102 protein-coding genes, 1 tRNA gene, 2 pseudogenes and 1 riboswitch (2 of these 106 running past the window's edge) are annotated in these 111,313 nt (G+C 60.0%); of the genes and pseudogenes, 58 read left to right on the plus strand and 47 right to left on the minus strand.

Going from position 1 to position 111,313, the window contains the following annotated elements; genetic code table 11:
* The 7 genes from atzF to IHQ43_RS07070 form a co-directional block, all read right to left on the minus strand.
* Nucleotides 1–830, minus strand: the start of a protein-coding gene (gene atzF, locus IHQ43_RS07040; protein WP_192563851.1) for an allophanate hydrolase. The gene continues 943 nt to the left of window position 1, outside the view; the window shows 830 of its 1,773 coding nt (coding positions 1–830); its start codon is at nt 828–830; its stop codon lies beyond the left edge, outside the window.
* 24 nt (nt 831–854) lie between these two features.
* Nucleotides 855–4,487: an urea carboxylase gene (uca, locus tag IHQ43_RS07045; RefSeq protein ID WP_192563852.1), complete on the minus strand. Its 3,633-nt coding sequence runs from the start codon at nt 4,485–4,487 to the stop codon at nt 855–857.
* Nucleotides 4,488–4,767: 280 nt separating this feature from the next.
* Entirely contained in the window at nt 4,768–5,409 is a 642-nt protein-coding gene (locus IHQ43_RS07050) for an urea amidolyase associated protein UAAP2 (RefSeq protein WP_085729988.1), read from the minus strand.
* 11 nt (nt 5,410–5,420) lie between these two features.
* On the minus strand, nt 5,421–6,146 hold the full coding sequence (locus IHQ43_RS07055; protein WP_192563853.1) for an urea amidolyase associated protein UAAP1: 726 nt from the start codon (nt 6,144–6,146) through the stop codon (nt 5,421–5,423).
* Nucleotides 6,147–6,159: 13 nt separating this feature from the next.
* On the minus strand, nt 6,160–6,948 hold the full coding sequence (locus tag IHQ43_RS07060; RefSeq protein ID WP_192563854.1) for an ABC transporter ATP-binding protein: 789 nt from the start codon (nt 6,946–6,948) through the stop codon (nt 6,160–6,162).
* Nucleotides 6,945–7,760, minus strand: coding sequence for an ABC transporter permease (locus IHQ43_RS07065; RefSeq protein ID WP_192563855.1), 816 nt, complete (start codon nt 7,758–7,760; stop codon nt 6,945–6,947). Before IHQ43_RS07065 ends, IHQ43_RS07060 begins: the two co-directional genes overlap by 4 nt.
* Before the next feature lie 18 nt (nt 7,761–7,778).
* Nucleotides 7,779–8,846 (minus strand): putative urea ABC transporter substrate-binding protein, encoded by a 1,068-nt coding sequence (locus IHQ43_RS07070; protein WP_192563856.1) that lies wholly within the window; start codon nt 8,844–8,846, stop codon nt 7,779–7,781.
* Nucleotides 8,847–8,909: 63 nt separating this feature from the next.
* Nucleotides 8,910–9,010, minus strand: a riboswitch (guanidine-I (ykkC/yxkD leader).
* A gap of 283 nt (nt 9,011–9,293) precedes the next feature.
* On the opposite strand from IHQ43_RS07070, the gene IHQ43_RS07075 reads away from it, so the two are divergent.
* The 5 genes from IHQ43_RS07075 to IHQ43_RS29675 all read left to right on the plus strand — a co-directional run bounded on the left by IHQ43_RS07075 (nt 9,294) and on the right by IHQ43_RS29675 (nt 18,006).
* Entirely contained in the window at nt 9,294–9,557 is a 264-nt protein-coding gene (locus tag IHQ43_RS07075) for a hypothetical protein (protein WP_192563857.1), read from the plus strand.
* A 178-nt stretch (nt 9,558–9,735) separates the two neighbouring features.
* Nucleotides 9,736–10,137, plus strand: coding sequence for a hypothetical protein (locus tag IHQ43_RS07080; protein WP_192563858.1), 402 nt, complete (start codon nt 9,736–9,738; stop codon nt 10,135–10,137).
* 201 nt (nt 10,138–10,338) lie between these two features.
* Nucleotides 10,339–11,553: a glycosyltransferase family 4 protein gene (locus tag IHQ43_RS07085; RefSeq protein WP_192563859.1), complete on the plus strand. Its 1,215-nt coding sequence runs from the start codon at nt 10,339–10,341 to the stop codon at nt 11,551–11,553.
* Between the two features lie 31 nt (nt 11,554–11,584).
* Entirely contained in the window at nt 11,585–12,445 is an 861-nt protein-coding gene (locus tag IHQ43_RS07090) for a hypothetical protein (RefSeq protein ID WP_192563860.1), read from the plus strand.
* Between the two features lie 2 nt (nt 12,446–12,447).
* Nucleotides 12,448–18,006, plus strand: coding sequence for a calcium-binding protein (locus IHQ43_RS29675; protein WP_192563861.1), 5,559 nt, complete (start codon nt 12,448–12,450; stop codon nt 18,004–18,006).
* 77 nt (nt 18,007–18,083) lie between these two features.
* Here IHQ43_RS29675 and IHQ43_RS07100 read toward each other — a convergent pair whose 3' ends face one another.
* The gene (locus IHQ43_RS07100) at nt 18,084–19,196 is read right to left on the minus strand and encodes an enoyl-CoA hydratase/isomerase family protein (RefSeq protein ID WP_192563862.1); all 1,113 of its coding nucleotides are present in this window, start codon (nt 19,194–19,196) and stop codon (nt 18,084–18,086) included.
* Between the two features lie 132 nt (nt 19,197–19,328).
* Between IHQ43_RS07100 and ung the strand changes: the two genes are divergently transcribed.
* A complete protein-coding gene (gene ung / locus IHQ43_RS07105; protein WP_192563863.1) occupies nt 19,329–20,021 on the plus strand; it encodes a uracil-DNA glycosylase in 693 nt (230 codons plus the stop codon).
* 137 nt (nt 20,022–20,158) lie between these two features.
* On the opposite strand, the gene IHQ43_RS07110 is transcribed toward ung, so the two are convergent.
* Genes IHQ43_RS07110 through IHQ43_RS07125 form a run of 4 tightly spaced genes read right to left on the minus strand, consistent with a single transcriptional unit; the run spans nt 20,159 to nt 24,194 of the window.
* Nucleotides 20,159–21,193, minus strand: coding sequence for an AbrB family transcriptional regulator (locus IHQ43_RS07110; protein ID WP_192563864.1), 1,035 nt, complete (start codon nt 21,191–21,193; stop codon nt 20,159–20,161).
* A complete protein-coding gene (locus IHQ43_RS07115; protein WP_192563865.1) occupies nt 21,186–22,700 on the minus strand; it encodes a tripartite tricarboxylate transporter permease in 1,515 nt (504 codons plus the stop codon). The genes IHQ43_RS07110 and IHQ43_RS07115 overlap by 8 nt, the downstream gene beginning before the upstream one ends.
* Before the next feature lies 1 nt (nt 22,701).
* Nucleotides 22,702–23,160 carry a tripartite tricarboxylate transporter TctB family protein gene (locus tag IHQ43_RS07120; RefSeq protein WP_192563866.1) on the minus strand — a complete coding sequence of 153 codons (459 nt, stop codon included), beginning with the start codon at nt 23,158–23,160 and terminating at the stop codon, nt 22,702–22,704.
* Between the two features lie 56 nt (nt 23,161–23,216).
* Nucleotides 23,217–24,194: a Bug family tripartite tricarboxylate transporter substrate binding protein gene (locus tag IHQ43_RS07125; protein WP_192563867.1), complete on the minus strand. Its 978-nt coding sequence runs from the start codon at nt 24,192–24,194 to the stop codon at nt 23,217–23,219.
* A gap of 450 nt (nt 24,195–24,644) precedes the next feature.
* Between IHQ43_RS07125 and IHQ43_RS07130 the strand changes: the two genes are divergently transcribed.
* Nucleotides 24,645–25,316 carry a response regulator gene (locus IHQ43_RS07130; RefSeq protein ID WP_007957980.1) on the plus strand — a complete coding sequence of 224 codons (672 nt, stop codon included), beginning with the start codon at nt 24,645–24,647 and terminating at the stop codon, nt 25,314–25,316.
* On the plus strand, nt 25,309–26,694 hold the full coding sequence (locus IHQ43_RS07135; RefSeq protein WP_192563868.1) for a sensor histidine kinase: 1,386 nt from the start codon (nt 25,309–25,311) through the stop codon (nt 26,692–26,694). The genes IHQ43_RS07130 and IHQ43_RS07135 overlap by 8 nt, the downstream gene beginning before the upstream one ends.
* On the opposite strand, the gene IHQ43_RS07140 is transcribed toward IHQ43_RS07135, so the two are convergent.
* The gene (locus IHQ43_RS07140; RefSeq protein WP_103386827.1) at nt 26,695–27,516 is read right to left on the minus strand and encodes an HDOD domain-containing protein; all 822 of its coding nucleotides are present in this window, start codon (nt 27,514–27,516) and stop codon (nt 26,695–26,697) included. It abuts the gene before it with no gap.
* A 35-nt stretch (nt 27,517–27,551) separates the two neighbouring features.
* Complete coding sequence (ygfZ, locus tag IHQ43_RS07145; protein ID WP_192563869.1) at nt 27,552–28,493, minus strand: CAF17-like 4Fe-4S cluster assembly/insertion protein YgfZ; 942 nt, start codon at nt 28,491–28,493, stop codon at nt 27,552–27,554.
* Between the two features lie 149 nt (nt 28,494–28,642).
* On the opposite strand from ygfZ, the gene IHQ43_RS07150 reads away from it, so the two are divergent.
* Both IHQ43_RS07150 and IHQ43_RS07155 read left to right on the plus strand, forming a co-directional pair.
* Nucleotides 28,643–28,897 carry an FAD assembly factor SdhE gene (locus IHQ43_RS07150; RefSeq protein WP_007957989.1) on the plus strand — a complete coding sequence of 85 codons (255 nt, stop codon included), beginning with the start codon at nt 28,643–28,645 and terminating at the stop codon, nt 28,895–28,897.
* Nucleotides 28,881–29,333, plus strand: a complete 453-nt coding sequence (locus IHQ43_RS07155; RefSeq protein WP_192563870.1) for a protein YgfX — start codon at nt 28,881–28,883, stop codon at nt 29,331–29,333. The genes IHQ43_RS07150 and IHQ43_RS07155 overlap by 17 nt, the downstream gene beginning before the upstream one ends.
* Here the strand turns inward: IHQ43_RS07155 and nadB are convergent.
* Complete coding sequence (gene nadB / locus IHQ43_RS07160) at nt 29,302–30,918, minus strand: L-aspartate oxidase (protein WP_192563871.1); 1,617 nt, start codon at nt 30,916–30,918, stop codon at nt 29,302–29,304. The genes IHQ43_RS07155 and nadB overlap by 32 nt on opposite strands.
* A gap of 558 nt (nt 30,919–31,476) precedes the next feature.
* Here nadB and rpoE point away from each other — a divergent pair.
* From rpoE to IHQ43_RS07180, 4 genes are all read left to right on the plus strand, one after another.
* Nucleotides 31,477–32,058 (plus strand): RNA polymerase sigma factor RpoE/AlgU, encoded by a 582-nt coding sequence (gene rpoE, locus IHQ43_RS07165; protein ID WP_003172477.1) that lies wholly within the window; start codon nt 31,477–31,479, stop codon nt 32,056–32,058.
* Nucleotides 32,059–32,089: 31 nt separating this feature from the next.
* Nucleotides 32,090–32,677: a sigma-E factor negative regulatory protein gene (locus IHQ43_RS07170; RefSeq protein ID WP_192563872.1), complete on the plus strand. Its 588-nt coding sequence runs from the start codon at nt 32,090–32,092 to the stop codon at nt 32,675–32,677.
* A gap of 8 nt (nt 32,678–32,685) precedes the next feature.
* Nucleotides 32,686–33,648, plus strand: coding sequence for a MucB/RseB C-terminal domain-containing protein (locus tag IHQ43_RS07175; RefSeq protein WP_192563873.1), 963 nt, complete (start codon nt 32,686–32,688; stop codon nt 33,646–33,648).
* Between the two features lie 206 nt (nt 33,649–33,854).
* On the plus strand, nt 33,855–35,303 hold the full coding sequence (locus IHQ43_RS07180) for a DegQ family serine endoprotease (protein WP_192563874.1): 1,449 nt from the start codon (nt 33,855–33,857) through the stop codon (nt 35,301–35,303).
* 78 nt (nt 35,304–35,381) lie between these two features.
* Here the strand turns inward: IHQ43_RS07180 and IHQ43_RS07185 are convergent, their stop codons facing one another.
* A complete protein-coding gene (locus IHQ43_RS07185) occupies nt 35,382–36,815 on the minus strand; it encodes a M48 family metalloprotease (RefSeq protein WP_011332906.1) in 1,434 nt (477 codons plus the stop codon).
* Nucleotides 36,816–36,912: 97 nt separating this feature from the next.
* On the opposite strand from IHQ43_RS07185, the gene IHQ43_RS07190 reads away from it, so the two are divergent.
* Nucleotides 36,913–37,152, plus strand: a complete 240-nt coding sequence (locus IHQ43_RS07190) for a sulfurtransferase TusA family protein (RefSeq protein ID WP_192563875.1) — start codon at nt 36,913–36,915, stop codon at nt 37,150–37,152.
* Between the two features lie 32 nt (nt 37,153–37,184).
* A complete protein-coding gene (locus tag IHQ43_RS07195) occupies nt 37,185–38,255 on the plus strand; it encodes an AI-2E family transporter (protein WP_192563876.1) in 1,071 nt (356 codons plus the stop codon).
* Between the two features lie 34 nt (nt 38,256–38,289).
* On the opposite strand, the gene IHQ43_RS07200 is transcribed toward IHQ43_RS07195, so the two are convergent.
* Nucleotides 38,290–38,763, minus strand: coding sequence for a peroxiredoxin (locus tag IHQ43_RS07200; RefSeq protein ID WP_064594118.1), 474 nt, complete (start codon nt 38,761–38,763; stop codon nt 38,290–38,292).
* 10 nt (nt 38,764–38,773) lie between these two features.
* Nucleotides 38,774–39,334, minus strand: coding sequence for a glycine cleavage system transcriptional repressor (locus IHQ43_RS07205; protein ID WP_123465477.1), 561 nt, complete (start codon nt 39,332–39,334; stop codon nt 38,774–38,776).
* A gap of 313 nt (nt 39,335–39,647) precedes the next feature.
* Here IHQ43_RS07205 and dapA point away from each other — a divergent pair, with 313 nt between their 5' ends.
* From dapA to IHQ43_RS07235, 6 genes are all read left to right on the plus strand, one after another.
* On the plus strand, nt 39,648–40,526 hold the full coding sequence (gene dapA / locus IHQ43_RS07210; protein WP_007958015.1) for a 4-hydroxy-tetrahydrodipicolinate synthase: 879 nt from the start codon (nt 39,648–39,650) through the stop codon (nt 40,524–40,526).
* A gap of 17 nt (nt 40,527–40,543) precedes the next feature.
* Complete coding sequence (gene bamC, locus IHQ43_RS07215) at nt 40,544–41,659, plus strand: outer membrane protein assembly factor BamC (protein WP_192563877.1); 1,116 nt, start codon at nt 40,544–40,546, stop codon at nt 41,657–41,659.
* A 4-nt stretch (nt 41,660–41,663) separates the two neighbouring features.
* Nucleotides 41,664–42,422, plus strand: a complete 759-nt coding sequence (locus tag IHQ43_RS07220; protein WP_007958017.1) for an MBL fold metallo-hydrolase — start codon at nt 41,664–41,666, stop codon at nt 42,420–42,422.
* Between the two features lie 28 nt (nt 42,423–42,450).
* Nucleotides 42,451–43,164: a phosphoribosylaminoimidazolesuccinocarboxamide synthase gene (gene purC, locus IHQ43_RS07225; RefSeq protein WP_007958019.1), complete on the plus strand. Its 714-nt coding sequence runs from the start codon at nt 42,451–42,453 to the stop codon at nt 43,162–43,164.
* 83 nt (nt 43,165–43,247) lie between these two features.
* Nucleotides 43,248–43,337 (plus strand) — tRNA-Ser (locus tag IHQ43_RS07230).
* Nucleotides 43,338–43,588: 251 nt separating this feature from the next.
* Nucleotides 43,589–44,338 (plus strand): restriction endonuclease, encoded by a 750-nt coding sequence (locus IHQ43_RS07235; RefSeq protein ID WP_192563878.1) that lies wholly within the window; start codon nt 43,589–43,591, stop codon nt 44,336–44,338.
* A 169-nt stretch (nt 44,339–44,507) separates the two neighbouring features.
* Here IHQ43_RS07235 and IHQ43_RS29450 read toward each other — a convergent pair whose 3' ends face one another.
* Nucleotides 44,508–44,798 (minus strand): DUF3077 domain-containing protein, encoded by a 291-nt coding sequence (locus IHQ43_RS29450; protein ID WP_244142248.1) that lies wholly within the window; start codon nt 44,796–44,798, stop codon nt 44,508–44,510.
* Between the two features lie 401 nt (nt 44,799–45,199).
* Here IHQ43_RS29450 and IHQ43_RS07245 point away from each other — a divergent pair.
* Nucleotides 45,200–45,388: pseudogene (locus IHQ43_RS07245) on the plus strand (type II toxin-antitoxin system HicB family antitoxin); the annotation flags it as partial.
* A 73-nt stretch (nt 45,389–45,461) separates the two neighbouring features.
* Here IHQ43_RS07245 and IHQ43_RS07250 read toward each other — a convergent pair.
* Both IHQ43_RS07250 and IHQ43_RS07255 read right to left on the minus strand, forming a co-directional pair.
* Entirely contained in the window at nt 45,462–46,358 is an 897-nt protein-coding gene (locus IHQ43_RS07250) for a DUF2950 domain-containing protein (protein ID WP_192563881.1), read from the minus strand.
* Nucleotides 46,355–47,755, minus strand: coding sequence for a DUF3300 domain-containing protein (locus IHQ43_RS07255; RefSeq protein ID WP_192563882.1), 1,401 nt, complete (start codon nt 47,753–47,755; stop codon nt 46,355–46,357). The genes IHQ43_RS07250 and IHQ43_RS07255 overlap by 4 nt, the downstream gene beginning before the upstream one ends.
* A gap of 257 nt (nt 47,756–48,012) precedes the next feature.
* On the opposite strand from IHQ43_RS07255, the gene ppk2 reads away from it, so the two are divergent.
* Nucleotides 48,013–48,837: a polyphosphate kinase 2 gene (gene ppk2 / locus IHQ43_RS07260; RefSeq protein ID WP_192563883.1), complete on the plus strand. Its 825-nt coding sequence runs from the start codon at nt 48,013–48,015 to the stop codon at nt 48,835–48,837.
* A gap of 170 nt (nt 48,838–49,007) precedes the next feature.
* Here ppk2 and IHQ43_RS07265 read toward each other — a convergent pair whose 3' ends face one another.
* Nucleotides 49,008–49,769 (minus strand): hypothetical protein, encoded by a 762-nt coding sequence (locus IHQ43_RS07265; RefSeq protein ID WP_192563884.1) that lies wholly within the window; start codon nt 49,767–49,769, stop codon nt 49,008–49,010.
* A gap of 243 nt (nt 49,770–50,012) precedes the next feature.
* Nucleotides 50,013–50,204, minus strand: coding sequence for a YegP family protein (locus tag IHQ43_RS07270; protein ID WP_064383113.1), 192 nt, complete (start codon nt 50,202–50,204; stop codon nt 50,013–50,015).
* Nucleotides 50,205–50,480: 276 nt separating this feature from the next.
* Between IHQ43_RS07270 and IHQ43_RS07275 the strand changes: the two genes are divergently transcribed.
* The 6 genes from IHQ43_RS07275 to IHQ43_RS07300 all read left to right on the plus strand — a co-directional run bounded on the left by IHQ43_RS07275 (nt 50,481) and on the right by IHQ43_RS07300 (nt 56,061).
* A complete protein-coding gene (locus tag IHQ43_RS07275) occupies nt 50,481–51,449 on the plus strand; it encodes a glycosyltransferase family 2 protein (RefSeq protein WP_192563885.1) in 969 nt (322 codons plus the stop codon).
* 3 nt (nt 51,450–51,452) lie between these two features.
* A complete protein-coding gene (locus IHQ43_RS07280; protein WP_192563886.1) occupies nt 51,453–52,163 on the plus strand; it encodes a class I SAM-dependent methyltransferase in 711 nt (236 codons plus the stop codon).
* On the plus strand, nt 52,160–52,546 hold the full coding sequence (locus IHQ43_RS07285; protein WP_192563887.1) for a GtrA family protein: 387 nt from the start codon (nt 52,160–52,162) through the stop codon (nt 52,544–52,546). Before IHQ43_RS07280 ends, IHQ43_RS07285 begins: the two co-directional genes overlap by 4 nt.
* A complete protein-coding gene (locus IHQ43_RS07290) occupies nt 52,543–54,639 on the plus strand; it encodes a DUF6311 domain-containing protein (RefSeq protein WP_192563888.1) in 2,097 nt (698 codons plus the stop codon). Before IHQ43_RS07285 ends, IHQ43_RS07290 begins: the two co-directional genes overlap by 4 nt.
* A 72-nt stretch (nt 54,640–54,711) precedes the next feature.
* Entirely contained in the window at nt 54,712–55,638 is a 927-nt protein-coding gene (locus IHQ43_RS07295; RefSeq protein ID WP_192563889.1) for a LysR substrate-binding domain-containing protein, read from the plus strand.
* Between the two features lie 57 nt (nt 55,639–55,695).
* Nucleotides 55,696–56,061: a 5-carboxymethyl-2-hydroxymuconate Delta-isomerase gene (locus IHQ43_RS07300; RefSeq protein WP_192563890.1), complete on the plus strand. Its 366-nt coding sequence runs from the start codon at nt 55,696–55,698 to the stop codon at nt 56,059–56,061.
* A gap of 3 nt (nt 56,062–56,064) precedes the next feature.
* On the opposite strand, the gene IHQ43_RS07305 is transcribed toward IHQ43_RS07300, so the two are convergent.
* Both IHQ43_RS07305 and IHQ43_RS07310 read right to left on the minus strand, forming a co-directional pair.
* The gene (locus IHQ43_RS07305; protein WP_085605584.1) at nt 56,065–57,000 is read right to left on the minus strand and encodes a LysR family transcriptional regulator; all 936 of its coding nucleotides are present in this window, start codon (nt 56,998–57,000) and stop codon (nt 56,065–56,067) included.
* Nucleotides 57,001–57,176: 176 nt separating this feature from the next.
* Nucleotides 57,177–58,394 (minus strand): cyanate transporter, encoded by a 1,218-nt coding sequence (locus IHQ43_RS07310; protein ID WP_192563891.1) that lies wholly within the window; start codon nt 58,392–58,394, stop codon nt 57,177–57,179.
* Nucleotides 58,395–58,691: 297 nt separating this feature from the next.
* Here IHQ43_RS07310 and IHQ43_RS07315 point away from each other — a divergent pair, with 297 nt between their 5' ends.
* The 4 genes from IHQ43_RS07315 (at nt 58,692) to IHQ43_RS07330 (ending at nt 62,934) form a co-directional block, all read left to right on the plus strand.
* Nucleotides 58,692–60,341, plus strand: coding sequence for a phosphoethanolamine transferase (locus IHQ43_RS07315; RefSeq protein WP_192563892.1), 1,650 nt, complete (start codon nt 58,692–58,694; stop codon nt 60,339–60,341).
* A 130-nt stretch (nt 60,342–60,471) separates the two neighbouring features.
* Nucleotides 60,472–61,605 (plus strand): ribonuclease D, encoded by a 1,134-nt coding sequence (rnd, locus tag IHQ43_RS07320; RefSeq protein WP_007958043.1) that lies wholly within the window; start codon nt 60,472–60,474, stop codon nt 61,603–61,605.
* On the plus strand, nt 61,602–61,895 hold the full coding sequence (locus IHQ43_RS07325) for a YcgL domain-containing protein (protein ID WP_039772642.1): 294 nt from the start codon (nt 61,602–61,604) through the stop codon (nt 61,893–61,895). Before rnd ends, IHQ43_RS07325 begins: the two co-directional genes overlap by 4 nt.
* 106 nt (nt 61,896–62,001) lie before the next feature.
* Entirely contained in the window at nt 62,002–62,934 is a 933-nt protein-coding gene (locus IHQ43_RS07330; RefSeq protein ID WP_192563893.1) for a D-2-hydroxyacid dehydrogenase, read from the plus strand.
* Nucleotides 62,935–63,071: 137 nt separating this feature from the next.
* On the opposite strand, the gene IHQ43_RS07335 is transcribed toward IHQ43_RS07330, so the two are convergent.
* The gene (locus tag IHQ43_RS07335) at nt 63,072–63,665 is read right to left on the minus strand and encodes a nitroreductase family protein (RefSeq protein WP_192563894.1); all 594 of its coding nucleotides are present in this window, start codon (nt 63,663–63,665) and stop codon (nt 63,072–63,074) included.
* A 281-nt stretch (nt 63,666–63,946) separates the two neighbouring features.
* On the opposite strand from IHQ43_RS07335, the gene IHQ43_RS07340 reads away from it, so the two are divergent.
* Together IHQ43_RS07340 and IHQ43_RS07345 are read left to right on the plus strand one after the other, a co-directional pair.
* Nucleotides 63,947–64,396, plus strand: coding sequence for a YcgN family cysteine cluster protein (locus IHQ43_RS07340; protein ID WP_025110643.1), 450 nt, complete (start codon nt 63,947–63,949; stop codon nt 64,394–64,396).
* A gap of 20 nt (nt 64,397–64,416) precedes the next feature.
* Nucleotides 64,417–65,646: a hypothetical protein gene (locus IHQ43_RS07345; protein WP_192563895.1), complete on the plus strand. Its 1,230-nt coding sequence runs from the start codon at nt 64,417–64,419 to the stop codon at nt 65,644–65,646.
* A 127-nt stretch (nt 65,647–65,773) separates the two neighbouring features.
* Here IHQ43_RS07345 and IHQ43_RS07350 read toward each other — a convergent pair whose 3' ends face one another.
* The 4 genes from IHQ43_RS07350 to IHQ43_RS07365 all read right to left on the minus strand — a co-directional run bounded on the left by IHQ43_RS07350 (nt 65,774) and on the right by IHQ43_RS07365 (nt 67,999).
* On the minus strand, nt 65,774–66,151 hold the full coding sequence (locus IHQ43_RS07350) for a YgaP family membrane protein (protein WP_007958064.1): 378 nt from the start codon (nt 66,149–66,151) through the stop codon (nt 65,774–65,776).
* A gap of 81 nt (nt 66,152–66,232) precedes the next feature.
* Nucleotides 66,233–66,703 carry an RNA methyltransferase gene (locus IHQ43_RS07355; RefSeq protein WP_007958066.1) on the minus strand — a complete coding sequence of 157 codons (471 nt, stop codon included), beginning with the start codon at nt 66,701–66,703 and terminating at the stop codon, nt 66,233–66,235.
* A gap of 188 nt (nt 66,704–66,891) precedes the next feature.
* Nucleotides 66,892–67,263 (minus strand): YajD family HNH nuclease, encoded by a 372-nt coding sequence (locus IHQ43_RS07360; protein ID WP_007944009.1) that lies wholly within the window; start codon nt 67,261–67,263, stop codon nt 66,892–66,894.
* 49 nt (nt 67,264–67,312) lie between these two features.
* Nucleotides 67,313–67,999, minus strand: a complete 687-nt coding sequence (locus IHQ43_RS07365) for a spermine/spermidine synthase domain-containing protein (RefSeq protein WP_085648590.1) — start codon at nt 67,997–67,999, stop codon at nt 67,313–67,315.
* Between the two features lie 79 nt (nt 68,000–68,078).
* Here IHQ43_RS07365 and IHQ43_RS29455 point away from each other — a divergent pair.
* Nucleotides 68,079–68,357 (plus strand): annotated as a pseudogene (locus IHQ43_RS29455) (hypothetical protein); the annotation flags it as partial.
* Between the two features lies 1 nt (nt 68,358).
* Here IHQ43_RS29455 and IHQ43_RS07370 read toward each other — a convergent pair.
* Together IHQ43_RS07370 and IHQ43_RS07375 are read right to left on the minus strand one after the other, a co-directional pair.
* Nucleotides 68,359–68,832 carry a cyclic nucleotide-binding domain-containing protein gene (locus IHQ43_RS07370; protein ID WP_007956482.1) on the minus strand — a complete coding sequence of 158 codons (474 nt, stop codon included), beginning with the start codon at nt 68,830–68,832 and terminating at the stop codon, nt 68,359–68,361.
* Between the two features lie 216 nt (nt 68,833–69,048).
* Complete coding sequence (locus tag IHQ43_RS07375) at nt 69,049–71,103, minus strand: S9 family peptidase (RefSeq protein ID WP_192563896.1); 2,055 nt, start codon at nt 71,101–71,103, stop codon at nt 69,049–69,051.
* A gap of 229 nt (nt 71,104–71,332) precedes the next feature.
* Between IHQ43_RS07375 and IHQ43_RS07380 the strand changes: the two genes are divergently transcribed.
* The 3 genes from IHQ43_RS07380 to IHQ43_RS07390 are packed head-to-tail and all read left to right on the plus strand — an operon-like array spanning nt 71,333 to nt 73,181.
* Nucleotides 71,333–71,833: an MFS transporter gene (locus tag IHQ43_RS07380; protein WP_192563897.1), complete on the plus strand. Its 501-nt coding sequence runs from the start codon at nt 71,333–71,335 to the stop codon at nt 71,831–71,833.
* Between the two features lie 16 nt (nt 71,834–71,849).
* Complete coding sequence (locus IHQ43_RS07385; protein WP_025110635.1) at nt 71,850–72,626, plus strand: class II glutamine amidotransferase; 777 nt, start codon at nt 71,850–71,852, stop codon at nt 72,624–72,626.
* 12 nt (nt 72,627–72,638) lie between these two features.
* The gene (locus tag IHQ43_RS07390) at nt 72,639–73,181 is read left to right on the plus strand and encodes a DUF2937 family protein (RefSeq protein ID WP_007956487.1); all 543 of its coding nucleotides are present in this window, start codon (nt 72,639–72,641) and stop codon (nt 73,179–73,181) included.
* Between the two features lie 111 nt (nt 73,182–73,292).
* Here IHQ43_RS07390 and IHQ43_RS07395 read toward each other — a convergent pair whose 3' ends face one another.
* Nucleotides 73,293–74,204 (minus strand): LysR family transcriptional regulator, encoded by a 912-nt coding sequence (locus tag IHQ43_RS07395; protein ID WP_192563898.1) that lies wholly within the window; start codon nt 74,202–74,204, stop codon nt 73,293–73,295.
* Nucleotides 74,205–74,350: 146 nt separating this feature from the next.
* Between IHQ43_RS07395 and IHQ43_RS07400 the strand changes: the two genes are divergently transcribed.
* The 4 genes from IHQ43_RS07400 (at nt 74,351) to IHQ43_RS07415 (ending at nt 78,071) form a co-directional block, all read left to right on the plus strand.
* A complete protein-coding gene (locus tag IHQ43_RS07400; RefSeq protein ID WP_039772622.1) occupies nt 74,351–75,637 on the plus strand; it encodes an MFS transporter in 1,287 nt (428 codons plus the stop codon).
* A gap of 66 nt (nt 75,638–75,703) precedes the next feature.
* Entirely contained in the window at nt 75,704–76,456 is a 753-nt protein-coding gene (locus IHQ43_RS07405; protein ID WP_192563899.1) for a 5-oxoprolinase subunit PxpA, read from the plus strand.
* A complete protein-coding gene (locus tag IHQ43_RS07410) occupies nt 76,453–77,157 on the plus strand; it encodes a 5-oxoprolinase subunit B family protein (RefSeq protein ID WP_192563900.1) in 705 nt (234 codons plus the stop codon). Before IHQ43_RS07405 ends, IHQ43_RS07410 begins: the two co-directional genes overlap by 4 nt.
* Complete coding sequence (locus tag IHQ43_RS07415) at nt 77,154–78,071, plus strand: 5-oxoprolinase subunit C family protein (protein ID WP_192563901.1); 918 nt, start codon at nt 77,154–77,156, stop codon at nt 78,069–78,071. The genes IHQ43_RS07410 and IHQ43_RS07415 overlap by 4 nt, the downstream gene beginning before the upstream one ends.
* A gap of 135 nt (nt 78,072–78,206) precedes the next feature.
* On the opposite strand, the gene IHQ43_RS07420 is transcribed toward IHQ43_RS07415, so the two are convergent.
* From IHQ43_RS07420 to IHQ43_RS07430, 3 genes are all read right to left on the minus strand, one after another.
* A complete protein-coding gene (locus tag IHQ43_RS07420; RefSeq protein WP_007956512.1) occupies nt 78,207–79,385 on the minus strand; it encodes a vWA domain-containing protein in 1,179 nt (392 codons plus the stop codon).
* Between the two features lie 12 nt (nt 79,386–79,397).
* Nucleotides 79,398–80,243, minus strand: a complete 846-nt coding sequence (locus IHQ43_RS07425) for an AAA family ATPase (protein WP_007911294.1) — start codon at nt 80,241–80,243, stop codon at nt 79,398–79,400.
* Between the two features lie 176 nt (nt 80,244–80,419).
* Nucleotides 80,420–81,496 (minus strand): DUF748 domain-containing protein, encoded by a 1,077-nt coding sequence (locus tag IHQ43_RS07430; RefSeq protein WP_192563902.1) that lies wholly within the window; start codon nt 81,494–81,496, stop codon nt 80,420–80,422.
* A 128-nt stretch (nt 81,497–81,624) separates the two neighbouring features.
* On the opposite strand from IHQ43_RS07430, the gene cysK reads away from it, so the two are divergent.
* Nucleotides 81,625–82,599: a cysteine synthase A gene (cysK, locus tag IHQ43_RS07435; RefSeq protein WP_192563903.1), complete on the plus strand. Its 975-nt coding sequence runs from the start codon at nt 81,625–81,627 to the stop codon at nt 82,597–82,599.
* 187 nt (nt 82,600–82,786) lie between these two features.
* Nucleotides 82,787–83,725: an aspartyl/asparaginyl beta-hydroxylase domain-containing protein gene (locus tag IHQ43_RS07440; RefSeq protein ID WP_192563904.1), complete on the plus strand. Its 939-nt coding sequence runs from the start codon at nt 82,787–82,789 to the stop codon at nt 83,723–83,725.
* A gap of 272 nt (nt 83,726–83,997) precedes the next feature.
* On the opposite strand, the gene IHQ43_RS07445 is transcribed toward IHQ43_RS07440, so the two are convergent.
* The gene (locus IHQ43_RS07445; RefSeq protein ID WP_192563905.1) at nt 83,998–84,531 is read right to left on the minus strand and encodes a hypothetical protein; all 534 of its coding nucleotides are present in this window, start codon (nt 84,529–84,531) and stop codon (nt 83,998–84,000) included.
* A 450-nt stretch (nt 84,532–84,981) separates the two neighbouring features.
* Between IHQ43_RS07445 and IHQ43_RS07450 the strand changes: the two genes are divergently transcribed.
* Nucleotides 84,982–85,845: a DMT family transporter gene (locus IHQ43_RS07450; protein WP_192563906.1), complete on the plus strand. Its 864-nt coding sequence runs from the start codon at nt 84,982–84,984 to the stop codon at nt 85,843–85,845.
* 56 nt (nt 85,846–85,901) lie between these two features.
* On the opposite strand, the gene IHQ43_RS07455 is transcribed toward IHQ43_RS07450, so the two are convergent.
* Together IHQ43_RS07455 and IHQ43_RS07460 are read right to left on the minus strand one after the other, a co-directional pair.
* Complete coding sequence (locus IHQ43_RS07455) at nt 85,902–86,810, minus strand: DMT family transporter (protein ID WP_192563907.1); 909 nt, start codon at nt 86,808–86,810, stop codon at nt 85,902–85,904.
* Nucleotides 86,811–86,894: 84 nt separating this feature from the next.
* Nucleotides 86,895–88,520 carry a methyl-accepting chemotaxis protein gene (locus tag IHQ43_RS07460; protein WP_192563908.1) on the minus strand — a complete coding sequence of 542 codons (1,626 nt, stop codon included), beginning with the start codon at nt 88,518–88,520 and terminating at the stop codon, nt 86,895–86,897.
* 407 nt (nt 88,521–88,927) lie between these two features.
* Here IHQ43_RS07460 and aceK point away from each other — a divergent pair, with 407 nt between their 5' ends.
* The 5 genes from aceK (at nt 88,928) to IHQ43_RS07485 (ending at nt 97,116) form a co-directional block, all read left to right on the plus strand.
* A complete protein-coding gene (aceK, locus tag IHQ43_RS07465) occupies nt 88,928–90,649 on the plus strand; it encodes a bifunctional isocitrate dehydrogenase kinase/phosphatase (protein ID WP_192563909.1) in 1,722 nt (573 codons plus the stop codon).
* 135 nt (nt 90,650–90,784) lie between these two features.
* Nucleotides 90,785–94,696 carry an ATP-dependent RNA helicase HrpA gene (gene hrpA / locus IHQ43_RS07470; protein WP_192563910.1) on the plus strand — a complete coding sequence of 1,304 codons (3,912 nt, stop codon included), beginning with the start codon at nt 90,785–90,787 and terminating at the stop codon, nt 94,694–94,696.
* A 321-nt stretch (nt 94,697–95,017) separates the two neighbouring features.
* A complete protein-coding gene (locus tag IHQ43_RS07475; RefSeq protein ID WP_115076920.1) occupies nt 95,018–96,139 on the plus strand; it encodes a beta-ketoacyl-ACP synthase III in 1,122 nt (373 codons plus the stop codon).
* Between the two features lie 135 nt (nt 96,140–96,274).
* Complete coding sequence (locus IHQ43_RS07480) at nt 96,275–96,886, plus strand: RNA polymerase sigma factor (RefSeq protein ID WP_192563911.1); 612 nt, start codon at nt 96,275–96,277, stop codon at nt 96,884–96,886.
* On the plus strand, nt 96,880–97,116 hold the full coding sequence (locus IHQ43_RS07485) for an anti-sigma factor family protein (RefSeq protein WP_064383173.1): 237 nt from the start codon (nt 96,880–96,882) through the stop codon (nt 97,114–97,116). The genes IHQ43_RS07480 and IHQ43_RS07485 overlap by 7 nt, the downstream gene beginning before the upstream one ends.
* A 153-nt stretch (nt 97,117–97,269) precedes the next feature.
* Here IHQ43_RS07485 and IHQ43_RS07490 read toward each other — a convergent pair whose 3' ends face one another.
* On the minus strand, nt 97,270–98,592 hold the full coding sequence (locus tag IHQ43_RS07490) for a putative porin (RefSeq protein ID WP_039772596.1): 1,323 nt from the start codon (nt 98,590–98,592) through the stop codon (nt 97,270–97,272).
* A 281-nt stretch (nt 98,593–98,873) separates the two neighbouring features.
* Between IHQ43_RS07490 and IHQ43_RS07495 the strand changes: the two genes are divergently transcribed.
* Nucleotides 98,874–99,998 (plus strand): GNAT family N-acetyltransferase, encoded by a 1,125-nt coding sequence (locus IHQ43_RS07495; protein ID WP_192563912.1) that lies wholly within the window; start codon nt 98,874–98,876, stop codon nt 99,996–99,998.
* Between the two features lie 102 nt (nt 99,999–100,100).
* Here the strand turns inward: IHQ43_RS07495 and aqpZ are convergent, their stop codons facing one another.
* From aqpZ to IHQ43_RS07520, 5 genes are all read right to left on the minus strand, one after another.
* Nucleotides 100,101–100,796: an aquaporin Z gene (aqpZ, locus tag IHQ43_RS07500; RefSeq protein WP_192563913.1), complete on the minus strand. Its 696-nt coding sequence runs from the start codon at nt 100,794–100,796 to the stop codon at nt 100,101–100,103.
* Nucleotides 100,797–101,021: 225 nt separating this feature from the next.
* A complete protein-coding gene (locus IHQ43_RS07505) occupies nt 101,022–102,854 on the minus strand; it encodes an ABC transporter ATP-binding protein (protein WP_192563914.1) in 1,833 nt (610 codons plus the stop codon).
* An 88-nt stretch (nt 102,855–102,942) separates the two neighbouring features.
* On the minus strand, nt 102,943–103,506 hold the full coding sequence (locus IHQ43_RS07510) for a peptidylprolyl isomerase (protein WP_192563915.1): 564 nt from the start codon (nt 103,504–103,506) through the stop codon (nt 102,943–102,945).
* A 3-nt stretch (nt 103,507–103,509) separates the two neighbouring features.
* On the minus strand, nt 103,510–104,313 hold the full coding sequence (locus IHQ43_RS07515; RefSeq protein WP_192563916.1) for an alpha/beta fold hydrolase: 804 nt from the start codon (nt 104,311–104,313) through the stop codon (nt 103,510–103,512).
* 14 nt (nt 104,314–104,327) lie between these two features.
* Nucleotides 104,328–105,251, minus strand: a complete 924-nt coding sequence (locus IHQ43_RS07520) for a PA3225 family LysR-type transcriptional regulator (RefSeq protein WP_007956543.1) — start codon at nt 105,249–105,251, stop codon at nt 104,328–104,330.
* A 49-nt stretch (nt 105,252–105,300) separates the two neighbouring features.
* Between IHQ43_RS07520 and IHQ43_RS07525 the strand changes: the two genes are divergently transcribed.
* The 3 genes from IHQ43_RS07525 to IHQ43_RS07535 all read left to right on the plus strand — a co-directional run bounded on the left by IHQ43_RS07525 (nt 105,301) and on the right by IHQ43_RS07535 (nt 107,468).
* Nucleotides 105,301–105,615, plus strand: a complete 315-nt coding sequence (locus IHQ43_RS07525) for a hypothetical protein (protein ID WP_011332961.1) — start codon at nt 105,301–105,303, stop codon at nt 105,613–105,615.
* A gap of 159 nt (nt 105,616–105,774) precedes the next feature.
* Nucleotides 105,775–106,374, plus strand: coding sequence for an FMN-dependent NADH-azoreductase (locus tag IHQ43_RS07530; RefSeq protein ID WP_007956545.1), 600 nt, complete (start codon nt 105,775–105,777; stop codon nt 106,372–106,374).
* Nucleotides 106,375–106,586: 212 nt separating this feature from the next.
* Entirely contained in the window at nt 106,587–107,468 is an 882-nt protein-coding gene (locus tag IHQ43_RS07535; protein WP_192563917.1) for a carboxylate/amino acid/amine transporter, read from the plus strand.
* Here the strand turns inward: IHQ43_RS07535 and IHQ43_RS07540 are convergent.
* Nucleotides 107,413–108,318 carry a LysR family transcriptional regulator gene (locus tag IHQ43_RS07540; protein WP_192563918.1) on the minus strand — a complete coding sequence of 302 codons (906 nt, stop codon included), beginning with the start codon at nt 108,316–108,318 and terminating at the stop codon, nt 107,413–107,415. The genes IHQ43_RS07535 and IHQ43_RS07540 overlap by 56 nt on opposite strands.
* Nucleotides 108,319–108,487: 169 nt before the next feature.
* On the opposite strand from IHQ43_RS07540, the gene IHQ43_RS07545 reads away from it, so the two are divergent.
* Nucleotides 108,488–109,129 carry a hydrolase gene (locus IHQ43_RS07545; RefSeq protein ID WP_007956548.1) on the plus strand — a complete coding sequence of 214 codons (642 nt, stop codon included), beginning with the start codon at nt 108,488–108,490 and terminating at the stop codon, nt 109,127–109,129.
* Nucleotides 109,130–109,264: 135 nt separating this feature from the next.
* Here IHQ43_RS07545 and IHQ43_RS07550 read toward each other — a convergent pair whose 3' ends face one another.
* Nucleotides 109,265–110,563: a mechanosensitive ion channel family protein gene (locus IHQ43_RS07550; protein ID WP_192563919.1), complete on the minus strand. Its 1,299-nt coding sequence runs from the start codon at nt 110,561–110,563 to the stop codon at nt 109,265–109,267.
* Between the two features lie 191 nt (nt 110,564–110,754).
* On the opposite strand from IHQ43_RS07550, the gene IHQ43_RS07555 reads away from it, so the two are divergent.
* Nucleotides 110,755–111,313: the beginning of a DEAD/DEAH box helicase gene (locus tag IHQ43_RS07555; protein ID WP_192563920.1), read on the plus strand. Its footprint extends 782 nt past the window's final position; only the first 559 of its 1,341 coding nucleotides appear in the window; its start codon is at nt 110,755–110,757; its stop codon lies beyond the right edge, outside the window.

Consider the following 111,313-nt stretch of genomic DNA (forward strand, 5'->3'; position numbering starts at 1 on the left):
GCATCGCCGAACAGGAGCGGGCCTTCCACACAGCCGAAAAATTCCAGGTCCTGGGCGCGCGGCACACCGAAGCGGAACGGCCGTGGTACTCCGAACGCAGAACCGTCATTCCAGGACGGATTGCTGCGGCTGTATTCGTCCCGTGGATCGAGGCGCGCGGTCAGGGCCAGCAGTTGGCTGGCTTCCCGGGCCGTTGCGGTGAACGTGGTGACGCAATCGAGCGTGCGACAGGCCGGCAGCACGCCGGCGGTGGAGATCAGGCCTTTGCTGGCCTTCAGGCCCACCAGATTGTTCAACGCCGCCGGCACCCGGCCGGAGCCGGCGGTGTCGGTGCCCAGCGCGAAACTGGCCACACCGAGTGCCACGGCCAGCGACGAACCGGCGCTGGAACCGCCCGACGGATATTCCGGCAACACGCTGTTCGGGCACACCCCATAGGGCGAACGGCTGCCGTTGAGGCCGGTGGCGAACTGGTCGAGATTGGTCTTGCCCAGCGGGATCGCTCCCAGTGCCAGCAGTTGCTCGACGATGGTCGCCGAACGTTCTGGTACGTAGGCGAACGTCGGGCACGCGGCTGTGGTCGGGACACCGGCCAGGTCAATGTTGTCCTTGATCGCGAACGGCACGCCGTACAGCGGCAGGCTGTCGAGGTCGCGATCGTCGAGGGCGGCCAGGTAAGGCTCAAGTTCCTCGGCGCTGAGCAAGTGGATAAACAGGTGATAGTCCGGGTTCAGCGCTGCGGCTTTTTCCCGCAACGCCAACAGTAATTTCCGGGGTGTGGTGTCGCCATTGCGGTAGGCCTGGCGCAAGGCATCGAGTTGCAGATTCATGGGTTGATCCTTTGGCAAATGGTTTCAGTCGAGTTCCAGCACCACGACCCGTTGTCCGGCACGTACCGCCGATCCCGGCTGCACGCGAATGTCCTGCACCACCCCGGCCATGGGCGCGAGCACGGGGATTTCCATCTTCATCGACTCCAGAATCACCAGCACATCACCGGCCGCCACGCGGCTGCCGACCTCGACCTGCACCTGCCAGAGGTTGCCGGCGATGTGGCTGTCGATGCTCTGCTGACCGTTGGCCAGCGGTGTTTCTTCGCCGTTGTCCGGCACGGCTTCTTCGCTGTCGAAATGCGCCTGTCCGCTGGCGATCCAGCGTTCGCGCTCGGCCTGGAAGGCGCCCTGTTGCTGCGTCCGGAACGCGTCAATGGTCTCGGCTTCGCGCTGCAAAAAGGCCTGGTAGTCGGCGAGGTTGAGCTGGCTGTGTTCGATGTTCAGGTCGTAACGTCCGAGGGGAAAGTCGCGGCGGATGCGCAGCAGTTCTTCAGCGCTGACCGGATAGAAACGGATCTGATCGAAGAACCGCAGCAACCACGGTTTGCCGTCGAACGCGGCGACTTCGCGATAGCGGTTCCACATCTGCAAGGTACGGCCGACGAACTGATATCCGCCCGGGCCTTCCATGCCGTAGACGCACATGTAGGCGCCGCCGATGCCCACCGAGTTCTCGGCGGTCCAGGTGCGCGCCGGGTTGTACTTGGTGGTCACTAGCCGATGGCGCGGGTCGAGCGGTGTGGCAACCGGCGCACCCAGGTAGACGTCGCCGAGGCCCATCACCAGATAACTCGCATCGAACACCGTGCGCTGCACTTCGTCGAGGTTGGGCAGGTCGTTGATGCGGCGGATGAACTCCAGATTGCTCGGGCACCACGGCGCGTCCTTGCGCACGGTGGTCATGTATTTCTCGATGGCCAACTGGCAGGCCGGGTCGTCCCAAGACAGTGGCAGATGGACGATGCGCGACGGTACTTGCAAGTCCTGGGCGGCGCACACCGCATCCCATTCACCGGCGACGATCCCGAGCAGATCGGCCAGCGGCAGTTGTTCGGGCTGATAGTGGATCTGCAGCGAGCGAATGCCCGGTGTCAGATCGATCACGCCGTGCAGGTTTTTGCTTTCCAGTGCCTGCATCAGGGCATGGGCGCGAAAGCGCAGGACGAGGTCCAGTTCCGGCGCGCCGATTTCCAGCAGCAGATGGGTATCGCCGGACACACGCCCGACCAGCCGCTTGTCGTCCTGGCCCAACTCCAGAACCACAGGCGAAACCAGACCCTGTGGGAGCTGGCTTGCCAGCGATGAAGTTGATGCGGTGTCTGGTCGGGCCCCATCGCTGGCAAGCCAGCTCCCACAGGTATCCCATTTCAGGGCGAGATCGCGGGCAGTCTTGAGATCGATCGGCTCAAACTGCACTTTGTCTCCGGCCTTCAGTTGCCCGAGTTGCCAGAGGTCCGCCTCGATCACCGTCACCGGGCACACAAAACCGCCAAGGCTCGGGCCGTCCGGGCCGAGGATCACTGGCATGTCGCCGGTGAAGTCCACCGCACCGATGGCGTAAGGGTTGTCGTGGATGTTCGACGGATGCAGGCCGGCCTCACCGCCGTCGGCGCGCACCCATTCGGGCTTCGGCCCGATCAGGCGCACACCGGTGCGGCTGGAGTTGAAATGCACTTCCCATTGCGTGGCGAAAAAGGTGCCGATGTAGTTTTCGGTGAAGTATTCCGGCGCGCCGTGAGGGCCGTAGATCACGCGGATCCGGCGTACGTCGGGCAGTTCACTGACGTGGTGCGGGGCAAGGGTCTGCCCGGCGCTTCGGTCGCTCAGTGGGGCCAGGTGCAACACGTCCCCGGCGCGCAAGGCCCGCCCGCCATGACCGCCGAACTGACCGAGAGTGAAGGTGCTTTTACTGCCCAGATAGTCCGGCACCTGCAAGCCGCCGCGCAGGCACAGGTAGCTGCGGGCGCCAGCGGCCAGCAAACCGCCGAGATGTAACTGGCTGCCTGCCGCAATCAACAGCGCGGTGTTCATCGGCACCGCTTCGCCGTCGAGTGTCAGCGTCAACGGTGCCCCCGTCACCGCCACGACCGCGTCGCAATTGAAGCGCAGCAGCGGCCCGTTCATGGTGATTTCCAGTGCCGCCGCGCCGTCGATGTTGCCCAGCAGGCGATTGCCCAGACGCAACGCGCGGCTGTCCATCGGCCCCGAGGGTGGCACGCCGACCGCCCAGTAGCCGAGGCGACCGGGATAATCCTGGACGCTGGTCTGGGTGCCGGCGCTTAGCACCTCGAAGGTGTTGGCCCGGTACACCAGATCTTCCAGGCAGCGGGTCCACGGCTGGCCGCTGGCGAAAGGCGTATCGAGCAGAATCTGCCGCAGGTAATCGCGGTTGGTTTCCACGCCGTACAGCTGGCTGTCGCCGAGGGCCTGATGCAGTTCGGCGCTGGCCTGCTCGCGGGTCGGCGCCCACGTGATGACTTTGGCGATCATCGGATCGAAGTACGGCGGGATCTCGCAGCCAGCCTCGACCCAGGTGTCGATGCGCAGTTGAACGCCGTTTGCCGCAGGAAACTCCACAGCGCTCAGCAGCCCCGGGCTTGGCTGGAAGTCCCGACCCGGATCCTCCGCATACAGCCGTGCCTGAATCGCGTGGCCCTCCGGTTTCAGGCCCTCAAATAATGTGCTCAGTGGCGGCAAATCCCCCGCCGCCAATTCAATCATCCAGCGCACCAGATCGACGCCCCATACTTGTTCGGTAACGCCGTGTTCGACCTGCAACCGGGTGTTCACTTCCAGAAAGTAGAAGCGCTGCGCATCGCTGTCGAAGACGAACTCGACGGTGCCGGCGCTGCGGTAATTCACCGCTTTGGCCAGTTTGATCGCCGCCGCGCACAGCTCATCCGCCATGCCTTCTGGCAGGTTCGGCGCCGGGGTTTCCTCGAGGACTTTCTGGTTGCGCCGCTGCACCGAGCAGTCGCGCACGCCGAGGGCGATCACCTCGCCGTGGCCGTCGCCGAACACCTGGACTTCCAGATGCCGCGCACGCTGGATGTACTTCTCGATGAATACTCCGGCGTCGCTGAAATTGTTCTGCCCGAGGCGCTTCACCGCGTCGAACGACTCGCTCAGTTCGCTGGCGTTGCGGCACACGCGCATGCCGATGCCGCCACCGCCCGCAGTGCTTTTGAGCATCACCGGATAACCGACCTGTGCGCCGGCGGTCAGCGCTGCGTCGAGGCTGTCGAGCAGTTCTGTGCCTTCGAGCATCGGCACGCCGTGCTGTTTGGCCAGGGCCCGTGCGGTGTGCTTGAGGCCGAACACCCGCAGTTGTTCCGGTGTCGGGCCGATGAAGGCTATGCCATGGTTTGCGCAGGCTTCGGCGAACGCGGCGTTTTCCGAAAGGAAGCCGTAGCCGGGATGGATCGCGGTTGCACCAGTGGCTTTGGCGATGGCGAGAATCTTGTCCACGGCCAGATAGGTGCCGGCCGCGGCGCCTTCGCCGAGGCTGTGGGCTTGTGCAGCTTGCAGGATGTGCAGGCTGGCGGCATCGGCTTCGGAGTACACCGCGACGCCTTCGACGTGCAGTTCACGCAAGGTGCGCAGAATGCGGCAGGCAATCGCGCCACGGTTGGCAATCAGGATTTTTTTGAACATGGCAAAACCCCTGAAGGGGATGCGGGCCGTCCCGCAGTTTTTCGATGAGCGCCGGGGTCGTCCCCGACGGCAGAATCACAATTTCGAAAGTCACCGTTGACCTTGTGGGAGCGGGCTTGCCCGCGATGGCGGTGTGTCAGTCATCATCAATGTTGGCTGTGCCTACGCCATCGCTGGCAAGCCAGCTCCCACAGGGTTCAGGGGTGTTGGGAGGACTTCAGGCACTGGCCGGAACGGGCCTGGCACAGGGCGAAAAGCCAACGGCGCAGACCGCTGAGTTTCAGTTCCATACCAGTAGCTCCGCAGGTGTCGGGTTATAGGCGTTGCACGGGTTGTTCAGTTGCGGGCAGTTGGAGATCAGCACGATCACGTCCATCTCCGCGCGCAGGTCGACGTACTTGCCCGGTGCGGAAATGCCGTCTTCAAAGGTCAGGCCGCCCTCGGCAGTCACTGGCACGTTCATGAAAAAATTGATGTTTGGCCCGATGTCACCTTTGCCCAGCCGACCGTCGTGGGCGCAGGCGCGCAGGTAGTTGTCGCGGCAGCTGTGCATGTAGCGTTTTTCCAGGGCGTAACGCACGGTGTTGCTCTCTTGCGCGCAGGCGCCGCCGAGGGTGTCGTGGCGGCCGCAGGTGTCGGCGATGATCGTCAGCATCGGTTTGCCGAGGTTGGAATACAAAACGCTGCCGGTGCTCAGGTAGACGTTGTTTTGTCGGCGCAATGTGCGCTGCACGTCGTAGCGCTCACGGGGATTGGCGGCGCTGTAAAACAAAGTGTCGACCGCCTGATTGCCTTCCAGATCGAGGATGCGCAGGGTCTGGCCGGCCTTGACCTCCATCAGCCAGGGTTCGCCGGCGGGAATGGTGGCGCGGTACACCGCAGCGTCGGGTTGTTTTTGCGAAGTGGCGATAGCAACTGACATGGCGATGATCCTCAGGCGAACAAACGGTCGGTGTTGATAAAGCCGCGCTCGTTCTCCGGGCGCGAGGTTCGGCAGTGTTCGGCGACGCTCGGATCGGCGTTCATCCAGCTCAGCTTCAGCGGTTTTGGCGCGTAGTCGGGCGATGGGTCCATCGGGTGTTGCAGGGCGGTGAGAACGACGAGGGTGTCCATCGGTGCGTACAGCTCGATGTAATCGCCGGCCTTCGAATGGCCCTCGACGAAATGGAAGCGCCCGGCGTCATCGACGTTGACCCGGCTGAACAGGTTGAGGGTCATCAAGAGGTCGGACAGGCCCAGGCCCCACTTGCCGAGCTCCACCAGCAGGTTGTCGGTGCCGTTGCGAAAGAAGCCGTTGCGCAGTTCCTGATAGCGGCCCTGGCCGTATTTTTCCGCGACCTCCTCGGCGCACAACACGCCGCCAAGGCTGTCGCTCCAGCCGCTGGTGTCGGCAGTGATCGCCGCCAGTACGCGGCCCATGTCCGAGTACAGGCAATGGCCGGCGGTGAGCTTGGCGGTGTGCTGGCATTTGAGGCTGTCAGGCAGGTTCAGGCGCTCGGTTTTCTCGTTGGCGTTGAGCAGGGTCAGGCTGACGTTGGCGCCGCCGCGCAGGTCGGTCAGGCGCAGCAACTGGCCGCGTTTCAGGACGAAGGAGCGGTGGCCGCCACCGGGCAGGGTTTCTTCGGCGAAGAGTGGAAACAGTTGGGTCGAATCGGTCATGGGAGCAGTCCTCTCAGGCAATACGAAGCGTGCCGGCCAGCCCGGCGGGCAGGGCGTCGACGGCGGCGCGCCGGGCGCGGCGGTCGCTGTTCAAAGGGATGTCGTAGGTGATGCGGGCGCCATAGGCGCCGGGGGCGTGCGGGTCGAGGCGCACCTTGTCGAACACCAGCAGGCGGGTGCCGAGGCTGAAACCTTCCGACAAGTCGTGGGTGACCATGAACACCGTCAGTTGCGTCTCGCGCCACAGCTCCAGCAGCAGGGCGTGCATGTCCTTGCGAATGCCCGGATCAAGCGCGCCGAACGGTTCATCGAGCAGCAACACGCGCGGCTTCATGATCAACGCCTGGGCAATCGCCAGCCGTTGTTGCATGCCACCGGAAAGCTGCGCCGGATACTTGTCCAGCGCATGGCCGAGGCCGACTTTGTGCAGCAGCGCCGAGGCCTGCTCGCGGGCCTCTTTTTTCGCGCTGCCGAACAAGCGCCCGAGAAGCGGCGCGCGCGGCAATTCCAGGCCGATGGCGACGTTGTCCAGCACGCTCAGATGCGGGAACACCGAGTAACGCTGGAACACTACGCCACGGCTGGCGTCCGGCTCGCTGGCGAGCGGTTGGCCATCGAGCAGGATGGTGCCGCGACTGGCGGATTCCTGGCCGAGCAGCAGGCGCAGAAAGGTCGACTTCCCGCAACCCGAGGCACCGACCAGCGTGCAGAACTCGCCCTCGTTGACGCTGAGGTTCAAGCCTTCGAGCACCACCTGGTCGGCGTATTGCTGCCAGACGTTTTTCACTGTGATGAAGCTCATTTGGCCGCCCCTTCATACCAGGGGAATGCACGCCGGGTGAGGTGCTTGAGGCCCCAATCCATCAGCCAGGCGAGGAGGGTGATCCACACCACGTACGGCAGGATCACATCCATCGCCAGATAACGGCGCACAAGGAAAATCCGGTAGCCGAGCCCATCGGTGGAGGCAATGGCTTCCGCCGCGATCAGGAACAGCCATGCCGAACCGAGCATCAGCCGCAGCGAGATCAGCAGGCGCGGCAACAGTTGCGGCAGCACGACCCTCAGCATCAGGGTCCAGGTCGAGGCGCCAAGCGTCTGCGCCTTGATCAGCAGTTCGACCGGAATGTCCCGCGCGCGCTGTTCCAGATCACGGGCCAGGGCCGGGGTGATGCCGATCACGATCAGCATCACCTTCGACAGCTCGCCGAGGCCGAAGACGATGAACAGAATCGGCAGGATCGCCAGCGGCGGCACCATCGACAGCACCGTCAGCAATGGCGAGAGCGGTGCGCCGAACAGTGGCAATGTCCCGGCGGCAATGCCCAGGCACAACCCGGCCAGCGCGGCGATACCGAGGCCGATGGCCAGGCGTTGCAGACTCGCGGCGGTGTCCTGCCACAGCAAGTACTCACCCGTGCGGCTGTCGGCATTGAATGCCAGGCGTTTCACCGCATCGCTCATCTGCACCGCGCTGGGCAGCAGTTTGTCGTTGGGGTTCTCCGCCAGACGCTCGGCTGAACCCATGAAATAGGCAAACAACACCAGGGCGAACGGAAGGATCACCAGCAACAGGCGACTCGGGCGATCCGGGTGGCGATTGATCAGGCGCATGGCCAAATCCTCCGTGGCTTACAGCTTGGCGTCGGCGGCCATCTGCACGTAAGTCGGATCGAAACGCAGCTTGAGGTTGCCGGTGTCGCCGCTGGTCACGCCGTTGGCGAAGGTCATGCCGACGGCGCTGGTGTCTTTCGCGCCTTCGCCTAGCAAACCGTGCTGGAACGAGAACTCGGCAACTTTGCGCATGGTTTCCGGCAGTTGCTTGCTGGTGGCGAACGCCAGGGCCTCTTTCGGCGTGGCGAACAGTTTGGTGGTGTCCAGTTGCGCCTGGAATCCGGCCAGGTCGGTGCCCGAGGCCTTGGCCATGTGTTCCAGCGCAGCTTTGCTCGCAGCGTTTTTCGCGTTCATCAGCTCGACCACTTCGAACCACGCGCCGGTCAGCGCCTTGCCCAGGGCCGGGTTGTCTTTGAGGGTGGCGCTGTTGACCACCATCATGTCCATGATTTCCCCGGGGATCTGGCTGGAGTTGAAGACTTCGGTCACGCCCGGTTTAGCCTTGATGTCCGAGAGCATCGGGTTCCAGGTGGTGACGGCGTTGACCTGTTCGGTGCTGAAGGCGGCGGAGATGTCGGCGTCGGAGGTGTTGACCACTTTCAGGTCTTTTTCGGTCAGGTCGACCGAGTCCAGCGCGCGGGCCAGCAGGTAATGCGAGACCGACAGTTCGACCAGGTTGACGTCCATGCCCTTCAGGTCGGCGACTTTCTTGCCGTCGCCCTTGAGGACGATGCCGTCGTTGCCGTTGGAAAAGTCGCTGACGATCAGCGCGGTGCTGTCGACGCCACCGGCGGCCGGAATGGTGAGGGCATCCATGTTGGTCATGGTGCAGCCGTCGAACTGGCCGGCGGTGTACTGGTTGATCGATTCGACGTAATCGTTGAGCTGCACGACATCAATCTTGATCCCGTACTTCTTCGCCCATTTGTCGACGATGCCCTGGCTGCCGGCGTATTCCCATGGCATCCAGCCGGCGTAGATCGTCCAGCAGACACTGAAGTGGTCTTTCTGCGCGGCGGAGGATTGGGTGCTGACGAGCGCGGCGAAGGCGGCGGCGAGCAGGGCGGGGAAACGTAGTCGTGACATGGCGGATTCTCCAGTTGATCAAGGGCGGACAGGAAGGCAACGCGGCACCGCGAACGGTGGCTTGTCTCCCGGGCTTTTGTCCCGCCGTGTAACCTCAACTGGAGGTCGCCAACTCTCGGACCAGCCACTCGCAGATGCGAGCCGGAACCCTAGTCAGCCATTGCAAATTGTGGTGCCGCGAACCTGTGATGACTCCTGCACGGGTTTGCTAAAGCGAGAGGCGTGCCAAGTCGGATCGAGCCCTCTGTTACGGGCTTTCGTGACGTCGCAGCTGACGGCGAACGCTTGTCGACGCTTTTTGTTGGTGCGTGCTTGCACCGTCATGCAGCGTCCGGTGCCGCTGATCCGATGCCCGTGAGGGTTGGGCACTCACTGCCGGTCCGCCAGTCAAATCTGTTGTCAGCCGGTCTGTGCCGACTGCTGTCACAGGTCTTTCAGGAGGCCGCCATGTGTATTTCAAAATTGCTGCGTCGGGTGCTGCTGGGAGCAGTGCTCGGTCTAGGGCTGTCCGGTTGTTACTACTACGCCGGTGGCTACGATGCCTATCCCGGCACCTATTACTATCCTGGCTATTACTCGCCCTATTACTACGGTGGTTATTACGGTCCGCGCTACTACGGCGGTGCCCGCTATTACTATGGCGGCTATGGCTATCGCGGCGGTTACGGACGGGGTTATCACGGCGGCGGATACCACGGTGGTCACCACTAATCAGCGGCTGAATGACGGCGTTTCTGCATGAACAAGGTTTCATGAATCACTTGTTTCAAGTTGTTGCAGAAACGCACCGGATGCCGAAAACGCTGTCAGATCTTTCGTCAGTCGCCGAATGAAAGACTGACGCCTGCCAGCGTCGCTGGTGTGGCTACCCGCGGTCCAGGAGGCCGCCATGTATCGCCGAATTCTTCTGTTTACCGTGATGCTTTTTTCCCTTGGCGGATGCGTCCCTTATTCCTACGGAGATGGCTACTACAGCTCAGAGGTCTACACATCGCAGGCACCTTCGTATTACAGCGGTGGCACCTACTACAGCGGCGGCAGCACGTATTATTCGGCGCCGCGCTACTACCAGCCAGCACCGCGTTATTACCAACCGGCTCCACGCTATTACTCGGCGCCTCGTTACTACCAACCGGCTCCGCGTTACTACGAAAGCCGTCGCTGGCACGGTCATGATCGCGGACGCTGGGATGACCATCGTCGCGGTGGCTGGGATGATCGCCGGGGTCGTGGCAATTACGACCGTCACAGTGGACGTGGCGATTACGGGCGGCACGGCAACCGCTGGTAACCTCCGCAAAAAAGCGGCGCAGTGAGCGCCGCTTTTTTTGTGCCTGTTTTATTGCAATGCGTGTATCGCACCATCTCCTAGGAGGTTCTCGGAACCCTCCTACAGTTTTATTTCTGAGCATTTGTTAGCGTTTGTATGCACATGTTGATGTTGAAAAACTTCAATTCATGGAGGTGTATTAGCGCGGGATCTTGCTCAAATATGAATCTTCTTATCATTCATCAGAATTTTCCTGGTCAGTTTCGTCATGTGGCGTTGGAAGCATTGCGCAGGCGTCTGGGCGTCATTGCAATTGGACGCGATACAGCGCCAGGTATTGCAGGGGTAAAGTTATTTCGTTATCGACCATCAAGGAAGATGATTAATGGCGTTCATAACTATTTGTACAGATATGAAGAGGCTGTTTCGGACGGGCAACAAGTTCAACGAATATTGAAGAGACTCAGCCAGGCAGGCTTTCGGCCTGATGTAGTTCTCGCTCATCCTGGGTGGGGTGAATCGCTATTCGTCAAAGACGTGTATCCAGATGTACCTCTAATTCATTTCTGTGAGTACTATTACCGAGCGCACGGGGCCGACTCTGGTTTTGATCCTGAATTTCCCAGCGCGATGGACGCGACTTCAAGGCTTAGAGTCTTGAATTCGATGCATCTCCTGAATGTTGAGCAGTGTGATGCCGGGATTGCACCTACACAATGGCAGCGCAGTCTTTTTCCGAAAATATATCAGTCTAAAATTCGCGTCATTCACGAAGGCATTGTTCAATTTTCCGAATCACAAAAGGTCGAGTCTGTAACGCTGCCAAGTGGGCGCGTGTTAAGAGCAGGTCAGCCTGTCGTGACTTATGTCGCCAGAAACCTCGAGCCGTACCGAGGCTTTCATAGTTTTATGAGATCCATTCCCTATATTCAGGAAAAGTGCCCGAGTGCGCAGATTGTTGTTATAGGTGGGGATGGCGTCAGTTATGGACGGCTGCCTTTTGGGTTTTTGAACTGGCGAAGAAAGATGATTGCGGAGGTGGATTTTGATGCTTCCAATGTTCACTTTGTTGGGAAGTTGCCTTATCTAACATACAGGTCGGTTCTGAGTCTTTCAAAGGCTCACGTGTATTTGACATATCCGTTTGTATTGTCGTGGTCTTTATTGGAAGCAATGGCGTCCGGCTGTGTTGTCGTCGGCTCAGATACCGCACCCGTACGTGAAGTTATCGAGAATGGGATTAACGGGGTGCTTGTGGGATTTTTTGACGCTAAAGAAATCGCCGCGGCAGTGGGCAGGGTTTTAACGTCTTCCGGTGAGTTTGACTCTATGAAGGAAGCAGCGAGGTTGACGGCAAACAAATTCGATGTGGTTAAGGGTGTAAGCGGATACTTTGATGTGTTTAAAAGCTTAACGGATGGTGGTCGCGTCGAGTGATGAGTTAGTCATTTTAAAATGGAGATTTGAAATGCTTAAAATGTCTCGCAAGGAAGTTTTTCGCCAGTGCAGAAGGGGAATTAAATATGGAGTGTTACTAGCGATCTGTTATTGGGTCGTTGATTTCTGTATCCGATGGGAGGAGGCCGCAGAAGCGCGGGCGATTTATCAGAAGAAACAAGGGGCGTGCAGCAGGAAGCTGGCGGGTATGGAGCAGGTCCCGATACTTGGCGGCAGCCTGCTGGACCGGACAAAGATTCCTGGGTTCTATTTTGGATCGACATTAAGGAGCGACGGTTCCTGTATTGCCGATCTTCTTTCAGGGTCATTCTGGTGGACGGGAAAAGAACTGTTTCCGGAATATGAAGCTCACGGGGTAGAACCACCCATTAGTTGGACGTATTACAATGTTTCCGCCAGACTTTACACCAGAAGGGATACCACGGAGCCGCATAATATGGGCGGACGGCATGTGGATTGGCCGGATGATCTGGTTGTAAAACTGAAGAACTATCCAGGCCTTGAACTTTGGCTTACCGCGCCTCCACCCAGTATCAAAAATGAATTCTCTGTTCGAATTTTTGTTATGCAGGACTGGCGCCGGCGTGATGGAACACCACGGAAGATAAATTGTATTGGTTTAAATTCGCCCGAATCTAAAGCTTCTGCCAGTGGTTTGAGTAAAGCATATCTTTTGAAAATGAATAAGGAGCAGTTGGAGAATTTGGAGTTTGGGAGTTTACGTACGTATTGTACGGTCGAGTTGCACCATTTCGACTTTGCAGGTGGGGATGCTCGTATACATTTGGGTACCGAGGGCTTGCGGGGTGCCCCAGAAGCGCTTAAGGCTGTCAGCGACTATCTTTCACATTCAATTATTACAGGGAAGTAAATATGAGCTATATATTCAGTGATTTGGAAAAGTCGGAAATTTTGCAGGCTGCAAATATTTGTGAGGGAATGAAATTCAATGTCGAGGAGGAAGAGTATTTTGCGATGGCAGTGGAGGGGCGAAACTGCGCTGTACTTTATCGTACATTGTCGAATATTTTGGGTGGGAAATTTTTAGGCGGTTCTGCGTTCGATGAGAGCGTAATGGGCATTTTTAAAGATGCCAAACTCTGGCTCGATGTAGCAATTGATGCAAATGGCGGAGTGGGCGCTTATTCTGCATTGATCCGAGCTTATACCCTGCGGCAGGGGGAGTTAAGGTTAAATAAAAAAATCAGCGATTCGAAAATGCAGCAGTCATCTAATCAGGTAGCTGTCAATCTCATGAATACGTTGATAAAAGGCTCCGTTGAGCATGGTTTGGCTCCATGGACTGTGCCCTCCATAAGCCAAATTGCAGAAATCGATGCGAGCGCGATTGGTGAAGTACTATTTCGTGATGATATTGGCAACGTTGATACAGCGACCCGTCATAACGCCGGATGGTCTGGAACAATCGGCTTCAGCCTGTTGGGTGGAGAAAGACCCTATGAAACCTGGCGATTGATCTCCGCTGGTGATCCGGACTCCCACATCAAAGGTAATCATGATCTCGCTAAGTTCAATAGGCTAGACGATCTAAAGAATATTCTGTTTGCCGTGGATTCATACGGTATAGCCTTGCAGGCAGTGATCAAAAACTTCGGGTTAAATATGGTCGAAAGCCTGTTTTCAGTCCTGCCCGAACAGATAAACATCGCTCTTGCCAGTGGCAGCATCAATCCGCTGATTCAGCATGTGGTGAAAGGTACGCCCATCTCACCCATTGTCAGCCTGATATTGCGATATAACCTGAATGATTTCTTTGACATGCTCAGGCGAACCTACGACGGGAACTCGGCCGCCACACCTACCACCGAGGAAACCTTCGCCTCCAACGCCTACACCTTTTTCTCCGCACTTTCTCCGTCTCAATCGCAAAGTATCGTTACCAGAACCATTGGCGAGTATGGCAGTGCCGGCGACTGGGCAAAGTTGGCCTCCCAGGCAACGCCAATCGGCGTCGCGTTACGCAATTCTCTAAAGCAGCTAAGTGAAATCGTGATTGAGCGGGCCGACGGTTTTTCCGGACGCGAACTGGAGCTTTACGACCCCGAAACGGGCGAGGGCTTCATCACTGAGCAGTGGCTTGCCGATCGCTCTGAAATGCTGGCCAGGCTGATTTCCCGAACCAATGGATCGTTCGGTCGAAACACTGTCCAGACCTTTTCCTATTCGGATCTGGCTTCGGGCAAACAGGCCCCGATGACCACCGGCGTCTCAAACCCTCTGGTCATGTTTGGTGATGACGGCGGTCGATCATTTGGTGGGGGAACGAATACCGATCATCTTTACGGCGGGGGCGGCAACGATTCCATCAGCGGACTGTCCGGAAATGACTTTATCCAGGGGGCTCGCGGCAATGATTCTTTAACAGGAGGCGATGGCAATGATGCGTTGTACGGTATGGCCGGTGACGATGTGTTGGTGGGTGGCAAGGGTAACGACTCTCTGATTGGCGGGCCGGGTAACGATCGGTATGAGTTCTTCAGTGGAGATGGAATAGACGAGATTATTGAGGCGGACGCTGATGGCGCGTTGCTGATAAATGGACTTCCGATCCCAGCTCTCAAGCGCAGTGCTCCGCTTAGCAATATCTGGCTTACGGAAGATCGGGCCATCAGCTTGACGCTCATTGAAGATCTGGCTGAAAACACGCTGAACATTAAATACGGACTAAGTGATCTCATCGTCGTAAAAAACTTTAAGCCAGGGATGCTCGGAATTGATCTTCCTGATTACCAAAGCCAGACGTTCTCCGTCCCCGACCTGGTCCTTCAAGGTGACTGGAAAGTCAAAGATAACGACCCCAATGTTCGCGGAGATCAGCCTTCCTTTGATGAGTTGGGCAACGCCGTGCTTTTGCCCAATGTTAAACAGAGGAACAAAGCCGACTTGCTTTATGGATCACCGAAAGACGACCTGATCGTTGGTCTTGGCGGGTCTGATCGACTGTTCGGTAAAAATGGTAACGACCGCTTATTCGGCGACAAGTCGTCGACGCTCGAAAAAGCCTTGGCTGATGCCGCGAAGGGAAAGGCCAGCCGCGGCGATTGGCTGGATGGTGGGCAGGGTGATGATTTGCTCGTCGGTACTGCCTCGCGAGACGTGCTGCTCGGTGGGAGCGGTCGAGACACGCTGATGGGGGGAGCAGGTGACGACAATTTATCCGGTGATGAAGCAACGGGAGCACATGAGCAAAGTTGGGAATACAAGCAAATCAACGTTCAAATCCCCGGTGGAGTCACTAGCTTTCGTACCGTCTTCGAGAACTCCTCTTTGAACCAACCTTTGGAGGGAGGCAATGACGTTCTCTATGGCCAAGGGGGCCGGGACTTTATCAATGGAGGCTGGGGAGATGATCTGCTTGACGGCGGAAGTGAAGACGACACATTGGCCGGGGGGGGAGGTAATGACACGCTGGCTGGCGGGAGTGGCAATGACACATTGTTTGGAGACAACCTCGATTGGGGTGGCGGTCTCCACGGCAGCCACCATGGCAACGATTTTTTGCAGGGCGGCGATGGCGATGACGCTCTAGCCGGCAACGGTGGTAACGACGTGCTGTACGGTGGCGCTGGCAATGATGTTCTGAACGGAGATGACAGCGTACTGCAAGGAATTTCGGGTGATGCGGCGCTTTTTTTCGGGAGTGATTTTCTGGATGGCGGCGCGGGGGACGATACCCTCTGGGGTGGAGCTGCGGATGACTTACTTTTCGGTGGCCGCGGTAACGACGAACTGGTTGGTGATTACCATGAGCACCCGATTCGTTACCACGGTGATGATTATCTCGATGGCGGTGCGGGTGACGACACACTCCGTGGCTTGGGTGGTTCGGACACTCTGATAGGCGGCGCAGGTGCCGACGCTCTGGATGGCGATGAGCCCAACCTGAAAACGGGCGGAATCGACGATGACCACATCCACGGTGATGCAGGAAACGATACGCTCTGGGGAGGTTTGGGCGCCGATACGCTTTTGGGCGGTGCCGATGATGACTTTTTGGTGGGGGACTACGAGCAAACATCCGAAGCGGAACATGGTGCCGATTATCTTGACGGCGGTTCAGGCAACGACACTTTGCTGGGCAGTGGTGGAAACGACACGCTGGTTGGCGGTGAGGGAGTCGATTATTTACGCGGCGGCCCTGGCGATAACGTGTTTGAGGGTGGCGCCGGCAACGATTATCTGGAAGGGATGCAGGGTAACGATATTTTCTACTTCGGAGTGGGCGATGGCCTGGATGTAGTTACCGATACCGGTGGCAACAATGTCGTAAATTTTGGCGATGGGTTTTCTGCGGAGAACTTGCAGGCCGAGATCGTCAATCTTGATGTGGGCACGGCGTTGCGGCTGTCGAATGGTATCGGTGACGCGCTCCTGATTCGTCACCCTGAAAATTGGGCAGGTTCGACCTTCAGGTTCAACGATGGTGTGATCCTGAATTTCCAGGATGTAATCAAGTTAACGGTGCAACCGGTAGATGTAACGGATCCGTCCGCGACAATTGCTGCGGTACCCGATGCCGGAAAAATGCAGGACATTGAGAGTGAGAGCGAAGCAGTCGTCCAGACACCGCCCGATGACTTAGCCGCTTCTACTGAGAGGGAAGGCAGTGAAACGGGTCGTCACACCCGGTGGGATAGCCTTTTTCTTTCGGAACTGAACACAAAGCGCTCAGCGACCCGGCAGGCATCAGGATTTGCACTGAACGATCAGGGTGTTTGGGTTAGAAGTCATATTGCTACCGACGAAAGTGGCTATGCCATCAGCGCCGAACTGATCCATGAGGACGTTGAAGCCGGAGTCTTTTCCAATACACCTGAGTGGATGGGGGCGATTGCCGCTGACGCTGTGGTGACTGAAAGGCAGTCAATCTCTGCAACGAAAACCACGTTCAAGTTTGTAAAAACTGAAGCAGCGCAATTACCGAAACAAAAGCCGAAGTACTATCCGTCTGGCTCCAGTTATTCGGGGTTTTCGTTCAATTTGGGCGATGCTGTAGTTGAAGATATAGACCAAGCGGGCGCCATTCAGGGGTGGTACGTGTACCCCGCTGGCAGTTTTGAAAATCATGAAATTGTTCGTAAAGCGTTTCGCTGGAGCTCTACTACCCAAACGATCAAGCATAAAGTTGTTCAGGGTAATGACGCTGGCGGCAGGGTAAATCTCGAAGTGGGAAATCTCTTTCATGGCGGTGCGGGAGATGACTTGGTGGCTACCTATGCTGGTTCGGTGCTTGATTACGGCGGGGTGAACGACAGGATCCCGGGTGCATTTTTATCGGCTGGCGCAGGCAACGACACGCTGCTGGGCTCTGCGGGAGCCGATTATTTGATCAGTGGGCCGGGAGAAGATTGGCTTTACGGCGAAAACGGTCCCGACACTTACATCGTTGAAGCGCATGATGGCGCAACCACCATTATTGCCGACGTTCTTGACCCTGTTTTTTTGCGTCCCGAGGTTGGAGCCTCTGGGTGGCATGAAGAGTTTGGGGGGCTTGATATTGATACAGTCGTTCTTCCGGAAGAGGCGAAACCAGATAAGTTGAAACTAACCTGGGGCGCTGTGTTGGTTGAGGTGGTAAATATTGAACTGTCACCCACCCCAACGCGTGGGGCTCATCGTCGACCGCCTCGTGCCCAGATGCTGTACACGACAATCGATATCGAATGGGGCGGAACCCAAAAAGTACGAATCGTTTTGCCCAATCCGAATGACATCGGCGGTTCCGGAATTGAACGAGTGAGGTTTTCTGACGGATCGAGCATAAGTTTTAAAGACCTTGTTAGCCGATTAGGCAATACCCCCGATACTTATCATCACGGCGTCACTGTTCAGGACGCTGCTCGGGTTAAGTCTTTTCGAGACAACCGTTTTCTACCGCTCGTGGGTGGTCGCGGTAATGACACCCTCAGTGGCACTGGTGAAATAAGAGGGATGCAAGGAGATGATCTGCTGTGCGGTGGCTCAGGCGATGATGTGCTTTACGGTGGGCCGGGCAATGACACCTTGTCGGGTGGCGGGGGCAATGATGTTTATAAATATGATGGGCTTGGGCGAGACCTGGTAGTCAATGCCGGTGGCGGAATTGACGGTATAGACTTTTCGGAGGTCGGGCTGTCGATTGATCAACTCAAGTTCCACCGTGAACGGGATGATCTCGTCATCGTAGTCAGCTATGGCATGTCTCCAAAGATTCGTGTCTCCAAACACTTTTCAGGAGGCGATGCCGCTATCAGTTTCATCAGCGTTCAAGGAGAAGAGGGCGCTGTTAAAAATTACACGGCGAACCAGCTGGCTGAGCTTTTGCACCCTCTACCTCCCTTACGGGACGTAGAGGATATCTTGCCGAGAAATGATGAAGAGGCGTTGCGGGCAATGAAGGAAATAATCGCGTTTTACGAGTTGAATGTTTGATCGCAGATAGTTTCGCAACGGGCTCAAACTTCCCGCGACAGAGCCCAAGAGACTGCCATCGCGGGCAATGATCGGTTTTAGTATGGCGACAGATCCGCCAACGGATGCCGCCCCTCCCAGATCTTGTGAAAGTGCGCATCGACTACTGCGTCCGGCACCCGGGCGATGTCCGGCCAGTGCCAGTGCGGCTTGTGATCCTTGTCGATCAGCCGTGCCCGAACCCCTTCGCTGAATTCCGGATGCCGGCAGCAATTGAGGCTCAGGGTATATTCCATCTGAAAGACTTCGGCCAGCGACAAGTGGCGGGCACGGATGATCTGTTCCCAGACCAGATGCGCGGTCAGTGGCGAGCCTTCGCTCATGGTTTTCGCCGCGCGAGCAATCAATAGATCGCTGCTGTCCCGTTGCAGGCTGATGGCTTTCCAGGCGCAGGTCACGTCGCTGACATCCAGCCATTCATCGATCTGCTGTCGACGCGGCAGCCATTGGGCCTCGGGCATCTGCGCCACCGCTTCTTGCTGCAACGCCTTGAGCAGGCTGTTGAGTTGCATGGCGGTCTGTTCCTGCCAGTTCAACTGCAACAAGCCGTCGATCAGTTCCTGCTGCTGTTCGTCGAGCAGGAAACGGTCGGCCAGGTCCAGATCGATCGCATCGCGGCCATTCATGTGCGCGCCGGTCAAACCAAGGAACAGACCGAGCTTGCCCGGCAGTCGTGACAGGAACCAACTGGCGCCGACGTCCGGGTACAGGCCGATGCTGATTTCCGGCATCGCCAGACGACTGCTCGGCGTGACGATCCGGATGCTCGCGCCTTGCAGCAGGCCCATGCCGCCGCCGAGCACATAACCATGGCCCCAGCAGATCAACGGTTTCGGGTAGGTGTGCAGGCTGTAATCCAGGCGGTATTCAGCGTTGAAAAACTGTGCGGCCAGCGGCGGCACTTCACCGGGATGGGCCCGGCAGGCTTCCACCAGGCTTCGGACTTCGCCGCCGGCGCAGAAGGCCTTGGCGCCGTTGCCGCGCAGCAGCACGCAGACGATTTGCGGATCCTTGGCCCAGGCGTTCAGTTTGTCGCTCAGGGCGTGGATCATCGGCAGAGACAGCGCATTGAGCGACTTTTCGGCATCCAGCGTGGCCACGCCGATGCGCGCGCCGTCGGTGCCGGTGAGTTCTTCGAAGTGCAGATTCATCGTGACCTCGATCGGGAATTTGAACGATCAGTATGATCGCTGTGTGGGAAAGTGCCGGATCTGCGTCAGATCAATTGACAAGCGTGGTCGGCTTTCCTAGGGTTCGCCCCATTGTTTTTGCCGGGTATGACCATGACTGCTGACGACCGTATCAAACTCGAACCGAGCTGGAAGGAGGCACTGCGTGCTGAGTTCGACCAGCCCTACATGGCAGAGTTGCGCACTTTTCTGCAGCAGGAGCGGGCGGCCGGCAAGGAAATCTATCCGCCGGGCCCGATGATTTTCAACGCGCTGAACTCGACGCCGCTGGACAAGGTGAAAGTGGTCATCCTCGGCCAGGACCCGTACCACGGCCCGGGCCAGGCCCACGGTCTGTGCTTCTCGGTGCAACCGGGCGTGCCGGCGCCGCCGTCGCTGGTCAACATCTATAAAGAGTTGAAACGTGACCTGAACATCGACATTCCCAACCATGGCTATCTGCAGAGCTGGGCCGATCAGGGCGTGTTGATGCTCAACACCACCATGACCGTCGAGCGCGCCAACGCCAATGCGCACAAGGACAAGGGCTGGCAGTTCTTCACGGACCGGATCATTGAGGTGGTCAGCCAGCAGCAACCGCATCTGGTGTTCATGCTCTGGGGCGCTCATGCGCAGAGTAAACAGAAGCTGATCGATGCCACCAAACATCTGGTGCTGACGTCGGTGCACCCGTCGCCGCTGTCGGCCTATCGCGGTTTCCTCGGTTGTGGGCACTTCAGTCGCACCAACAAATTTCTGGAGCAGAACGGCGAAGCGCCGATCGAGTGGCGCCTTCCACCGATTTGATGTGGCTCTGTAGGGCCCCATCGCTGGCAAGTCGAGTCGTCGCACCGCAGCTCCCACAGGTTTTGTGGATGCCACAATTATGTGTTCACCCCAAGCCTTGTGGGAGCTGGCTTGCCAGCGATGAAGTCGACTCGGTCTTACTGGGGATTACGGTTCCAGTATTTGAACAACGGTTCCGCCAGAAACAGCACGAACAACAACCGCATCACCTGCATCGCCGTCACCAGCGGCACCGACAGTTGCAGGGTTTCCGCCGTCAGACTCATCTCTGCGATCCCGCCGGGCATCATGCCCAGGGTGAGTGAGCGCAGATCCAGATGAGTCAGCGCACTCAGTCCCAACGCCGCCAGTGTCGCGATCAACATGGTCAGCGCCGTGCCGATCAACGTCCGTCCCATGAACGACGGTGCGCGGCGGAAAAACTGCCGGTTGAAGTGGCAACCCAGACCGCTGCCGATCAGCCACTGTCCAATCTGGCTGCCGCCATTGGGCAAACCGATGTGCAGATCCCAGCCGATGCTCACCGCCGCGCTGACCAGCAGCGGGCCGAACAGCCATGGGTTGGGTTGACGCAGGCGTTGCCAGAGCCAGGCGAGCAGGCCGCCCGCCGGAAAAAGAATCGCCAGCCAGCGCCAATCGACGCTGCCAGCGTGTGAAATCGGTGTGCCGTCACCCAGCAGATATTTGAACGCCGCGGGTACACACAAAACTACCACCAGCACCCTCAGACTTTGTCCGGCCGCGACATGGCTGAGCATCGCGCCGTTGCGGGCGCCGAGGTTGACCATCTCGCCGGAGCCGCCGGGCATGCTGGAGAAAAACGCCGTGGCGCGATCCTCGCCGGTGCGGCGCATCAGCCACACGCCGACCACTGCCGAAAGGCTGGTGACCAGCGCCCCGAAGAAGATCAGGCCGAAGTGGCTGAGCACCTGTTCCATCACCAGCGGGGTGAAGTGCAGGCCGATGCCGATCCCGACAATCCACTGGCCGCACTTGCGGCCGCCAGGGATTTCGGTGAGTTGCCACGGGGTTAGGCAGCGCACCAGGATGATCGCCAGCAACGAGCCGACCATCCACGGCAGCGGCCAGCCGATCTGGCTGGCGATGAAACCGCCAAGCAGACCGACCAGCGGGGTTCCCCACCACGTTTTGAGGGAGAGCCGATCAGACATCGGCAATGGCGCGTTGCGCGGCCGAGCGTTTGCGCCAGATGCGGATGATCGGCATCAGCAGCATGATCGCCGTCAGAATCCAGCAACCGAAAGTGATCGGGCTCGACCAGAGGATTTCCAGCGCACCGTTGGAAATCGACAGGGCGCGACGCAGGTTCTGCTCCATCAGGCCGCCGAGGATGAAGCCCAGCAACAGCGGCGACAGCGGGAAGTCCAGCTTGCGCAGGATGTAACCGAAGATGCCGATGCCGATCATCAGGAACAGATCGAAGGTCGTCGCATGTACGGCATAGACGCCGATCCCCGTGATGATCGCAATGACCGGCACCAATGCCCAGTTCGGCACGGCGAGGATGCGGGTGAATACACGGATCATCGGAATGTTGAGGATCACCAGCATGACGTTGGCGATGAACAACGAAGCGATCAGGCCCCAGACGATGTCCGGTTGTTGCTGGAACAGCAACGGCCCCGGGGTGATGTTGTACAGCGACAGGGCGCCGATCATCACTGCCGTGGTACCCGAACCCGGAACGCCGAGGGTCAGCATCGGCACCAGTGCACCGCACGCCGCGCCACCGATGGCGGTTTCCGGTGCTGCGAGGCCACGGGCATCGCCTTCACCGAATTTTCCATTGGCACCGGCGATGCGTTTCTCGGTCATGTAGGCCACGGCGCTGGCCAGGGTCGCGCCGGCACCTGGCAACACGCCCATGATGAAACCGAGCACGCCGCAACGGATGTTCACCACGAACACCGAGGCCGCTTCCTTGAAGTTGAACATCATCCGGCCGGTGGCTTTCACCGCTTCCTGACCATGGTGGGTCTTTTCCAGCAGCAGCAGGATTTCGCTGATGGAGAACAGGCCCAGCACCAGCACGACGAACTGAATGCCGTCGGTCAAGTGGATGTTGTCGCCGGTGAAACGGTAAACGCCGCTGTTGGCGTCGATGCCGACGGTCGACAGGAACAGGCCGATCAACGCCGCGATGAAGGTTTTCAGCGGACGGTCGCCGGCCATGCCGCCGAGACAGACAATCGCGAACACCATCAAAACAAAGTATTCCGCCGGACCAAAAGCAATCGCCCATTTCGCCAGCAGCGGTGCGAACAGCACCATGCCGCAGGTGGCGATGAACGCGCCGATGAACGAGCTCCATGCCGACAGCGACAGCGCTACGCCGGCCAGGCCTTTGCGGGCCATCGGGTAGCCGTCGAGGGTGGTCATTACGGTGGAGGCTTCACCTGGAATGTTCAGCAGGATCGAGCTGATCCGGCCGCCGTATTCACAGCCCAGATACACCGCTGCCAACAGGATCAGTGCCGACTCCGGCGGTAGGCCAAGGGCGAATGCGATCGGGATCAGCAATGCCACACCGTTGATCGGGCCAAGGCCTGGCAACAGGCCGACGACGGTGCCGATCAGCGTGCCGCACAGGGCGGTCACCAGGTTGTACGGGCTCAGTGCAACGCCAAAGCCCTGACCCAAATAGCCAAGAGTATCCATATCAGTTCTCCAGAACGTCGAGCAGGCCGAGAGGCAGCGGAACGTCCATCAAACGGTCGAACAGCAGGTAAAGACCGACGGCCATCAGGCTGATGATCACCACGCTTGGCAACCAGCGGCCGCCGTACAGGCGGGCCATCGGCACGCCGGTGATGATGCTGGCGGCGATAAAACCAAGGGGTTCGAAAGTGCCGGCGAACACCAACAGCAGCGCGACGCATATCGCGATCTTGGTCAGGGTTTCACGATCCAGCGGCGGCTCGTCTTCGCTGTGTTTGATCGGCGCCGGGCGAAACACCATGTACAGCAGCGCCAGGCCCATCAGGCCGAGCATCAGCAATGGAAACGCCCGTGGGCCCACCGGTTCGTAGGAAAAAGCCGCCTGATAAGGCCACGCCATCAATGCCAGACCGGCACAGACCAGCAAAAGCATCGACGCGAAAATGCGTTGAATAAGCATGAGGGAACTCCTGCCATGGCCCCGGCGAAAGGGCCATGGACGCTAGACAGAGACGATCACTGGATCAGGCCGAACTCTTTGGCCAGCACCTTGTAGTCCGCGACCTGTTTCTTGACGTACGTGTCCAGCTCCGGGCCGGTCATGGCGAACGGGAACAGCTCACGCTGATCGCGCAGCTTGGCGAAATCTTCCGAGGCCAGCAGCTTGTCAAAGGCACCTTTCCACCAGGCGTAGTCCTCGTCGCTGACCTTCGGCCCGAGGTAGAAGCCGCGCACCACCGGCCAGACAATGTCGTAGCCCTGCTCGCGAGCGGTCGGGATGTCCTTCATTTCCGGCTCATCCAGGCGCTTCTCGGCAAACACCGCCAACAGGCGCATGTCGCCGCTCTGGATGTGCGGCATGGAGTCAGAGATGTCGGTGCTGCCGACCTGGATGTGGCCGCCAAGCAGCGCGGTGGCGATCTCGCCGCCACCTTCGAGGGCGACGTAGCGCAGGTCGCGCGGGTTGATCCCGGCAGCTTTTGCGATCAGTGCAGTCTGCATCCAGTCCTGGCTGCCGACGGTGCCGCCGGAACCGATCACCACGGCGCTTGGATCTTTCTTCAGCGCCTGTACGAGATCATCAAGGGTTTTGTAGGGCGAATCGCTTTTCACCGCGATGGCGCCGTAGCTGGTGCCGACCGCCGCCAGCCAGCGCACGTTGGTTTCATCGAACCGGCCGAACTTGCCCTGGGCCAGGTTCAGCAGCGAACCGCTGGACCACGCCACCAAAGTGCCCGCATCGGCGGGACGCTGCGCCACAACGGCGTTGTACGCTACCGCGCCGACGCCGCCGGGCATGTAGGTCACGCGCATCGGTTTGGTCAGCAGTTTTTCGTTGACCAGCGCGCTTTGCGCCAGTTTGCAGGTCAGGTCGAAACCGCCGCCGGGGGAGGCTGGGGCGATGCATTCCGGGCGTTTGGGCTCGGCCATCAGTTGGCCGGCGAACAGCACGCAGCTGGCGGCGAGGGCGAAACGGCGCAGGGATCGGTTCATGGGTGTCTCCACGGGAGTTGTTGTTTTGGGGGATGTTTCAGGTGCGGCGGTTTCGCGCGCGCAGGCTAACAGGCTCAGACCCGGACGGGTTGAACGCCGCGCAGCCGACGATGGCGCTGACAAGCGATAACGGGGAAATTCGAAAGGAAGAATGAAACGGGTCAACCTGAAGCTGTTTGGACAGCATGGTGCAGTACCTCGTTATTGTTCTTATTGGCGAAAACGCATCGAGGCGTTTTTCGAGAGCTACGTTTTGAAGCTACGTTGTATGGACAGACCAAGCGGCGAAGGTCGGCAGTCGGGACCCTCGGTGAAGCGACTCTAACGGCCCAACCTTTCGCTAACCTTTCAGTATTCTTTCGCGTGTTTTCGGGCTTCACAGTGGCGGTTGCGGCTGTAAACTCCGCCGCAAAGAATGGCGTCGGCCATCCCTGAATGAGGTAGAGATCCATGCGTGTCCTGCTCGTCGAAGACCATTTGCCGCTGGCCGAAAGCGTCGCCCAGGCGCTCAAGAGCACCGGTCTGACCGTGGACGTCTTGCACGACGGCGTGGCTGCTGACCTGGCCCTGGGCAGCGAGGAATACGCGGTGGCGATCCTCGATGTCGGCCTGCCGCGCATGGACGGTTTTGAAGTTCTGGCGCGCCTGCGGGCCCGGGGCAAGAACCTGCCGGTGCTGATGCTGACCGCTCGCAGCGACGTCAAGGATCGGGTCCATGGGCTCAATCTCGGTGCTGACGATTACCTCGCCAAGCCGTTCGAACTCACCGAGCTTGAGGCGCGGGTCAAGGCCTTGCTGCGCCGCAGCGTGCTCGGCGGCGAACGTCAGCAGCGTTGCGGTGTGCTGGCCTATGACCTCGACACCCGACGCTTCACCCTCGGCGATGAATTGCTGACGCTGACCTCCCGCGAACAGGCGGTGCTCGAAGCGCTGATTGCCCGTCCGGGAAGGGTGATGAGCAAGGAGCAACTGGCTGCACAAGTGTTCGGTCTCGACGAAGAAGCCAGCCCGGACGCCATCGAAATCTACGTGCATCGCCTGCGCAAGAAACTCGACGGCCATTCAGTGGCCATCGTGACCTTCCGGGGTCTGGGTTATCTGCTGGAAAGCCGCGATGCATAAGCCCAGCAGCCTGCGCTGGCGGTTGCTGTGGAACCTCGCGTTGCTGCTGGTGGTGTTGATGCTCGCCAGCGGATTGAGCGCGTACTGGAACGGTCGCGAGGCCGCCGACACCGCTTATGACCGCACGCTGCTGGCCTCGGCGCGGACCATCGCCGCCGGTCTGTCGCAGCGCGATGGCAGTCTCAGTGCCGACGTGCCGTATGTGGCGCTCGATACCTTCGCTTACGACAGCGCCGGGCGCATCTATTACCAGGTCAACGACATCAACCAGAAGTTGATTTCCGGCTATGAAAACCTGCCCGGCCCACCGCCTGGCACGCCGAGAACCGACAGCTATCCCGCCCTAGCGCGCTTTTATGACGCGAAATATCAGGGGCAGAACGTGCGTGTGGTGAGTCTGCTCAAAGCGGTCAGCGAGCCGAACATGAACGGCATGGCGGAAATCCGCGTTGCCGAAACCGATGAAGCGCGAGTCAGCATGGCCCGCAGTCTGGCGGCCGATACGTTGCTGCGGCTGGGCATGCTGGCGATTGGTGCGCTGTTGCTGGTGTGGTTTGCAGTGAGTGCTGCGTTGCGGCCGATCGAACGTTTGCGCACGGCAGTGGAAGAGCGTCAGCCCGATGACCTGCGGCCGTTGCCGTTGGTCGAAGTGCAACACGAGTTGTGGCCGCTGGTGCGGGCGCTCAATCACTTTACCGAACGCCTGCGCGGGCAATTCGAGAGGCAGGCGCAATTCATCGCCGATGCGGCCCACGAACTGCGCACGCCACTGGCGGCGCTCAAGGCGCGTCTTGAACTGGGTTTGCGCTCAACCGAACCGCAGACCTGGCGCGATACGTTGGAATCCTCGGCGCAAAGCACAGATCGCCTGACTCATCTGGCCAACCAGTTGCTGTCGCTGGCCCGGGTGGAAAACGGCGCCCGGGCAATTGCCGAGGGCGGTGCGCAGTTGCTTGATCTGAGCCAGTTGGCGCGTGAACTCGGCATGGCCATGGCGCCGCTGGCCCACGCGCGTGGCGTTGCGCTGGCGCTGGAAGCGGACGAACCGGTCTGGCTGCGCGGCGAGCCGACATTGCTCAACGAGCTGCTGAGCAATCTGGTGGACAACGCGTTGGCGCACACGCCACCGGGCGGCAACGTGATTCTGCGGGTCACGGCGCCGGCTGTGCTGGAGGTTGAGGACGATGGGCCGGGCATTCCGCTGGAGGAGCGGGATCGCGTGTTCGAACGCTTTTACCGGCGCAACCAGCAGGTGGCCGGTTCCGGGCTGGGGCTGGCGATTGTCGGGGAAATCTGCCGCGCGCATCTGGCGCAGATCAGTCTGCACGATGGTGAGCAGGCGGGTTTGAAGGTGCGGGTGAGTTTTGTCGCCGGTTGATCAGTAGAACATTGAACGCGATTCTTCCAGATCGGCGCACAGTGCCTTGTTTTCCGGATCGATGCCGAGCTTGCGGAATGCCGGCACGCTGAACGGATCGATGCGGGCTATTGGATGGTCGGTGTCCTTGTGGCAATACAGGCTGGCCACCTGCACGATGTCGACGTAATCGATCTGCTGCGATTCGCGCTTGAGATCCTGATACAACCCCGGCAACTCCACCAGACGCTCCGGAAATTCCCAGACCCGCAGCAGTTTGTCGCCAAGCAACGGATGAATGTGGTCGATCACATGGTTGAGGCTGACCGGGTCGGACAGCAATTCGTAGTGGTCTTCGGCATAGGTCAGGATCGGCAGCACGCCGATCTGATGAACCAGTCCACCGAGCGCGGCCTGATCGGGCTTGAGCTGGGTATAACGGCGGCACAGGGCGTAGCTGACTCCGGCGATCTCCAGACTCTTGCGCCAGACTTCGCGCATCTTCTGTTCGACCACGTCGGAGCGGGCGTGGAAGATCTGTTCCATCACCAGACCGATCGCCAGGTTGCTGCTGTAATTGACGCCCAGCCGGGTGATGGCGGTGTGCAGGTCGGTGACTTCCTGGGTGGCGCGCAGCAGCGGGCTGTTGACCACTTTGATCAGGCGCGCCGACAGCGCCGTGTCGCGGCCGATCACTTTGCTCAGGTCGCTGACGCTGATGTCCGGGTCTTCGGCGGCCTTGCGAATCTGCAGGGCCACTTCCGGTAACGTTGGCAGAACCAGGTCATCGTTATCGATGGCCTCAACCAAATCCTGTTGGACCTTATCCGCCAGCTCACTCATGTCGTTTCTCTAGGGTGTTGCAACAAATGCTGCGATCAACGCTGGATTTCGCGGTCGCGATCCAGTTCGTAAGGCAGGTCGAGCAAGTGCAGCGTCGGACCTTCGGCCGTGCCCAGATGCAAATCGCCTGCGTCGGCAGCTTCGGCCTGCAACACCGCCAGCAGTTCAATATTCTTTTCGCTGCGAGCAGCCAGCACCACTTCGCCGATGGAGCTGCCATGGCTCGGGGCGAACAGCGGGGTGCCCGGCTCCGGCAATTCACTGGCGTCCAGTTGCACGCGGTACAGGCGACGCTTGAGTTTGCCCAGGTACTGCATGCGCGCGACGATTTCCTGGCCTGTGTAGCAGCCTTTTTTGAAACTCACGCCGCCGACAGCTTGCAGGTTGAGCATCTGCGGGATGAACAGCTCGCGGGTGCTCGGCATGACCTGACCGATACCGGCGCGGATCTGGCCCAGCAGCCACTGATTGAGTTCGCCTTCGCTTAACTGCGCGGACAGTTTGCCTTTGACGGAGTCGGCCTGACCGGCAGGCACCCAGAGCTCGGCACGGTTCGGCGAGACGCGAATCGCGATCAGCCCTTCGTGGCGAGCCACGCTGTCGGTTTCTGCCGGCAGTTCCAGACCCAGGCTGCTCAGGGCAGCATCGCCATGATCCAGACCGAAGCGCACCCAGGAGGCGCTTTCGTCGGTCAGTTTCGATTTGGAGAACACCGCGTACTTTTTCAGATCCGCCAGTTGCGGCTCCAGCAGCTCGCCGGCCATCGCCAGCAGCACGCCGTCGCCTTCCAGCACGATGCGGAAACTCGACTGCATCCGGCCTTTCTGCGTGCAGCGGGCACCAAGGCTGGCCTGGGTTTCACTCAGGTAATTGATGTTGCAGGTCAGCTGGCCTTGCAGGAATTTGCCGGCATCCGCGCCGCGAACCGCGAGAACGCCTTCATGAGAGAGGGTGCAGAAAAAAGCAGAATCGGCCATGGGTCATCGCAGGGTAAATAGACTGGGGCACATCATAAGGGGGTGGTGTTGAAATGGGTAGTTCATAAAGGATCGGTGGTGCCCGACCAAAGCCGACTGTTCGACCCGCTTCGGGCCTGTATACTTGCGGCCTATTTCAGGAGGGCTCCATGGTCGAACAAGTTGAACTGAATCGCCTCTTTTGGCACAGCCGTCGCGGCATGCTGGAACTCGACGTGTTGCTGGTGCCGTTCGTGAAAGAGGTCTACGCCAATCTGAACGAGGTGGATCGCGCGCTGTATGTCCGCCTGCTCGAGTGCGAGGATCAGGACATGTTCGGCTGGTTCATGGAGCGCAGCGAGTCTGAAGATCCTGAGCTGCAACGCATGGTTCGCATGATTCTGGATCGTGTCCAGCCCAAGTAACACGTTCGAATGCCGCTGGCATGCCTCACGGCAGTTGCTGGCGGCTTATGTGCTGGCCCAGGCATTCGCGCTGGGTTCTTTGCTTCTGTTATCGATTCCATTCTGGGCTGGACTGCTCGGGGCTTTCGCGTGTCTTGTCCATGCTGCCCGCGTGTTGCCGCGGCAGATTCTGCTGAGTCATCCCAAGGCATTTTGCGGATTACGCCGGGACGCCGATGGCTGGCAATTGTGGAACCGGGCCGATGGCTGGCAAACGGTGCAATTGCGACCGGACAGCCTGGCGCTGCCACTGATCGTGGTGCTGCGCTTTCGATTGCGTGGTGAGCGGCGGGTCAGGTCGATCTGCGTACCCCGGGATTCGCAGGCGGCGGATCTGCACCGACGCCTGCGGGTACGCCTCAAGTTCAGCCGACGTAGGTGGGCGGCACCAGAATAGTGTCGAGCGCTTCGGGCAGCAGATCCGGATAGTCGAGGGTGTAATGCAGGCCTCGGCTTTCCTTGCGCTCCATGGCCGAGCGGATCATCAGTTCCGCTACCTGCGCCAGGTTGCGCAACTCGATCAGGTCACGGCTGACCTTGTAGTTACTGTAGAACTCGTCGATTTCGTCCAGCAGCAGGCGTACGCGATGTTGTGCCCGTTGCAGGCGTTTGTTGGTGCGCACGATGCCCACGTAGTCCCACATGAAGCGCCGTAACTCGTCCCAGTTGTGGGCGATGATCACGTCCTCATCGGAATCGGTCACCTGGCTGGCGTCCCAGGCGGGCAGGGCACGCGGGATGGCGACGTCGGGCAGTTGCTCAAGAATGTCCGCCGCTGCCGAGCGGGCGTAGACGAAGCATTCGAGCAGCGAGTTGCTGGCCATGCGGTTGGCGCCGTGCAGGCCGGTGAAGCTGGTTTCACCGATGGCATACAGGCCGGGCACGTCGGTGCGGCCCTGTTGATCGACCATCACGCCGCCGCAGGTGTAGTGCGCCGCCGGTACGACCGGGATCGGTTGTTTGGTGATGTCGATACCGAAGCCGAGGCAGCGCTCGTAGACGGTCGGGAAGTGCGACTTGATGAACGCTTCGGGTTTGTGGCTGATGTCGAGATAGACGCAATCGATACCCAGGCGCTTCATTTCGTGGTCGATGGCCCGGGCGACGATGTCCCGTGGCGCCAGTTCGGCACGTGAGTCGAAGCGCTGCATGAAGCGCTCGCCGTTCGGCAGCTTCAAATGAGCGCCTTCGCCGCGCAGGGCTTCGGTTACCAGGAAACTCTTGGCTTGCGGGTGATAGAGGCAGGTGGGGTGGAACTGGTTGAACTCCAGATTCGCCACCCGGCAACCCGAACGCCAGGCCATGGCGATGCCGTCACCGCAGGCGCCGTCGGGATTGCTTGTGTATAGATAGACTTTCGCGGCGCCGCCGGATGCCAGAATCACGAAGCGTGCTCCGAAGGTGTCGACTTCTCCGGTTTTGCGGTTGAGCACGTAGGCGCCCAGGCAGCGTTCGCCTTCCAGCCCCAGGCGACGTTCGGTGATCAGATCGACCGCTACCCGCTGTTCGAGCAATTCGATGTTCGGACGCTCTTTGGCTTGGGCCAGCAGGGTCGTGAAGATCGCAGCACCGGTGGCATCGGCGGCGTGGATGATCCGTCGATGGCTGTGGCCGCCTTCGCGGGTGAGGTGGAATTCGAAGCCGCCATCTTCCGTACCGGACTGTTCGTCACGAGTGAACGGCACGCCTTGGTCGATCAGCCACTGGATCGCTTCCTTGCTGTGCTCCACGGTGAAACGCACGGCGTCTTCATGGCACAGGCCGCCGCCGGCATTCAGGGTGTCATCGACATGAGATTCGACAGTGTCGGTGTCATCCAGTACGGCTGCGACGCCACCTTGTGCCCAATAGGTCGAACCGTTGGCGAGATCGCCTTTGCTCAATACGGCGATACGCAAGTGACCGGGCAGGGTCAGCGCGAGACTCAAACCGGCAGCGCCGCTGCCAATCACCAGAACATCGTGTTGAAACTGTTGGCTCATTTCAGGATTCCGCTCAAAGCGACCCGGGTGGGGGTTGGCGCAGGACAGGCGGATGGGCGAGTCGAGACAGCCACACAGCCCACTAGTATATAGAGGGGTGGGGCGGCACAATAGCCGGGCCGATATGGCATTGTGAAACTACCGTGACGGAAAAATACCGACGCTTTGTCGGAAGCTTTTTTCAGCGGTTTTGGGAAAAAGCGACTGTATCGCAGATGAAACACGCTTTTTCCGCTCACGGTTGCACAATGTCGGCGCGGCACGTCTATAAATATTTGGAACTTTTGCCAGAGGCTCAAGATCAATAGACAGTTGCCCGAAACAAGGGACAGTGTCGGCTTCAATGCAGAACCTGCGATTGGGTTCTTGCCGGCGAGCCGATGACAAGATTATTCGCGCAGCCGGTTCATCCCGCGCTGCGTTTTTCGTGCGTGCCAAATCAGAGCCCGCAGGAAACTTGCTTGGAGGGGGAGAACTTTTGCGAAAAGCCCGAGTCTATGTTTGCAAGTCCGGTCGTTTGGTCATGCAAGCCTCCTCCGAGTTTATCGAGGAGTGTTCATGCTAACCCAGGAAGAGGATCAGCAGCTGGTCGAACGCGTTCAGCGTGGCGACAAGCGAGCTTTCGATCTGCTGGTGCTGAAGTATCAGCACAAAATTCTCGGGTTGATCGTGCGTTTTGTGCACGACACCCATGAAGCCCAGGACGTCGCACAGGAAGCCTTTATCAAGGCTTATCGAGCGCTTGGAAATTTCCGCGGCGACAGTGCGTTTTATACGTGGCTGTACCGCATCGCCATCAACACGGCGAAAAACTATCTGGTTTCACGCGGCCGTCGGCCGCCGGATAGCGATGTAAGTTCCGAGGATGCAGAGTTCTATGACGGCGATCACGGCCTGAAGGATCTCGAGTCTCCAGAACGTGCATTGCTGCGGGATGAGATCGAAGGCACCGTCCATCGAACCATTCAGCAACTGCCAGAGGATTTGCGCACGGCGTTAACTTTGCGCGAATTCGATGGTCTGAGTTACGAGGACATCGCGAGCGTCATGCAATGTCCGGTTGGTACCGTGCGCTCCCGGATTTTCCGCGCCCGGGAGGCCATCGATAAAGCCCTGCAGCCGTTGTTGCAGGAAAACTAAAGACAGCGGCGACAGCCAAGAGAGGAACGCCATGAGTCGTGAAGCCCTGCAGGAATCGCTGTCCGCAGTGATGGATAACGAAGCGGACGAACTGGAATTGCGTCGAGTGCTCAACGCACTGGACGATGTTGAAACCCGTGAAACCTGGGCTCGTTATCAGATCGCTCGGGCAGCCATGCACAAGGATCTGCTGCTCCCACGTCTGGATCTGGCTGCGGCTGTTTCTGCTGCGCTGGAAGACGAAGCGACCCCTGCCAAAGTGTCCCGCGGTCCATGGCGCAGCCTCGGTCGTCTGGCCGTAGCCGCTTCGGTGACCGTCGCCGTTCTGGCGGGTGTTCGCCTGTACAATCAGGACGAGATCGCTGGTGTTGAGCTTGCTCAACAATCCAATCAGCCAGTGCTGACCACTCCTCAGGTTAAAGGCCCGGCAGTATTGGCAGGCTACAATGAGAGTTCGGAAGCTACTGGCCCAATGGCCAATGGCGTACTGCAAGGTCAGCCAGGCTGGCACGATCAGCGTCTGCCAGGTTACCTGCGTCAACACGCTCAACAGGCTGCCTTGAAAGGCACCGAGAGCGCGCTGCCTTATGCACGCGCAGCAAGCCTGGAAAACCGTTAAGGGGGATCATGCGCGCCATACCTCTACTTTCGCTTCTGCTCAGCGGCTGGTTCATTGTTCCAGCCCACGCCGACGAGGCTCAGGACTGGTTGACCCGCCTGGGCCAGGCCGAGCAGCAGCAAAGCTTTCACGGCACCTTCGTTTACGAGCGTAACGGTAGTTTTTCTACCCACAACATCTGGCATCGCGTCCAGAATGGCCAGGTCCGCGAGCGTTTGCTCCAGCTCGACGGTTCGGCTCAGGAAGTCGTGCGCATTGATGGGCATACTCAATGCGTCAGCGGCACCCTGATTGCGGGGCTGGGAGATTCTCCCAATTCCGCCGCTCGCCCTCTCGATCCTCAAAAGCTGAAGAATTGGTATGAGCTTGCCGTCATTGGCAAGTCGCGTGTGGCTGGGCGCGAAGCGGTGATCGTATCGCTGACGCCGCGCGATCAACATCGCTACGGATTCGAACTGCATCTGGACAAGGAAACGGGTCTGCCGCTCAAGTCGCTGCTGTTGAATGACAAGGGGCAGTTGCTTGAGAGATTCCAGTTCACACGGCTGGATACCTCCGAGGTTCCATCCGACAAGGACCTGCAAGCCAACTCCGATTGCAAGGCAGTCACCCTCGATAGTGACAAGGCTTCTGCGGTCAAAACCGCACAGGTCTGGCGTTCCGACTGGCTGCCTCCTGGCTTCGAACTGACCAGCAGCTCCTCGCACAAGGATCCGGAAACCAAGACCCAGGTCAACAGCCTGATGTATGACGATGGTCTCGCCCGATTCTCCGTGTTTCTCGAGCCGCTGAATGGCGCAACCGTCACCGATACCCGGACTCAATTGGGCCCGACCGTTGCCGTATCCCGCCGTTTGACAACGCCTCAGGGCGAAATGATGGTAACGGTAGTTGGCGAGATTCCAATCGGCACCGCCGAACGGATTGCCCTGTCGATGCGCAATGATGGCGCTGCAACCAGCAAGCAGTGAGCTGATTCCAGCTATCTCCACTTCGTCGTCGAGACGTGAAATGTTTGCTGAGCATTTTCATTTGCAAAACACCCGAAAATTTTTTATAGGTCAGAGCCTCTCGGCTCTGGCCTTGTTTGTTGTTCCCGGAACAAAAATGCCGGCCTGTGGTTTCCGGTGTTCCTTGCTCCATATCGCTTAACCCTGCTCGTCGTAACGGGAGCTGTATGTCGATACCAAGTTTGAAGTCTTATCTCTCCATTGTCGCCACCGTGCTGGTGCTCGGTCAGGCCGTTCCTGCAGTCCAGGCGGCTGAAGCGGCAAGCCCGGCCAACCTGCCTGATTTCACTCAACTGGTCGAACAGGCTTCGCCTGCGGTGGTGAACATCAGTACCACGCAAAAGCTGCCGGATCGCAAGGTGAACCAGCAGATGCCTGACCTGGAAGGCTTGCCGCCGATGCTGCGCGAGTTCTTCGAACGAGGCATGCCGCCGCAACAGCGTTCTCCGCGTGGTGATCGCCAGCGTGAAGCGCAGTCGTTGGGTTCGGGCTTCATCATTTCGCCGGATGGCTACATCCTGACCAACAACCACGTGATCGCCGATGCCGATGAAATTCTGGTTCGTCTGGCTGATCGCAGTGAAATGAAGGCCAAGCTGATCGGCACCGACCCACGCTCCGACGTGGCGCTGCTGAAAATCGAAGGCAAGGATCTGCCAGTGCTGAAACTCGGCAAATCCCAGGATCTGAAAGCCGGTCAGTGGGTGGTTGCAATCGGTTCGCCATTCGGCTTTGACCACACCGTGACCCAAGGCATCGTCAGTGCCGTCGGCCGCAGTCTGCCGAACGAAAACTACGTGCCATTCATCCAGACCGACGTGCCGATCAACCCGGGTAACTCCGGTGGCCCGCTGTTCAACCTGAACGGTGAAGTGGTCGGGATCAACTCGCAGATCTACACCCGTTCCGGTGGATTCATGGGCGTGTCGTTCGCCATTCCGATCGACGTGGCCATGGACGTTTCCAATCAACTGAAAAGCGGCGGTAAAGTCAGCCGTGGCTGGCTGGGCGTCGTCATCCAGGAAGTGAACAAGGATCTGGCCGAGTCGTTCGGTCTGGACAAGCCGGCCGGTGCGCTGGTTGCGCAGATTCAGGATGATGGCCCGGCTGCGAAGGGCGGTCTGCAAGTCGGTGACGTGATCCTGAGCATGAACGGTCAACCGATCGTCATGTCGGCCGATCTGCCACACCTCGTTGGTGCATTGAAGGCCGGCGCCAAGGCCAATCTCGAAGTGATTCGTGACGGCAAGCGCAAGAATGTCGAGCTGACTGTCGGTGCCATTCCGGATGAAGACAAGGAGCTGGATGCCCTGCCGAAATCCGGTGCCGAGACCAATAGCAATCGTCTGGGTGTTTCGGTTGCCGAGCTGAGCGCCGAGCAGAAGAAAACCTACGACCTGAAGGGCGGAGTGGTGATCAAGGAAGTGCAGGACGGTCCTGCGGCCCTGATCGGTCTGCAACCGGGCGACATCATCACGCACCTGAACAATCAGGCCATTGGTTCTTCCAAGGAGTTTGCCGAGATCGCCAAGGCGCTGCCGAAGAACCGTTCGGTGTCGATGCGCGTCCTGCGTCAGGGCCGTGCCAGCTTCATCACCTTCAAACTGGCTGAATGATCCAGCTATTTAAGAAGTAAAAGAAACCGCCTCGAAAGAGGCGGTTTTTTTGTGTCCGGAATTGGTCTCGGTGCGGGCTTAACCCATCATGTCCTTGACCATGCGCTCTTGCTCCATCAGCTCGCGCTGGCGGGCGTCGATGCGTGAGGACAGCGGGAAGTTGCTGCCAGCCTTGCGCTTGGCGAAGTCCAGTTGCTGGATCGCCTGGCGATAATCGCCGACCAATGCGAAATACTCGGCACGGGCCTGATGCAGGCCAATGATGTTGCCGGACAGTCCGCGAGTTTCTGCGACCTGATACCACACGTCCGGATCGTCGGGACGCGATTTCAACAAACCCTCCAGCGCCTTCTCCGCATCGGCGGTGCGGTTCTGTTTCAGCAACAGATCGACCCTCACCTGATTCAACGGGTAATTGCCAGGATACTGACTGAGCATCCGGTCAACCCGAGACTGTGCATCTGCCAGCTTGTTATTGGTAATGTCCAGATCCACCTGCGCCAGGTTGTAGATTATCTCGTTCGGCGATTTCTCCAGCAGTTGCTTGAGATTCTCCCGCGCTTCGTTCAACTGACCGCCCTTGATCTGGGCAATCGCCAGACCGTAACGGGCCACGTCGTTTTTCGGGTTCTCATCCAGTTGTGCACGGAAGCGTTTGGCGCCAAGGCCTGGTGTTTCTTCGTAGGTTAACTGCACACGCGCGCGGATCAGTTGATAGCGCTTGCTGTCTTCGATGCCGCCGGGTTTGGCCTGCTCGGCGCGGTTGCGGGTGTCGGCGATACGAGATTCGGTGACCGGGTGAGTCAGCAGGAATTCCGGTGGCTTGGCGTCGAAACGATACTGGCGCATCAACCGCTCGAACATGGTCGGCATCGAGCGCGGATCGTAGCCGGCCTTTTCCAGGTTGAGGATGCCGATGCGGTCGGCTTCCTGCTCGTTCTGACGCGAGAAACGCCGTTGCTCCTGGATCGCCGCCGCCTGAGTGCCGGCGATCGCTGCAATGCCGGCATCACCCGCGCCGGCAGCAGCGATCACGATACCGGCCAGCAGCGCCGCCATCATCGGCACCTGCATCCGCTGCGAAGCCTCGACACCACGGGCGAAGTGGCGCTGGGACAAGTGAGCCAGTTCGTGAGCCAGTACCGAGGCATATTCGCCCTCGGTCTGGGCATTGAGGAACAGGCCGCCGTTGACCCCGACAATCCCGCCCGGTGCCGCGAAGGCGTTGAGCTGCGGGCTGTTGATCAGGATGAATTCAAGGCGTCGGTCATTGACCTGGCTGGTTTCCACCAGCTTATAGACGCTGGACTCGACGTAATCCTTGAGCTGTGGATCGTTGAGCTGCGAAACCTGGCTGCGCAGCAACGCCAGCCAGGCGCGACCCAATTGATATTCCTGTTGTGGCGAGACGATGGCAGAGCTGGCGTCACCGAGTGACGGCAGGTCGTCGGCGAAGCCCGGTGAGGCGAGCAGGCAAGCGAGCGTCAGCAGGGTAGGGCGCAAAAAAGTCATGCACAAAGCCTTAGTCGACAAAGACCTTACTGTAGCCGGACACCGGGCTTGCGACCAGATATTCTAGGCAGCCTGACCACCTGATCCGGAGTGACGCATGACCGACGCTGTAGCCCATGACTGTGAACTGGACGCCAGTGGCCTGAATTGTCCGCTGCCGTTGCTCAAGGCCAAAATGGAGCTGAACAAGCTGCCCAGTGGCGCGGTACTCAAGGTGATTGCCACGGATGCCGGCTCGCAGCGCGACTTTCGCACCTTTGCGAAGTTGGCCGGTCATACGCTGCTGCGTGAAGAAGAAGAGGCGGGTATCTACCGTTACTGGCTGAAAAAAGCCTGAAACCGACCGCGTAACTGACCTAAGGAAAATTGATGTTCAAAGTGTTGCGCGACTGGATTCAGCGCTACTTCTCCGATGAAGAAGCCGTAGTGCTGGCGGTGCTGCTGTTTCTCGCCTTCACCGCTGTACTGACGCTTGGCGGAATGCTCGCGCCGGTACTGGCCGGGATGGTGCTGGCGTACCTGATGCAAGGGCTGGTGGTCACGCTCGAACGCCTGCGCGTGCCCGGTGGTGCGGCGGTCGGTCTGGTGTTTGCGCTGTTCATGGGCGTGCTGATGGTGTTCATCGTCGTGGTGCTGCCGCTGCTCTGGCATCAGTTGATCACGCTGTTCAACGAATTGCCGGGCATGCTTGCCAAGTGGCAATCGCTGCTGCTGTTGCTGCCGGAGCGCTATCCGCATCTGGTCTCCGACGAGCAGGTGCTGCAAGCGATCGAAGCGGCGCGCGGCGAGATCGGCAAGTTCGGCCAGTGGGCGCTGACGTTCTCGTTGTCGAGCCTGCCGCTGCTGGTGAACATCATGATCTACCTGGTGCTGGTGCCGATCCTGGTGTTCTTCTTCCTCAAGGACCGGGTAATGATCGGCGAATGGGTGCGCGGCTATTTGCCGCGTGAGCGGGCGTTGATCACCCGAGTTGCCGAGGAAATGAACCGGCAGATCGCCAACTACATTCGCGGCAAAGTCATCGAGATCGTGATTTGTGGCGGCGTGACCTACATTGCGTTCGTCGCGCTGGGGCTCAACTATGCGGCGCTGCTGGCTCTGTTGGTCGGCGTGTCGGTGGTGGTGCCCTATGTCGGGGCGGTGGTGGTGACCGTGCCGGTGTTGCTGATTGCGCTGTTCCAGTGGGGCTGGAGCGATCAGTTCATCTATCTGATGGCGGTCTACGGGATCATTCAGACCCTGGACGGCAACGTGCTGGTGCCGTTGCTGTTTTCCGAAGCGGTCAACCTGCACCCGGTAGCGATCATCTGCGCGGTGCTGTTGTTCGGCGGGTTGTGGGGATTCTGGGGAGTGTTCTTCGCGATTCCGCTGGCGACGCTGTTCAAGGCTGTACTCGATGCCTGGCCCCGCAAGGAGCCGGTGGTGGCGCCGCTGCTTTGAGAATGAACTGGCGCCCGCAAGGGCGCCGACAGCATCAGGCCTTGTTCAGCGCCTGAGCAGCAGCCAGCACAGCATCCACATGTCCTGGCACCTTCACGCCGCGCCATTCCTGACGCAATACACCGTTCTTGTCGATCAGGAAGGTGCTGCGATCAACGCCCAGGTATTCCTTGCCGTAGAGCTTTTTCAGCTTGATCACGTCGAACAACTGGCAGACGGCTTCGTCCTTGTCGCTGATCAGCTCGAACGGAAACTCCTGCTTGCACTTGAAGTTCTCGTGGGACTTCAGGCTGTCGCGGGAGATGCCGAAGATTTCCGTGTTGGCAGCCTTGAACGCCGCGTACTGATCGCGAAAGCCCTGGCCTTCGGTCGTGCAGCCCGGGGTGCTGTCCTTCGGATAGAAGTAGATCACCACTTGCTTGCCCTTGAGGGCCGACAGGCTGACAGTCTGCCCGCTGGTGGCAGGTGCTTCGAAATCCGTAACCGGTTGGTCGATGACAACGGCCATGAAAGCTTCCTTACATTGGGTTCTGTGGGCGCCAAGGTTCGATCAGTGCATCCAGGTTCATGGCGTCGGCGAAATCCAGGAACTGGTCGCGCAGCCAGCTGATCTGGGTGCCGGCGGGCAGGGTCACGGTGAACGTGGCGTTAAGCATGGTGCCGCCGGTTTGCGGTGCCTGGTAGGTATCGCAGGTCAGGTTTTCCAGCTCGACGTTGTGATCCATGAAGAACTGGCACAGCTCGTTGATGATGTCCGGGCGGTACGCCGAAGACACGTAAGCCACGTATGGCAGGGCCTGTGGACGGTTTTCCAGGGCGGCGCTGCGCACCACGTTGACGGTGAACGCATGACGCTTGGCCAGCACCGGCAGGCTGCCTTCCAGGCGAGCCAGGGCGTCCCAGCTGCCGGAGATTTCAAGCACCAATGCGCTGCACTCGCCGTGGCGGGTCAGGCGCGAGGTGACCACCGCACAGCGGTTTTCATGGCTGGCGCGGCACAGGACGTTGGTCAGCTCCATGGGATTGGCGCCGAGGGCACTGATGACAAGGAATTGTTCGCGAACTGTGGGGGTGGACATGCAGCATTCCTAAAGCGATGAGCGGTCGGTAGTGAGAGGGCGTTGATTGCCGGGGCAATGACTGTCCGGAAGGCCCGATTCGTGTGGCGCTACGGCTTCATTAACAAGCAAGCGTACGGCAACGACACTGGAACGGGGCCTGGGAGGCCGAAACGGGAGACTGGAACCCGGCGTACAAGCTGATCAGTACCGATCAAAGTCTGAAGGGTAGCGAAAAGCGGCGCCAAGGGGAATGGCGGCACAGTACTTCGCTTGTGCAAGCATCTTGGCGCCAGTACCATTACCGCTCTCTTTTTCCGGCAGGAGCGGTTTCATGATTGCGGGCAGTATGGTGGCACTGGTCACACCCATGGATGCACAAGGGCGTCTTGACTGGGACAGCCTCAGCAAACTCGTGGACTTCCATCTCAAGAACGGCACCCATGCCATTGTCGCGGTCGGCACCACCGGCGAGTCGGCAACCCTTGATGTAGAAGAACACATCGCCGTCATCAAAGCCGTGGTCAAACAGGTTGCCGGTCGAATTCCGGTGATCGCCGGTACCGGCGCCAACTCGACCCGCGAAGCAGTCGAGCTGACCCGCAATGCCAAAGAAGCCGGCGCCGATGCCTGCCTGCTGGTAGTCCCGTACTACAACAAGCCGACCCAGGAAGGCCTGTACCAGCACTTCAAGCACATCGCCGAAGCGGTCGACATCCCACAGATTCTCTACAACGTTCCTGGCCGCACTTCCTGCGACATGCAGGCCGAGACCGTGATCCGCCTGTCCACCGTGCCGAACATCATCGGCATCAAGGAAGCGACCGGCGACCTGAAACGCGCCAAGGCGATCATCGACGGCGTGAGCAAGGACTTCATCGTGCTGTCCGGCGATGATCCGACCGCAGTCGAGCTGATCCTGCTGGGCGGCAAGGGCAACATCTCCGTCACCGCCAACGTCGCCCCGCGCGAAATGGCCGACCTGTGCGAGGCCGCGCTCAAGGGCGACGCCGAGACTGCACGGGCCATCAACGAAAAACTGATGCCGCTGCACAAGGACCTGTTCATCGAAGCCAACCCGATTCCGGTGAAGTGGGCTTTGGTCGAAATGGGCCTGATGCACCAAGGCATCCGCCTGCCGCTGACCTGGCTGAGCGCTCCTTGTCATGAAACGCTGCGCTCGGCCCTGCGCCAGTGCAACGTCCTGGTTTAATTGAGGAAGTACAACGCATGAAGCGAATGGCCGGACTTTCCGCACTTGCCTTGATTATCTCCAGCACCAGTGGCTGCGGATGGATCTGGGGCCCGGAAGGTTATTTCCGTGACCGTGGTAGCGATTACCTGGAAGCGCAACAGACTGCACCGATGCAACTGCCACCGGACGTCAGCACCTCCAAGCGCCTGGATCCGCTGCTGCCGATCCCGCGCAACGTGGCCGACGACACCGCCAAGGGTGAATACATCGTTCCGCGTCCTCAGCCGCTGTCGGCCGTTGCCGACGCCAGCGACTACTCGCTGCAAAAGAGCGGTGATTCGCGTTGGGTCATGGCCCAGCACCCACCGGCCGAAGTCTGGCCAGTGGCGGTGCAATACTTCCAGGACAACGGTTTCCGTCTGGATGAACAGCGCCCGCAAACCGGCGAATTCACCACCACCTGGCAGCATTCCGACGAACTGTCCGCCGCCATGGCCAAGCGCCTGAGCGCCGCCGGCGTCAGCACCGACAGCGAAACCCGCGTGCGGGTGCGCATCGAGCCAGGCGTGCAGCGCAACACCAGTGAAGTCTACGTGGTCAGCGCCGAGCGTCCTGCCGGCAGCACCGCCAATGTCGATTTCACCAACCGTTCGGTCAACACCGGTCTCGACGCTGCGCTGGTCGACGACATGCTCGCGAGCATGAGCCGTACCTCCGAGAAGGGTGGTTCGGTGTCGATGCTGGCTTCGCGTGATTTCGACACCCCGAGCCGTGTCAGCCTGAGCGAAGACGGCAGCGGCAACCCGGTACTGAACGTCGGTACGGACCTGGATCGTGCCTGGTCGAGCGTCGGTCGTGCGCTGGAGCAGGGCGAATGGCGTGTTGAAGACATCAACCGCAGCCTGGGCCTCTACTACATCAACTTGTCCGAGAAGGCCGAGAAGAAAGACGAGAAGCCTGGTTTCTTCAGCAGCCTGTTCGGCAGCGCGCCGACCAAGGAAGAAGTTGAAGCCCGTGCCGAGCGTTATCAGGTTCGCCTGAGCAAGGTTGGCGAGAACGTTCAGGTGACCGTCGAGAAAAACATCAACACCGTTGCGCCGGCGGATGTGGCTCGCAAAGTGTTGAGCGTGATTCAGGACAACCTGGGCTGATCCAATGCGTTTTGCCGTTCTCGGCAGCGGTAGCCAAGGGAACGGCACGCTGATCGCCAGTGCTGATACGTATGTGCTGGTGGATTGTGGTTTTTCCCTGCGGGAAACCGAAAAACGCCTGTTGCGCCTGGGTGTGAACCCGGCGCAACTGAGCGCGATACTCGTAACCCACGAACATGCCGACCACGTGCATGGCGTGGGTTTGCTGTCTCGGCGCTACAATCTGCCTGTCTACCTCAGTCGCGGCACACTGCGCGGGATGCGCAAACCGATTGAACCTGCCGGTTTCGTGACCGGTGGCGAGCAACTGCAGATCGGTGCTCTGAACATCGGGGTCATTGCCGTGGCCCATGATGCGCAGGAACCGACCCAGTATGTGTTCAGTGACGGTGAGCGGCGCTTCGGCCTGCTGACTGACCTGGGCTCTTACTGCGAGCGGGTGCTGGACGGCTATCGGGACCTCGATGCATTGATGATCGAGTCCAATCACTGTCGCGACATGCTCGCCCGTGGTCATTACCCGTACTTTCTCAAGCAGCGGGTGGGCGGCGAGCTGGGACATTTGAACAACCATCAGGCGGCATTCCTGGTGGCGGAGTTGGGCTGGCAAGGCCTGCAACACCTGGTCCTGGCCCATCTGAGCAGCAAGAACAACCTGCCGCAGCTGGCCCGGCAATGTTTCGTCGACACCCTCGGGTGCGACCCGGACTGGCTGCAACTGGCCGATCAAGATTCAGGGCTCGACTGGCGCCACATCGCCTAGCCCATCTACTTAGCAAGCGGAGCCCATCATGGAAAAACGTGAAGAACTCTACCGCGGCAAAGCCAAATCGGTTTACAAGACCGACGACGCTGACCGCTTGATCCTGCTGTTTCGCAACGACACTTCGGCGTTCGACGGCAAGCGCATCGAGCAGCTCGACCGCAAAGGCATGGTGAACAACAAGTTCAACGCCTTCATCATGCAGAAACTCGAAGCGGCCGGTATTCCGACCCAGTTCGACAAGCTGCTGGCCGACAACGAAGTGCTGGTGAAAAAACTCGACATGATCCCGGTCGAGTGCGTCGTGCGTAACTACGCCGCCGGCAGCCTGGTCAAGCGTCTGGGCGTCGAGGAGGGCATGAAGCTCAACCCGTACACCTTCGAACTGTTCCTGAAGGACGACGCCAAGGGCGACCCGTTCATCAACGAATCCCACGTCGTGGCATTCGGCTGGGGCACCGCCGAGCAACTGGCGCGCATGAAAGAACTGTCGCTCAAGGTCAACGAAGTCCTGAGCAAACTGTTCGACGACGCAGGCCTCTTGCTGGTGGACTTCAAACTTGAATTCGGCGTGTTCAGCGACGGCTCCATCGTCCTGGGCGACGAGTTCAGCCCGGACGGCTGCCGTCTGTGGGACAAGGACACCAAGAAGAAGATGGACAAGGACCGCTTCCGCCAGGGCCTCGGTGACGTCATCGAAGCCTACGAAGAAGTCGCCAACCGTCTGGGCGTACCGCTTTAATCGACGCAAGCATCTGATAGCACGGAGAAATTTTCGAAAGAGGGTTTGCTTTCGGTAAAAGTGTTGTTATGATGCGCGCCGTTGGAGAGATGCCAGAGTGGCCGAATGGGACGGATTCGAAATCCGTTGTACCTTCACCGGTACCTAGGGTTCGAATCCCTATCTCTCCGCCATACATAGAAAAGCCCCGTAGATGAAAATCTACGGGGCTTTTTTGTTTGTGCTGGGAAAGCGTAGCTGGCTATTAGAAGGCATGGGGCGGTTACCTATTGATGGAAAATAAATCAGTCCCCGTGCTCGTCGTCTGGGCCTAAGATTTAAATACCGTTACTAGGATCGTTGGATTAATCGCGAATCTCAGATTGTAATTGCCGCCCGCGTCATCATTTCGGTGGCTGAAGTAGCCCAGGGAAGTTATGTCGTAATGATCAGCCGAAACGTTCCTGACAGTTGGCAAGCGCTGCAGACTGAGGTCGGCCGCATTCTTCATGAGTGTGGTTTCGACGTCGAGGTTGAGAAAAAGACTCAGGCTGTTCGGGGGGCAGTGGAGCTGGACGTTTACGCAGAGGAAACAGTTCGCGGCCGGAAGTATGCCATCGTATGTGAGTGTAAATACTGGAAGTCGCGTATCCCGCAAAACGTCGTTCACGGGTTCCGAACCGTAGTTCAGGACATCGGGGCCAATATTGGCTACATCATTTCGATGGAAGGATTTCAGTCTGGAGCTATATCCGCTAGCGACTTGACGAATTTGAAGCTCGTCACTTGGCAAGAGTTTCAGGATATCTTTGAAGAGAGTTGGTACGAAGGATTCTTCACCAACCAGATTCATGAAAGGCTGTCTAGCTTGATGACTTACGCCGAGCCATTTGCACCTACATGGTTTGAACAAATGTCGGATGAGGATAAGTCAACATACTTCGCGCTTAGGGATAAGTATGAACCGTTCGCGTGGGTAATGCAGTCGCTCGGCCCCTACAGTCGTCGTTTCAGAGCAAACCCCATTCCTCAGCTTCCTCTGCGTATGAGACTTGATGCAGACCCGACTTTAGGCACTATTCCGGCTCACATCTTGGACGAAACTGGATACAGAGAGCTCCTGGAAGCCTCCTTGGCCTATGGCGAAGCCGCGCTTTCAGAGTTCCGAGTATTGCGGGATAGGTACACGTCCTAACCCGCGTCAGTTCGGTTAAAGCAGGTAGGGAAATGGGGACCGCATTTATTTTTGTTCTAGTGCTATGGGTTCGACTCTGCTTTTCCTCAGTCTGTATTTGAAAAGCCCCGTGTCTAAACAGCAGCGGGGCTTTTTCGTTTTTGCTGGAAATTGGGGTGTGACGTAATCGTTACTTTTCTGTGTTCAGCGTTCTTGCAGGCCTCGGCGAAACCGCCTTCATCACATCATCAACAACCGCCTTACCCATCTCCGTCAAGAAATGCGCAGCCCAAGCATATCTGTCAGTTTCCCGGATGAACGCCGCATCTTCGGCAAGTGCTTTGGCAAGGGCCAGCAAGTCAGAAGCTTGAGCCAACGCCTGGCTGACAGGCACTCCAGCGCTGACATGAAACAACGGAATGTCGGAGCAATAGAGGAAGGGCGTAGCCCCAGCGGTTTTTTCTTCAGGTGCATCATGCATGTGTAACTCCTTGACTGTGAGGAGCTGCCACTTTCGTTTCCAAGCGAATGGGTGGCAGCTGTGCGCAGGTTGGAAACCGGGAGTCAAGGAGACCGGCACGCCCGAGGGCGTCCCACGCACAGCCGCCATAAAGCAAATTTGCGGGCGTAAGAAGTTGCCAGCATTTGTCAGGGGCGCTGTTGCGTGACTCGTCGGGTTTCCAAGCCCGGCCGCTGAATAGGCAGCGACGTCTTGAGAGTATCCCGCCGAAAGAAAGGCCAACAAGGCAGCAACCGGCCGTTATGCACAGCTACAGCCCATTCACACGCAACTCGCGGATTCTGCCTACAAGCTCGTTTTGAGTCACCTGATTATTCTTGTCGGCGTGATGCTCAAACCCGATAACGACCAGGAAGTACCCGATGAACGTGATGAGCTACAAGGGCTTCACCGCCCGCATTGGGTACAGCGACGAGGACGGTCTTTTTGTTGGTCATATCGAAGGAATAAAAGATGTCGTCGGTTTTCATGGCGAGTCGATCAACGAACTCCGCGAGTCATTCGAAGAAGCCGTCAAAGACTATCTGGAAACCTGCGCCCGACTCGGGCGAATAAACGAAAGCCCCGTAGCTGAAAATCTACGGGGCTTTTTCGTTTCCGATCCCGCGTAATCCGATACCCCAACTACTTCTGCCCCAAATCCACCACCTCCCAACTATCATCCGGATCAAACCGCTTCATCGCTTTCGCCACCTTCTCCCCATCCGGCCCGAGATCCTTCTGAAACACCTGGCCCTCATGGCTGATCATGAAGCTCATCACCCCGGTGTCGTCATACTTCGCTGGCCACGCGATCAAGGCAAACCCGCGACTCATCTTGTCTCCAATCAGATAGCTGTAGGCGCCGCCGGGTGCAGACGGGCCTTGGGCGTCGAGGATGCGGAAGTGGTAGCCGTGCCAGTCTTCGTCGTTGATGGCCTGGCCGAAGGCGGGGCCGAGGGGGCTGATCTGGTTGGTGTCGTCTTCTGGCCAATAGAGGCCGTCGTGTTTGCCGGGGGAGCTGAAGATTTTTTGTGCGTATTCGAGGGCGCCGTCGCCGTCGCGGTCTTCCGAGGCGTAGTCCATTTGGGCGTCGTGGTAGGCCAGCGCCGATTGCACCGCCGCCAGTTCGTTACGACCGATGCGGCGGGCGCGAATTTCGACCTGCGCGGCTTTCATGTCGAAGCGCCAACCGGTTTTGTCTTTGATGAGCGGGATGGGCAGCGTCCAGTGATCGGGCCCGACGGAGAGCACGGCCTTGCTGTCGCCGGTTTTTTCAAGGGTGTGCTGTTCGCGGTATTGCTGGAGGAAGGCATCGACATCGCTGCGCTGGACGCCTTCACGGGGAATGAAGCTGTGCCATTCCTCGCCCAGCAGTTCGGTCAGGCGTTTTTGATCGGCGTGTTGTGTACCGAGGGCTTCGACGAAGGCATCAGCGGCTTTTTCCGGGGTTGGAAACACTTGCTGGGCCGAGGCGAAGGTCGAAAACGCGAGGCCGGCCGCGAGGATCAGGCAGCTCCTGACCAGAGAATGGATGTTCATCGACGGCCACCTCCTCTCTGACGCATGCCCCCGCCGGATGGCCGGCTGATCTGATGTCCGGCTGCGCGGGAGGTGTTGGGGCGTTGCGCGGAAATCTGGCTGGCCCGGCCGCGATCGGCCTGGACGCGGGTCTGTGACGGGGAGCGCGCGCCAGCGAACGCGTTGTTGCGCGCACTGCCCGCTGCGGGTCGGGCTTGGGACGCACGGTTGTCACGTTGATTGGCGCCCGGCTGGCGCGCCTCCCGCGTGTTGGCTTGAGCGCGGTCGGCGGCTCTGGGTCTGTCCGCGCCGCCTTGCATGCGATTGCCGACATTGGCAGATTGCGCTTCGCGCACTTGATTGCGGGCTTCCCGATTGCTGCTGGCGGGGCGTTCGATACCGGCCCTGTCCATCGAGCTACGGGCCCGCTCCCGAGCCTGCGCCCGCTGCGCGTTGTCTCCGCGATAGGCATCACGCTGAGCCGCGCCGTCCAGCTGCCGGCCATACTGCGCGCGGCTGCGGTTGTCACGATAGGGCACGCCATCGCGATGCACGGTGTTGTGCTGCCACTTGTTCTGGTTGTTGGTGATCCGGTTGTTGGCGTTGATGTTGTTGTAACGGTTCACATCGATGTCGATGTCGTTATGGCCCCAGTCGCAGTTACCCCACAACGACGCGACGACCGCCACGCCCGTGCCGAAAGCCAGTCCGGCCACCAGTGCCTGACCCGGATAGTAAGCGGGCGGCGGCGGGTAATACACCGGCGGTGAGGCCGGATAAGGCCAGGTGCCGTAAGTGGTGGTCGGGTTATAGGTCGGAACGTAGACGACCTGCGGATCGGCGGGCTGAATGATGATGGTCGTGTTGTCGGCCGGCTTGGTTGCCCCGGCAGAGATGGGCGGCGTTACGTTCTGCACGGTCACATTCTGATATTGATTGCTCTGCAGATTGCCCGCCGCCTGGGCCTGACGCCGCAAACGCTGAACACCCGCCATGAGTTCGTCAGGCTGAGCCAGAAAGGCATCCCCCAGACGTTGTACCCAAACCGGATCCTGCCCCAGTGTCGCCAGGACCTGCGGGAACGCCACCAAGGCCTGCACGCTGGGATCCCACGTCTGGCTGGCCACTTGCTTGACCGCGTCATCGCCCTTGGCGTCCGGATGCGCCTTGGACCAGGCCGAGGCCTCGGCGACTTCTCCCGGATACGTGGCGGCCATCAGCACTTGAGCAAGCAGGGGATCGGGATACAGGGCAATCGACGCGAGCATCTGGTCGAGCTGCTCCGTGGTAAACACGGCATCTTTGGCCGGAGCGGTGGCCGCCGCCGGGGCTGCAGGCGCATCGGCGGCCTGCAACAAGAGCGGTGCAGCGCTCAAGGCGAGCATGAGCGACGCGGCACGCAAGAGCGAACTGTGCATGACCTCTTCCCCACATCCAGATGGCAGGTTTGCAACAAGCGAGGCATCAGCGGCTGACATCGAAAGCTGCGCCGTGATGGAGAATGGTTGGCGATTGGCGTTCCGTCAAAAGTTGTACAGGCTTTTTCGAAATAAGCACGTTGCCTGTGACTTACCGCGCGTTAGCTTGCGTTTTGCGATAAATGGCTAAACTTTCCGGTTCCAGGCCATGCAATGCCAACGAGCCTGGCTGTCGCTCCAACCCGAGAGGTCTGGTCATGGCAAAGGGAAAGAAGAAAGACTCGCCCCGAGAAAAACCTGACGAACATACGAAGCTGTCCAACAAGGACTACCTTGCCGAGCTGCGCCGCTTGCATATCGAACTGGTGAAAATGCAGGAGTGGGTGAAGGCCGAAGGCATCAAGATCTGCATCATCTTCGAAGGCCGCGACGGTGCGGGCAAGGGCGGCACCATCAAGGCGATCACCGAACGGGTCAGCCCGCGGGTCTTTCGCGTCATCGCATTGCCGGCTCCGACCGATCGCGAGAAGAGCCAGATGTACCTGCAGCGATACTTGCCACATTTGCCTGCAGCCGGCGAAGTGGTGATTTTCGATCGCAGTTGGTACAACCGCGCCGGCGTCGAGCGGGTGATGGGATTTTGCACGGACAAACAGGTCGACAAGTTCCTCAAGAGCGTGCCGCTGGTGGAGCGAGCGGTAGTCGGTTCGGGGGTGATCCTGCTCAAGTACTGGCTGAATGTCAGCCAGGAAGAACAGACCCGGCGCCTGGAGGCGCGCATTGTCGACGGTCGCAAGATCTGGAAGCTGTCGCCGATGGACCTCAAGTCTTACAGCCGCTGGTACGACTACTCCCGGGCACGGGACGAGATGATCGAAGCGACCGACACCGATTACGCACCGTGGCTGGTGGCTAACTCGAACGACAAGCGTCGGGCTCGGCTCAATATCATCTCCGACCTGCTCAGTCGCATCCCGTACAAAGAGGTGCCACGAGAAAAGGTGACCTTGCCCAAACGGCAGAAACCGGGTGGTTATAAAGAGTCGGATTATCCGTTCAGGCATATACCTGAGAGATTCTGAAGGAGGTAGGAGCTCACAGCCCCGTCTGCTCGGCAATTAAAAGCCTCGTAGTTGAAAAACTACGAGGCTTTTACGTAAGCGATACAGGTCTGTGGAAAGTCTCTTTGGAAAAAGAGATGGGGTGGGGCCGAAAACTCGTTTGGTTTGGCTTGAAGCGATGTCTGATCGGGCTAACGCATGTCAATTTCACTGAACTTGAGCGTGAGGCTCTGATCATTCAAATCATTGAATACGAGCTTGATAGCAGGGGTTTTGCTCAGCTTGCTGTTGCTCTGCTGGAAAATCAGTGTGACTCGGGTAGGGACATTGCGGATTAATTGAAATCTTAGCCAAGAGCGATCTTCCACTTGACCTACACGAATCGATTCAAACTTTAGCGGACCTCCTGATTCATCGAACAGGCGCGTGCTCTCATCAAAGCGGAAGCTGCGGTCCACATTCAAGTTCGTCAACTCGAAGGTGCACGTGGGCAACCTTCCGATATTTTCGCAACCTTCAAGCTCAAAACGAACATTGTCCAGGACTTCCATGCGCTTGCCGAGCAGGTTGCTACCTTCGTTCTCTACGATTTTCGCCTGTAGTTTTGCAAATTCGAATGAGGGTTTTGCGTACTCGGTTCCCAGGATGAAGAACCCGAATGACATGCCGGAAATGATAACGAACTGCAAGCAGCCTCGAAGCAGCGGTGTGTAGTTGCGAATTTGCCATCCGATGGAAACTGCACCCAAGAACATAAAGGTACTGACAAGCAATACCACGTTCTTCCAACTGATGAAGCTGAATCCGAATACGCTTGGATCTGGCACTACGTAGGTAATCAGTGCCCACATGGCACCTAACAGAACACCGAGACCGGCCATGCCCCGCGTGATCAGAGATGTAAGCTTCTGGGTACGAGAGAGAGGAACCGGTAAATCCTGATGGGAGAGCAAAGTTACGAACTCCTTGTTTCGTAGCCTGATCATGTGTCCGTGATGGTGAATGTCGGGCCGATGGGAGAAGAATCCCTGATGTCAGGGAGTCATGGGTTGTGGCAGCTTGCCATTATCCATCTGCGGTGATCTGGGTAAAGCCTGATCTTGACTGAATTGACTGTCATCTGGATCGACTGATTTCTTGACGGTCGGTCATCTCAAATGAATGCTGCCTATGGGCACAGGCAGCATTCTTTTGCCTCAGATCTCCTTGACCGGCGTGTCCCCCTGCACACCCTTGATCAACTCGATCACATGCAGACAATCCGCCTTGTTCACATACGACTCGCCGCTGGCGACCGTCTCGTGGTTGCCTGCCCGCAGCCGCCAGCGCCATTGGCCCTTGCCGGTGCTCGGGGTGCCTTTGGATTGCCTGTAAATCTCGAAATACATTCAGTTCGCTCCATGCGATTTATGTGCGACAGCCTGTGTGACGCCTCGACGCAAGCCTAGCGGAGCGCGGATTTTTGGCTATCGGGGATTTGTTTCCAATCGTTCGTGAATGTTTCTGGAAGGCGCGGACCAGAGCGCATGGATCGGCCTGCGGATTGGCCGGAACGCCGTCGTTTCACCCTTGCATGACATTCCGGGCTGCTGCTTAATACGGTGCGGCTCATGGCGTCGAACAGCGTTCGACGACCGACAATCACTATAAAAAAGAGCAGTCCATTGACCCATCCGCACGGAACGCAAAACGCGGGCCCGGTGAAGTTGTCGCTGGTGATCCCTGTGTTCAACGAAGAGGATAGCCTTGAGGGCTTTCTCCTGCGCATTCGACAGGTGTTCGAGGGTGATTCCCGGATCAGCCTCGAACTGGTGTTCGTCAACGACGGCAGCTCCGATACGACGCTGGAACGTCTCCTGAACTGCCAGGAAAGCGATGCGCGTATCCGTGTGGTGGATCTGAGTCGCAATTTCGGCAAGGAAGCGGCGCTGTCCGCCGGTTTGCAGATCGCCACGGGGCAGATCGTGGTGCCGATCGACGTTGACCTGCAGGATCCGCCCGAGGTCATTTTGCAGATGATCGAGTGCTGGCGCGAAGGCTTCGAGGTGGTGCTGGGCCATCGCCTCAGCCGGCGCAACGACACCTGGGCCAAGCAGACCTCCGCCAGCTGGTTCTATCGCCTGCACAACCGGATTGCCGAGCAGCCGTTGCCGGAAAATGTCGGCGATTTTCGTTTGATGGATCGCTGTGTGGTCGATGCGTTGCTGACCTTGCCCGAGTCACGGCGCTTCATGAAGGGCCTGTTCGCCTGGGTCGGTTTTCGCACCACGCAGGTCGAATACGAACGCCCGGAGCGGGCAGCGGGGCAGACCAAGTTCAATGGCTGGCGGCTATGGAATTTCGCACTGGAAGGCATCACCAGTTTCAGCACCGAGCCGCTGCGGATCTGGACATATCTGGGAGCGATGGTGTCGCTGGTGTCGTTCGCCTTTGCCATGTTCATCGTGGTGCGCACACTGTTGTACGGTGTTGATCTGCCGGGCTATGCGTCCTTGATGGTGGCAGTGACGTTTCTCGGTGGCCTGCAACTGATCGGCATTGGCGTACTCGGTGAATACCTGGGACGCACCTACATTGAAGCCAAGCGCCGACCGGTCTTTCTGGTGCGCCGCGTTTACGATCCCAAGGACTGACCGATGGACCTCAAGGAAACCGACATTCTCGGCGACAGCATCGGCGAGCATTGGTATTACTGCTCCAAAGCGGCCGCCACCCGGCGCTTGCTGGGTGAAGCGCCGATCAAGCGCATTCTCGATGTCGGTGCCGGTTCAGGATTCTTTTCCCATCATTTGTTGACCCATACCACCGCGCGCGAAGCGTGGTGTGTGGACATCAGTTACCCGGCCGACTCCAGCGCCACCACCGCCGGCAAACCGGTGCATTACCGCCGTTCCATCGACTCTGTGGACGCAGATCTGGTGTTGCTCATGGATGTGCTGGAGCACGTGGATGACGACCTCGGGTTACTCAAGTCTTACGTCGACAAAGTGCCGTCCGGCAGTCGCTTCCTGATGACCGTGCCGGCGTTCCGTTTCATGTGGAGCGGGCACGATGATTTCCTCGAACACAAGCGCCGCTACACCCTGGGGCAGTTCGAAGCTCTGGCGAGTAACGCCGGATTGACGGTGGAGCGGAGCGCCTATTACTTCGGAGCGGTCTTCCCGATTGCGCTGGTGTCGCGCTTGATAACCGGTGGCGCTCGGGGGGCGGCACCGCGTTCACAGCTGAAAAAACACCATCCGCTGGTCAATACACTGCTGAAAACCCTGTGCAGTTTCGAGCTGCCCTTGATGGGCATGAATCGCCTCGCCGGTTTGAGCGTGTTCGTGCTGGCGCGCAAACCGTGACGGCTGCCGAAAAATCCCCGTTGATCCAGCGCGGTCTGCGTTTCGCCGTGACCGGTCTGTTCGTCACGGCGCTGCATGCGCTGGTGGCGGTGCTGTTCATCAACTTTGTCAGCCCCTTGCCTCCCTTGGCCAACGGCGTGGCGTTTGTCGTGGCGACAGTGGTGTCCTACGTGGTCAACACCACTTGGAGTTTTTCGGCCCGACTGCACGGTAAAACCTTGCTGCGTTTCATGCTGGTTTCGGCGGGCGGCTTTCTGTTGGCGATGTTTGTGGCCTGGGCGGTACAGATGGCCGGGTTGCACTATCTCGCCGGAATCGGTGCCGTGGCGCTGACGATTCCGGCATTCACCTTCGTACTGCACAACTTCTGGACATATCGATGAAGGATTCACGGGAGCACCCGGCACTTTCCCTGTTGCCGCTGTTATTGGGTGTTCTGGTGTTTTTTCTGGTGGTCGGACCGCAAGCGCTGAACCCGCAAAACATCGCCTGGCTGGAGCAGGGCGATCCGGCCACGCATTATCTGGGCTGGGCGTTTTTCCGGCATGGGCCCTGGACATTTCCGCTGGGGCTTAATCCGCCCTACGGGCTGGAACTGGGCAGCTCGATCATTTTTTCCGACTCCAATCCGTTGCTGGCACTGTTGTTCAAACCGTTCAGTGGCTGGTTGCCGGACACCTTCCAGTATTTCGGTTTGTGGCTGCTGGCGTGTTGCGTCTTGCAGGCCTGGTTTGGCTGGAAACTGCTCGGGCTGATGACGCCGCATCCCGTTCTCCGTTTGCTGGGTACAGGGCTGCTGGTGTTCTCGCCAGCGATGTTTTTTCGCATGGTGGGGCACCTTTCCCTGGCGGGGCATTTCCTCCTCCTGGCTGCGCTTTACCTTGCGCTGTTGCCGAAACTGAGGCGGCGCCACCTGGCCTGGGGAGTACTGCTCGCGGTGACGGCATGGGTGCATGCCTACTTGCTGGCAATGGTTGCCCTGATCTGGGTGGCGGATTTGCTGGGCAAGACGTTCAGTCGGTCGTTGACCCGACGTCAGGGGCTGATCGAGGCTGGCGTGCTGTTCGCACTGGTGAGCGGGTGTTGCTGGCAGGCCGGTTACTTCAGCATTGCCGATGGCGCGGCCTCCGGTGGTTTTGGCTTGTACCGGATGAATCTGTTGTCCCCCGTCGATCCCGCAGGCTGGTCTTTGATGTTGCCCGGTCTGCCGAAAGAAGAGGGGGATTACGAAGGTTTCAACTATTTCGGTCTGGGTGTTCTGTTGCTGGTGCCAGCGGCTTTTTTTGCCTGGCTGCGAAACCGGCAACCCTTGAAGGATGAAGTGCGTGCTCGTCCATGGCTGTTGATGGCCATGCTCGGTTCATGGCTGTTCGCGCTGTCAAACCGGATAGGCATAGGCACGTTGACGTTCGAGTATCCGCTGCCGGATGGCGTCATTGCCCTGGCCAGCATTTTTCGCGCCTCGGGGCGGATGTTCTGGCCGGTGTTGTATGCCTGCATCCTGACCATCATTTTTCTGCTGGTACGCGGTTACCGGCCACGCATCGCCGTCGGTCTGCTGGCCGTCGCGCTGTTGATCCAGGTGGCCGACACCCGCGGCGGCTGGATGGCCATCAGACAGGGAAAAATGCTGGCGCCTTCATCGTCCTGGAGCAGTCCGCTGACGGATCCCTTCTGGGCCGGTGCTGCTGCGCGTTACGCCAATGTGCGCAGCCTGATGCCGCAGAATCAGAGCGATCGCTGGCAGATGATCGCCGGTTTCGCAGCGACCCACGGGATGAAAACCGATGCGGTGTATCTGGGACGCATGAGCACTTCGGCGCTGGCGCTGGCACAACAGCATGCACGGCGGATGCTCGACTCGGGGCAGTACGACGCGGACTCGTTGTACGTTCTGGATGACGAGGCTCTGGCGGACGCAGCGAAAACCGTCAACAGTGAAACCGATCTACTGACACGCGTGGACGGAGTGGCGGTGCTGGCGCCCGGCTGGAAGCGTTGCGCAGAGTGCCTGCAGGTGCCTGATGAAGGGCGGCAGATATTGCTCACGCCGCTCACTCGTCCAGGGCAAACGCTGACCTTCAATTATCGCAATCGACAACTGGCCAGCGGCTGGTCGCAGCCGGAAAGCTGGGGGACGTGGACAGAAGGGCGCCAGGCGAAAATCCAATTGCGGTTGCCGCCGTCGGCGCATTTGATCGTGATCGACGCATTGGCTTTCATATCGCCCGGGCACCCCGGCCAGCGGGTGATCGTCAGCCTGAATGGCCAGCAGGTACTGGATACCCGTTTGACACAGTTTCAAGGCAATCGGCTGGAAATTCCGATCAGCGCCCAGCTCAGTAAGCGCCTCGGGAACGATGACCGGCTCGACATCGAATTGCAGCTGCCGGATGCCGTCAGCCCTCGGCAGCTGGGTATCAACGATGATTCGCGGATCATGGGCCTTGGGCTGAAGTCCTTGATGGTGCAATGACGCACCGTTTCGATGGACGCCGCCCCCACGGCCTTTCTACACTGCCGCAATCTGGGGATCGGGGGGCAATGGATGAACCGCAATGAACTACGCAAAGCCGACATCAACCTGATGGTGGTGTTCGAGACCTTGATGCTCGAACGCAACGTGACCCGCGCGGCGGAGAAGCTGTTTCTCGGCCAGCCGACCATCAGTTCGGCGCTCAACCGTCTGCGCACCATGCTCAACGATCCATTGTTCATCCGCGTCGGCCATCGCATGGAGCCGACGGCCCGCGCCGAAGATATTTATCGGCATCTCAAGCCAGCGCTCGACTCGCTGTCGGTGGCGCTGAGCCTGACTCGCGATTTCGATCCTGCCGTCAGCACCATGACCTTTCGCATCGGCCTGTCCGATGACGTCGAATTCGGTCTGCTGCCGCCGCTGTTGCGCGCCTTGCGCCAGGAGGCGCCGAGTGTGGTGTTCGTGGTGCAGCACGTCGATTACTGGCGGATTCCCGATCTGCTGGCAGCCGGCGACATCACCGTCGGCATCAGCCAGACCCGCGGCCTGCCGGCCAACGCCAAGCGCAAACTGCTGCGGCATATTCAGCCGAGCATCCTGCGCGCCGACAAGTCCGACACGCCGCTGACCCTCGATGAATATTGCGCACGCCCCCATGTGCTGGTTTCCCACACCGCCAATGTCAGTGGCTACGCCGATGAGTGGCTGGCGGATATCGGTCGCACCCGTCAGGTGGTGTTGTCGGTGCCGCAGTACAGTTCGTTGCCGGCGCTGCTCGCCGGCACTGATCTGATCGCCAGCCTGCCGGACTACACCGCCGACGCCATGGCCGGTTCCGGGCTGTTGTTCAAGGAGCCTTTCCCGTTCAAGACACCGACCCTTGATTTGTCGATGGTCTGGCTCAGCCACGTCGACAGCGACCCGGCCGAGCGCTGGTTGCGTTCTCGGCTGGAGCAGTTCATGAGTGAGCGGCCGGTGATGTCGTCGCTGGCGTGAGTCAGGCGTTGCTGTGTTATATGTACGACCTTTTTGCCGAACCACTGGAGCACCGACATGCCACACCTGCACCTGGAATACACCGCCAACCTGCCGCAACTGAACGCCGACGTGGCGTTGATCCGGCTCAACAACACGCTGGTGGGTTCCGGTCAGTTCGCGGCGGAGTTCGATATCAAGAGCCGTGCGCTCAAGGTTGAAACCTTCAAGGTCGGCACCGCCATGAACGAGCGCGCCTTTGTCGCGGTGAGGCTGGCGCTGCTCAGCGGGCGTTCCCCGGAGATCAAGAAGCAGCTGTCGCAGAGCCTGTTGGCGGTGTTGCAGGATCTGTGCGAATGGCCGGCCGGGGTCGAGGTGCAGTTGAGTGTGGAACTGCTCGACATCGACCGTGGCTCCTACAACAAGACTGCCATTGGCGTGTAGGACTCAGGCCGCTTCCAGCTCCGCGCAGGTCTTGATGACCTGCTCGCGCAGCCAGAGGTTGGCGCTGTCCTGATCGACGTTGTGGCTCCACTGCATGTCGAGGGTGAACCCCGGCAGACCGTTCGGCGCCTCGCAGTGGTTGAACACGGCATCGTTGGTCAGCAAACGCTGGATCCGCCGGGGCAGGGTGAGGATGAAATCGGTGCCGGTGATCATCTTCAACGCCGCGCTGTAGCTGTTGGAGCGGGCGACGATCTGGCGTTTCTGCGCCTGGCGCGCCAGCCAGCCATCGACCATGTTGGTGGTCGACGTCCACGGTGTCGGGAACACATGCCGGCGTTCGGTGAAGGCTTGCAGACTCAGGCGCGGCTCCAGCGGCGTGGCGCGTTTGTCGAACACGCAGACCAGGTCATCTTCCAGCAGCATGCGTGACTTCAGGTCTGCATGGCTGCGATGGAAGTGCGGGCCGAAACAGATCACCAGATCGAGGCTGCCGTCACGCAGCTCTTCGACCGGCACGTCGGTTTCGAATTTGTGCATGTTGACCATCACCGGCAAGTCATCGAAATCAAAGCGCTTCAACATCCGCGGCAGAATCAGTTGCTCGAAGTATTCCGGGGCGCAGATGTTGAAAGTCACCGGTTGTGCCATCGGGTCGAAGGTCGGGGCGCCGGCGTGGCAGAGGTTGATGCTTTCGAGGATTTTCTGCACATGGCCGTACATGCTGCTGGCCTTGTAGGTCGGGCGCATGCCCGTACGGGTGTTGACGAACAAGTCGTCTTCGAAGCTGGTGCGCAGTTTTTTCAGGCAGTAACTGACGGTGGACTGGCTGACGAACAGCGCCTCCGACACGTCGGTGACGCTGCTTTGCTCATACACGGCGACAAACACCATGAGATCCTGCATGTCGAGCTTTCTAAGCAAGTTACTGTTCAGCATCCGTTCTGTCTCGCTGTGCTCCTTGCGCCGAATCCGCGCAAACGTGTGCGCATGATCGTAACGGAACGATGGTGCCAGGAGAAAGCCCTGTAGGACTTTTCACGGTCAGTTGTGGGACAGAAAGTTTTAGTAACACGACGTACACAATCAAACCCGGAAAAGGTGGCCAGAAGCCTTTATCCAGACGGATCGGCCTGCCATTTGCCCGAGCAGCCCATGTGTCGGGCGTAATGCCGTGGGTTGAAGCGCAGCACCATCAGCAGCATGAGCGCCATCACTGCCGTCAGTGACCACCAGGCCCACTCGAAGCTGCCCAGTCGATCGCGAACCACGCCAGCCATCAGCGGCGAGAGCCCGGCAATCAGGTAACCGATGCCTTGTACGAATGCTGTGAGCCCGCCGGCACGTTGTGGTTCGTCAATGTGATCGAGGGACACGATCAGGCTCATCGGGAACAGTCCGCCGATGCCCAGCCCAAGCAGGCAGGGCCACAGCAGGCTCAAGTGCCGGGGGCTGAGGATCAGACCCAGGAATCCGGCGATGATCAGGCCGAGCAGGGCGCCAAGCACCAGGCGTCGGTCACGGCTGCGATTGGCGATGGCCGGCACCACCAGCCCGGAAATCACCTCCATGGCCGTCAGAAAACCCAGCATCAGGCCGGCGTTTTGTTCGCTCCAGCCCTTTTCCACGTAGTACGGGGCCAGCCAGGCGAGCACGCAGGTGTAGGACGCGGTGCCGAGGCCGAAGAAGATCGCGAGCAGCCAGGCGCGGGAATTTGTGAAGAAGGATTCTTTTCTGACAGCTACTCGGTTGGTGGCCGGTGACGTGGCGCGGGTTGCGTACCACACAGGCACGGCGAGCAGTGCCAGTAACCCCCAGACCGCCAGCCCCGCCCGCCAGTTGCCGGTCTGCATCAGCACCCACGGTGCGAACGAAGCAGCCAGCGCCGCGCCGCCCATGATCGAAGTGACATAAAGGCCCATGCACAGCGCCACTTTGTCCGGAAACCGCGATTTGATCAGTGCGGGCATCAAGGCCTGGATCAGTGCAATGCCGATCCCGGCCAGCACGGCGCTGGCGATCAATCCGCCCGCCGAGTCGAGAAACAGCCGCGAAAGCGTCGCCACGCCGATGATCAACAACGACAGTAGCACCGTGCGCTGTTCACCGAGGCGCTGGCTGACCGCCATGCCGCAGAACATCGCCAGCCCCATCGCCATCACCGGCAGCAGGGTCAGCAACGCTGCAAGGCTGAAACTCAGCGCCATATCGCCGCGAATGGCCGAGAGCAAGGGCCCGACGGCCGCCATCGATGGGCGCAGGTTGAGGGCGACCAGGATGATGCCAAGCATCATCCAGACAGCGGGGCGGGCAGTGGCGCGAACGTTTTCCATCGTCAGACCTTGAGACCAGAGGCTGTCGATTAGGCGGGGCAGCGAGCGAGGCGGCAAATCAGAAAATCAGGAGCGGTATCGAGAAATTCGATACGGCCCCTCGTCGCCCGCGACTGAACCACAGCTGAATCATTCTCAAATACTCTGCAAGTTTCATGGTTATTTCATGTGCCAACTAATCGTTGGCTTCTTTTTCACAAAAAATTGATGGTTGCCTGCTTAAAGTTTGTGTTGTCTGAGTCAATGAAATTTTCACAATTGACGACGGCACTTCTTTCAAGGAAATAGCCCCTCGCCATGTTCAAGTTAAAAGCCGTGCGCCCGGAATGGGTGACGTTGTTTGCCAGCGCCTTTCTTTTGACCGGATTCAATTTCGTTCTCTGGCAGCACCTGTTCGATATCACCACCGCGGACGGCAAAGGCATTGCGATGCGCATTGCGTTCGGGGTCATGATCTTCGCGGCGTATAACATTGTGCTGACGTTGCTGGCGTTTCGACCCGTTATGAAACCCGTATTGACGTTGTTGTTCATGGTCAGCGCCGGCGTGGCTTATTTCATGAGCCAATACGGCGTAATGATCGATGCCGGTATGTTTAGAAACTTTGCCGAAACCAATGCCACTGAAGTGCGCGACCTGCTGTCTTTGAAGTTGCTGGCTTATATCCTTTTTCTGGGTGTCTTGCCGTCCTGGTTGTTGTGGAAAGTTCCAGTCAGCTATCGCCGCTGGCATCGCGAGTTATTAAGTAAAGTTGTGGTGAGTATCGCGTCGGTCGCGGTCATTGGTGGCGTGGCGCTGGCCAATTATCAAGGGTTGTCGTCGCTGTTTCGCAATCACCACGAAATTCGCTTGATGCTGGTGCCGAGCAACTACATCGGCGCCTCGGCCGGTTATCTGCGTGAGCAGGTGGCTTCGGCGCAGCAACCGTTCGTCACGATCGGCGAAGACGCCCAGCGCAATGCCGCCGTGCAGAACCATCCGCGCAAATCCCTGACGGTGCTGGTGGTGGGGGAAAGTGCCCGGGCGGAAAACTTCGGCATCCTCGGTTATGACCGCGACACCACACCGAAACTGGACAAGGAAGCCGGCCTGATCGCCTTCACCGACGTGCATTCCTGTGGCACGGAAACGGCCGTGTCGGTGCCGTGCATGTTCTCCAACATGGGCCGCAAGGATTACGACGCCAGCAAGGCGAAGAATGAAGAAGGGCTGCTGGACGTACTGAAGCGTGCCGGGATCGACGTGATCTGGCGCGACAACCAGTCCGGCTGCAAGGGCACCTGCGATCGCGTCACCCTGCAGGACGTCAGCAATCTGAAAGACCCCGCGCTGTGCGCCAACAGCGAATGCCGCGACGAAATCCTGTTGCAGGGCCTGCAAAGCTTTATCGATCACCTGGACAAGGACACCGTGCTGGTCCTGCACCAGATGGGCAGCCACGGCCCGGAATACTTCAAGCGCTATCCGAAGGAATACGAGCGCTTCACCCCGGTGTGTGAAAGCAACGCGCTGAACAATTGCAGCCGCGAGAGCATCGTCAACGGCTACGACAACACGCTGGTGTACACCGACCATGTGCTCTCGAGCCTGATCGATGTGCTGCGCAGCAATCAGGAAAAAGTCGATACCGCCATGCTTTACCTGTCCGACCACGGCGAATCTCTGGGCGAGTACAACCTGTTCCTCCACGGCACGCCGTACATGCTGGCGCCGGAGCAGCAGAAACACGTGGCGATGCTGGCGTGGTTCTCCGACAGCTATCAGAAGTCCTACTCGGTCGACACACATTGCCTGCAAATGAGCCGCGACAAGCCGCTGAGCCAGGACAACCTGTTCCACTCGATGCTCGGTCTGCTGGAAGTGCAGAGCAAGGTCTACCAGCCCGATCTGGACATGTTTGCCGGCTGCCGGGGTGCGGTGATCGACGGGGTGTTGGCCAAGGACTGAGCCGGCAGACTCACTCTGTAAGACTATTCTTTCCCTCAGGCAGGAGATTTCATCAAGCTCTTGCCCTGTAAAGGCGCGGAAAGCGCCGGTGGCGATATATACTGCGCGCCATTCTTGAAGGGAGAGCCGTGTGGCCATCGATATTCACTGGATTCGCGACAACGATAGCCTCGCGCAGTTTTGCGCCGAGTGGCAGCAGCTGCCGTTCGTTGCCCTCGACACCGAATTCATGCGGGTCGACACCTTCTACCCGATTGCCGGCCTGTTGCAGGTTGGCGACGGCAAACGCGCCTACCTGATCGACCCGCTGACCATCAACGCCTGGCAACCCTTGGCCGCGTTGCTGGAAAACCCGGCGGTGCTCAAAGTCCTGCATGCCTGCAGCGAAGACCTCGAAGTCCTGCTGCGCCTGACCGGCAGTCTGCCGGCGCCGCTGTTCGACACCCAACTGGCCGCTGCCTACCTGAACCTCGGGTTCTCGATGGGCTATTCGCGTCTGGTGCAGGAAGTGCTCGGCATCGAACTGCCGAAGGGCGAAACCCGTTCCGACTGGTTGCAGCGTCCGTTGTCCGACACGCAAATCAGCTATGCCGCCGAAGACGCCGTGCATCTGGCGGAGGTTTTCGTACAACTGCGTCCGAAACTGTCTGACGACAAATTCGCCTGGGTACTGGAGGACGGCGCGGAACTGGTCGCCAACCTGCGCCGCGAGACCGATCCGTACGAGGTGTATCGCGAGGCCAAACTGGCGTGGAAACTATCCCGCGCGCAACTCGCCGTTCTGCGTGAGCTGTGCGCCTGGCGTGAGCGCGAGGCCCGCGCCCGCGACCTGCCGCGTAACCGCATCGTCCGTGAGCATTCGCTGTGGCCGTTGGCGCGTACGCAACCTGACAACCTCAGCGCGCTGGGCAAGATCGAAGACATGCACCCGCGTACCGTGCGTCAGGACGGCGAGTTTCTGCTTGATCTGATCAAGCGCTCTGGCAGTGTGGGGCCTGATCAATGGCCACCAGCCGTGCCGGAGCCCTTGCCGATCGAAGCCGCTGCGCTGATCAAACAGCTGCGGGCGCTCGGTCAGGCCGAAGCTGAGCGTCTGGGCATCGCGCCGGAACTGATGCTGCGCAAGAAAACCCTCGAAGCGCTGGTCAAAAGCGGCTTCCCCGAGGGCCCTTACCAATTGCCTGATTCGCTGCGTGGCTGGCGCCGCGAATTGATGGGCCAGAAGCTGCTCGACAGCCTGGCCACCGCCGGAGAACAGCCTTGAAACGTATTTGTTCCATTTATCAAAGTTCGAAGAAAAGCGGCATGTACCTGTACGTGCTCAAGAGCGATGCGCTGGAGCGCGTGCCGGAAGGCCTGATGGCGGCGTTCGGCAAGGCCAGGCATTCCTTTGATCTGGTGCTGACCCCCGAGCGCAAGCTGGCCAGCGAAGATATCGCCGTGGTCCTGGAAAACCTCGAAAAGCAGGGCTATCACCTGCAAATGCCACCGGCCGAGGAAGAGTACATCGAGCACTTGCCCGAAGAGTTGCTGCGACGCAACGACCCGGTCTGATCCGTGAGGCCCTGTCCTGGGCCTCTTGTAACCCCTGGAACGGTTTTTACGGCGACGGCTGCCACGAAGTGGACGGCCGCCTGCACGGTTTGCGAAAGGTTTGAAGATGCGCGTTCTGATTGCTGAACACGACCACGCGATATACGCCCGGCTGCTGCGTCAGGCAGCCCCGGAGCTGGAAGTGCTGACCAGTGGCGACTCCGCCGAACTGGCCCGCCAGGCCGTCGATTGCCCGGTGTGGCTGGGCCAGCCGGATCTGCTGGCGACCCTGTTGCGTCAGGGCCACCAGCCACAATGGCTGCAATCGACCTGGGCCGGGATCACGCCGCTGCTGGCCGACGGCCTGCGCCGGGATTACCGCCTGACCCGGGCGGTCGGCATTTTCGGCCAGGTGATGGCCGAGTACGTGCTGACCTACATGCTCGGCCACGAGCGCGAAGTGCTGGCGCGGCTGGTCAGCCAGGTCGAGCGGAAGTGGGACAACCGCACCGGCCAGAGTCTGGTCGGACGCAAGGTGCTGATCGTCGGCACCGGTGACATCGGCCAGAGCGTGGCGCAGTTTCTGCTGCCATTCGGCGTCGAGTTGTACGGCATCGCCAGCAGTGCGCGCCAGCAGGCGCCGTTTGTCGAAGTCGGTTCGATGGCGGACTTGCCGCGTCTGGTCGGCGAAGCGGATTACGTGGTCAACCTGCTGCCCAACACCGAGCACACCCACGATATCTACGACGCTGCGCTGTTCAAGCAATTCAAGCCGACCGGTTTGTTCATCAACGCCGGGCGCGGTGTGGCCGTCGTCGATGCGGATCTGGTTGAAGCTTTGAAGGAAGGCCATCTGGCCGGCGCGGTGATCGATGTCTGCCGCCAGGAACCGCTGCCGCAACGGCATCCGTTCTGGACCGCATGGGGCTTGCTGTTGACCGGGCACAGCTCGGCGCCGACCTCGCCGCCGATGATGGTGCAGTTGTTTCTGGATAACTTGCGGGCGTATCAGGCGGGTGAAGCGTTACGTGGCGAAGTGGATTTCGCACGCGGCTACTGACTACAGAGATCGTTCCCACGCTCTGCGTGGGAATGCCTCAAGGGACGCTCCGCGTCCAGTGACGCGGAGCGTCACGGGCTGCATTCCCACGCGGAGCGTGGGAACGATCAATCAATCAGCGGCGATCACGGGTGTGCTTAGAGGGTGAAGTCGCCTTCAGCCGCCAGTTCGCTCAACGGACGACGCGGGCTCGGCGTTTCCCGTGCCCGCAGGTAATCCGCCAGGGTTGCCTTGTCACCCAGCTTGCCCACCGCAACGGCGGCGTGCAGCGCATAACCTTCTGGAATGTTCAGCTCCTTGCGGGTCAGCTCCTGATCGAAGCCGGCCATGCCGTGGGTGTGCCAGCCGCTCAGGCTCGCTTGCAGCGCCAGATGGCCCCAGGCGGAACCGGTGTCGAAGGTATGCCACAGCGCCGGCGTTTCCTCGGTCGCGCCCGGTGCGGTGAAGGTGGTTTTCGAAATCACGATCACCAGTGCCGACGCGTGCTGGGCCCAGCTGCGGTTGAACTCATTGAGCAGGCCCAGGTAACGCTCCCAGTTCGGCGTGTCGCGGCGGGCGTAGAGAAAACGCCACGGCTGCGAGTTGTATGCCGACGGCGCCCAGCGCGCGGCTTCGAAAAAGCTCAGCAGGGTTTCTTCGGAAATCGCTTCGCCGGTGAAGGCGCGGGGCGACCAGCGATCGGTGAACTGCGGGTGAATGGCGTATTCGGCAACGCGAGGGTTGGCACTCATCGAGAGATTCCTTGCTACGTTTGAGGATGGTTTGAAGCAAAACCCGGCGGGATCAGTTGGGCTGAACGATTGGGGCTGTATGTGAAGCCGTGCAGTTCACCGGAATGCAACGCGGTCGAGCGTTAATGGCACCCAGCCAAGGCTTCTTGGGACTGGCAAAGCTACTTGGCCGCGCAAAAACTGACAAGCCCTGCACAACCGGCAGTCGCCAGCGCTTGGATCACGGGGCCTTGGGCACTAGACTGGCGGCCTTTTCACCACCTGATGTTGATGCTTGAGCCATGGCCGCCAAAGTCGAACCGTTCTGGATACGCAAAACCCTCGATCAACTGGATCACGAGGAATGGGAATCGCTGTGCGACGGTTGCGGCCTGTGCTGCCTGCAGAAGCTCGAGGATGAAGAAGACAACAGCGTCTATTACACGCGTATCGCCTGCAAACTGCTGGACCTGAAGACCTGCCAGTGCAGCGACTACCCCAACCGCATCAAGTTTGTCCCGGACTGCATCCAACTCACCCCGGGCCAGGCCGAAGAATTCAAATGGCTGCCGCCGACCTGCGGATATCGATTGGTCAGCGAGGGCAAGGACCTGCCGCTGTGGCATCACCTGGTCTGCGGTGATCGCGACGCGGTGCACCACGAACGGATTTCCCAGTCCGGCCGGATGCTCGCCGAAGGCAGCGTGCCGGAAGACGACTGGGAAGATCACCTGATTTTTCGCGCAGGCTGACAATTGAGCAAGGAGCAGGTATGGCGACGGGATTGCGCCGGGCGCTGATCGTCACGTTGCTGGCGCTGAGTGCGCCGGTGTGGGCGGCGAAGAAAGTCGATCTGGATTATCAGGTACGCCTGCTGCCGCAGAGCGATCAGGCCGAAGTGCGCCTGACCCTCGCCAAAGGCGAAGCGGTGCGCAGCCTGGATTTCGACCTCGGCGATGGCAGCCACTACAGCGACTTCAAGGCCGACGGTCAGTGGCAACTGACGCCGGGCCAACCCGCGCGCGGGATCTGGCGCCCGACGGCGGACAAGGCCAGCCTGACCTACCGCGTGCGCATCAGCCACGGCCGCAAGAACGGCAGCTTCGACACGCGCATGACCCCGACCTGGGCACTGATGCGCGGCGATGAACTGGTGCCGCCAGCCAGGCTCGATCAACAGGACGGCATCGAGCTGGTCGCACGCCTGCACTTCGAATTGCCCGACGGCTGGAAAAGCGTCGAAACCGCCTGGCCGCGCATCGGCAAGAACAAATTCCGCATCGACAATCCGTCACGCCTGTTCGACCGCCCGACCGGCTGGATGCTCGCCGGCCACCTCGGCAGCCGTCGCACCCGACTGGGCGAAACCGAAGTCACCGTGGCCTCGCCGCAAGGGCAGGGCATGCGCCGGATGGACGTGCTAACGCTGCTGACGTTTGTCTGGCCGCAGGTGCAGGCGGTGTTTCCGCGCCATCCGAGCAAACTGCTGATCGTCGGTGCCAACGACCCGATGTGGCGCGGCAGCCTGGCGGCGCGGGAGTCGATCTACCTCAACACGCGGTTGCCGCTGGTCAGCGAAAGCGGCAGCAGCGCTCTGGTGCGCGAGCTGGCGCAGGTGTTCGGACGGATCAACGACGAGCAGCGCAGTGACTGGATCAGCGAAGGTTTTGCCGAGTATTACGCCATCGAACTGGTGCGTCGTGCCGGCGGCATGAGCGACGAGCGTTATCAGGCGTTGCAGGCGAAGCTGGCCAAGGACAGCCAGAAGGTCACGACCCTGCGCGGCGAGCAGATCAGCCCGGCGCAGCTGTCGAAAGCGGTGCTGTTGTTGCAGGAGCTGGACGGGGAGATTCGCCTGAAGACCCGCAACAAGCGCTCGCTGGATGATGTGCTGCGCGGGGCGATGCATCTGGGGACGGTGGATACCAAGGAGTTCGTGCAACTCGCCGAAAGCATTCTCGGCGAGTCGTCCAAAGTCCTTGAGACCGCGTTACTGCAGTAAAACCGCCATCGCTGGCAAGCCAGCTCCCACAGGTTTGTGCGGTGACCACCGATTGGTCTCCAGCCCAAAACATTGTGGGAGCTGGCTTGCCAGCGATGAGGCCATCAGCCTCAAGGCAAATCGAGAATCAAACCCCGGCTTTCGGCGATTTCACCGAGTCATTGCCGGTCACGGTGGCGGTTTTGGTCGCCGCTTCGGCATTGGCCTTGAGCTTGCTCAGCTCTTCACCGGCCCGCTCGATCTTCGCCCGCACGTTGTTCATGTCCTGACGGCTTTTCTCCAGCAGGCTTTTCACCGAGCTGTGCCCGGTGATGCCACGGGCCATGGCCACGCCGCCGATCGCCACTTGAATCAGCCCGAAAACGCCGCCACGGCGCAGGCCCTTGCCGACCATGATCACGCCCCCGGCCAGTGAGCCGATGCGCTCCCAGCCTTCGACGTTCTGCTCGGAACGGCTCTGGAACGGGGTGGATTCGATACGCTCGACGCGTTTGAGCTCGGTCATGATCTTTCTCCAGGCAATGAGTAATGGATAAACAAGCTGACTGCGCAGGCGGTCAGCTCGTTCCATCGGATGTGCGGTGTTTCAGCGGAATTTCGGCCCGGAGCGGGTGTTCAGGCCTTTGGCCATGCGGTCGTAGAGCACGACGTTGACCGTGGCAGCGAGGTTCATGCAGCCGGTGGTCGGGATGTACACGACGTCTTCGCACCAGTCGCGGATCTCTTGATCCAGCGAACCGTCTTCGGGGCCGAAGATGTACAGGGCGCGATCCGGGTGGGTGTATTCCGGCAGCGGGCGGGCGCCGTCGACCAGTTCCACGGCGACCGGTACGCAGTTGAGCGGCAGGATTTTTTTCAGGTCGTCGATGCCGATCAGCGGGATGTCGTAGTGCACGCGCTTGGTGTCGGTGACGAAATCGGCAGCGCGCTCATAGCGCTTGCCAGTGTAGAACACGGTCGAAACGCCATAGCAGCCTGCGGCGCGCATCACCGAACCGACGTTTTCCGGTGATTTGGGGTTATACAAACCAATGCAGCTGTACCGTTTGTCTGCCACGAGCGGGGTGCCTTCGGGAAAAAGAGGGCGATTATACGGGGATTGGGGGAGGGCGGGCAGATTCAGGACAGATCGTTCCCACGCTCTGCGTGGGAATGCCTCAATGGACGCTCTGCGTCCGCTTTGGGACGCGGAGCGTCCCGGGCTGCATTCCCACGCAGAGCGTGGGAACGATCAGAACGGGGGGCTCAGTCTTCTTTTTTCATGAGGCCGGCCAGGGCAGCAAACGGGTTGTGCGTGGCCTTGGCGATTTTCGGCGTGCTCAGCGAGCCTTCGCCGAAATACTGCTGGTCGGTGTAGCGCGAGTGTTCGTTGTCGTGGCAGTACAGGCACAGCAGTTCCCAGTTGGAACCGTCCTGCGGGTTGTTGTCGTGATTATGGTCGCGGTGATGCACGGTCAGTTCGCTCAGGCGCTTGCCGGAAAACTCACGGGCGCAGCGGCCGCACACGTGCGGGTACATCTTCAGGGCCTTGTCGCGGTAGCCCATTTCCTTGTCGCGCTGGTTGTCGGCGAGGATGCGATCCAGCTTCGAAGTGTTGGTCGGGGTGGACGAACTCATGGGTTCACCTTTGTAGAAAGACTAATGACGGTTATGAGGCAAGTTTAGCTCAGCCCTTGAGCTTCTCGGCAATCCAGATCGTGTGGCGGGTGCCCTTGTTGCCGTGGGCGAAGACCTGGACTTCCTCGGCCTTGAAACCGGCCTTCTTCAATTTGTCGGAAAACTGCCGGTCGGCGCTGGCCGACCACACCGCCAGCACGCCTTTGGGCCGCATCGCCCTTGCGCACGCGGCAAGACCGGCGGCGGAATACAGCCAGCTGTTGGCCTTCTGGGTCAGGCCTTCGGGGCCGTTGTCGACGTCGAGCATGATCGCGTCGAAGCCGTTCGGCTCGCTTTGCAGCACCTTGGCCACGTCTTCCTGGCGGATCACCGTGCGCGGGTCGAGCAGCGGGCGTCCGGACTTTTCACCGAGCGGGCCACGGTTCCACTCGACCACGCCCGGCACCAGTTCGGCGACCACCACTTCGGCGCTCTTGCCCAGATGCTTGAGCGCGGAGGCGAGGGTGAAGCCCATGCCCAGACCGCCGATCAGCACCCGCGAGTTCGGCCGGCCGGCGACCTTGCGGCACGGGATCTCGGCCAATGCATCTTCGGAACCGTGCATGCGGGTGTTCATCAATTGGCCGCCGTCGCCGCCCTGGATCTTGATGACGAAGTCCTCGCCATACTCGAACAGGCACAGGGCGCCGCCGTTGTCAGGGATCGGCGTGGTGTCGAGCAGAACGAAACGTTTCATGGAAATCTCTACAGGGGGGAAGGCAAGCCGGCGCGTTGGGAGTAGCCTGAAGGCAGACTTCAGGCCAACGGAGCCCTTGATGAAGCGCACCATTCTAACGGTCATTACCCTGGCCGCGCTCTCGATAACTGCCGTACAGGCGCAACAGACGATTCCCGTCAGCCCGGCACCGCAACCGGGCTCGCCCGGTACGGCGACGCCAACCCCGTATCCGCAGATCAGCCCGGTGCTGATTCCCAAGACCGGCCCCGGCAGTGGCGGCCCGCCGCTGGCGCCGATCGAAATGCCCAGCCCGCCGACCAAGGATCAACCATTGCCGGGCCTGGAACAGAACGACAGCAAACCCAAATCCCCGGGGGCTAGATCTGCTGGGCGGCGAGCTGGCCGTCAGCCATGCGCAGGCGTTTGGACAGGGAGACGGCGAGGGCGCGGATGATCTTGGCGGCGATCTTCGGCGCGTCGTTGAGCATTTTTTCCAGCGAGTCCTTGCCGAGGTTGAGCAATTGACAGTTGCTCGCCGCCACACAAGTCGCCGAACGGCGTTCGCCGTCGAGCACGGCCATTTCGCCGAACGCCCGGCCGCTGCGCAGGGTGGCCATGGTCACGACCTGGCCGTCGCCACCGGTTTTCTGCACGGCCACCTGGCCGGTGTGGATGATGCACATGAAACTGCCGGCATCGCCTTCGCGAAAGATCGCTTCGCCTTCAGCCACGGTGCTGATGCTGAAGTAGCCCGAGGCAGCGGCAAAATCCGCCAGTTGCAATTGATCGAACAGGCCGCAGTCCATCAGCCAGTCGCGGATTTCGTTGTTCAGTAAGGTCGGTTCTGACATGTTGTCACAGTCTTTTTGTTTTTCACGGTTTCCGCGCGTTGCACATTCCTTGTGGGAGCGGGCGTGCCCGCGAAGAGGCCATCAGCTTCAACATCGTTGTTTACTGAGACTCCGCCTTCGTCGGATCGCCGCCCGGACCAAGCCCGCTCCCACAGGGTTCTATGTGTATCGGCTCTTAATGTCTGGAATTAAGACCCAAGTGACAGGCGGAGTTCCTCAGGCGATACCCAGAACCTTGAAAACAAATGCATATTCGAGCGCTACGTCACGTAATCCCTGATAACGCCCGCTCATGCCGCCGTGGCCGGCGCCCAGTTCGGTCTTGAGCAGCAATGGATTGTCATCGGTCTTGGTCGCGCGCAATTTCGCCACCCACTTGGCCGCTTCCCAGTACTGCACGCGGCTGTCGTTGTAGCCGGCGATCACCAGTGTCGCGGGATACGCCTGCGCAGTGACGTTTTCGTACGGCGCATAGGCCTTGATCCGCTCGTAAACGTCCGGCTCTTCGGGATTGCCCCACTCGTCGTACTCGGTGACGGTCAGCGGCAGATCCGGGTCGAGCATGGTGTTGAGCACGTCGACGAACGGCACTTCGGCAATCGCCACACCAAACAGATCCGGACGCTGATTGAGCACCGCACCGATCAGCAAACCACCGGCGCTGCCACCGCTGATCGCCAGTTGTGGCGCGGTGGTGATGCCGTTGAGGATCAGGAATTCAGCGCAGGCAATAAAGTCGCTGAAGGTGTTGTGCTTGTGCTCCTGCTTGCCGGCGCGGTACCAGGCTTCGCCCAGTTCACCGCCGCCGCGCACGTGGGCGATGGCGAACGCCATGCCGCGATCCAGCAGGCTCAGGCGGGCGTGGGAGAACCACGGATCGAGGCTCGAGCCGTAGGCGCCGTAACCGTAGAGGTACAGCGGCACCGCTTTGCCGACCATTTCCCGTTTCATCACCAGACTGATCGGCACCTGGGTGCCGTCCGGGGCGGTCGCCCACAGGCGCTGGCTGACGTAGGCGTCGGCGTCGAACGGGCCGAGCACCGGAGTTTCCTTGAGGACAGTCTGTTCGCCGGTGGCGAGGATCAATTGCCGAACCTGAGCCGGACGATTCAGTGCTTCATAGCGCAGGCGAATGCGGTCGCTTTCGAATTCCAGGCTGTTTTGCACATAGAGGCTGTAGGCCGCGTCCGGTAATTGCACGCGATAAGGCGCCAGACCGTGTGGGCGAACTTCGATGATCGGCAGACCGCCCTCACGCAGGCTCAGGGTCAGGGCTTCGGCGTTGAGGGTCACGCCATCGAGCATCACCGAATCGCTGTGCGGGATCAGGTTCTGCCAGTCAGCTTCGCTCGGCGCGATGCCGGTGTCCGGCGCCTGATACAGGGCGAAGTTGATGCCGTCGCGGTTGGTGCGGATGAACCAGGTCCATTCGCCATCGAGTTTGCCGTGATCGACGTCGTATTCGTGATCCTCGACCCGTGGCGCCAGGCAAGTGAACGGCTGGTGCGGCTGATTGGCGTCCAGCGCCCAGACTTCACTGGTGGTCTTGCTGCCCAGCGACAACAGCAATTGCTGCTCGGAGCTGGCGCGGTAGCAATGCAGGAAGAAACGCCCGTCCGGCTCGTGGAATACCTCTTCGGCGGCCGTGCCGTCGAGGCGGTAGCGGAACAGTTTGTGCGGCCGATGGGTGTCGTCGAGCACGCCGAAGAACAGCGTCAGGCTGTCGTTGGCCCAGGTCATGCTGCCGTCGCAGTCCTGGAATTCCAGTTCGCTGACACGCTCGCTGGATAATTCCTTCACGAACAGCGTGTAAATCTCGTCACCCGAGGCATCGACGCTGTAGGCCAGACGCTGGTGATCCGGGCTGATGCTGAACGCACCGAGGGAGAAAAAGCCGCCGTTGGCCAGGGCGTTCGGGTCGAGCAGTAGTTGTTCGCGGCTTTCGTCGAGGGTCAGGCTGTCGTCGGCCGGGCGCGGGCAGCGGTAGTGACGGGCGTATTCGTCACCCGCTGTGGTGCGGGTGTAATACAGGTACGGGCCCCACGGCGAGGGCAGGGACAGGTCGGTTTCAAGGATTCGGCCCTTGATCTCCTCGAACAGGGTTTCACGCAGTTCGGCCTGATCGGCGGTCTGTGTCTGCTGATAGTCGTTTTCAGCCTTGAGGTAGTCGAGCACCGCGTCGGTGTCGCGCTCCTGCAGCCAGGCGTACGGGTCGTGTCCGGCGGCCTTGTGGGCAATCGGGGCGCTGATGACGTTGGCGGATACGGGCATGGAAAGCTCTCGAAAATATAACGGAATAGGGTTTCGCAACCTGTGGGAGCGAGCTTGCTCGCGAAAGCGGAGGCTCAGTCAATAATAGTGTTGAATCTGACGGCCTCTTCGTCGGATCGCCGCCCGGACCAAGCTCGCTCCCACAATGTCCGGGGCTGACCGACTGGCATTGGGACAAGCCTGACGTGCGAAAAGTCGTTACTATAAGCGCCTCTTTGCCTGCCTTGCCATGGACACCATGACCGAGAACGACTATCTGATCGCCTGGGGCCTTTACGCCTTTGCCGCCGTGGGCTGCCTGTTGGTATGGATGCGGATGACCCGCTGGATGTGGCGCTGGCTGCGCGAGCCGCTGCGTGTATTGATGGCGGTGTTGCTGTTCAGCCCGACCATCATCGACCCGGTGAAGGAAAAATTCGCCCCGGCCATCGCCATCACGGCGCTGGATCTGGCGTTCAAGGTGGGTAACAACGCCTGGCGAGCGATTTCCGAACTGCTCATGTACGCCATGATCGCGTTCGGCCTGTACCTGATTTTCGTGCTGATTCGTTTCCCGATCGAGCGCGCTTCGAACGCTCGCAAGGAGCAGGCCGAAGCTGCTCGCGCAGCGGCCCGTGCCGATGACGAACGTGACGCCGATCAACCGTTCGGCGGTGCAGGCGATGATCGATATGGCCGTCCACCGCTGCCGAGCAATCCGCAGCGTCGACGCGTCGAGCCGCGTCTGTAATCACGAGAGTCCGCACATGTGTGAATTACTGGGCATGAGTGCCAACGTGCCGACCGACATCGTGTTCAGCTTCACCGGGTTGATGCAGCGCGGCGGTCGCACCGGTCCGCACCGCGACGGCTGGGGCATCGCGTTCTATGAAGGTCGTGGGCTGCGCCTGTTCCAGGACCCGGCGGCCAGCAGCGAGTCGGAAGTCGCCAATCTGGTGCAGCGCTATCCGATCAAGAGCGAGGTGGTCATCGGGCATATCCGTCAGGCCAACGTCGGCAAGGTCTGCCTGTCCAACACCCACCCGTTCGTCCGCGAACTGTGGGGGCGCAACTGGTGCTTCGCGCACAACGGCCAGCTCGCCGATTTCACTCCGATCAAGAGTTTCTACCGCCCGGTCGGTGATACCGACAGCGAAGCGGCATTCTGCGATTTGCTCAACCGGGTACGTGCAGCATTTCCGGAGCCGGTCGATATAGAAGTGCTGCTGCCGGATCTGGTTGCCGCATGCGCCGAATATCGCAGCAAAGGCGTGTTCAACTGCCTTCTCAGCGACGGCGACTGGCTGTTCTGCTATTGCTCGACCAAACTGGCGCAGATCACCCGACGCGCACCGTTTGGTCCGGCGCGGCTCAAGGACGTCGATGTGATCGTCGACTTCCAGGCCGAAACCACGCCCAACGACGTGGTCACGGTGATTGCCACCGAACCCTTGACCGAAAACGAAACCTGGACCCGCTACGAACCGGGCCAGTGGAGCCTGTGGCGACGCGGCGAATGCGTCAGCCAGGGCACGACCGAATAAGGATTTCCCCGAATGTTGCTCAGTTATCTACGGCTGGTGTTGTTTGCGGCGGGCCTGTTGATCGGTGTCCAGGTGCCGGGCTTCATCAACGATTACGCCAAGCGGGTCGAAGCGCACCTGATCGAGGCGCAGACCGGTCTGCGTGGTTTCCAGGGCACCGCCGAGCAGTTCTTCAAGGGTGATATCCAGGCGCTGGTCGCCCACTATCGCGCCAGCGAAGACCCGGTGTTTCGCAGCGATGCCGATAGCCTGAGCACCTTGCTCAACCGTCAACTGGCGCTGGATAAACAATTCCAGGCGATGCAGGGCCCGTGGTACATCCGCTTCCTGCAAGTGGTGCTGGCCGCCGACCCGGACATCCGCAAGGAAACCTGGAACGGTTACAGCTACCAGATCCTGCTGACGCCGGAAGCGATGATCTGGGGCATGAGCGGCGCGCTGCTGCTGTCGTTCGGTCTTGAATGCCTGTTCCGTCTGATCGACTGGGTGGTGCTGGGCGGCAAGCGTCTGCGTCAGAGCCGGCCGATCGAAGACCGGGATGTGCGCGGGCTCTGAGAGGATCGTTCCCACGCTCCGCGTGGGAATGCAGCCCGGGACGCTCCGCGTCCCTCGCAAGCCGAACGCGGAGCGTCCGTTGAGGCATTCCCACGCAGAGCGTGGGAACGATCAACTTAGAACGATGTAATCCTTGCCTACCTTGCGCGCATACCCCTCCAGCACCTGCTGACACAGCGTCACGATCTCCTCGACCCATTCCACACCGACCCGCCACGACACCACCACCTGCAAATTCGGCGGGCGCTGTTCGATGTCGAGCAGGGTCAATTCTCCCCGCGCCAGCTCTTCTGCCACCAGCACCGGCGGCAGCGCGCCAATGCCAAACCCGTCGCGCAACAGCCGGGTAATCGCCGACACTGAATTCACACAGTTCAACCGTGGCGCCAGCACGCCCTGGGCCTGCATCAAGGCCAGGATGTCCTGATGCGGCCGGGAGTTTTTCGAGTAGGTGATGATCCGTTCCTGCGCCAGGTCGGCGAGGCTTTGATAGTCGCGGTTGTAGATCGAGTTGCTGGCAACGATCCAGCCGATGGGATGGCTGGCCAGTTCCAGGCTGCGCACGCTTTCCTGGCGCACCAGATCGGTTTGCAGGATCAGATCGAGAAAGCCTTTTTGCAGCTGATCGCAGAGGTTCAGCGAGGTATCCGCCACCAGCTCGATTTCCACCCGAGGGTACAGATCGGTCATCTGCGCCACCAACGGGCTGAGCCAGGTGTGAATCACCGTATCCATCACCCCGATGCGCACCCGGCCGACCTTGCTCGATCGAGTCTCGATCGACTGTTTCAGCGCCTGCATCGTGTCGAGCATCTGTTCGGCATAGTCCAGCACTTTCAAACCTTCGGGCGTCAGGCTGACGCCGCGTGAATCACGCAGAAACAGCTTCACCCCGAGCTCGCCTTCGAGCACCGCGATCCGGCTGGAGATCGAGGCCTGGGTGGTGAACAGCTTGTCGGCGGTCAGGCGAAAACTTTTCAGCCGGGCGACCCAGACGAAGGTTTCGAGAAACTTCAGGTTCATGGCAACAAATTTTTCTTATGTCTTGGGCGGGTTTTTATTCGTTGGACGCGACCGGGTGACGCACCCAAGAATCGACGCATTCGGTTCCCACGATAGGCGTCGTCGGAGCTTCGAACAAGACCAATAAAAGCCTGCGGAGACATGCCATGAGTGCGCCCGACACCCTCGACCTCCCCAAGACTGCGGCCCGTCCAGGCCCGTTCGACTGGTATCGCAACATCAATCAACAGGAGCGCCGCACCTTCTGGAGCTGCAAGATCGGCTACGGTCTGGACGGCATGGACACCCAGATGCTCAGCTTTGTGGTGCCGACCCTGATCGCGATGTGGGGCATCACCACCGGTGAAGCGGGTCTGATTCACACCAGCACCCTGATTGCTTCGGCCATCGGCGGTTGGGTGGCGGGGATTCTCTCCGACCGCATCGGCCGCGTGCGCACTTTGCAACTGACGGTGCTGTGGTTTGCCTTCTTCACTTTCCTTTGCGGCTTCGCCCAGAACTACGAGCAATTGCTGATTGCCCGCACCTTGATGGGCTTCGGTTTCGGCGGTGAATGGACGGCGGGTGCAGTGCTGATCGGTGAAGTGATCCGCGCCAAGGATCGCGGCAAAGCGGTGGGCATGGTGCAATCCGGCTGGGCCTTGGGTTGGGGTCTGACGGCGATTCTCTATGCGCTGCTGTTCTCGGTGCTGCCACCGGAAGACGCCTGGCGTGCACTGTTCATCCTCGGCATCGTGCCGGCAGTGTTCGTGATTTTCGTCCGCCGCCTGGTGAAAGACCCGGAGATCTACCGCGAAGCCAAGGCCAGACAAACCCCGGAAAGCCCTTCGAAGTTCTACGAGATCTTCGCCCCCGGCATGCTCTTCACCACGATTCGCGCCTCACTGCTGACCACCGGCGCCCTCGGCGGTTACTACGCGATCACCTCCTGGCTGCCGACTTTTCTGAAGAACGAGCGTGGCTTGAGCGTACTCGGCACCGGCGGTTATCTGGCGATGGTGATCATCGGTTCCTACGTCGGTTATGTGATCAGCGCCTATTTGACCGACCTGTTGGGCCGCAAGAAGAACTTCATACTGTTCGCCGTCGGCTCGTTCACCATCGTGCTGCTCTATACGCAATTGCCGGTCAGCAACGGCGTGATGCTGTGGCTGGGTTTCCCGCTGGGCTTCTTCGCCTCGGGGATTTTCAGTGGCATGGGGGCGTTTCTCACCGAGCTGTTTCCAACGCGGATTCGCGGCTCGGGGCAGGGCTTCTGCTACAACATCGGCCGGGCGCTGGCGGCGTTGTTCCCGCTGCTGATCGGGCTGCTCAGCCAGAAAGTGCCGCTGAGCGTAGGCATCGGTGCCTTTGCGGCGGTGTCCTACGGGGTGGTGATCCTCGCGGCGTTGAGCCTGCCGGAAACCCGTGGCAAGCAACTGGACGCGCAGTAACTGATAACCTGCGGGACACTGTCTGTCCCACGGCAAAAAAAGAAAAGAACTACAGGAGTGTTCACCGTGAGCCGCCTGCTATTGAACTGTGACATCGGCGAGAGCTTCGGCAACTGGACCATGGGTCTGGACGCGGAAGTCATGCCCTTCATCGATTGCGCCAACATTGCCTGCGGCTTCCACGCTGGCGACCCGGGCATCATGCGCAAGACCGTCAGCCTGGCCCTGAGCCACGGCGTGCAGATCGGCGCGCATCCGGCCTATCAGGATCTGGTGGGTTTCGGCCGACGTTCCATGGCTTACACCGCCCAGGAACTGCAAGACATCCTGCATTACCAGATCGGCGCCCTCGACGGCATTTGCCGTGCCCAGGGTGGCAAAGTCAGTTACGTCAAACCCCACGGCGCGATGTACAACGACATGATGGCCAATCCGGCACAGCTGCGGGCAGTGATTCAGGCCGTCGCGGCGTACGACCGCAGCCTGCCGCTGATGTTGATGGCCACCCGCGACAACACGGCCGCGCAACAGCTCGGTGACGAATACGGCGTGACCCTGTGGTTCGAAGCCTTCGCCGACCGCGCCTACGACAGCGCTGGCCGACTGGTCTCGCGGCAACTGCCGGGCGCGGTGCATCACGACGCCGAAACCATCATCGGGCAAGCGCTGACCATCGCCCGCGGTGACAACCTCACTGCCAGTGATGGCAGCGCACTGCACCTGCAAGCCAACACCTTGTGCGTGCATGGCGACAACGCCAGTTCGGTTGCGGCCGTGCAGCGCATTCGTCAGGCCTTGAACGAGCAGAGCGCGCCATGAATCCGCGGGTGGAAGTGGTGGCGCTGGATTGCCTGATGCTGCGCCTGTTCGATGAAATCGCCGAAGCCAACATGCCGTGGATGCTCGCCGCCAGTGAGCGGTTGCGCGCGGTGTTCGGCGAGCATCTGATCGATCTGGTGCCGTCGTACACCACGTTGATGGTGCATTACGATCTGACGGCATTGAGTCCGAATCAGGCCCGGGAGTTGATCGCCGAAGCGCTGATCGACCTGTCGCCGAATGCGCGCACCGGTGGCCAGTGTCACGTGTTGCCGGTTTGGTACGACCTTAGCGTCGGACCGGAATTGAGCCTGCTGTCGCAACGCAGCGGTTTGGCGGTGGAAGAAGTGATCCGCCGCCACAGCGCTCGCGAGTATCAGGTGTTCGCGCTGGGATTCGCGCCGGGGTTTGCCTTCATGGGGCTGGTGGAAGAAGTCCTCGCAGCACCGCGTCTGAATACCCCACGCAAGAAAGTTGCCGCCGGCAGCGTCGGCATCGCCGAGCGGCAGACGGCCGCGTATCCGGTGGTGTCTCCCGGTGGCTGGAACCTGATCGGTCGCACACCGGCAAAACTTTTCGACCGTGAGCGCGACGGCTATAGCCTGATGCAGCCCGGCGACACCGTGCGTTTCGAAGCGGTGAGCCATGCCGAATTCATCCGTCTGGGCGGTGACGACACGCCTCTGGAGGCCCTGGCATGAGCCGACTGACGATTGAAGCAAGCACGCCGCTGTGCCTGTTGCAGGACGCCGGGCGGTTTGGCGTGCGCCATCTGGGCGTGACTCAGGGCGGCGCGGCGGACTGGCGGTCGATGGCCTGGGCCAACTGGCTGCTGGGTAATGGCCTGGGTGTGCCGGTGATCGAAATCACCCTCGGCGGGTTTACGGTGGTGGCTGAAGAAGATTGCTTGCTGGCATTGGCTGGCGCCGATCTTGGCGCGCAGATCGACGGCGAAGCGTTGGCACCGTGGCGCAGCTTCAAACTGGGCAAAGGGCAGACCTTGAAGTTTACCCAGCCTTTGCTGGGCGCGCGGGCCTATCTGGCGGCGCCCGGTGGTTTCAGTGCGCCGAAAGTGCTGGGCAGCAGTGCCACGGTGGTGCGTGAAGAACTCGGTGGTCTGGATGGTTTTGGTTTGCCATTGGCCAAGGGTACTTCGCTGAGTTATCAGGGCGAAACCCTGTTGGTGCGTGAGGTCCCGGCGGAGCATCGACCGGATCTGCACCTCGACGCGCCGCTGGATCTGGTGTTGGGCGCGCAGATCGGTCAGTTCAGCGGGCAGAGCCTGTTCGATGCATTCAACAGCGCCTGGACGCTGGACAGTCGTGCCGACCGCATGGGCATTCGCCTGTTGGGCACGGCGTTGCAATATCAGGGCAAGCCGATGATTTCCGAGGGCATTCCGCTGGGCGCGGTGCAGGTGCCGCCGGACGGGCAGCCGATCGTGTTGCTCAATGACCGGCAGACGATTGGCGGTTATCCGCGATTGGGAGCGTTGACGCCGTTGGCGCTGGCTCGACTGGCACAGTGTCTGCCGGGGGCGAAGGTCAGATTGCGCCCGGTGGTACAGGATGTGGCACACCGGGAGCACATCGAATATCTGAAGCGCTTTATTTAACGCTAAAAGCATTGTCGGAACGCCGCCCGGAGCAAGCCCGCTCCCACAGTGTTCGAGATGTACACGAAATTTATGTACACCACCGATACCTGTGGGAGCGGGCTTGCCCGCGATAGTGTCAGTACAGGCAGCCGATTATTTGGACAGAAACCGCATCCCTTCTTCCAGCCCGCGCAACGTCAGCGGATACATCTGATCCTCGATCAGATCCCGCACGATATTGGTCGACGAGGTGTAGCCCCACGTATCTTTCGGGTACGGATTGATCCAGATGAGCTTCTTGTATTTCTCCATGAAGCGCTGCATCCACACGTATCCCGGCTCTTCGTTCCAGTGCTCGACGCTGCCGCCGGCCTGGGTGATTTCATAGGGCGCCATCGCGGCGTCGCCGATGAAGATCACTTTGTAGTCGGCGCCGTACTTGTGCAGCAGGTCCTGGGTCGACGTGCGCTCGGAAGTGCGGCGCATGTTGTTTTTCCACACCGATTCATAAATGAAGTTGTGGAAGTAGAAGTACTCCAGATGCTTGAACTCGGTCTTGCAGGCCGAGAACAGTTCCTCGCAGATCTTCACGTGGGCGTCCATCGAACCGCCGATATCGAACAGCAGCAACAGCTTCACCGTGTTGCGCCGCTCCGGGCGCATCTGGATGTTCAGCAGGCCGGCGTCCTTGGCGGTGTGGTCGATGGTGCCGTCGATGTCCAGTTCTTCCGCCGCGCCCTGACGGGCGAATTTGCGCAGGCGGCGCAGGGCGACCTTGATGTTGCGGGTGCCCAGTTCCACGGAGTCGTCGAGGTTCTTGTACTCGCGTTGATCCCAGACTTTCACCGCTTTGCCCTGGCGCTTGCCAGCGTCGCCGACCCGGATGCCTTCCGGGTTGAAGCCGCCGGAGCCGAACGGACTGGTGCCGCCGGTGCCGATCCACTTGTTGCCGCCGGCGTGGCGTTCCTTCTGTTCTTCCAGGCGTTTCTTGAACTCTTCGATCAGCTTGTCCAGGCCGCCGAGGGACTGGATCTGCGCGCGTTCCTCGTCGGTCAGCGAGCGCTCGAATTCCTTGCGCAGCCAGTCTTCGGGAATCAGCGCCTGCAGGTGATCGTCGAGCTTTTCCAGGCCATTGAAGTAGGCGCCGAACGCACGGTCGAACTTGTCGAAATGCCGTTCGTCCTTCACCAGGATCGCCCGGGACAAGTAGTAAAACTCGTCCATGTCGGCGAAGGTCACGCGCTGTTTCAGCGCGTTGATCAGGTCGAGCAACTCGCGCACCGACACCGGCACCTTGGCTGCGCGCATTTCATTGAACAGGTTGAGCAACATGGCATCAGCCTCTTAGCGGGTGCCGCGACGGCTCATGAACGCCAGGCGCTCAAGCAGTTGCACGTCCTGTTCGTTCTTCACCAGCGCGCCGGCCAGCGGCGGAATGGCTTTGGTCGGATCGCGTTCGCGCAGCACGGCTTCGCCAATGTTGTCGGCCATCAGCAGTTTCAGCCAATCCACCAGCTCCGAGGTCGACGGCTTCTTCTTCAGGCCCGGTACCTTGCGCACGTCGAAGAACACGTCCAGCGCTTCGCTGACCAGGTCTTTCTTGATGTCCGGGTAATGAACGTCGACGATTTTCTGCAGGGTGGTGCGGTCGGGGAAGGCGATGTAGTGGAAGAAGCAGCGGCGCAGGAAGGCGTCCGGCAGCTCTTTCTCGTTGTTGGAGGTAATGATGATGATCGGACGCTTCTTGGCCTTGATGGTCTCGTCGATCTCGTAAACGTAGAACTCCATCTTGTCGAGTTCTTGCAGCAGGTCGTTGGGGAACTCGATGTCGGCCTTGTCGATTTCGTCGATCAGCAGGATGACGCGTTCTTCGGACTCGAACGCCTCCCAGAGCTTGCCTTTCTTCAGGTAGTTACGCACGTCGTGGACTTTTTCATTGCCCAGTTGCGAGTCGCGCAGACGGCTGACCGCATCGTACTCGTACAGGCCCTGATGGGCCTTGGTGGTGGACTTGATGTGCCAGGTGATCAGCTTGGCGCCGAACGATTCGGCCAGTTGCTCGGCGAGCATGGTCTTGCCGGTGCCCGGTTCGCCCTTGACCAGCAGCGGCCGCTCCAGGGTGATGGCGGCGTTGACCGCCAGCTTCAGGTCATCGGTGGCGACGTAGGCCTGGGTGCCTTCGAACTTCATCTGCTAATCCTCGAACGGTAACGCCGACCTGAACGGGCAGGGCGGGGGCGAAATAATCGGATGCCCGACTATAACGCGCGGCCCGGTCGACTGTGAACGCAGACGGCTTATTCAGTCTCTGAATGGGGCGTCACATGTTGACTCGGTTTCGGCGGAGAGCGAGTTGAGCAAGTGCGCTAACCCGCATCCGGCTTCGGCCGTTCATACCGGGCATTGAATGCCTGGATGAACCCGTTGCGCAAAATCTGCAAAAACGCTTCGAACGCGCTGATATCTTGCTGGTGAACGCTGCCGCTGAGTTCTACTTTGGTTGCGAACTGGTTTTTGGCCTGGTTTTTCAGCACGGTTTCAGTGCCGCCGACCAGCGCCTCCCAGACCGAGCGGAAGATGCTTTTGTTCTTGTTTTCCACGTCCTGTTGCCAATTGAACACTTCAACATCCCGCAGCAATGGCTTGATGTAGCCCGTCAGTTGGGCCTTTTTGGCCTGTGCTTCTATGACTACGTCACCGTGGCCGGCATTGAAGTCGAATTTGCCGTAGGCCGAGGCGAAGTCGTTCATGCGCTTGAGTTCGAGGTCGCGGGCGCGCAGGCGAAATTCGAAATCCTCGAAATTACTCAACGGATCAAATGTGGCGGAGGTTTCCAGTGGCGCCTGACCGAGCAGCAGGGCCTTGCCTTCGAAGCGGGCATCGCGCTTGCCCTTGGTGTCGACTACGTTGGTCAGGTTGTAAATGCTGGCTTCGACGTTGGTGGCGTTCATGTTCACCGGAGGCTTGGAGTTGAAGTTGCGGAAGCTGATGCGGCCATCGTTGATCTGCACTTCGTCGAGGGTGATCGGCAGCAATTTGCCCAGTTGGGCGCGCCAGTCGGTGCCTTTACCGGTCTGGGAGTTCTGCTTGTTGGCACCGCCATCGACGAAGTTGACTTCAGGTTTGAAGAACTTCACCTGTGCCACCACCGCATGGTCGTACCACAGCGAATGCCAGCTCACCGACAGGTCGATCAACGGTGCGTTGACGAACGGCACCGGCACCTTGCCGTCGGCCTTGACGATCTTCAGGCCGTTGATCTTGTACGCGCCACGCCACAGCGCCAGGTCGACATCGGTGATTTGTCCGCGGTACTCGCCCATGTTGGCCAGTTTGTCATTCAGATAGTCGCGTACGAGGTAGGGCAGGGCGATGTGCAGGGCGACAAGCAACACAACGACGGTGGCGAGAGTCCACAACGGCCAGCGGTAGCGACGCTTCATGGCGGTAATTCCCGAACGGTGTAATGCGGTTGACTGCCGGAGGTAGCAGACGTTCGACCCGACTGGACTGACAAGGGCAACAGGCTTACCTTGGAGAGCTGAATTCAACGCTGCACAAGGACCCAGCCATGAGCCGTATTTTTGCTGACAACGCCCACTCCATCGGCAACACGCCGCTGGTGCAGATCAATCGCATCGCGCCCCGTGGCGTGACCATTCTGGCCAAGATCGAAGGTCGCAATCCGGGCTACTCGGTCAAGTGCCGGATTGGCGCCAACATGATCTGGGACGCCGAAAGCAGCGGCAAACTCAAGCCGGGCATGACCATCGTCGAGCCGACCTCCGGCAACACCGGCATCGGCCTGGCCTTCGTGGCGGCCGCTCGCGGTTACAAATTGCTGCTGACCATGCCTGCCTCGATGAGCATCGAGCGGCGCAAGGTACTCAAGGCGCTGGGCGCCGAGCTGGTGCTGACCGAGCCGGCCAAGGGCATGAAAGGCGCGATCGAAAAGGCCGCCGAGATTGTCGCCAGCGATGCAGGCAAATATTTCATGCCGGCCCAGTTCGATAACCCGGCCAACCCGGCCATCCATGAAAAAACCACCGGCCCGGAAATCTGGAACGACACCGATGGCGCCATCGACGTGCTGGTGGCGGGTGTCGGCACCGGCGGAACCATCACCGGTGTCTCGCGGTATATCAAGAATACGGCGGGCAAACCGATTCTGTCGGTGGCGGTGGAACCGGTGACTTCGCCGGTGATTACCCAGGCGCTGGCAGGTCAGGAAATCAAGCCGAGCCCGCACAAGATTCAGGGCATCGGTGCCGGTTTTGTGCCGAAGAACCTTGATCTGTCGATGGTTGACCGGGTCGAGCTGGTGACGGATGACGAGTCCAAGGCCATGGCCCTGCGCCTGATGCAGGAGGAGGGGATCCTGTGCGGTATTTCCTGTGGTGCGGCCATGTCGGTGGCGGTACGCCTGGCGGAAACCCCGGAAATGCAGGGCAAGACCATCGTGGTGGTGCTGCCCGACTCCGGTGAGCGTTATCTGTCGAGCATGCTGTTCAGCGATCTGTTCACCGATCAGGAGACCCAGCAGTAAGGGGCGCGTTGATTCAGGTCAGCCAGGGTTCAGGATCGTTATGTTAAGACGTGCTTTGTTGCGCAATTCTTAACAATGAATCTTGGCTCGGACGGGTTTTTCCCGAAGCCGGTAGTGTTTATCATGGCCGGCCGCCATCTCGGGCAAATGACATGGCGTGGCGTTGTCTTATTTCAAGGAGTTGTTGATGACCTTTTCGTTGGCCGCCAAGGTGTCGGTGTTGCTGTTGTTTGTGGGCAGCATCCTCTACGTGCATTTGCGCGGCAAGGCGCGTTTGCCGGTGCTGCGTCAGTTCGTCAACCACTCGGCGCTGTTCGCTCCGTATAACGCTCTGATGTACCTGTTCTCGGGTGTACCGTCCAAGCCGTATCTGGATCGCAGCAAGTTTCCGGAACTGGACGTGTTGCGTGACAACTGGGAAACCATTCGCGACGAAGCCATGCACCTGTTCGACGAGGGCTATATTCGCGCTGCAGAGAAGAACAATGACGCCGGTTTCGGCTCGTTCTTCAAGAAGGGCTGGAAGCGTTTCTACCTCAAGTGGTACGACAAACCGCTGCCATCGGCCGAGACCCTGTGCCCGAAAACCGTGGCGCTGGTCAGTGCCATCCCCAACGTCAAAGGCGCGATGTTCGCGTTGTTGCCGGGGGGCAGTCATTTGAACCCGCACCGTGATCCGTTCGCTGGTTCCCTGCGTTATCACCTCGGCCTTTCGACGCCGAACTCCGACGATTGCCGGATCTTCGTCGACGGTCAGGTCTATGCCTGGCGTGATGGTGAAGACGTGATGTTCGACGAGACCTACGTGCATTGGGTCAAGAACGAAACTGAAAAGACTCGCGTCATTCTGTTCTGTGACGTTGAGCGTCCGCTGAGCAACCGCTTCATGACTCGCATCAACCGCTCTATCAGCGCCTGGCTCGGCCGTGCCACCGCTCCGCAGAACCTCGACGACGAGCGCGTCGGCGGGATCAACCAGGCTTACGCCTGGAGCAAGAACTTCAGCGACAGGTTCAGCGGCGTGGTCAAACAGTGGAAGCGCCGCAATCCGAAGGCCTACCGTGTGTTGCGGCCGGTGCTGGCAGTGGTGGTGTTGACGTTGCTGGGGTATTGGCTGTTTGGTTGAGGCTGGATGCAGAAACAAAAAACCGCTCCTTGTGAGCGGTTTTTTTATGCGGGGAAGGTAAAGGATGCGCCGGCGAGAACACCTCCCGGCTCTTCCGCTGCTGGATTAGCCAATGCCTCTCTAACTCGGAGTAACTCCTTTTCAGATAATTCTCCAGCTGAGCGCTTTCCTTTGGCCCTGGTCAATTTGGCGCCTGGCGCTTTGTTCTCAGCGACAGCTTTCATGGCGTCTCCGGCGTTGATCATTTAATGAACAGTGACCCGATACTAGACTTAGTCAATGGGCTTCACAAGACGACCTTCCGAGTCGAACTCAAACCCCAGTTGCCGATAAAGCGGTATTACTCCGGGAACAGGCTCCTGAATTTCGATTTGCTTGCTGCCTACGATTCGCGCGAAGTGCGTCACGGCGGTCAAGGCAAATGTTGCGATTCGGCTCTTGAGCGGGTGATCGTTTCCCGGCTTTCCTTCCAGGCGCACGATTTTTACTCTCAATCGGCTCTGGTTCGGGTTCGCAAAGCAGAGTCCGCATAGCTCATGATCAAACCAGATTGCTAAATCGAATCCCAGTGGTTCTCTGGCCTTCCACCTGACAACTTCCTGCCAGGAGAAATAAGGGTCCAGCCATTGTTCATAGGCATTCAGTGCCAAAGCGTCGATAGCTTCGAAACGAACTCTGGAGTGGTCGACATCTACGATCCCTTTTTGCTCCATGTCTTCCTGCAGCTTTGCGAAAGTGATGCCCGCGTACTTCCTGGCTTGCGATTTGTACAACTGATACCGCAGATGATTCCGTTCCCTTGGCATATGATCCCGCGCATTCCATGTCCCCCATCAATGGTCGTTGCAATTGCAAACGAGCCTATGCGCCTGCCTCCTGCCTGTCGCTACTGGCCCTTTGTCCAAGTCATTGCAATCCATGTCTCGCGCTGGTTATAGTCGGCGCTCGTGAGTCCCACGACTCACCTTTCAACCCTTCAAAAAAGATCAGCCCAGATGCCTGCATCCCTCATCAACGCGGTAGTCGATTCAGCGGTCAACGCTGGCGTCGTGCCGTGCGGGAACCAGCAGCCTGTGCAGATCAGCCATTACCCCCCACCTGTCAGTAGCACGCCGGTGTGCGCAGTCGTATCACCGCCGGGCGTTGGTGTTTCGGGCTGATCGGCGTTTTCTGCTGACCCCTGTGCCCGCCTGAAAAAACCTACTGAATTTCAGCTTCGGCTGAGTTGGCTATGTGCCTGACTACAGGTGGTATTCATGTTTGTCCTTTCGAAAAAGTCCGCGCTCGCGGCGGCGTCCACGAGCCTGTTCGTCCTGCTGTGGAGCAGCGGGGCGATCTTCTCCAAATGGGGACTGGCCCACGCGTCGCCCTTTGCCTTCCTGTTGATCCGTTTTGTGATTGCCCTGTGCGGGCTGGTGCTGCTGGTGCCGTTGCTCAAGTTGAAACTGCCCAAGGGCGGCAAGCCGATGCTGTATGCGATGGCCACCGGGGTGGTGCTGTTGGGGGCTTATCAGATCTTCTATCTGCTGGCGCTGGAATTAAAGGTCACCCCCGGCGTGATGGCGACCATCATGGGCGTGCAACCGATCCTCACGGTGGTGATCATGGAGCGGCAGCGCTCGGCGAGCCGGATCCTCGGTCTGGCGTTGGGTTTGGCCGGTCTGATCATGGTGGTTTACCAAGGCATCGGTCTGGCCGGGATGTCACTGGCGGGGATGCTGTTCGGGCTGCTGGCGCTGGCGAGCATGACGTTTGGCTCGATCATGCAAAAGCGCATCACCGACAATCCCCTCGGCACGCTGCCGGTGCAGTATCTGGCTGGTCTGCTGCTGTGCGGGATCTTCGTGCCGTTCCAGCCGTTCCACTTCGAGCACAGCACCGGTTTCATCGTGCCGGTGTTGTGGATGGGATTGGTGGTTTCCGTGCTGGCAACGTTGCTGCTGTACCGACTGATCGCCCGGGGCAATCTGGTGAATGTCACCAGCCTGTTCTATCTGGTGCCGGCCGTGACGGCGGTGATGGACTATCTGATCTTCGGCAATCGTCTGGCGGCGTTGAGCGTGCTGGGGATGCTGTTGATCATCGTCGGTCTGGTGTTCGTGTTCCGTAAATCGGCGTAACCGCCGCGCATGAAAAAGGCCCGGGAGGAAACTCCCGGGCCTTTGTGCATCTGTAATCAGCGAGTGGCGATTTCTGCCGGCTTCACTGTCGCCGGTTTCAACACCAGCCACAGCGCAATCGCGATCAACACCCCGCCATACACGTGCGCCATCGACAGCGGCTCATCGAGAAACAGCGCCCCCCACAACACGCCGAACGGCGGAATCATGAAGGTCACGGTCATCGACTTCACCGGCCCGATGGAGCTCAGCAGGCGGAAGTAAATGATGTAGGCAAACGCGGTGCAGCCCAGACCCAGGCCTAGCAGCGACAGCCAGACATTCCAGCCTCCCCAGCTTACGGGCGGTTGAGTGATGACGCTGTAACCGAACAGCGGCAACAGAAACAGGGTCGCCCCGAGCATGCTGCCCAGCGCCGACAGACGGCTGTCGAGCCCGCCGGCCTGATCCAGCCAGCGTCGGGCGAGGAACCCGGCGAAGCCATAGCAGGTAGTTGCGAGCAGGCAGGCAACCGCGCCCATCAGCAGGTGCAGATCGAACGCGACCGGGCCGGCGCGGGTCAGCACGCCCACCCCGAGCAGGCCAAGGAACACCCCGGCGAGTTTGGCCAGCGTCAGTTTTTCACTGAAGAACAACCCGCCGATCAACACGCCCATCAACGGCGTGGTGGCATTGAAGATTGCGGAATAACCGGCCGGCAGCACTTGGGCCGCGACCGAATACAGCGTTGCCGGTACGCCGGAGTTGATCACGCCCAGCATCATCACGGTCTTGAGCTTGCCTTTGAAATCCCAGCTGATGCGCATCAGCCCCAGGATCACCAGCAAACCGACGGCGGCAATCGAAACGCGGAAGAATCCGGTCGGAACCGTACCGATCGCGGGAGCGATGATGCGCATGAACAGGAAGCTCGCGCCCCAGATGGCGGCCAGCGACAGCATGCGGAAAATATCGACGGGGCTCACGGGCCACTCCTTCCTTGATCGGGACGAGAGTGTTGCCGAGGGCCCCGGCGATGGCAACCGCTAATCGGGCATTTAATTGTCTGATCAGATCACGAAGCGCGTGACCAGAGCGTTCAGGTCGACGGCCAGTCGCGACAGTTCCTGACTGGCGGCAGACGTCTGGGTGGCACCGGCAGCAGTCTGGGTCGACAGATCACGGATGGTCACCAGGTTTTCATCGACTTCCCTGGCCACCAGCGCCTGTTGCTCGGCGGCGCTGGCGATCACCAGGTTGCGCTGGTTGATCTGCGAGATCGACGCGGTGATTTTCTCCAGCGCATGGCCGGCGCTGTTGGCCCGGCGCAGGGTGTGGCTGGCCTGCTCGGCGCTGGTTTGCAACGCGCCGACGGTGGCACTGGTACCTTGCTGAATGCTGCTGATCATCAGCTCGATTTCTTCAGTGGAGTTCTGCGTGCGCTGGGCCAGTGAGCGGACCTCGTCGGCAACCACTGCAAACCCCCGTCCGGCCTCGCCGGCTCGCGCGGCTTCAATCGCAGCGTTCAGGGCCAGCAGGTTGGTCTGCCCGGCGATGCCGCGAATCACTTCCAGAACCTTGCTGATGTCCTGGGCCTGAGTCGCAAGGCCCTCGGCCTGTTCGGAGGCACCCAGCACCGCGCTGACCAGTTCCTGAATCGAACTGATGGTCTCACTGACCTGCACATGCCCGTGCTTGCTGTCCTCGTTCGAGGCTTCGGAGGCTTCGGCGCTGGACACCGCATTGGCAGCGACTTCATCCACCGCCGTGCTCATTTCGGTAACCGCGGTGGCGGCCTGTTCGATCTGATCGTTCTGCTGTTGCAGGCCGCGGGTGCTCTGTTCCATCACCGAACTCATTTCCTCGGCGGCGGAGGCCAGTTGCCGGGCCGACTCGCTGATGCCGCGAATGGTCGAGCGCAGATTGCCCTGCATCTCCGACAAAGCGCTAAGCAACTGCGCCGCTTCGTCCCGGCCGTCGCTGTCGATGCGACCGCTGAGGTCTCCTGAAGCAATCCGACTTGCCACATTCAGCGCCTGATTGATCGGCGCGGTGATGCTGCGGGTCAGCAACCAGGCCAGCAACAATGTGGCGATCAAAGCGACGACGATGATCGTGGCGACGATCCACAGTGCCTGCTGGTACATCGCCGCCGCGGACTTGGCAGCGGCATCCGCGCCTTGCTGATTGAGGCTGATCATTTGCTCCAGGGTCTTGTCGAGCACCGTACCCTGGGGCGCCAGTTCACTGCCCAAGCGGGCGTAGGCTTGTTCGTTTTGTCCGGCATCAAGCTGTTTGATGATCTGGTCGAGGATGCTCAGGTACTTGGCGGTGTCGGCGCTCAGGCCTTCCAGCATCGCCCGCTCCTGGTCATTGGCGATCAGGGCTTTGTGATCGTCGAGACGCTTGAGCAATTCCTGGCGTTGTGCGGTGAGAAGGCCTTTGCTGCGTTCGCGAACGGCAGCCTGGGTGCTGGTGATCAGGCGCAGGGATTCGAGGCGGATGTTGGCGATGTTTGCCGCCGCGTCATGGATGCTTTCGATACTGGGCATCCACAACTCTTCGATCACCGCCGCGCTCTCGCGCAGGGTTTTCATCTGGCCCAGACCGAACAGGCCGACCACCACCAGCAGACTGGCCAGAACGGCAAAACACAAACTGGCGCGCAAACCGATGCGCAGATTCCGGATAGACATCAATGTGCTCCTTGGGCGTTTGGGGAGAGGTCGTCCTCGTGGTCCGAGGATCTTGTTGTGAGGCGGGTGATGGCGGGCTATATATCAAAGTGCCACTATCTTGGTAAGACCAGTCGCTGTATGGAATGGACAGGCATGAACAACTCGGGCAAAAGCGCAGGCTAGAGATGTCGCCGCTGAATTGGATCCGAAACCCACAGAAAACGCGGGCTGGCGCCCAGTGGTGGGGAGAACCGAAGTGGACGTTTATTGACCGAACGGTCGATTAAAAAAACTTTGATAAAAACTGTGTCGCTGTACAAGCCGCAAGAGGATTTGGCAGAAATTGCGCTTCTCCTGCGCCCGCTTCCGTGGCTAAGCTCAGGCCTTCGAGCACAGATTCTCCAATTCCCGCAGAGGTCTCATCTATGCCGCAGCAATGGCCAGCCACCGACATCGCCCGCCTGATCCTCGATGGCTTTGACGATTACCGCGAGCATTTCCGGCGGATCACCGACGGCGCCCGGGAGCGCTTCGAGCAGGCCCGCTGGCAGGACACGCAAACGGCGTCCGCGGCGCGGATCAACCTCTACGAAGAAAAGGTCGGTGAAACCGTCGCCCGCCTGCGCGAGTATTTCGAGCCGGACACCTTGATGGACGTCACCTGCTGGCCGCTGGTGAAAAGTGCCTACATCAGCATCATCGACCTGCGCTTCGACGATGAACTGTCCGAGACCTGGTACAACTCGATTTTCTGCGGCCTGTTCAGCCACGACCTGATCAGCGACGGCTGCATGTTCATCCACACCACGCGCCCGAGCCTGCGTCGGGCCCGCGCCGCGCAAACCCGCACCTATAAACCGCAAGGGCAGATATCGGGCATGCTCGCGAGCATCTTTGCCGATTACCGCTTCAGCGAGGCCTACGCCGATCTGCCGGGTGACTTGCATCGCCTGGAAGCGCAACTGCGCGAAAACCTGCCGGACTGGGTGTGCAAGGATCCGGAGTTGAGTGTCGAGCTGTTTTCCTCGGTGCTGTATCGCAACAAGGGCGCGTACCTGGTCGGACGCATCTACACCAACGACGATCAATGGCCGCTGGTGATTCCGCTGCTGCACCGTGAAGGGCGGGGAATTCAGATCGATGCGCTGATCACCGACGAAGCCGATGTGTCGATCATCTTCTCGTTCACCCGTTCGTATTTCATGGTGGATGTGCCGGTGCCGGCCGAGTTTATCGGCTTCCTCAAGCGCATCCTGCCGGGCAAGCACATCGCCGAGCTGTACACCTCGATCGGTTTCTACAAACACGGTAAATCCGAGTTCTACCGCGCGCTGATCAATCACCTGGCCAACACCGACGACCAATTCATCATGGCGCCGGGTGTGCGGGGCATGGTCATGAGCGTGTTCACGCTGCCGGGTTTCAACACCGTGTTCAAGATCATCAAGGACCGTTTCTCGCCATCGAAGAACGTCGACCGCGCCACGGTGATCGAGAAGTACCGATTGGTGAAAAGCGTCGACCGCGTCGGGCGCATGGCCGATACCCAGGAATTCGCCGACTTCCGTTTTCCCCTGAGCAAATTCGAGCCGGCGTGTCTGGCGGAACTGCTGGAAGTCGCGCCGTCCACGGTGTCGCTGGAAGGCGAAACCGTGCTGATCCGCCACTGCTGGACCGAACGCCGGATGACGCCGCTCAACCTGTACCTCGACAACGCCAACGAAGCCCAGGTACGCGAAGCACTGGAGGATTACGGGCTGGCGATCAAGCAACTGGCGGCAGCCAACATCTTCCCCGGCGACATGCTGCTGAAGAACTTCGGCGTCACTCGCCATGGCCGGGTGGTGTTCTACGACTACGACGAGATCTGCTTCCTCACCGAAGCCAACTTCCGCCACATCCCGGCACCGCGAACCCCGGAGGACGAAATGGCCTCCGAGCCGTGGTATTCGATCGGGCCGCTGGATGTTTTCCCCGAGGAGTTTCCGCCGTTCCTGTTTGCTGACTCGGCGCAGCGCAAACTCTTCGATCAATTGCATGGCGAGCTGTACAACGCTGATTACTGGAAGGGGTTGCAGGAGGCGATTCGGGCGGGGAAAGTCATTGACGTCTTCCCGTATCGGCGAAAGGGCCTGGATAACGAATAAAGCAGCCGCGAGCCGCAAGCTACAAGCCTCAAGTCAAAGACCGCATTCAACTTGCGGCTTGTAGCTTGCCGCTTGTAGCTGCTTTTCTGCGACAATCGCGTCCTTGCGCCACTAGACGACCGAATTGCGTACCCGATGACCGACGAATCGCCCTCCATCGACAAACTGCTGAAAACCCTCGATCACGCCATGCTCGCCGACCGCCACCGGCTGCGGCGGCAGTTGCTTGAGCTGCGCAAGAAACCCGACGAGGCCAAGCTGGCCCAGTGGGTGGCGCGGATGCAGGCGTCCTGCGATCAGGTGCTGGCGCGCAAGGCCAGCCTGCCGGTGATCCGTTACGACGACAGCCTGCCGATCGCGGCCAAGCGTGACGAAATCAAGAAGGCCCTGGAAAAGCACCAGGTGCTGATCATCGCCGGCGAAACCGGATCGGGCAAAACCACCCAGTTACCGAAAATCTGTCTGGAAATCGGTCGCGGCCAGCATGGCCTGATCGGCCACACCCAGCCGCGTCGGATCGCGGCGCGCAGCGTGGCCAGCCGGGTTGCCGAAGAACTCGGCACGCCGCTGGGCGCGCTGGTCGGCTATCAGGTGCGCTTTGAAGACCAAAGCGATTCGAACACCCTGATCAAACTGATGACCGACGGCATCCTGCTGGCGGAAACCCAGAACGATCGCTACCTCGAACGTTACGACACGATCATCGTCGACGAAGCCCACGAACGCAGCCTCAACATCGACTTCCTGCTCGGTTACCTGAAAACCCTGCTGCCGCGTCGCCCGGACCTGAAGGTCATCATCACTTCGGCGACCATTGATCTGGAGCGCTTCTCCAAACATTTCGATGATGCGCCGATTGTCGAAGTGTCCGGCCGCACCTTCCCGGTGGAAACCTGGTATCGCCCGCTGACGCTTGAGCAGGATGAAGAGGGCAACCGCGTCGAAGACGACCTGACGGTGGATCAGGCAATTCTCGCCACCCTCGACGAAATCGCCGCCTATGAGCGCAGCGAGCGCCGCAGTCCCGGTGATGTGCTGGTGTTCCTGCCGGGCGAGCGCGAGATTCGCGACGCCGCCGACATGCTGCGCAAGGCCCAGCTCAAACACACTGAAATCCTGCCGTTATACGCGCGCCTGTCGCCGGCCGAACAGCAGCGGATCTTCCAGTCCCATCCGGGCCGTCGTGTGGTGCTGGCGACCAACGTCGCCGAAACCTCGTTGACCGTGCCGGGCATCCGTTACGTGATCGACAGCGGCACCGCGCGCATCAGCCGCTACAGCTACCGCGCCAAGGTGCAGCGGCTGCCGATCGAGGCGATTTCCCAGGCCAGTGCCAACCAGCGTAAAGGTCGCTGCGGCCGGGTTGAGCCGGGTATCTGCGTGCGCTTGTACGCCGAAGAGGATTTCCTCGGTCGCCCGGAATTCACCGATCCGGAAATCCTGCGCACCAACCTCGCGGCGGTTATTTTGCAGATGCTCCATCTGCGCCTCGGCGAGATCACCGATTTCCCGTTTATCGAGCCGCCGGATGGCAAGGCGATCAGCGACGGTTTCAACCTGCTGCAAGAATTGTCGGCGGTGGATCGCAACAGCCAGCTCACCCCGCTCGGCCGCCAGTTGGCGCGCCTGCCGGTGGACCCGCGTATGGGCCGCATGCTGCTGGAAGCGGCAAAACTCGGCAGCTTGCAGGAAGTGCTGATCGTCGCCAGCGCCATGTCGATTCAGGATCCGCGCGAGCGTCCGCCGGAGCGTCAGCAAGCCGCTGACCAGGCTCACGCCCAGTGGAAGGACACCGACTCCGACTTCGCCGGGCTGGTCAATCTGTGGCGCGGTTTTGAAGAGCAGCGCCAAGCGCTGACCGCCAGTCCGCTGCGCAACTGGTGCCGCAAGAATTTCCTGAATTACCTGCGCCTGCGTGAGTGGCGCGACTCCCATCGGCAGTTGAGCCTGATCTGCCGCGATTTGCAGCTGAGCCTGAACAAAGAGCCAGCGGATTATCCGAAACTGCACAAAGCGGTGCTGGTCGGCCTCCTCAGCCAGATCGGTCAGAAAACCGAGGATGGCGACTATCTCGGCGCCCGTCAGCGGCGGTTCTGGATTCACCCGTCGTCGGGTATCGGCAAGAAACGCCCGCAGTGGGTGATGACCGCCGAACTGGTGGAAACCACCAAGCTCTATGCGCGGATGGTGGCGAAGATCGACGCCGACTGGATCGAGCCGCTGGCCGGGCATCTGATCAAGAAGAACCACTTCGAACCGCACTGGGAGAAGAAGCGCGGCCAGGTTGTGGCGTTCGAACAGATCACCCTGTTCGGCCTGATCGTGGTCGGTCGCCGACCGGTGCATTACGGGCCGGTGGATCCGGTGGTTTCGCGGGAGCTGTTTATCCGCGAAGGCCTGGTGCGTGGCGAGATCCAATCCCGAGCCAAATGCCTGACCGCTAATAAACAGTTGCTGGAACAACTGGACGAGCTGGAAGCCAAGGCCCGTCGTCGGGACATTCTGGCCGACGAGGAAACCCTTTACGCGTTCTACGATGCGCGACTGCCGGCGGAGATCCACCAGACCGCGACGTTCGACAGCTGGTACCGCGTCAACAGCCAGAAAGACCCGCAGCTGCTGATCATGCGCGAGGAAGACGTGCTGGCTCGCGAAGCCAGCGAGGTCACGGCCCAGCATTATCCGGACACGCTGCACATCGGCGATCTGGAACTGGCGCTGAGTTATCACTTCGAACCGAATCACCCGCGCGACGGCGTGACCCTGCGTGTACCGGCGCCGCTGTTGCCGATGCTGCCGCCGGAGCGCCTGGAATGGCTGGTGCCGGGGCTGATCGAGGCCAAGTGTATTGCGCTGGTGCGCAACCTGCCCAAGGCGTTGCGCAAGAACTTCGTGCCGGTGCCGGACTTCATCAAGGCCGCGCTGCAACGTATGACCTTTGCCGAAGGTTCGTTGCCGCAAGCGCTGGGCCGCGAACTGCTGCGCATGACCGGTGCGCGGGTCAGTGATGAGGCCTGGGCCGAAGCGGCGCAGCAAGTCGAAAGTCACCTGCGGATGAACCTGGAAATCGTCGACGGTCAGGGCAAGTTCCTCGGCGAAGGACGGGATCTGGCGGAACTGACCGCACGTTTCGCCGAAGCCAGCCAGGCTGCGTTGGCCGTCCCGCAGAGTGCGAAAAGCCAGCAGCCGGTGGAGGCCAAGGTCTTCGCGCCGGTGGCGGAAAAGACGCAGCAGAAGATCGCCGGGCTGTCGATGACGGTCTATCCGGCGCTGGTGGAAGAGGGCGGCACGGTCAAGGAAGGTCGCTTCTCGACACCGGCCGAAGCCGAGTTCCAGCACCGCCGCGCCTTGCAACGCCTGCTGATGCAGCAACTGGCCGAACCGGCGAAGTTTCTGCGCGGCAAGTTGCCGGGCCTGACCGAACTGGGGTTGCTGTATCGCGAACTGGGTCGGGTCGATGCGCTGGTCGAAGACATTCTGCTGGCCAGCCTCGACAGCTGCATTCTTGATGGCGAAGATCCGTTGCCTCGCGACGGCGCAGGGCTGGCGGCACTGGCCGAGCGCAAGCGTGGCAGCTGGACCGAGCATGCGGAGCGCGTGGCGCGTCTGACCCTGGAAATCCTCAAGCTCTGGCACGGTCTGCAAAAGCGCTTCAAGGGCAAGATCGATCTGGCTCAGGCGGTGGCATTGAACGACATCAAACAGCAGCTTAGCCATCTGGTGTATCCGGGCTTCGTCCGGGAAACGCCGATGCTCTGGCTCAAGGAATTGCCGCGCTATCTGAAAGCGGTCGAGCAGCGTTTCGAGAAGCTGGGCGCGCAAGTGCAGAAGGATCGGGTCTGGAGCGGCGAACTCGCCGGGCTCTGGACGCAATACCAGACCCGCGCCGCCAAACATGCGCAGGAAGGCAAACGCGATCCGCAGCTCGAGCTATATCGCTGGTGGCTGGAGGAGTATCGGGTTTCGCTGTTCGCCCAGCAGTTGGGGACGAAAGTGCCGATCTCCGACAAACGGCTGAACAAGCAGTGGAGTCAGGTCGAACAGTGACACTGATCGTTCCCACGCTCTGCGTGGGAATGCCTCCGGGGACGCTCCGCGTCCAGTGACGCGGAGCGTCACGGGCTGCATTCCCACGCAGGAGCGTGGGAACGATCATTGCGCGTCGATCTTGAGAAAGACGCCAAATGGCCACGGTTATGGCAAACTTCGCCACCATAAATGCCGCTTTCGCGTCCCAGAGCCTTTGCCGGGCCGCGCAGCGGAATAAAGCGATGCCAGGTTTTTGCGTCCCTTATACGGGAATGGACCCTTTGCGTGTTGGCACGTCGGTGCCAGCACTTTCTGCCTGAACAGATTAGAGAAACGACCATGCATAACGTCGTCATCAGCGGCACCGGCCTGTACACCCCGGCCAACAGCATCTCCAACGAAGAGCTGGTGCAGTCTTTCAATACCTACGTCGCCCAGTTCAACGCGGACAACGCCGAAGCCATCGCCAGCGGCGAAGTCCAGGCCCTGACCGAGTCCAGCGCCGCGTTCATTGAAAAAGCCTCCGGCATCAAGAGCCGCTTTGTCATGGACAAGGATGGCATCCTCGACCCTGCGCGCATGGCGCCACGCCTGCCGGAGCGTTCCAACGACGAATGGTCGGTGCTCTGCCAGATGGCCATCGGCGCCGCCGAACAGGCCCTGCAGCGTGCCGGCAAGACTGCCGCCGACATCGATGGCGTGATCGTCGCCTGCTCCAACCTGCAGCGCGCCTATCCGGCCATCGCCATCGAAGTCCAGGAAGCGCTGGGCATCCAGGGTTTCGGTTTCGACATGAACGTTGCCTGCTCGTCGGCGACCTTCGGCATCCAGCAAGCCGCCAACACGGTGCAACTGGGTCAGGCCCGGGCGATCCTGATGGTCAACCCGGAAGTCTGCACCGGCCACCTGAATTTCCGTGACCGCGACAGCCACTTCATCTTCGGTGACGCCGCTACTGCTGTCGTCATCGAGCGTGCCGATACGGCGACGTCGAAGCACCAGTTCGACGTGGTCAGCACCAAACTGCTGACCAAGTTCTCCAACAACATCCGTAACAACTTCGGCTTCCTCAACCGCGCAGCGGAAGAGGGCATCGGCGCCCGCGACAAACTGTTCGTGCAGGAAGGCCGCAAGGTGTTCAAGGACGTCTGCCCAATGGTGGCCGAACTGATCGGCGAGCACCTGGAAGAGAACAAACTGAACGTCGGCGACGTGAAACGCTTCTGGCTGCACCAGGCCAACCTGAGCATGAACCACCTGATCGTGCGCAAGCTGCTGGGTCGCGAAGCTACCGAAGAAGAAGCCCCGGTGATTCTCGACACCTACGCCAACACCAGTTCCGCAGGTTCCGTGATCGCGTTCCACAAATATCAGGACGATCTGGCGGCCGGTTCGCTGGCGGTTCTGAGCTCGTTCGGTGCCGGTTATTCGATTGGTAGCGTGATTCTGCGTAAACGCTAAGAGCAGCTTCATTTCCTCTTAATCGCGCTGACGTTTCCTACATCCGAATCGGCGCGAGCGCTGTAGTTTTCGAAAGTGGCGGCAGGCGAAGTCCTGCCGCTATCATTTTCGAAGTCAGGAACAGGGGATTGCTGGATGGCCGTTGACGACACCCGATTGCTCGAACGTCTGCTCGCCGGTGAGCAAAAGGCTTTCAAGGAACTGGTCAGTACCTATCAAAGCCCCATGCGCGCGGTGGCCTACGCGATTGTCGGCCAGCGCCATGTCGAAGAAGTGGTACAGGATGCCTGGCTGTCTGTGGTGCGCCATATCGGCAGCTTCGAAGGCCGCTCCAGCCTCAAGACCTGGCTGCTGACCATCACCGCCAACTCGGCCAAGAGCCGCTACAAACTCAATCGTCGCGAAGTGTTGCTGGATGATCTGCCGTCACCCCACGGCACCATCGACGATGATCGTTTTTCTCCCGGCGACGGCCACTGGCTGGTCGCACCGTTCGCCTGGCACCAGGACACGCCCGAAGCGTTGCTGACGGAAGGCGAGCTGCGTGAATGCCTCGAGCACACGCTGTCGAGCCTGTCGGAACTGCAAGGCAGCGTGTTGTTGCTGCGCGAGCGTCAGGGCCTGGAGCTGGAGGAGATCTGTAATCTTCTGGAGATCTCGCTCTCCAATGTCCGCGTGCTGCTGCATCGGGCACGCTTGAAGGTCTTTGCGACCGTGGAGCATTTTGAGGAGACCGGCGAATGTTGACCTGCAAGGAGCAAGTGGCACGATCCAGCGATTATCTCGATGGCCAGTTGAGCTTTCGCGAGAAATTGATGGTGCGTCATCACTTGATGTTCTGCCGCAATTGCCGGCGTTTCATTCGGCAGATGCGTTTGATGCAGGCGACATTGCGGGCGATGCCGCAAAAGCCTGAAGAGGGTGTGGACGCTCTGGCCGAGCAGCTGGCAGAGCTGAGGCGCAAGGATCGATCCTGAAAAACACAGACTGGCGCGGCCGCAGCGAACGGATGATGGGGATCGCTGCGGCCGCGCCAGTCTGTTGTACAAAAACAGCTTCAAGTTTCGAGCCTCAAGCTGCAAGTGAGGCATTCACTTGCAGCTTGAAACCTGCCACTTGTCACTGTTCTTTTAGAACTTCGCTTCCGCGTCCAGCTGCAGTGTGTTGGTGTCTGCATCACGCTGGGTACGGCTGGAGAAGTCGGCCTTGGTCAGGAAGTAAGTCGCACCGATGGCGAAGTTCTTGTCGATGTCGTAACCGACCTTGAACTTGTGGCCACGGGAACCGGTGGTGCCGTTGGCGAAGTCCGAATCGGTGAAGGCGCCGACCACAGCGTTGCGCTGCACGTCACGATAGTTGTAGTCGAGGTTCAGGCCGAAGACTTTCGACTTGGCACCCACCAGCCAGGCGGTGTCCTGATCGGTCACAGCATCGTTGTTCTTCACGTACTGACCGTAGAACGACAGCGGCATTGGCAGGCCGCCGATGTCGACCTGGCTGAAGCCTTCGTACAGACGGAATTCGTTGTCAGCCGAGTTGCCGTTGACGGCCAGGGCGCACGGCGTGGAGGTACCGGTGCAACGGCTGTCTTCGTCGTTCTGGTAGGCGTAGACGCTGCCGCCCAGGGTGAGTTTCAGGTTGTCGGTGATAGCGAAGCGGCTGCCCAACTGGCCAGCGGTCAGGCGCAGGTCGTGACGGAATTGCACGCCGTCGCCGTCGACGTTGTCCTTGAGGTTGTAGTTACCCAGGCTGCCGAACAGTTCGACGCTGCTGCCCAATGGATACTTGTAGGTAACGGCCAGACCTTCCGGGTTGATGTCGCTGTCCCAGATCACGTCGCCCATGCTCACCCACGGTTGCAGCATCTTGCCGCCGATGATGTGCAGATTCTTGATTTGATCCGGGTGGTAGTCGATGTAGCCCAGGTCGAGCCAGATCTGCTTCTTGTCGAAGTAGTTGTCCTGGTCCTGGTTGGTCGAACGGGCGTCGTCGCCGCCGCCGGTGGCGATACGGATGCCGGTGTCGACTTGCGGGTTGATCTCGGTGTAGGCACCCAGACGGGCACGGATACGCTGGCGATCCTTGTCGCGGCCGCCGTTGTTCGGTTCGCCGTCGATTTTGATGGTTTCCTGACGGATACGTACGTCGCCCTTGAACTGGGTCTTGGCGGCCCAGGCCAGTTTCTGGTCGAAGCTGCTGAGTTCGTTGGTTTTCTTCGCGGTCGCCGCGATTTGCTCGTTGGTCTCTTGCTGCGCCTGCTGCGCGATTTGCTGAGCCTTCTGATCCTTGGCCAGTTCAGTTTGCAGTTCTACGTACTGCGCCTGGGAAATCGAACCGTTAGCCTTGAGCATGTCGAGCAGTTTGGCGTCGACTGCGGCACTGGCCGGTACACTCATGGCCAGCAACAGGCCACCGCACAGGGCCGCCGCAGTTTTCGTGGAAGCAAGACGCATAGCAATCTCCGAAGATGAAAGGGGATGGCTGAACCATCCTGGGCACAACCGACGTTTTGATGGTCGGAAAACAGTGTCCGGGTAGAACCCGGCGCTCTAAAAACAGGCGCCAGTATCGCGATGGTTTATGACAGAGCAGTGGCACGATGATGGCAGGTTGATGACGATACAAAACTGCCGTGAACTATTGATCTAGAGCGCTGTCGTGCAATCGGGCGTGGGCAACGCCCGGCCGATCAGCGATACTCGCGGTGCGTTCACGCCCGAAAGTGGAGAGGAAAATGCCGCTGCAACGCCTGCATAAACTGTCGGAAATTCCAGCGTCCGACTGGGATGTTCTGGTTCCGCAAAACCAGCCGTTTCTGCGCCATGCCTTTCTTTCTTCGCTGGAGGACAGCGGCAGCGTCGGCCCTCACACGGGCTGGCAAGCGGAGCATTTGCTGCACGTTGAAGCGGGACGTGTAATCGCGGCGTTGCCCGGTTATCGCAAGTGGCATTCCTACGGCGAATACGTGTTCGATCACGGCTGGGCCGATGCCTGCGCCCGGGCCGGCATCGATTACTACCCCAAATTCCTCAGCGCCGTGCCGTTCAGCCCGGTGAGCGGCCCACGGTTGTTGGCGGCAAACGTCGAAGACGGATTCGAACTGCTCAAGAGCCTGCCGGGGTATCTGGAGATCGAAGAGCTCTCCAGCGCCCATATCAACTTCACCGACGCGTTCACCGATGCCGCCATGGCTGAACAGCCGGGCTGGCTGCAACGCATCGGCTGTCAGTACCACTGGCAGAATCGCGGCTACCGCGACTTTCAGGACTTCCTCGACGTGCTCAGCTCGCGCAAGCGCAAGCAGATGCGCAAGGAACGCGAGCAGGTGGCGGGGCAGGGCTTCGAGTTCCAATGGCTGGAAGGCCGGGAGCTGGACGAGGCGCAGTGGGATTTTGTCTACGCCTGTTACGCCAACACCTATGCGGTGCGCCGGCAGGCGCCGTACCTGACCCGGGAATTCTTCAGCCTGCTGGCCGAGCGCATGCCGGAATCGATCCGCGTGGTCCTGGCCCGGCAGGGCTCACGGCCGGTGGCGATGGCGTTCAGTCTGGTGGGCGGCGACAGCTTTTACGGACGCTACTGGGGATGCCTGGCCGAGTTCGACCGGCTGCACTTCGAGACCTGTTTCTATCAGGGCATGGACTATGCGATCGACAATGGATTTCAACGTTTCGATGCCGGTGCCCAAGGCGAGCACAAACTGATTCGCGGCTTCGAACCGGTGATCACCCATTCCTGGCATTACCTGCGCCATCCCGGTTTGAAAGCCGCGGTCAAAGACTTCCTGCACCAGGAGCGCGCCGGTGTACTGGCCTATGCCGAAGAAGCAAGAGCAGCCTTGCCCTATCGTCAGGCCTAGATTCCAATGTGGGAACGAGCTTGCTCGCGAAAGGTTGGTATCAGTCAATGTTTGCCGCATTGACACATCGCTTTTCGCGAGCAAGCTCGCTCCCACAGGAGATTAGTTGTCTTCCTTGCCCAGCCAGCGATAGAGCACGCCGCCAACCACCGCACCGAGCAGTGGCGCGACCCAGAACATCCACAACTGCGCGATAGCCCAGCCGCCGACCATCAGTGCCGGACCCGTGCTGCGGGCCGGGTTGACCGAGGTGTTGGTCACCGGGATCGAGATGAGGTGGATCAGCGTCAGGGCCAGACCGATGGCGATCGGTGCCAGTCCTGCCGGGGCGCGCTTGTCGGTGGCGCCGAGGATGATCACTACGAACATGGCAGTCATCACCAGCTCTGTGACGAAGCCCGCGGCCATCGAGTATTTGCCCGGTGAGTGTTCGCCATAGCCGTTTGAGGCAAGGCCTGCGGCGATGTCGAAACCTTCCTTGCCGCTGGCGATGTGGTAGAGCAGGGCCGCTGCCAGAATCCCGCCGATCACCTGGGCGATGATGTAGGCGGGCAGTTCCTTGGCCGGGAACCGACCGCCGACGAACAGGCCGACGGACACGGCCGGGTTGAGGTGGCATCCGCTGATGTGGCCGATGGCAAAGGCCATGGTCAGCACCGTCAGACCAAACGCCAGGGCCACCCCCAGCACGCCGATTCCCAAAGGTGAAGACGCGGCGATCACCGCACTGCCGCATCCGCCCAACACTAACCAGAACGTACCCAGCAACTCAGTGACTGAACGTTTGAACAGAGACATGAGAGAGTCCTTGATAGACGTGCTATCGAGACTGCATCGAGTGGTGCGTCCCTGCAGACTTACGACAGGTTCCGTTCCGGAGCCTTGGATCAGTACAGCAGGGATTTTGCGGATTTCCAGCAGGCGATAAAAAACCGCCAGAGCCCGTGGGTAAAGGGCTCTGGCGGTTTTTTTCTTCCTGTTGATCGTTCCCACGCGGAGCGTGGGAATGATCAGTAGCGCGATTCAATCGATACCGACAAACCCTCCGGTCTGGTGCGCCCACAACCGCGCATACAACCCGCCATGGGCCAGCAGTTCGGCATGGTTGCCGCTTTCGGCGATCTTGCCGTTTTCCAGCACTACCAGCCGGTCCATGCGGGCAATGGTCGAGAGGCGGTGGGCGATGGCGATCACGGTCTTGCCCTGCATCAGGGTTTCCAGGCTTTCCTGGATCGCCGCTTCGACTTCCGAGTCCAGCGCCGAGGTCGCTTCGTCCATGATCAGGATCGGTGCGTCCTTGAGCAGTACCCGCGCAATCGCGATCCGCTGACGCTGACCACCGGACAGTTTCACCCCGCGTTCGCCGACATGCGCGTCGAATCCGGTGCGTCCTTCGGCATCCGACAGCAGCGGAATGAACTCATCGGCGCGGGCCTTGCGCACCGCTTCCCAGAGTTCGGCGTCGGTGGCGTCGGGCTTGCCGTACAGCAAGTTGTCGCGGATCGAGCGATGCAGCAGCGAGGTGTCCTGGGTGATCATGCCGATCCGTGCGCGCAGGCTTTCCTGGCCGACTTCGGCGATGTTCTGGCCGTCGATCAGGATCCGTCCGCCCTCGACGTCATACAGGCGCAACAGCAGGTTGACCAAAGTCGATTTGCCGGCGCCGGACGGGCCGATCAAACCGATTTTCTCGCCCGGTTTGATGGTCAGGTTGAGGTCGCCGATGATGCCTTTCTTCTTGCCGTAGTGAAAATCCACGTGCTCGAAACGCACTTCGCCACGGGCTACGGCCAGCGGTCTGGCCTGCTCCCGGTCGGTGACGCTGACGGGTTGCGAGATGGTCTGCAGACCGTCCTGAACCATGCCGATGTTTTCGAAGATCCCGGTGACCACCCACATGATCCAGCCGGACATGTTGACGATGCGGATCACCAGGCCGGTGGCCAGAGCGATCGCACCGACGCTGATCAGCGACTGCGTCCACAGCCACAGGGCCAGCGCCGTGGTGCCGACGATCAGCAGACCGTTCATGGTGGTGATGGCCACGTCCATGCTGGTAACCACGCGACCGGCCAGTTGGGCTTTTTCGGTCTGTTCCTGGATCGCTTCGCGGGCGTAGTGCTGTTCGAAGTTGGTGTGGGCGAACAGCTTCAGGGTGGCGATGTTGGTGTAGCCGTCGACGATCCGGCCCATCAACTTCGAGCGCGCATCAGAGGCTTCCACCGAGCGGTCCTTGACCCGTGGCACGAAGTAATAGAGTGCGCCGATGTAGGCGGCGATCCACGTCAGCAGCGGGATCATCAGGCGCCAGTCGGCTTCGGCGAACAGCACCAGCGAACTGATCGCGTAGATCAGCACATGCCACAGCGCATCCACCGCTTGCACGGCGGAATCGCGCAGCGAGTTGCCGGTCTGCATGATGCGCTGGGCAATGCGTCCGGCGAAGTCGTTCTGGAAGAAATTCAGGCTCTGCTTGAGCACGTAACTGTGGTTCTGCCAGCGAATCATGCTGGTCATGCTCGGGCTCAGGGTCTGGTGTACGAGCATGTCGTGCAGTGCCAGGAACAGAGGGCGCAGCAGCAACGCCACCACCGCCATCCACGCCAGTTCGGCGCCGTGCACTTTGAAGAAGTCTGCGTTTGGCGTGCCTTGGGCGAGGTCGATGATGCGGCTCAGGTAACTGAACAGCGCCACTTCGATCAAGGCACCGAACAGGCCGACGATCAGCAGGGCGGCGAAACTCGGCCAGACCTGCTTCAGGTAATAGGTATAGAAGGGCAGAACGCGGTCCGGCGGGGATGCCGTCGGGGCATCGCGGAATATGTCGATCAGTTGTTCGAAACGGCGATAGAGCATCAGATAACCGCCCGGAGCACGGGCTCTCCTTTTATCGGTTTGAGCGGCGCGGTGTTCAACCGTCGCCGCTCGATATGCCCTGTAAAGCTTAGTCGATGCGCTTGGCCGACTTGATGATCACAGGGTCGACCGGCACGTTTTGCATGCCCTGTTTGGTGGTGGTCTGGGAGTTGACGATGATATCGACCACATCCATGCCCTTGACCACTTTGGCGAACACTGCGTAACCGGCGTCGCGGCCCGGATCGAGGAACGCGTTGTCGGCAACGTTGATGAAGAACTGGCTGGTGGCCGAGTTTGGATCGGAAGTACGGGCCATCGACAGGGTGCCGCGAACGTTATGCAGACCGTTGCTGGCTTCGTTCTTGATCGGCGCCTTGGTGTCTTTCTGTTGCATTTGCTGGGTGAAGCCGCCGCCCTGAGCCATGAAGCCCGGAATCACGCGGTGGAAAATGGTGTTGGTGTAGAAACCGCTGTCGACGTACTCGAGGAAGTTCTTGGTACTGATCGGCGCCTTGACCGGGTCCAGTTCGATTTCGATGGTGCCATTGGTGGTCACCAGTTCGACGTGTGGCGCCTTGGCCGGCGTGGCCGCCATCAGGTTGGCAGCGAACAGCACGGTGCCGGCGGCGAGGGCAAGTTTTTTCAGCATGGGTCAGTGATCCTGAGGGTGATTATTCGCTGTGGCAAGGAACTCCAGCAGCGTTTGATTGAAGCGTTCGGGCTGATCGAGCGGGGTGGCGTGGCGCGAATCGGCGATCACCACCAGCCGCGCATCGGGCAGCAGTCTGACATAGGTTTCTTTCAGCGAAACGGGGGTGTAGTCCCGGTCGGCGCTGACGACGAGGGTTGGACAGGTGACCCGGGAAAGTCGTTCCTGGACCCCCCAGCCAACAATCGCATCGAAGCTGGCGAGATAAGCACGTTTGTCGTTTTTTGCCCAGCGCTCTGCCATCTTCTGGCGCAAATCCGCCTGCTCCGGTTTGGGGAACAGCTTGGCACCAAGGGCTTTGCCGATGGTGGCGAGGCTGAGCAGGCGCATCAGGCTCCAGCGCTTGAACCACTGCCAGTAATCGTCGCGGCTGCGCACCTTGACCTCGGGCGCGCTGTTGACGATGGTCAGGCTCTTGAGCATCCGGGGCTGATCGACCGCAAACTGAAAGCCGATCATGCCGCCCATGGACAGTCCGGCGTAGTGCACGGGGCCGAGCTTGAGATGCTCGATCAGGGCGACGATGTCGGCGCTGAACCCGGCGATGCTGTAGCGCTCGCGGGGCTTGTCGGAGCGGCCGTGACCGCGCACATCCGGGACGATCACCCGGTAGTGCGCGGCCAGGGCGGGAATCTGCATTTCCCAGTCCAGGGTGCTGGAGCCCAGACCGTGAACCAGCAGCAACGGATCGCCGTGGCCATATTCCTCGTAGTGCAGTTTGCAACCTTCATGCTCGAAATACGCCATCGGTGAACTCCGTGTCAGGCTTGTTCGGGGGCGGCGAACGGTGCGTCCAGCGGCAAGGTGTCGAAGGTGCGCAGCAGTTCGACGAGGATCTGCGAGGCCGGGCCCAGCGGTTTGTCCTTGTTCGAGTACAGATAGAAGCTCGGATTGCGGCTGCCGCCCTGGTCCAACGGTAGCAGCTTGAGCAGGCCTTCTTTCAACTCCCGTTCGATCATGTGCCGTGGCAGCCAGGCGAAGCCCAGACCGCTGGAGACAAAATTGGCGGCGGTAGCGAGACTGCCGACGGTCCAGCGCTGTTCGGCGCCAAGCCAGCCGACGTCCCGGGGTTGCTGGCGGCCGGAGTCGCGGATCACCACTTGCATCTGGGTTTCCAGGTCCTGGAAATTCAGCTCGCGGTTCAGCCGATGCAGGGCGTGTTCGGGGTGAGCGACGGCGACGAACTCCACGTCGCTCAATTCCGCACCGAGGTAACCGGGAATGCTCAGGCCGGTGATGGCCAGGTCGGCCACGCCTTCGAGCAGCACTTCTTCTACGCCCGACAGCACTTCCTCACGCAGACGCACGCGGCAACCACGACTTTGCGGCATGAACGCGGTCAGGGCGCGGACGAGGCGGGCGCTGGGGTAGGCCGCGTCGACCACCAGCCGCACTTCGGCTTCCCAACCCTGCTCCATGTGATGGGCGAGGTCTTCCAGCTGGCTGGCCTGTTTCACCAGTTGCCGCGAGCGGCGCAGCAGCACGCCGCCGGCTTCGGTCAGCACCGCCTTGCGGCCGTCGATGCGCAGCAGCGGCACGCCGAGCTGATCCTGCATGCGGGCGACGGTGTAACTCACCGACGATTGCGAGCGATGCAGGGCCTCGGCGGCCTGGGCGAATCCGCCGTGGTCGACCACGGCCTGCAACGTTCGCCATTGATCAAGGGTCACGCGGGGCGCTTTCATCAATAGCTCCTCTTGTCCTAAGCTGGCGGTCCCCCATGGAGACTGCCGAATGAAAAAATTCTGTTGTGTGTTGCTGGCGCTGCTTCCGCTGACTGCGTTCGCGTACCCGATCGATGTGGAAAAGGACCTCAACGGCCTGAAGATCGACTACAACGCGTTCGACACCGATAACGACATCGGCTCCATCCAGGTCAACAACTACGGCGACGTCGACGCGACCTGCAAGGTGGTGTTCACCAACGGCCCGGAAGCGCCGCGCACCCGCAACATCGAGGTGGCTGCGGGCAAGCATAAAAACGCCACGGCCAAGTTCACCCGGACCATCATCAAGCTGCGCATCAAGCTGAGCTGCACCCCGAAATAGCGTCACGGCCCTGTGGGGGCGGGCTCCCACAGGGTATGGCTTGCATCTAAACGAATTTTTCGATGCTTTGCAGCAATTATTTGCGCTTTTTCATCGATACGACTCTGTTTAACCTTCACTCCATCGACTTACAACATTCTCGGATGGAGGCTACACAACATGTCCCGCGTTCTGATCATCGAAAGCAGCGCCCGCCAGCAAGACTCGGTTTCCCGTCAACTGACCCAGACCTTTATCAGTCAGTGGAAAGCGGCGCATCCGGCCGATCAGATCACCGTACGTGACCTCGCCGTGAACCCGGTGCCGCACCTGGACATCAACCTGCTGGGTGGCTGGATGAAATCCGCCGAGCAGCGCAACGACAGCGAGCAGTCCTCGCTGGACCGTTCCAACGAATTGACCGATGAATTGCTGGCTGCCGACGTGCTGGTGATGGCCGCGCCGATGTACAACTTCGCCATTCCGAGCACCCTGAAAGCCTGGCTCGACCACGTACTGCGTGCCGGTGTGACCTTCAAGTACACCGAAACCGGCCCGCAAGGCCTGCTCAGCGGCAAGCGTGCCTACGTGCTGACCGCTCGCGGCGGCATCTACGCCGGCGGTCCGGCCGACCATCAGGAACCGTACCTGCGTCAGGTGATGGGTTTCATCGGCATCCACGACGTGACCTTCATTCACGCCGAAGGGATGAACCTGGGCGGCGACTTCCAGGAGAAGGGCCTCAACCAGGCCAACGCCAAACTGTCCCAGGTCGCTTGATATGTTAATCGCCAGATAATCGCCGATTGTTCTAGTGACCTGGCGCAACCCCTTCAAGGCTCTACGCGCATCGAACCTCCCTTTGCACTTGTTGCTCCTGAGTGCTGTAGCCCGATTGAACGCTTTAGCGAGATCGGGCTTTTTTTTGCCCGGGATTTAGCGATGGCCGGCAAAAAACGCTATCGTCGCCGCCATTCGAAATCGAGGCGAGCATGGGCTATCTACTTTTTGTCACGCTGATCCAGGCGTTTTCCTTCAGTCTGATCGGCGAATACCTGGCCGGTCATGTCGACAGCTACTTCGCGGTGCTGGTGCGGGTGGTGCTGGCCGGGCTGGTGTTCATCCCGCTGACGCGCTGGCGTTCGGTGGAGCCGGCGTTCATGCGCGGCATGCTGCTGATCGGCGCGTTGCAGTTCGGCGTGACTTACGTCTGCCTGTATCTGAGCTTCCGGGTGCTGACGGTGCCTGAAGTGCTGCTGTTCACGATCCTTACGCCATTGCATGTGACGCTGATCGAAGACGCACTCAACCGACGCTTCAACCCGTGGGCGCTGATCGCCGCACTGGTGGCCGTGTGCGGGGCGGCGGTGATTCGCTACGACCGGATCAACCCGGACTTCTTCATGGGCTTCCTGCTGCTGCAACTGGCCAACTTCACCTACGCCGCCGGTCAGGTGCTGTACAAACATCTGGTGGCGAAACACCCGAGCGATCTGCCGCACTACCGGCGCTTCGGCTTCTTCTACCTCGGCGCACTGGCGGTGGCACTGCCGGCGTTCCTGTTGTTCGGTAAATCCAATTTCTTGCCCGAAGCGCCGTTGCAATGGGGCGTGCTGGTATTCCTTGGCCTGGTCTCGACCGCACTCGGTCTGTACTGGTGGAACAAGGGTGCGTGCCTGGTCAACGGCGGCACCCTGGCGGTGATGAATAACCTGCACGTCCCGGTGGGGCTGCTGCTGAACCTGCTGATCTGGAATCAGCATGAAGAACTCGGGCGGTTGTTCCTCGGTGGCAGCGTGATTCTGGCGGGGGTGTGGATCAGCCGGTTGGGGGTTCGCCAGTCGGCGCCAATTGCTCCACCAGAAACGCGATAAATGCCCGGGTCTTCTGCGGCACCCGCCGCGCTGAGGAGTACACCGCGTTGATGGTGATCGCCGGCGCCTGCCATTCGCACAGCACCGGCACCAGTCGCCCGGCCGCCAGTGCTTCTTCGACGATGAAGTCCGGCAGCAGCGCAATGCCCATGCCGGCCTCGGCCGCTTGCGCCAGCAGGTCGCCGTTGTTGGCGTGCAACGGCCCGGTCACGTTGACCCGTTGCGTCTCCTTGCCATTGCACAGTTGCAGGCTGACGCCGCTTTGCAGATAGCCGTAGTTCAAGCATTGATGTGAGCGCAGATCCTGCGGCGTTTGCGGCGTGCCCGCGCGTTCGAGGTAAGAGGGGGAGGCGACCATGATGCGCGGCGCTGGCGCCAGTTGCCGGGCGATCATGGTCGAGTCGGGCAGGCTGGCGATGCGGATGGTCACGTCGAACCCGCCACGCACCGGATCGACCTGCTGGTCGCTGAGCACCAGTTGCAGCTCGATGTTCGGGTGCTGCTCATGGAACAGCGGAATCAGCTTGCCCAGTCGCCGCAATCCAAACGACATCGGCGCGTTCACCCGCAACACCCCGCGCAATTCGCCCACTCCGTCCCGCGCCCGTTGTTCGGCCTCGTCCAGTGCCGCAATCACTTCCCGCGCTGCTTCGAAATACTCGGCGCCGGCCTCGGTCAGGTGCAGGCTGCGGGTGGTGCGTTGCAGCAACTGCACACCGATGGCTTCTTCCAGCGCCTGAATCTGTTTGCTGACTTTTGAGCGGGGCACGTCCATGGCCCGGGCGGCGGCTGCGAAGCCGTTTTCGCCGACCGTTACCACGAAGGCGCGCATGCATTCGATGCGATCCATGATTGTCTCTTTTTTAGAATCAATGATTCTCGATTTTAGGGAATTGTCCCTTTATCGGCTAGCCCCTAAAGTGACATCCAAGCCGAGACAACAACGCCGCAGACGGCAAAACGCCTCGACTCACCAATACCCAATCGACACTTTGAATCGACATCAAAAGGAACGCGCCATGTCTATCCGTGAACTGCTGAACCCAACCAACTCCGCCCTGATCCTGATCGACCACCAGCCGCAAATGGCTTTCGGCGTACAGTCGATCGACCGTCAGACCCTGAAGAACAACACTGTCGGCCTGGCCAAGGCAGCGAAGATCTTCAACGTGCCGACCATCTACACCTCGGTCGAAACCGAAAGCTTCAGCGGCTACATCTGGCCGGAACTGCTGGCGGTGCACCCGGAGCAGAAGCCGATCGAGCGCACCTCGATGAACTCCTGGGAAGACAAGGCGCTGGTTGACGCGGTGAAGGCCACCGGGCGCAAGAAACTGATCATCGCCGCGCTGTGGACCGAGGTCTGCCTGACCTTCCCGGCCCTGGAAGCCCTGGCTGAAGGCTACGAGGTGTACATCGTCACCGACGCGTCTGGCGGCACTACCAAGGAAGCCCACGACATGTCGGTACAGCGGATGATTCAGGCCGGCGCAGTGCCTGTGACCTGGCAGCAAGTGCTGCTCGAATACCAGCGTGACTGGGCGCACAAAGACACTTATCAGGCGGTGATGGACCTGGTGCTGGAACACAGCGGTGCGTACGGCATGGGCGTCGACTACGCCTACACCATGGTGCACAAGGCACCGCAACGGCAGGCCTGATAAATCGGGATTTCGAAATAGATGCAGTACCTGTGGGAGCGAGCTTGCTCGCGAAGGCGTCATGTCAGTCGACATTTATGTTGAATGACCTGCTGCATTCGCGAGCAGGCTCGCTCCCACATTTGATCGGTGGTTTTACATCAGATGTTTTTCGGCTTGTGGAATGTGGCTCGCACCAAGGACTGCCGGCAATATCCCGGAACGCAAATCCCCACCGCTCGGCTGCTGATACAGGCTCAAGCCAAACTCCGGCAGCACCGCCAGCAGGTAATCGAAAATATCCCCCTGGATCCGCTCGTAATCGGCCCACACCGTGGTGGTGGTAAAGCAGTAGATTTCCAGCGGGATGCCCTGGGCCGTGGTCTGCATCTGGCGGACCATGCAGGTCATGTTCGGCTGGATTTCCGGATGACTCTTCAGGTAGGCCAACGCGTAGGCGCGGAAGGTGCCGATGTTGGTCATGCGCCGGCGGTTCGCCGACATCGCCGCGACATTGCCCTGCGCTTCGTTCCACGCCTTGAGCTCGGCTTTCTTGCGGCCCATGTAGGCGGTCAGCAGGTGCACCTGGGAGAGTTTTTCTTCTTCATCGTCGCGGATGAACCGCACACCGCTGGCGTCGATGAACAGGCTGCGCTTGATCCGCCGCCCGCCGGATTGCTGCATGCCGCGCCAGTTTCTGAACGACTCGGACATCAGGCGCCAGGTCGGGATCGAGACGATGGTCTTGTCGAAGTTCTGCACCTTGACCGTGTGCAGGGTGATGTCGACCACGTCGCCATCTGCGCCGACTTGTGGCATTTCGATCCAGTCGCCGACCCGCAGCATGTCGTTGCTGGTCAGTTGCACGCTGGCGACGAACGACAACAGGGTGTCCTTGTAGACCAACAGGATCACCGCCGACATCGCACCCAGACCGGACAGCAGTAAAAGCGGCGATCGGTCGATCAGGGTGGCGACGATGATGATCGCGCCGAACACGTACAAGACCATTTTCGCCAGTTGCACATAACCCTTGATCGAGCGGGTGCGGGCGTGTTCGGTGCGGGCGTAGATGTCCAGCAGTGCATTGAGCAGGGCGCTGACCGACAGCAGCAGGAACAGAATGGTGAACGCCAGCGCCACGTTGCCGAGGAACACCGTGGCGGTCTTGCTCAGTTCCGGCACCAGGTGCAGGCCGAACTGGATCACCAGCGACGGCGTCATCTGCGCCAGGCGCTGAAACACCTTGTTATGGCGAAAATCGTTGATCCAGTGCAGCGCCGGTTGGCGACCGAGCATGCGGCTGGCATGCAGGATCAGGTAGCGCGCCACTCGTCCGAGGACCAGCGCGATCACCAGCAGCAGGACGAGTGCCAGGCCGGCGTGCAGGAGCGGGTGCTGTTCGAGGGCACCCCAGAGGTCTTGGGCGTTGAGCCAGAGCTGTTTGAAATCCATGAGAGAGACGATTCTTCTGTAAGACGCGACGGGCGATTAGAGCATTTAAGACGCTGTGTATTACCGTTGGAGACAAATCAAGCAACAAAAAAGCCACTGATTACGGCGGATTTCACAAAGAAACTCGGCCTGAGCGCTCGAAACCGGTAACCTATGCAGCTGATTTTTTGCATATCTTCGAGGTAGCACCCGTGTTTTCCCAATTCGCCCTGCACGAACGCCTGCTCAAAGCCGTGGCCGAGCTGAAATTTGTCGAGCCAACGCCTGTGCAAGCCGCGGCCATTCCGCTGGCGCTTCAGGGGCGTGACCTGCGGGTGACGGCGCAAACCGGTAGCGGCAAGACCGCCGCTTTTGTCCTGCCGATCCTCAACCGCCTGATCGGCCCGGCCAAGGTTCGCGTCAGCATCAAGACCTTGATCCTGCTGCCGACCCGCGAGCTGGCCCAGCAGACCCTGAAGGAAGTCGAGCGCTTTTCACAGTTCACTTTCATCAAGTCCGGCCTGATCACCGGCGGTGAAGACTTCAAGGTCCAGGCCGCCATGCTGCGCAAGGTGCCGGACATCCTGATCGGTACGCCGGGCCGGATGATCGAGCAACTGAACGCCGGCAACCTCGATTTGAAAGAAGTCGAAGTGCTGGTGCTCGACGAAGCGGACCGCATGCTCGATATGGGTTTCGCCGAAGACGTGCAGCGTCTGGTCGACGAATGCCCGAACCGTCAGCAGACCATGCTGTTCTCCGCCACCACCG

The organism is Pseudomonas gozinkensis, from assembly GCF_014863585.1.
GTDB classification, from domain to species: Bacteria; Pseudomonadota; Gammaproteobacteria; order Pseudomonadales; family Pseudomonadaceae; genus Aquipseudomonas; species Aquipseudomonas gozinkensis.

What these genes read in the sequence shown, in the direction of transcription:
- uca (WP_192563852.1), bottom strand. Translation starts at nt 4,487, where the DNA reads ATGTTCAAAAAAATCCTGATTGCCAACCGTGGCGCGATTGCCTGCCGC.
- IHQ43_RS07050 (WP_085729988.1), bottom strand. Translation starts at nt 5,409, where the DNA reads ATGTCAGTTGCTATCGCCACTTCGCAAAAACAACCCGACGCTGCGGTG.
- IHQ43_RS07055 (WP_192563853.1), bottom strand. Translation starts at nt 6,146, where the DNA reads ATGACCGATTCGACCCAACTGTTTCCACTCTTCGCCGAAGAAACCCTG.
- IHQ43_RS07060 (WP_192563854.1), bottom strand. Translation starts at nt 6,948, where the DNA reads ATGAGCTTCATCACAGTGAAAAACGTCTGGCAGCAATACGCCGACCAG.
- IHQ43_RS07065 (WP_192563855.1), bottom strand. Translation starts at nt 7,760, where the DNA reads ATGCGCCTGATCAATCGCCACCCGGATCGCCCGAGTCGCCTGTTGCTG.
- IHQ43_RS07070 (WP_192563856.1), bottom strand. Translation starts at nt 8,846, where the DNA reads ATGTCACGACTACGTTTCCCCGCCCTGCTCGCCGCCGCCTTCGCCGCG.
- IHQ43_RS07075 (WP_192563857.1), top strand. Translation starts at nt 9,294, where the DNA reads ATGTGTATTTCAAAATTGCTGCGTCGGGTGCTGCTGGGAGCAGTGCTC.
- IHQ43_RS07080 (WP_192563858.1), top strand. Translation starts at nt 9,736, where the DNA reads ATGTATCGCCGAATTCTTCTGTTTACCGTGATGCTTTTTTCCCTTGGC.
- IHQ43_RS07085 (WP_192563859.1), top strand. Translation starts at nt 10,339, where the DNA reads ATGAATCTTCTTATCATTCATCAGAATTTTCCTGGTCAGTTTCGTCAT.
- IHQ43_RS07090 (WP_192563860.1), top strand. Translation starts at nt 11,585, where the DNA reads ATGCTTAAAATGTCTCGCAAGGAAGTTTTTCGCCAGTGCAGAAGGGGA.
- IHQ43_RS29675 (WP_192563861.1), top strand. Translation starts at nt 12,448, where the DNA reads ATGAGCTATATATTCAGTGATTTGGAAAAGTCGGAAATTTTGCAGGCT.
- IHQ43_RS07100 (WP_192563862.1), bottom strand. Translation starts at nt 19,196, where the DNA reads ATGAATCTGCACTTCGAAGAACTCACCGGCACCGACGGCGCGCGCATC.
- ung (WP_192563863.1), top strand. Translation starts at nt 19,329, where the DNA reads ATGACTGCTGACGACCGTATCAAACTCGAACCGAGCTGGAAGGAGGCA.
- IHQ43_RS07110 (WP_192563864.1), bottom strand. Translation starts at nt 21,193, where the DNA reads ATGTCTGATCGGCTCTCCCTCAAAACGTGGTGGGGAACCCCGCTGGTC.
- IHQ43_RS07115 (WP_192563865.1), bottom strand. Translation starts at nt 22,700, where the DNA reads ATGGATACTCTTGGCTATTTGGGTCAGGGCTTTGGCGTTGCACTGAGC.
- IHQ43_RS07120 (WP_192563866.1), bottom strand. Translation starts at nt 23,160, where the DNA reads ATGCTTATTCAACGCATTTTCGCGTCGATGCTTTTGCTGGTCTGTGCC.
- IHQ43_RS07125 (WP_192563867.1), bottom strand. Translation starts at nt 24,194, where the DNA reads ATGAACCGATCCCTGCGCCGTTTCGCCCTCGCCGCCAGCTGCGTGCTG.
- IHQ43_RS07130 (WP_007957980.1), top strand. Translation starts at nt 24,645, where the DNA reads ATGCGTGTCCTGCTCGTCGAAGACCATTTGCCGCTGGCCGAAAGCGTC.
- IHQ43_RS07135 (WP_192563868.1), top strand. Translation starts at nt 25,309, where the DNA reads ATGCATAAGCCCAGCAGCCTGCGCTGGCGGTTGCTGTGGAACCTCGCG.
- IHQ43_RS07140 (WP_103386827.1), bottom strand. Translation starts at nt 27,516, where the DNA reads ATGAGTGAGCTGGCGGATAAGGTCCAACAGGATTTGGTTGAGGCCATC.
- ygfZ (WP_192563869.1), bottom strand. Translation starts at nt 28,493, where the DNA reads ATGGCCGATTCTGCTTTTTTCTGCACCCTCTCTCATGAAGGCGTTCTC.
- IHQ43_RS07150 (WP_007957989.1), top strand. Translation starts at nt 28,643, where the DNA reads ATGGTCGAACAAGTTGAACTGAATCGCCTCTTTTGGCACAGCCGTCGC.
- nadB (WP_192563871.1), bottom strand. Translation starts at nt 30,918, where the DNA reads ATGAGCCAACAGTTTCAACACGATGTTCTGGTGATTGGCAGCGGCGCT.
- rpoE (WP_003172477.1), top strand. Translation starts at nt 31,477, where the DNA reads ATGCTAACCCAGGAAGAGGATCAGCAGCTGGTCGAACGCGTTCAGCGT.
- IHQ43_RS07170 (WP_192563872.1), top strand. Translation starts at nt 32,090, where the DNA reads ATGAGTCGTGAAGCCCTGCAGGAATCGCTGTCCGCAGTGATGGATAAC.
- IHQ43_RS07175 (WP_192563873.1), top strand. Translation starts at nt 32,686, where the DNA reads ATGCGCGCCATACCTCTACTTTCGCTTCTGCTCAGCGGCTGGTTCATT.
- IHQ43_RS07180 (WP_192563874.1), top strand. Translation starts at nt 33,855, where the DNA reads ATGTCGATACCAAGTTTGAAGTCTTATCTCTCCATTGTCGCCACCGTG.
- IHQ43_RS07185 (WP_011332906.1), bottom strand. Translation starts at nt 36,815, where the DNA reads ATGACTTTTTTGCGCCCTACCCTGCTGACGCTCGCTTGCCTGCTCGCC.
- IHQ43_RS07190 (WP_192563875.1), top strand. Translation starts at nt 36,913, where the DNA reads ATGACCGACGCTGTAGCCCATGACTGTGAACTGGACGCCAGTGGCCTG.
- IHQ43_RS07195 (WP_192563876.1), top strand. Translation starts at nt 37,185, where the DNA reads ATGTTCAAAGTGTTGCGCGACTGGATTCAGCGCTACTTCTCCGATGAA.
- IHQ43_RS07200 (WP_064594118.1), bottom strand. Translation starts at nt 38,763, where the DNA reads ATGGCCGTTGTCATCGACCAACCGGTTACGGATTTCGAAGCACCTGCC.
- IHQ43_RS07205 (WP_123465477.1), bottom strand. Translation starts at nt 39,334, where the DNA reads ATGTCCACCCCCACAGTTCGCGAACAATTCCTTGTCATCAGTGCCCTC.
- dapA (WP_007958015.1), top strand. Translation starts at nt 39,648, where the DNA reads ATGATTGCGGGCAGTATGGTGGCACTGGTCACACCCATGGATGCACAA.
- bamC (WP_192563877.1), top strand. Translation starts at nt 40,544, where the DNA reads ATGAAGCGAATGGCCGGACTTTCCGCACTTGCCTTGATTATCTCCAGC.
- IHQ43_RS07220 (WP_007958017.1), top strand. Translation starts at nt 41,664, where the DNA reads ATGCGTTTTGCCGTTCTCGGCAGCGGTAGCCAAGGGAACGGCACGCTG.
- purC (WP_007958019.1), top strand. Translation starts at nt 42,451, where the DNA reads ATGGAAAAACGTGAAGAACTCTACCGCGGCAAAGCCAAATCGGTTTAC.
- IHQ43_RS07235 (WP_192563878.1), top strand. Translation starts at nt 43,589, where the DNA reads ATGATCAGCCGAAACGTTCCTGACAGTTGGCAAGCGCTGCAGACTGAG.
- IHQ43_RS29450 (WP_244142248.1), bottom strand. Translation starts at nt 44,798, where the DNA reads ATGCATGATGCACCTGAAGAAAAAACCGCTGGGGCTACGCCCTTCCTC.
- IHQ43_RS07250 (WP_192563881.1), bottom strand. Translation starts at nt 46,358, where the DNA reads ATGAACATCCATTCTCTGGTCAGGAGCTGCCTGATCCTCGCGGCCGGC.
- IHQ43_RS07255 (WP_192563882.1), bottom strand. Translation starts at nt 47,755, where the DNA reads ATGCACAGTTCGCTCTTGCGTGCCGCGTCGCTCATGCTCGCCTTGAGC.
- ppk2 (WP_192563883.1), top strand. Translation starts at nt 48,013, where the DNA reads ATGGCAAAGGGAAAGAAGAAAGACTCGCCCCGAGAAAAACCTGACGAA.
- IHQ43_RS07270 (WP_064383113.1), bottom strand. Translation starts at nt 50,204, where the DNA reads ATGTATTTCGAGATTTACAGGCAATCCAAAGGCACCCCGAGCACCGGC.
- IHQ43_RS07280 (WP_192563886.1), top strand. Translation starts at nt 51,453, where the DNA reads ATGGACCTCAAGGAAACCGACATTCTCGGCGACAGCATCGGCGAGCAT.
- IHQ43_RS07290 (WP_192563888.1), top strand. Translation starts at nt 52,543, where the DNA reads ATGAAGGATTCACGGGAGCACCCGGCACTTTCCCTGTTGCCGCTGTTA.
- IHQ43_RS07295 (WP_192563889.1), top strand. Translation starts at nt 54,712, where the DNA reads ATGAACCGCAATGAACTACGCAAAGCCGACATCAACCTGATGGTGGTG.
- IHQ43_RS07300 (WP_192563890.1), top strand. Translation starts at nt 55,696, where the DNA reads ATGCCACACCTGCACCTGGAATACACCGCCAACCTGCCGCAACTGAAC.
- IHQ43_RS07305 (WP_085605584.1), bottom strand. Translation starts at nt 57,000, where the DNA reads ATGCTGAACAGTAACTTGCTTAGAAAGCTCGACATGCAGGATCTCATG.
- IHQ43_RS07310 (WP_192563891.1), bottom strand. Translation starts at nt 58,394, where the DNA reads ATGGAAAACGTTCGCGCCACTGCCCGCCCCGCTGTCTGGATGATGCTT.
- IHQ43_RS07315 (WP_192563892.1), top strand. Translation starts at nt 58,692, where the DNA reads ATGTTCAAGTTAAAAGCCGTGCGCCCGGAATGGGTGACGTTGTTTGCC.
- IHQ43_RS07330 (WP_192563893.1), top strand. Translation starts at nt 62,002, where the DNA reads ATGCGCGTTCTGATTGCTGAACACGACCACGCGATATACGCCCGGCTG.
- IHQ43_RS07335 (WP_192563894.1), bottom strand. Translation starts at nt 63,665, where the DNA reads ATGAGTGCCAACCCTCGCGTTGCCGAATACGCCATTCACCCGCAGTTC.
- IHQ43_RS07340 (WP_025110643.1), top strand. Translation starts at nt 63,947, where the DNA reads ATGGCCGCCAAAGTCGAACCGTTCTGGATACGCAAAACCCTCGATCAA.
- IHQ43_RS07345 (WP_192563895.1), top strand. Translation starts at nt 64,417, where the DNA reads ATGGCGACGGGATTGCGCCGGGCGCTGATCGTCACGTTGCTGGCGCTG.
- IHQ43_RS07350 (WP_007958064.1), bottom strand. Translation starts at nt 66,151, where the DNA reads ATGACCGAGCTCAAACGCGTCGAGCGTATCGAATCCACCCCGTTCCAG.
- IHQ43_RS07360 (WP_007944009.1), bottom strand. Translation starts at nt 67,263, where the DNA reads ATGAGTTCGTCCACCCCGACCAACACTTCGAAGCTGGATCGCATCCTC.
- IHQ43_RS07365 (WP_085648590.1), bottom strand. Translation starts at nt 67,999, where the DNA reads ATGAAACGTTTCGTTCTGCTCGACACCACGCCGATCCCTGACAACGGC.
- IHQ43_RS07370 (WP_007956482.1), bottom strand. Translation starts at nt 68,832, where the DNA reads ATGTCAGAACCGACCTTACTGAACAACGAAATCCGCGACTGGCTGATG.
- IHQ43_RS07375 (WP_192563896.1), bottom strand. Translation starts at nt 71,103, where the DNA reads ATGCCCGTATCCGCCAACGTCATCAGCGCCCCGATTGCCCACAAGGCC.
- IHQ43_RS07380 (WP_192563897.1), top strand. Translation starts at nt 71,333, where the DNA reads ATGGACACCATGACCGAGAACGACTATCTGATCGCCTGGGGCCTTTAC.
- IHQ43_RS07385 (WP_025110635.1), top strand. Translation starts at nt 71,850, where the DNA reads ATGTGTGAATTACTGGGCATGAGTGCCAACGTGCCGACCGACATCGTG.
- IHQ43_RS07390 (WP_007956487.1), top strand. Translation starts at nt 72,639, where the DNA reads ATGTTGCTCAGTTATCTACGGCTGGTGTTGTTTGCGGCGGGCCTGTTG.
- IHQ43_RS07395 (WP_192563898.1), bottom strand. Translation starts at nt 74,204, where the DNA reads ATGAACCTGAAGTTTCTCGAAACCTTCGTCTGGGTCGCCCGGCTGAAA.
- IHQ43_RS07400 (WP_039772622.1), top strand. Translation starts at nt 74,351, where the DNA reads ATGAGTGCGCCCGACACCCTCGACCTCCCCAAGACTGCGGCCCGTCCA.
- IHQ43_RS07410 (WP_192563900.1), top strand. Translation starts at nt 76,453, where the DNA reads ATGAATCCGCGGGTGGAAGTGGTGGCGCTGGATTGCCTGATGCTGCGC.
- IHQ43_RS07415 (WP_192563901.1), top strand. Translation starts at nt 77,154, where the DNA reads ATGAGCCGACTGACGATTGAAGCAAGCACGCCGCTGTGCCTGTTGCAG.
- IHQ43_RS07420 (WP_007956512.1), bottom strand. Translation starts at nt 79,385, where the DNA reads ATGTTGCTCAACCTGTTCAATGAAATGCGCGCAGCCAAGGTGCCGGTG.
- IHQ43_RS07425 (WP_007911294.1), bottom strand. Translation starts at nt 80,243, where the DNA reads ATGAAGTTCGAAGGCACCCAGGCCTACGTCGCCACCGATGACCTGAAG.
- IHQ43_RS07430 (WP_192563902.1), bottom strand. Translation starts at nt 81,496, where the DNA reads ATGAAGCGTCGCTACCGCTGGCCGTTGTGGACTCTCGCCACCGTCGTT.
- cysK (WP_192563903.1), top strand. Translation starts at nt 81,625, where the DNA reads ATGAGCCGTATTTTTGCTGACAACGCCCACTCCATCGGCAACACGCCG.
- IHQ43_RS07440 (WP_192563904.1), top strand. Translation starts at nt 82,787, where the DNA reads ATGACCTTTTCGTTGGCCGCCAAGGTGTCGGTGTTGCTGTTGTTTGTG.
- IHQ43_RS07445 (WP_192563905.1), bottom strand. Translation starts at nt 84,531, where the DNA reads ATGCCAAGGGAACGGAATCATCTGCGGTATCAGTTGTACAAATCGCAA.
- IHQ43_RS07450 (WP_192563906.1), top strand. Translation starts at nt 84,982, where the DNA reads ATGTTTGTCCTTTCGAAAAAGTCCGCGCTCGCGGCGGCGTCCACGAGC.
- IHQ43_RS07460 (WP_192563908.1), bottom strand. Translation starts at nt 88,520, where the DNA reads ATGTCTATCCGGAATCTGCGCATCGGTTTGCGCGCCAGTTTGTGTTTT.
- aceK (WP_192563909.1), top strand. Translation starts at nt 88,928, where the DNA reads ATGCCGCAGCAATGGCCAGCCACCGACATCGCCCGCCTGATCCTCGAT.
- hrpA (WP_192563910.1), top strand. Translation starts at nt 90,785, where the DNA reads ATGACCGACGAATCGCCCTCCATCGACAAACTGCTGAAAACCCTCGAT.
- IHQ43_RS07475 (WP_115076920.1), top strand. Translation starts at nt 95,018, where the DNA reads ATGCATAACGTCGTCATCAGCGGCACCGGCCTGTACACCCCGGCCAAC.
- IHQ43_RS07480 (WP_192563911.1), top strand. Translation starts at nt 96,275, where the DNA reads ATGGCCGTTGACGACACCCGATTGCTCGAACGTCTGCTCGCCGGTGAG.
- IHQ43_RS07485 (WP_064383173.1), top strand. Translation starts at nt 96,880, where the DNA reads ATGTTGACCTGCAAGGAGCAAGTGGCACGATCCAGCGATTATCTCGAT.
- IHQ43_RS07490 (WP_039772596.1), bottom strand. Translation starts at nt 98,592, where the DNA reads ATGCGTCTTGCTTCCACGAAAACTGCGGCGGCCCTGTGCGGTGGCCTG.
- IHQ43_RS07495 (WP_192563912.1), top strand. Translation starts at nt 98,874, where the DNA reads ATGCCGCTGCAACGCCTGCATAAACTGTCGGAAATTCCAGCGTCCGAC.
- aqpZ (WP_192563913.1), bottom strand. Translation starts at nt 100,796, where the DNA reads ATGTCTCTGTTCAAACGTTCAGTCACTGAGTTGCTGGGTACGTTCTGG.
- IHQ43_RS07505 (WP_192563914.1), bottom strand. Translation starts at nt 102,854, where the DNA reads ATGCTCTATCGCCGTTTCGAACAACTGATCGACATATTCCGCGATGCC.
- IHQ43_RS07510 (WP_192563915.1), bottom strand. Translation starts at nt 103,506, where the DNA reads ATGCTGAAAAAACTTGCCCTCGCCGCCGGCACCGTGCTGTTCGCTGCC.
- IHQ43_RS07515 (WP_192563916.1), bottom strand. Translation starts at nt 104,313, where the DNA reads ATGGCGTATTTCGAGCATGAAGGTTGCAAACTGCACTACGAGGAATAT.
- IHQ43_RS07520 (WP_007956543.1), bottom strand. Translation starts at nt 105,251, where the DNA reads ATGAAAGCGCCCCGCGTGACCCTTGATCAATGGCGAACGTTGCAGGCC.
- IHQ43_RS07525 (WP_011332961.1), top strand. Translation starts at nt 105,301, where the DNA reads ATGAAAAAATTCTGTTGTGTGTTGCTGGCGCTGCTTCCGCTGACTGCG.
- IHQ43_RS07530 (WP_007956545.1), top strand. Translation starts at nt 105,775, where the DNA reads ATGTCCCGCGTTCTGATCATCGAAAGCAGCGCCCGCCAGCAAGACTCG.
- IHQ43_RS07535 (WP_192563917.1), top strand. Translation starts at nt 106,587, where the DNA reads ATGGGCTATCTACTTTTTGTCACGCTGATCCAGGCGTTTTCCTTCAGT.
- IHQ43_RS07540 (WP_192563918.1), bottom strand. Translation starts at nt 108,318, where the DNA reads ATGGATCGCATCGAATGCATGCGCGCCTTCGTGGTAACGGTCGGCGAA.
- IHQ43_RS07545 (WP_007956548.1), top strand. Translation starts at nt 108,488, where the DNA reads ATGTCTATCCGTGAACTGCTGAACCCAACCAACTCCGCCCTGATCCTG.
- IHQ43_RS07550 (WP_192563919.1), bottom strand. Translation starts at nt 110,563, where the DNA reads ATGGATTTCAAACAGCTCTGGCTCAACGCCCAAGACCTCTGGGGTGCC.